This window comes from Paenibacillus sp. p3-SID1389, from assembly GCF_025151705.1.
Taxonomy (GTDB): domain Bacteria; phylum Bacillota; class Bacilli; order Paenibacillales; family Paenibacillaceae; genus Fontibacillus; species Fontibacillus phoenicis.
The window spans coordinates 1-90806 of the sequence record NZ_JALXVO010000013.1 but is presented as its reverse complement, the minus strand read 5'-3'; the positions used below and the strand labels follow the sequence as shown (position 1 = coordinate 90806).

General features: G+C 52.6%; 85 protein-coding genes, 1 pseudogene, 3 riboswitches and 1 other annotated feature. Of the genes and pseudogenes, 59 read left to right on the top strand and 27 right to left on the bottom strand.

From position 1 onward, the window contains the following. Nucleotides 1-11: 11 nt before the first annotated feature. A complete protein-coding gene (locus M3G15_RS07920; RefSeq protein ID WP_260070575.1) occupies nt 12-818 on the top strand; it encodes a TrmH family RNA methyltransferase in 807 nt (268 codons plus the stop codon). A gap of 2 nt (nt 819-820) precedes the next feature. On the opposite strand, the gene M3G15_RS07915 is transcribed toward M3G15_RS07920, so the two are convergent. Continuing rightward, on the bottom strand, nt 821-2632 hold the full coding sequence (locus M3G15_RS07915; protein WP_260070572.1) for a sensor histidine kinase: 1812 nt from the start codon (nt 2630-2632) through the stop codon (nt 821-823). A 71-nt stretch (nt 2633-2703) separates the two neighbouring features. Here M3G15_RS07915 and M3G15_RS07910 point away from each other — a divergent pair, with 71 nt between their 5' ends. The 9 genes from M3G15_RS07910 to M3G15_RS07870 all read left to right on the top strand — a co-directional run bounded on the left by M3G15_RS07910 (nt 2704) and on the right by M3G15_RS07870 (nt 13693). Further along, nucleotides 2704-4113 carry a response regulator transcription factor gene (locus tag M3G15_RS07910; protein WP_260070571.1) on the top strand — a complete coding sequence of 470 codons (1410 nt, stop codon included), beginning with the start codon at nt 2704-2706 and terminating at the stop codon, nt 4111-4113. A 35-nt stretch (nt 4114-4148) separates the two neighbouring features. Beyond that, the gene (locus M3G15_RS07905; protein WP_260070570.1) at nt 4149-5600 is read left to right on the top strand and encodes an ABC transporter substrate-binding protein; all 1452 of its coding nucleotides are present in this window, start codon (nt 4149-4151) and stop codon (nt 5598-5600) included. Between the two features lie 243 nt (nt 5601-5843). Then, nucleotides 5844-7010, top strand: a complete 1167-nt coding sequence (locus M3G15_RS07900) for a substrate-binding domain-containing protein (protein ID WP_260070569.1) — start codon at nt 5844-5846, stop codon at nt 7008-7010. 69 nt (nt 7011-7079) lie between these two features. Further along, nucleotides 7080-8579 (top strand): sugar ABC transporter ATP-binding protein, encoded by a 1500-nt coding sequence (locus M3G15_RS07895; RefSeq protein ID WP_260070568.1) that lies wholly within the window; start codon nt 7080-7082, stop codon nt 8577-8579. Continuing rightward, nucleotides 8560-9543, top strand: coding sequence for an ABC transporter permease (locus M3G15_RS07890; protein WP_260070567.1), 984 nt, complete (start codon nt 8560-8562; stop codon nt 9541-9543). Before M3G15_RS07895 ends, M3G15_RS07890 begins: the two co-directional genes overlap by 20 nt. A 25-nt stretch (nt 9544-9568) precedes the next feature. Further along, complete coding sequence (locus M3G15_RS07885) at nt 9569-10738, top strand: Gfo/Idh/MocA family protein (RefSeq protein WP_260070566.1); 1170 nt, start codon at nt 9569-9571, stop codon at nt 10736-10738. Nucleotides 10739-10763: 25 nt separating this feature from the next. Beyond that, nucleotides 10764-11801 (top strand): zinc-dependent alcohol dehydrogenase family protein, encoded by a 1038-nt coding sequence (locus M3G15_RS07880; protein WP_260070565.1) that lies wholly within the window; start codon nt 10764-10766, stop codon nt 11799-11801. A gap of 45 nt (nt 11802-11846) precedes the next feature. After that, nucleotides 11847-12692 carry a sugar phosphate isomerase/epimerase family protein gene (locus M3G15_RS07875; RefSeq protein WP_260070564.1) on the top strand — a complete coding sequence of 282 codons (846 nt, stop codon included), beginning with the start codon at nt 11847-11849 and terminating at the stop codon, nt 12690-12692. Between the two features lie 32 nt (nt 12693-12724). Continuing rightward, entirely contained in the window at nt 12725-13693 is a 969-nt protein-coding gene (locus M3G15_RS07870) for a sugar phosphate isomerase/epimerase family protein (protein ID WP_260070563.1), read from the top strand. Nucleotides 13694-13701: 8 nt separating this feature from the next. On the opposite strand, the gene M3G15_RS07865 is transcribed toward M3G15_RS07870, so the two are convergent. Beyond that, nucleotides 13702-14064, bottom strand: a complete 363-nt coding sequence (locus M3G15_RS07865; RefSeq protein WP_260070562.1) for a hypothetical protein — start codon at nt 14062-14064, stop codon at nt 13702-13704. Nucleotides 14065-14281: 217 nt separating this feature from the next. Between M3G15_RS07865 and yunB the strand changes: the two genes are divergently transcribed. Beyond that, entirely contained in the window at nt 14282-15172 is an 891-nt protein-coding gene (gene yunB, locus M3G15_RS07860) for a sporulation protein YunB (RefSeq protein WP_260070561.1), read from the top strand. Nucleotides 15173-15183: 11 nt separating this feature from the next. Here yunB and M3G15_RS07855 read toward each other — a convergent pair whose 3' ends face one another. Next, nucleotides 15184-16236 carry a M23 family metallopeptidase gene (locus M3G15_RS07855; RefSeq protein ID WP_009224731.1) on the bottom strand — a complete coding sequence of 351 codons (1053 nt, stop codon included), beginning with the start codon at nt 16234-16236 and terminating at the stop codon, nt 15184-15186. A 165-nt stretch (nt 16237-16401) separates the two neighbouring features. Here M3G15_RS07855 and lipA point away from each other — a divergent pair, with 165 nt between their 5' ends. Then, a complete protein-coding gene (gene lipA / locus M3G15_RS07850; RefSeq protein ID WP_009224732.1) occupies nt 16402-17298 on the top strand; it encodes a lipoyl synthase in 897 nt (298 codons plus the stop codon). Nucleotides 17299-17318: 20 nt separating this feature from the next. After that, nucleotides 17319-17681, top strand: a complete 363-nt coding sequence (locus M3G15_RS07845) for a YutD family protein (protein WP_009224733.1) — start codon at nt 17319-17321, stop codon at nt 17679-17681. Nucleotides 17682-17711: 30 nt separating this feature from the next. On the opposite strand, the gene M3G15_RS07840 is transcribed toward M3G15_RS07845, so the two are convergent. From M3G15_RS07840 to ylbJ, 3 genes are all read right to left on the bottom strand, one after another. Continuing rightward, entirely contained in the window at nt 17712-19205 is a 1494-nt protein-coding gene (locus M3G15_RS07840) for a S41 family peptidase (RefSeq protein WP_260070560.1), read from the bottom strand. A gap of 57 nt (nt 19206-19262) precedes the next feature. Then, entirely contained in the window at nt 19263-20066 is an 804-nt protein-coding gene (locus M3G15_RS07835) for an NAD kinase (protein ID WP_036645006.1), read from the bottom strand. Nucleotides 20067-20177: 111 nt separating this feature from the next. Further along, nucleotides 20178-21401, bottom strand: a complete 1224-nt coding sequence (gene ylbJ / locus M3G15_RS07830; RefSeq protein ID WP_260070559.1) for a sporulation integral membrane protein YlbJ — start codon at nt 21399-21401, stop codon at nt 20178-20180. Between the two features lie 398 nt (nt 21402-21799). On the opposite strand from ylbJ, the gene M3G15_RS07825 reads away from it, so the two are divergent. Both M3G15_RS07825 and M3G15_RS07820 read left to right on the top strand, forming a co-directional pair. Beyond that, a complete protein-coding gene (locus tag M3G15_RS07825) occupies nt 21800-22177 on the top strand; it encodes a globin domain-containing protein (RefSeq protein WP_009224737.1) in 378 nt (125 codons plus the stop codon). 54 nt (nt 22178-22231) lie between these two features. Beyond that, entirely contained in the window at nt 22232-22930 is a 699-nt protein-coding gene (locus M3G15_RS07820) for a DUF2225 domain-containing protein (RefSeq protein ID WP_260070558.1), read from the top strand. A gap of 105 nt (nt 22931-23035) precedes the next feature. Here M3G15_RS07820 and M3G15_RS07815 read toward each other — a convergent pair whose 3' ends face one another. Both M3G15_RS07815 and M3G15_RS07810 read right to left on the bottom strand, forming a co-directional pair. Further along, complete coding sequence (locus M3G15_RS07815) at nt 23036-23266, bottom strand: hypothetical protein (RefSeq protein ID WP_009224739.1); 231 nt, start codon at nt 23264-23266, stop codon at nt 23036-23038. Continuing rightward, nucleotides 23263-23466, bottom strand: coding sequence for a YycC family protein (locus tag M3G15_RS07810; RefSeq protein WP_260070557.1), 204 nt, complete (start codon nt 23464-23466; stop codon nt 23263-23265). Before M3G15_RS07810 ends, M3G15_RS07815 begins: the two co-directional genes overlap by 4 nt. Before the next feature lie 110 nt (nt 23467-23576). Between M3G15_RS07810 and M3G15_RS07805 the strand changes: the two genes are divergently transcribed. Continuing rightward, on the top strand, nt 23577-25379 hold the full coding sequence (locus M3G15_RS07805) for a M3 family oligoendopeptidase (RefSeq protein WP_260070556.1): 1803 nt from the start codon (nt 23577-23579) through the stop codon (nt 25377-25379). A 208-nt stretch (nt 25380-25587) separates the two neighbouring features. Next, on the top strand, nt 25588-26004 hold the full coding sequence (locus tag M3G15_RS07800) for a hypothetical protein (protein WP_009224742.1): 417 nt from the start codon (nt 25588-25590) through the stop codon (nt 26002-26004). A gap of 79 nt (nt 26005-26083) precedes the next feature. Here the strand turns inward: M3G15_RS07800 and M3G15_RS07795 are convergent, their stop codons facing one another. Beyond that, nucleotides 26084-26311: an alpha/beta-type small acid-soluble spore protein gene (locus M3G15_RS07795; RefSeq protein ID WP_016310922.1), complete on the bottom strand. Its 228-nt coding sequence runs from the start codon at nt 26309-26311 to the stop codon at nt 26084-26086. A gap of 164 nt (nt 26312-26475) precedes the next feature. Then, entirely contained in the window at nt 26476-27465 is a 990-nt protein-coding gene (locus M3G15_RS07790) for an aldose 1-epimerase (RefSeq protein ID WP_260070555.1), read from the bottom strand. Between the two features lie 121 nt (nt 27466-27586). Continuing rightward, nucleotides 27587-27861, top strand: a binding site (T-box leader). Nucleotides 27862-27941: 80 nt separating this feature from the next. On the opposite strand from M3G15_RS07790, the gene trpS reads away from it, so the two are divergent. The 3 genes from trpS to M3G15_RS07775 all read left to right on the top strand — a co-directional run bounded on the left by trpS (nt 27942) and on the right by M3G15_RS07775 (nt 30706). After that, the gene (trpS, locus tag M3G15_RS07785) at nt 27942-28925 is read left to right on the top strand and encodes a tryptophan--tRNA ligase (protein WP_009224745.1); all 984 of its coding nucleotides are present in this window, start codon (nt 27942-27944) and stop codon (nt 28923-28925) included. A 227-nt stretch (nt 28926-29152) separates the two neighbouring features. After that, a complete protein-coding gene (gene cyoE, locus M3G15_RS07780) occupies nt 29153-30091 on the top strand; it encodes a heme o synthase (protein ID WP_009224746.1) in 939 nt (312 codons plus the stop codon). A 15-nt stretch (nt 30092-30106) separates the two neighbouring features. Next, nucleotides 30107-30706 carry an SCO family protein gene (locus M3G15_RS07775; RefSeq protein WP_260070554.1) on the top strand — a complete coding sequence of 200 codons (600 nt, stop codon included), beginning with the start codon at nt 30107-30109 and terminating at the stop codon, nt 30704-30706. A gap of 12 nt (nt 30707-30718) precedes the next feature. Here M3G15_RS07775 and M3G15_RS07770 read toward each other — a convergent pair whose 3' ends face one another. From M3G15_RS07770 to M3G15_RS07760, 3 genes are all read right to left on the bottom strand, one after another. After that, nucleotides 30719-31078 (bottom strand): toprim domain-containing protein, encoded by a 360-nt coding sequence (locus tag M3G15_RS07770; protein ID WP_036644969.1) that lies wholly within the window; start codon nt 31076-31078, stop codon nt 30719-30721. A gap of 130 nt (nt 31079-31208) precedes the next feature. Then, on the bottom strand, nt 31209-33287 hold the full coding sequence (locus tag M3G15_RS07765; RefSeq protein WP_260070553.1) for a serine hydrolase domain-containing protein: 2079 nt from the start codon (nt 33285-33287) through the stop codon (nt 31209-31211). 433 nt (nt 33288-33720) lie between these two features. After that, nucleotides 33721-34890: an MFS transporter gene (locus M3G15_RS07760; RefSeq protein WP_009224750.1), complete on the bottom strand. Its 1170-nt coding sequence runs from the start codon at nt 34888-34890 to the stop codon at nt 33721-33723. A gap of 304 nt (nt 34891-35194) precedes the next feature. Between M3G15_RS07760 and M3G15_RS07755 the strand changes: the two genes are divergently transcribed. The 12 genes and pseudogenes from M3G15_RS07755 (at nt 35195) to M3G15_RS07700 (ending at nt 48960) form a co-directional block, all read left to right on the top strand. After that, on the top strand, nt 35195-35638 hold the full coding sequence (locus tag M3G15_RS07755) for a hypothetical protein (protein WP_009224751.1): 444 nt from the start codon (nt 35195-35197) through the stop codon (nt 35636-35638). 44 nt (nt 35639-35682) lie between these two features. Then, entirely contained in the window at nt 35683-36843 is a 1161-nt protein-coding gene (locus M3G15_RS07750; protein WP_260070552.1) for a transglutaminase domain-containing protein, read from the top strand. Nucleotides 36844-37069: 226 nt separating this feature from the next. Further along, complete coding sequence (locus M3G15_RS07745) at nt 37070-39106, top strand: peptidoglycan D,D-transpeptidase FtsI family protein (protein WP_050769742.1); 2037 nt, start codon at nt 37070-37072, stop codon at nt 39104-39106. Between the two features lie 100 nt (nt 39107-39206). Next, nucleotides 39207-41034: pseudogene (locus tag M3G15_RS07740) on the top strand (peptidoglycan D,D-transpeptidase FtsI family protein). A gap of 198 nt (nt 41035-41232) precedes the next feature. Next, nucleotides 41233-42207: a metal ABC transporter solute-binding protein, Zn/Mn family gene (locus tag M3G15_RS07735; RefSeq protein WP_009224755.1), complete on the top strand. Its 975-nt coding sequence runs from the start codon at nt 41233-41235 to the stop codon at nt 42205-42207. Nucleotides 42208-42228: 21 nt separating this feature from the next. Beyond that, the gene (locus tag M3G15_RS07730; RefSeq protein ID WP_009224756.1) at nt 42229-42987 is read left to right on the top strand and encodes a metal ABC transporter ATP-binding protein; all 759 of its coding nucleotides are present in this window, start codon (nt 42229-42231) and stop codon (nt 42985-42987) included. Nucleotides 42988-42991: 4 nt separating this feature from the next. Further along, nucleotides 42992-43954 (top strand): metal ABC transporter permease, encoded by a 963-nt coding sequence (locus tag M3G15_RS07725; RefSeq protein WP_260070551.1) that lies wholly within the window; start codon nt 42992-42994, stop codon nt 43952-43954. Nucleotide 43955: 1 nt separating this feature from the next. Continuing rightward, a complete protein-coding gene (locus M3G15_RS07720) occupies nt 43956-44849 on the top strand; it encodes a metal ABC transporter permease (protein ID WP_009224758.1) in 894 nt (297 codons plus the stop codon). 202 nt (nt 44850-45051) lie between these two features. Beyond that, the gene (locus M3G15_RS07715; RefSeq protein WP_260070574.1) at nt 45052-45858 is read left to right on the top strand and encodes a prohibitin family protein; all 807 of its coding nucleotides are present in this window, start codon (nt 45052-45054) and stop codon (nt 45856-45858) included. A gap of 173 nt (nt 45859-46031) precedes the next feature. Then, nucleotides 46032-46775, top strand: a complete 744-nt coding sequence (locus M3G15_RS07710; RefSeq protein WP_036645010.1) for a Cof-type HAD-IIB family hydrolase — start codon at nt 46032-46034, stop codon at nt 46773-46775. A 10-nt stretch (nt 46776-46785) separates the two neighbouring features. Continuing rightward, entirely contained in the window at nt 46786-47271 is a 486-nt protein-coding gene (locus tag M3G15_RS07705; RefSeq protein WP_036645012.1) for a DUF456 domain-containing protein, read from the top strand. A 51-nt stretch (nt 47272-47322) separates the two neighbouring features. Continuing rightward, nucleotides 47323-48960, top strand: a complete 1638-nt coding sequence (locus M3G15_RS07700; protein WP_260070550.1) for a putative polysaccharide biosynthesis protein — start codon at nt 47323-47325, stop codon at nt 48958-48960. 911 nt (nt 48961-49871) lie between these two features. On the opposite strand, the gene M3G15_RS07695 is transcribed toward M3G15_RS07700, so the two are convergent. Further along, entirely contained in the window at nt 49872-51170 is a 1299-nt protein-coding gene (locus tag M3G15_RS07695) for a DUF2515 domain-containing protein (protein ID WP_260070549.1), read from the bottom strand. A 147-nt stretch (nt 51171-51317) separates the two neighbouring features. Between M3G15_RS07695 and M3G15_RS07690 the strand changes: the two genes are divergently transcribed. The 8 genes from M3G15_RS07690 to M3G15_RS07655 all read left to right on the top strand — a co-directional run bounded on the left by M3G15_RS07690 (nt 51318) and on the right by M3G15_RS07655 (nt 59786). Further along, the gene (locus M3G15_RS07690) at nt 51318-51686 is read left to right on the top strand and encodes a thioredoxin family protein (protein WP_260070548.1); all 369 of its coding nucleotides are present in this window, start codon (nt 51318-51320) and stop codon (nt 51684-51686) included. 148 nt (nt 51687-51834) lie between these two features. Further along, the gene (locus M3G15_RS07685; RefSeq protein WP_260070547.1) at nt 51835-52830 is read left to right on the top strand and encodes a COX15/CtaA family protein; all 996 of its coding nucleotides are present in this window, start codon (nt 51835-51837) and stop codon (nt 52828-52830) included. A 174-nt stretch (nt 52831-53004) separates the two neighbouring features. After that, complete coding sequence (locus M3G15_RS07680; RefSeq protein ID WP_260070546.1) at nt 53005-54771, top strand: UbiD family decarboxylase; 1767 nt, start codon at nt 53005-53007, stop codon at nt 54769-54771. Between the two features lie 14 nt (nt 54772-54785). Continuing rightward, entirely contained in the window at nt 54786-55502 is a 717-nt protein-coding gene (locus tag M3G15_RS07675) for a Cthe_2314 family HEPN domain-containing protein (RefSeq protein WP_009224767.1), read from the top strand. A gap of 127 nt (nt 55503-55629) precedes the next feature. Continuing rightward, nucleotides 55630-55787, top strand: a riboswitch (SAM riboswitch). A 202-nt stretch (nt 55788-55989) separates the two neighbouring features. Further along, the gene (locus M3G15_RS07670) at nt 55990-57003 is read left to right on the top strand and encodes a methionine ABC transporter ATP-binding protein (RefSeq protein ID WP_009224768.1); all 1014 of its coding nucleotides are present in this window, start codon (nt 55990-55992) and stop codon (nt 57001-57003) included. Beyond that, a complete protein-coding gene (locus tag M3G15_RS07665; RefSeq protein WP_009224769.1) occupies nt 57003-57671 on the top strand; it encodes a methionine ABC transporter permease in 669 nt (222 codons plus the stop codon). The genes M3G15_RS07670 and M3G15_RS07665 overlap by 1 nt, the downstream gene beginning before the upstream one ends. A 60-nt stretch (nt 57672-57731) precedes the next feature. Then, complete coding sequence (locus M3G15_RS07660) at nt 57732-58613, top strand: MetQ/NlpA family ABC transporter substrate-binding protein (RefSeq protein WP_260070545.1); 882 nt, start codon at nt 57732-57734, stop codon at nt 58611-58613. A gap of 399 nt (nt 58614-59012) precedes the next feature. Further along, complete coding sequence (locus M3G15_RS07655; protein ID WP_260070544.1) at nt 59013-59786, top strand: SDR family oxidoreductase; 774 nt, start codon at nt 59013-59015, stop codon at nt 59784-59786. Between the two features lie 105 nt (nt 59787-59891). Here M3G15_RS07655 and M3G15_RS07650 read toward each other — a convergent pair whose 3' ends face one another. Then, entirely contained in the window at nt 59892-60137 is a 246-nt protein-coding gene (locus M3G15_RS07650; protein ID WP_009224772.1) for a NifU family protein, read from the bottom strand. 78 nt (nt 60138-60215) lie between these two features. Between M3G15_RS07650 and M3G15_RS07645 the strand changes: the two genes are divergently transcribed. After that, complete coding sequence (locus M3G15_RS07645) at nt 60216-60449, top strand: YuzB family protein (RefSeq protein WP_009224773.1); 234 nt, start codon at nt 60216-60218, stop codon at nt 60447-60449. Between the two features lie 22 nt (nt 60450-60471). On the opposite strand, the gene mqnE is transcribed toward M3G15_RS07645, so the two are convergent. Continuing rightward, complete coding sequence (gene mqnE / locus M3G15_RS07640; protein ID WP_009224774.1) at nt 60472-61578, bottom strand: aminofutalosine synthase MqnE; 1107 nt, start codon at nt 61576-61578, stop codon at nt 60472-60474. A 195-nt stretch (nt 61579-61773) separates the two neighbouring features. Between mqnE and M3G15_RS07635 the strand changes: the two genes are divergently transcribed. Beyond that, on the top strand, nt 61774-62130 hold the full coding sequence (locus M3G15_RS07635; RefSeq protein ID WP_009224775.1) for a HesB/IscA family protein: 357 nt from the start codon (nt 61774-61776) through the stop codon (nt 62128-62130). A gap of 44 nt (nt 62131-62174) precedes the next feature. Here the strand turns inward: M3G15_RS07635 and M3G15_RS07630 are convergent, their stop codons facing one another. Both M3G15_RS07630 and M3G15_RS07625 read right to left on the bottom strand, forming a co-directional pair. Beyond that, entirely contained in the window at nt 62175-63368 is a 1194-nt protein-coding gene (locus M3G15_RS07630; protein WP_260070543.1) for an AI-2E family transporter, read from the bottom strand. 170 nt (nt 63369-63538) lie between these two features. Further along, nucleotides 63539-63763, bottom strand: a complete 225-nt coding sequence (locus M3G15_RS07625) for a hypothetical protein (RefSeq protein ID WP_260070542.1) — start codon at nt 63761-63763, stop codon at nt 63539-63541. A 196-nt stretch (nt 63764-63959) separates the two neighbouring features. Between M3G15_RS07625 and M3G15_RS07620 the strand changes: the two genes are divergently transcribed. Next, nucleotides 63960-64622 carry a YheC/YheD family protein gene (locus M3G15_RS07620; protein WP_009224805.1) on the top strand — a complete coding sequence of 221 codons (663 nt, stop codon included), beginning with the start codon at nt 63960-63962 and terminating at the stop codon, nt 64620-64622. 224 nt (nt 64623-64846) lie between these two features. Next, nucleotides 64847-64990, top strand: coding sequence for a sporulation histidine kinase inhibitor Sda (gene sda, locus M3G15_RS07615; protein ID WP_016310959.1), 144 nt, complete (start codon nt 64847-64849; stop codon nt 64988-64990). 394 nt (nt 64991-65384) lie between these two features. Here sda and M3G15_RS07610 read toward each other — a convergent pair whose 3' ends face one another. Beyond that, entirely contained in the window at nt 65385-66383 is a 999-nt protein-coding gene (locus M3G15_RS07610; protein WP_009224807.1) for an NAD(P)/FAD-dependent oxidoreductase, read from the bottom strand. A 441-nt stretch (nt 66384-66824) separates the two neighbouring features. On the opposite strand from M3G15_RS07610, the gene M3G15_RS07605 reads away from it, so the two are divergent. Together M3G15_RS07605 and M3G15_RS07600 are read left to right on the top strand one after the other, a co-directional pair. After that, nucleotides 66825-68018: an NAD(P)/FAD-dependent oxidoreductase gene (locus M3G15_RS07605; protein WP_009224808.1), complete on the top strand. Its 1194-nt coding sequence runs from the start codon at nt 66825-66827 to the stop codon at nt 68016-68018. 1 nt (nt 68019) lies between these two features. Continuing rightward, nucleotides 68020-68271 carry a hypothetical protein gene (locus M3G15_RS07600; protein ID WP_260070541.1) on the top strand — a complete coding sequence of 84 codons (252 nt, stop codon included), beginning with the start codon at nt 68020-68022 and terminating at the stop codon, nt 68269-68271. A gap of 170 nt (nt 68272-68441) precedes the next feature. On the opposite strand, the gene hemQ is transcribed toward M3G15_RS07600, so the two are convergent. Continuing rightward, a complete protein-coding gene (gene hemQ / locus M3G15_RS07595) occupies nt 68442-69188 on the bottom strand; it encodes a hydrogen peroxide-dependent heme synthase (protein WP_260070540.1) in 747 nt (248 codons plus the stop codon). A 214-nt stretch (nt 69189-69402) separates the two neighbouring features. Between hemQ and M3G15_RS07590 the strand changes: the two genes are divergently transcribed. Further along, the gene (locus M3G15_RS07590; protein WP_009224811.1) at nt 69403-69696 is read left to right on the top strand and encodes a YuiB family protein; all 294 of its coding nucleotides are present in this window, start codon (nt 69403-69405) and stop codon (nt 69694-69696) included. A 76-nt stretch (nt 69697-69772) separates the two neighbouring features. Here M3G15_RS07590 and M3G15_RS07585 read toward each other — a convergent pair whose 3' ends face one another. The 4 genes from M3G15_RS07585 to M3G15_RS07570 all read right to left on the bottom strand — a co-directional run bounded on the left by M3G15_RS07585 (nt 69773) and on the right by M3G15_RS07570 (nt 72802). Then, complete coding sequence (locus tag M3G15_RS07585; protein ID WP_009224812.1) at nt 69773-70108, bottom strand: helix-turn-helix domain-containing protein; 336 nt, start codon at nt 70106-70108, stop codon at nt 69773-69775. A 148-nt stretch (nt 70109-70256) separates the two neighbouring features. After that, nucleotides 70257-70844 carry a CalY family protein gene (locus M3G15_RS07580; protein ID WP_260070539.1) on the bottom strand — a complete coding sequence of 196 codons (588 nt, stop codon included), beginning with the start codon at nt 70842-70844 and terminating at the stop codon, nt 70257-70259. A gap of 91 nt (nt 70845-70935) precedes the next feature. Beyond that, nucleotides 70936-71541, bottom strand: a complete 606-nt coding sequence (sipW, locus tag M3G15_RS07575) for a signal peptidase I SipW (RefSeq protein WP_260070538.1) — start codon at nt 71539-71541, stop codon at nt 70936-70938. 1 nt (nt 71542) lies between these two features. Then, nucleotides 71543-72802 (bottom strand): hypothetical protein, encoded by a 1260-nt coding sequence (locus M3G15_RS07570; protein WP_260070537.1) that lies wholly within the window; start codon nt 72800-72802, stop codon nt 71543-71545. A 461-nt stretch (nt 72803-73263) separates the two neighbouring features. Then, a riboswitch (cyclic di-GMP riboswitch) is annotated at nt 73264-73348 on the top strand. A 39-nt stretch (nt 73349-73387) separates the two neighbouring features. Between M3G15_RS07570 and M3G15_RS07565 the strand changes: the two genes are divergently transcribed. From M3G15_RS07565 to dnaI, 3 genes are all read left to right on the top strand, one after another. Continuing rightward, complete coding sequence (locus M3G15_RS07565) at nt 73388-73561, top strand: anti-repressor SinI family protein (protein WP_260070536.1); 174 nt, start codon at nt 73388-73390, stop codon at nt 73559-73561. 202 nt (nt 73562-73763) lie between these two features. Next, nucleotides 73764-75314, top strand: coding sequence for a DnaD domain protein (locus M3G15_RS07560; protein WP_260070535.1), 1551 nt, complete (start codon nt 73764-73766; stop codon nt 75312-75314). A gap of 37 nt (nt 75315-75351) precedes the next feature. Then, on the top strand, nt 75352-76305 hold the full coding sequence (gene dnaI / locus M3G15_RS07555; protein ID WP_009224818.1) for a primosomal protein DnaI: 954 nt from the start codon (nt 75352-75354) through the stop codon (nt 76303-76305). Between the two features lie 93 nt (nt 76306-76398). Here dnaI and M3G15_RS07550 read toward each other — a convergent pair whose 3' ends face one another. Next, nucleotides 76399-76554, bottom strand: a complete 156-nt coding sequence (locus M3G15_RS07550) for a hypothetical protein (RefSeq protein ID WP_009224819.1) — start codon at nt 76552-76554, stop codon at nt 76399-76401. Nucleotides 76555-76826: 272 nt separating this feature from the next. Between M3G15_RS07550 and trxA the strand changes: the two genes are divergently transcribed. Then, nucleotides 76827-77144: a thioredoxin gene (trxA, locus tag M3G15_RS07545; RefSeq protein WP_009224820.1), complete on the top strand. Its 318-nt coding sequence runs from the start codon at nt 76827-76829 to the stop codon at nt 77142-77144. A 144-nt stretch (nt 77145-77288) separates the two neighbouring features. After that, nucleotides 77289-79106: an excinuclease ABC subunit UvrC gene (gene uvrC, locus M3G15_RS07540; protein WP_050769744.1), complete on the top strand. Its 1818-nt coding sequence runs from the start codon at nt 77289-77291 to the stop codon at nt 79104-79106. Here uvrC and M3G15_RS07535 read toward each other — a convergent pair. Further along, entirely contained in the window at nt 79066-80778 is a 1713-nt protein-coding gene (locus M3G15_RS07535; protein WP_397376598.1) for a CPBP family intramembrane glutamic endopeptidase, read from the bottom strand. The two genes, uvrC and M3G15_RS07535, sit on opposite strands and share 41 nt — an antisense overlap. A 349-nt stretch (nt 80779-81127) precedes the next feature. Further along, a riboswitch (cyclic di-AMP (ydaO/yuaA leader) is annotated at nt 81128-81290 on the top strand. A gap of 66 nt (nt 81291-81356) precedes the next feature. On the opposite strand from M3G15_RS07535, the gene M3G15_RS07530 reads away from it, so the two are divergent. Genes M3G15_RS07530 through M3G15_RS07520 form a run of 3 tightly spaced genes read left to right on the top strand, consistent with a single transcriptional unit; the run spans nt 81357 to nt 84703 of the window. Beyond that, nucleotides 81357-82700, top strand: coding sequence for a TrkH family potassium uptake protein (locus M3G15_RS07530; protein ID WP_260070533.1), 1344 nt, complete (start codon nt 81357-81359; stop codon nt 82698-82700). 17 nt (nt 82701-82717) lie between these two features. Continuing rightward, nucleotides 82718-83380 carry a potassium channel family protein gene (locus tag M3G15_RS07525; protein ID WP_009224824.1) on the top strand — a complete coding sequence of 221 codons (663 nt, stop codon included), beginning with the start codon at nt 82718-82720 and terminating at the stop codon, nt 83378-83380. Between the two features lie 42 nt (nt 83381-83422). Beyond that, nucleotides 83423-84703, top strand: a complete 1281-nt coding sequence (locus M3G15_RS07520) for an ArsB/NhaD family transporter (RefSeq protein ID WP_009224825.1) — start codon at nt 83423-83425, stop codon at nt 84701-84703. Between the two features lie 99 nt (nt 84704-84802). Here the strand turns inward: M3G15_RS07520 and M3G15_RS07515 are convergent, their stop codons facing one another. Then, nucleotides 84803-85714 carry a LysR family transcriptional regulator gene (locus M3G15_RS07515; protein WP_009224826.1) on the bottom strand — a complete coding sequence of 304 codons (912 nt, stop codon included), beginning with the start codon at nt 85712-85714 and terminating at the stop codon, nt 84803-84805. A 283-nt stretch (nt 85715-85997) separates the two neighbouring features. Between M3G15_RS07515 and M3G15_RS07510 the strand changes: the two genes are divergently transcribed. From M3G15_RS07510 to M3G15_RS07495, 4 genes are all read left to right on the top strand, one after another. Beyond that, on the top strand, nt 85998-86669 hold the full coding sequence (locus tag M3G15_RS07510; RefSeq protein WP_009224827.1) for a succinate dehydrogenase cytochrome b558 subunit: 672 nt from the start codon (nt 85998-86000) through the stop codon (nt 86667-86669). A 126-nt stretch (nt 86670-86795) separates the two neighbouring features. Further along, a complete protein-coding gene (gene sdhA, locus M3G15_RS07505) occupies nt 86796-88541 on the top strand; it encodes a succinate dehydrogenase flavoprotein subunit (protein WP_016310977.1) in 1746 nt (581 codons plus the stop codon). 12 nt (nt 88542-88553) lie between these two features. After that, entirely contained in the window at nt 88554-89339 is a 786-nt protein-coding gene (gene sdhB, locus M3G15_RS07500) for a succinate dehydrogenase iron-sulfur subunit (protein WP_397376597.1), read from the top strand. 120 nt (nt 89340-89459) lie between these two features. Then, the gene (locus M3G15_RS07495) at nt 89460-90602 is read left to right on the top strand and encodes a tyrosine-type recombinase/integrase (RefSeq protein ID WP_260070532.1); all 1143 of its coding nucleotides are present in this window, start codon (nt 89460-89462) and stop codon (nt 90600-90602) included. The last annotated feature ends 204 nt before the right edge of the window (nt 90603-90806 follow it).

Below are 90806 nucleotides of genomic sequence, written 5' to 3'. Positions count from 1 at the left end.
ATGGAAAAGATATGAAAATTTTGTCTGCACAGAACCCTCGCGTCAAGGAATGGGCGGGGCTGCTTGAGAAGAAAAATCGGGACAAGCAAGGGAAATATCTGATTGAGGGCATTCACCTCGTGCAGGAGGCGTTGCAGTCGCGGGCGGACGTGGAATGCGTCTGCTATGACCTCGAGCACGGCATTCCGGTCGAGCTGAAGGCTGCGGCGTCCGCCGGGCTGGACGTCGACTGGATCGGCGTGTCCGCCGCCGTGATCGCCAAGTGCAGCGATACGAAGTCGCCGCAGCCGGTGTTCGCGGTCGTGCGCAAGGACCGCGGGACGGTCGCTCCGCTCCTTGCGAAGGAGCGGAGCTTGGTGGTCGTGCTCGACGGTGTGCAGGACCCCGGCAACGTCGGCACGATCATCCGCAGCGCCGATGCGGTTGCGGCGGACGGGGTCATCGTCGGCTCTGGCTGCGCCGACATCTACGGGCCTAAGGTGCTGCGCGCCACCATGGGCTCGCTGTTCCACCTGCCGGTCGTGCATGCCGACCTGGCAGAGGTGCTACCGCAGGCGAAGCAGCTGGGCATCCGGCTGGCCGGCACCAGCCTGCAGGCGGCGGCGAACTGCTTCGCCTACGATTTCACGCAGCCCGTGTGGCTGCTGTTTGGCAGCGAAGGCGGCGGCCTTAGCCCGGCGGTCCGCGAGCTCATGGACGATGGGCTGCTGATCCCGATGCGCGGCAAGGCCGAATCGCTGAACGTGGCGATGGCCGCGTCCGTGCTGCTCTATGAGGCGATGCGGCAACGGTATTTTTCAACCGGTAAAAATTCCTAGATTCATTCCGCTTCCCGCCGCGCGGGCAAGTGGAATTCCACGCACGTGCCTTCTTCTGGCGAGCTGTCGATCCGAAAGTACGCCTGTTCGCCATAGACGATAACGAACCGGCGGTAGGCGTTGTAGATGCCGGTATGCTTTTTGAAGAAAGGGTCCTCCGTCTCGCCGCCGCTTTCGATCATCCGGTGCAGCTTCTCTAGCACTTCCTCCGGGATGCCCATCCCCGTATTGTAAACCCTAACCCGCAAATATTCCTCGAACAGCTCCACGCTGATCCTAAGCAGGAACTCCTCCGCGCCCATCGCGGGGCTCCAACCGTATTTGATGGCATTTTCAACATAAGGCTGAATACTCAGTTTCATGACCGGAAACGATAAAGCTTCGGGGGCGATATCGAAATCGGCCCGGACATCCCTGCCGTTGCGGTAGTAATGGATCGTTAGGAAATTCCGGATATAGCCAATTTCTTCTTGCAGCGAAGCCCACCCGCTATCGTTGCGAACCGTGTATCTCATCATGCGGGAGACTGACTGCACCATTTCCCCCACCGCCTCGCCGTTATTGCGGATGGCATAGGATTCGATCGTCTCAAGGGTGTTGAACAAAAAGTGGGGATTGATTTGCGCTTGAAGCTGCAGAAGCTCCCGCTCCTTCTCTTTCATTTTCGACTGGTAAACCTCGCGTTCCATATCCTGCAGCTTCACCAAGGTCTGGTTATAGCTTTGGATGAGGAAGCCGATTTCATCCCGGTGCTTGGGCTCGGGAACCGGAACATATTGGCCGCGCCCGAGATGCTTCATTCCTTTATGCAGGTTGTACAGCGGCTGCAAAATCTTGTTCATGACCGGAAAAGCCATTATTAACGCCGCGGCCAGGCTGATTCCGGCAATCAAAAGGGTCAGCCGGAAAGTCTGCACGGCGCCTTCTTTGATCCGGTCCAGGGGAGCCATCCAAATTAGCCCCCATCCCGGTTCCGACAGCTCTGTGTAACTGGCCTCATACTCTTTGCCTGCCGAAGCGAATAAAAAATGGCTTTGCTTCTCCGGCTCCCGATCTGCCCGCGCAAACAGAAAATCGCTAAGCAGCTTCTCATTCAGCGGCTCGCCCGATACGGCGGTTCTTAAGTCGGTATGGTACAGCACAAGCTGGCCGCCGGCGTTACTCTGCCCGCTGCCGAGCATATCGGTCAATTGATCCTCCCGGATCTCGATCACAAACCAGGACATCGTCTCTCCGGTATCGACGTTAATGATCGGGCGCACATAGGAAAAGACGCGGTCTTGGGTATACGAAATATACTTTATGGGATGCGGAGGCAGCAGCCGGGGCGACGTTACGGACAGCAACGATTGATACATCGGATCGTCCTCAAAGGAATAATCGGGGTTCAATCTTTTCTGGTACGACTCGAAATAGACTTTGCCCGCGCGATCCAGATACAGCGTGCCGAGCACTTCGGGATGGAATTGCAGAGAGCTTTGGATGATGGAGCGGAACTTCAGGATATGATCGGCCTGATCGGACAAATGGCCGGCTGGCGAGTTTACATATTTCTGGAAATTTGGATCGGTGAACAGATTGTCGAAGGATTGGTTCAGATTTTGCAAATAACCGCTCACCTCTTTGGCGACAAACTGCATGTATTGGCTGGAAATCAACGCCGAATAACTGGTGCTGGAGCGGTACATGAACAGCTCGGAACTGCCGCTTACCAGAAAAATAGGGATGATCGACAGGAGGATTAACAAAATAAACAGTTTGAGCTTTAAGGATAAATGGTTTACTATTCGTTTAAGAGATTTTACCGGCTGCAATTGATGTTCCCCCCTTAGCTAAAAATCTCTTTTCCGCACAAGCTTCAGCCACGCTTGAAGGAGTGAAAAAGATGAAAATTTGCGTTGCCGATGACGAGATGGAAGTTAGGCTTAGTATTATTCAAAAGCTGACGGCTTTATTTCCCGATGAGCAGATTTTCGATGTCGGGTTTGGCCGTCAGGCGGCGGAGCAGATTAAGCTGGTTAAGCCCGATCTGGTGTTTCTCGATATTCGTATGCCCGAGATGGACGGGATTGAAATTCTACGCTTTTTGAAGGAGACAAGCTCCCGGATCCATGTAGTGATTATATCAGGGTACGATGAGTTTGAATATGCTCGGAAATCGCTTCAATTGGGTGCGATGGATTATTTGTTAAAACCTGCCGACCGAACCCAGCTATCTGAGATTGTCGAAAAAGTGCAGAAAGAGTTGACCGCTGCTCTTCTTACGGAGCTCGATTTGCTCGTCTCCAAGGAGCCTGGAGTACGGGCGATTCTGAAGGAGATCCATCCGGTCAACGCAAGCCTATGGTTTGATGAGCGAATATGGAAGCGCATACAATTTGAGGATGGGCCGCCGTCGGCGGATTTTCTCTCCCGGGAAATACTGCTTACGTTTGTTACGGATGCGGGAAGCCGGGGAAAGGTCGTGCAAACCAATCTGGATCAAGGCGGAGGGTGCTTTAGGGAAAAGAAGAAATTTGCCGAAGCGCTGCTGCTTGAATATCGGAGGAACCGGCAAACCGTTTTTTTTCAGCTTAAAGGTGAAGAGGCGGCGCTCAACCCGAAAGAGCGGAAGGCGGCGGCGAAGCGGGCCGCGAAAATGCGGCAGGAGATGATCAGCCGGGCCAGAGGCGGAGATTTTGCAGGACTTGAGCGCGACCTTGAGCGATGGTTTGACTGCTTGGAGCAAGCTGGGTATGAGGAGCTGCAGAAGGAATGCGGTTATCTGATGTCGCTCTTGGATGAAGGGCTAAGCAAGCAGGAGATCATTTATCTGGAAGAAGATACCTTATTTTACTGGGCCGATTGGGTAGCAAGGCATCGTACTTGGGATGAGCTGAAGGGTAAAATCAAAAAAATAGTCCTTGGCGGAGTTAAGGCGCTAAAAAACCTTGAACAGCAGCAGGAGCAGAACGCTTCCGGGCTGCAGCCTTGGCTTCTTGAAGCGCTCCGCCTTGTCGAAAACTGCAGTGACCCGAACGTAAGCCTAGAATGGATCGCCGAGGAGGTCAACGTCCACCCGGTTACGTTAAGCCGAATCTTCAAGCAGCAGACCGGCATGAATTTTGTGAAATATTTGACGCAGAAGCGGCTCCGCATGGCCCGGACTCTGCTACTTGAAACGAACAAAAAAATCAATGAAATCGCGGAAGAGGTCGGATATGCGGATTACCCTTATTTCCGGAGTAAGTTTAAGAAGGAGTTCGGACTGTCTCCCTCCGAGTTTCGCAAAAGTCACGGTATAGCGTCGGATTAACTCTGGGAACATACAGCATGTAAGGGGGGAAAAGTATGAACAAAAACCACGTGCTACTCCTGAAGATCGTTTTTACGCTGCTGGCCTTCGCGGCCGGCACCGGCTGCTTGAACCGCATGATCGAGCCAGCGAAGCCGGACGAGAAGGAGAGCCGGGCGCAGCAGCAGGTGCTTCGCGTGCTGTACTCAAACCATGAAGCCGGGCCGGAAGCCGTTATCGACGCCATGGAGACGTATTCCCGGCAGACCGGCATCCGCATCGAAGTGGAGGCGCTCCCCTACAACAATCTTCAGGAAAAGGTGTTCTCGGAGCTTGCGCAGGGGAAGGGAACCTATGATCTGATCGCAGTCGATACTCCATGGATGCCCAAAGTGATTGAGCATCTGGAGCCGCTAAGCTCCTATATCAAGCAGTCGAATCATCCGGATTCGATCAAGCTGGACGATTTTATCGCCAAAGTCTTCCTGGACACTTCCGTCTTTAGGCCGGACTCTCCCCAAGCGGAGCCTCCTTCGCTGGAGACGGTAAGTTTAGACGGGATTACATCGGCCGGTTTTGAAATATGGAGCCTGCCGATTCAATCGAACGCGCTGACGGTCAGCTATCGCAAAGACCTGTTTGAATCGCCGCAGTATCGGGAAGAATTCCGGAGATTGTATGGCCGGGAGCTTGAGATTCCCCGCACCTTCGGCGAATATGCCCAAGTCGCCAAGTTTTTTACCCGGGATACGGATGGCGACGGCAAGACGGACTTGTACGGAACGACGTTGATGGGAAGCCGGCACGAAGCGAATTTCGTGGATTTCAAATCCTTCCTCAACTCCTTTGGCGGCCGTTTGTTTGACGATGATTTTGAGCCGGCTCTTCAGAGCAAGGAAGGGGTAGAGGCGCTGCAAACTTACGGGAGCTGGATTAACGAGTACAAGATTACGCCGCCGGACGTCTTAACCTATACGTGGGACGAAGTCTCCGTCGTGTTCGAATTCGGAAAAGCGGCGATGGGGATGAACTATCACAACATGAGGCTGAATCCGAAGGTCGGCGGAGAAGTGGGGTACTTTATGTTTCCGGGGACGATGGAAGGCGGCGCTTTGATCCGAGGCCCCCATTTCGGTTCTTGGGGCCTGGCGATCAACCGTTACTCCCGGCAGAAGGAGGACGCTTATGCGCTGGCGGAATATTTGACGAGTCCTCAGTCCCAGATGGGGTATTTGAAGTTTAACCACCATGTGACCCGCAAATCGGCTTATGAACAAGCTCAGCATATCACCGATCCGTCCCTCCGCGAGTATTACCGCGTACTTGGAGATTCGTTAAGAGTCGGCGTAGGCCGGCCGCGCATCACGAATTACGAACAAGTATCGGATGCGGTGCAGTCCGCTGTCCATGAATACCTCACCGGCGAAAAAACGGCGCAAGACGCGCTTTCCGATGCGGCGGCGGAGGTGAGAGGGCTGATGCGGCAGGCCGGATACCATAAAAGATAAGATGAACCTCCAACAAACACATCCAACCTAGAGCGAACATCCGCTCATCCCGGAGCGCCGTTTCTTGCGGGCGCGCCGGGATTTTTTTATGCCCGGAGCCGGGTGTGTTGTAAGCGCTAAAAACATCCCCCCACATAGCTAAATTCGTCTTCTATTTCAAGCCGATCCGGCGCTCTATACTGTGGGTATCAAGCAGCCGGGGGACAGCTTGAAAGCGATCACAAAATACCAGGGGGGAACAAAATGAAAAAAGTATGGATGGGAACTTGCCTGGCGCTTGCGCTTAGTCTTGCGATTGCAGGCTGCGGCAAGCAAAACGCCGCAACCAACACCGGAGCCGGGCAGGAGAATCCGAATTACAGCGCCACTTCGGGGCCGCTTACGATCAACCCGAATATTCCCGACCTCGAGGTGCTCGATAAAGGTCCGGGCGGCGTGCAGGCCGTATCGGCCAAGTCGCTGAAGCTTACCGAGGAGGAGCTTCAGAAGATCAAGGAAGGGAAATACAAAGCGGCGATTGTCATGCACTACTCCGGTACGGACTATATGTCCGCCGCTGTGAACGCCATGAAGAATACGTTCAAACAAATGGGCATCGAAGTCATAGCCGTAACGGATGCGCAGTTCAAGGCGGAGAAGCAGGTGAACGATATCGAAACCGTGCTCGCCAAGAAGCCGGATGTGATGATTTCCGTGCCGGTCGATTCGGTATCGACCGCGGGCGCTTACAAGAAAGCCGTTCAGCAAGGCGTCAAGCTGGTATTTATGGATGGGGCGGCTGACGGGCTTGTCGCAGGCAAGGATTATATCAGCATTGTGTCGGGCGACAACTACGGCAACGGCGTCCTGGCGGCTGACATTATGGCCGAAAAGCTTGGCGGGAAAGGCAAAGTCGGCATCGTGTACCATGACGTGAACTTCTTTGTGACGAAGAACCGTTCGGATGCTTTTGAAGCGACGATAAAAGAAAAATACCCGAATATTGAAATCGTCACCAAGGGCGGTATTACAGATCCCAATAAAGGGCAGGAGGTTGCTGCCGGAATGCTAACCAAGTATCCCGATATCGACGGCATCTTTGCTCCCTGGGACGTGCCGGCAGAAGGCGTGATGGCCGCGGCCCGCACGGCGGGGCGAAATGATCTGGTGGTGACGACAGTCGATCTGGGAACCAACGTCGCGATCTCGATTGCTTCGGACGGCATCGTGAAAGGGCTTGGCGCGCAGCTTCCATATGACCAGGGGGTAGCGCAGGCAATCCTGGCAGGCTATGCCCTGTTGGGCAAGGAGGCGCCCGCTTACGTGGCTTCTCCGGCGATCAAAGTCACAAAAGAGAATGTGCTTGAGAGCTGGAAGCTGATCTACGGCGTAGACGCTCCCGACAGCGTGAAGAACGCCGCGGCAAAGTAACCAAATTTGCGGAAGCGGGGACGGCCTGCAAACCGTTCCCTTGCTTCCTGGTAAAGAAGGTGAGACATCATGGACCGTAACGTACTCGAAATGAAAGGCATCAGCAAAGCGTTTAACGGCGTCAAGGTTCTGCAAAACGTTGACTTTTCCTTAAAAAAGGGCGAAGTACACGCCTTGATGGGCGGGAATGGAGCCGGAAAATCGACGCTGATGAAAATACTGACCGGTGTTTACAACGCCGATCAGGGAGAGATTTATATCGATGGCGAGCCGGTAAGCATCAAAAGTTTCGAGGACGCGCAAAAGAATAAAATTTCGATGATTTTTCAAGAGTTCAGCTTAATTCCCACGTTAACCGTGTCCCAGAATATTTTTCTCGGCAGGGAAGCCAAAACGGCGGCAGGTCTGCTTGACGATAAGGAGAACGAGCGCAAGACGGAGCGGCTTCTCCATGAACTCGGCGTAAACATCAAGCCTACGGAACTGGTGCAAAATCTGGGCGTCGGCTATTGGCAGATGACCGAAATCGCCAAAGCGCTGTCGCAGGAAGCCAAAATATTGATCATGGATGAACCGACCTCTTCGCTGACCAAGAGCGAAACGGAAATTTTGTTCTCTTTTATCAGACGTCTGAAAGAAAAAGATTATTCCATTATCTATATTTCCCACCGGATGGATGAAATTTTTCAAATCTGCGACCGCGTCACCGTGATGAGAGACGGAAAGAAGGTTACGACGGAAGTGATCGCCGAGACGGATATGGATACGGTGATCCAGCATATCGTGGGCATGGAGTTCAACAAAGCGTTTGAGTGGAAAGAGCGGAGCTATTCGACCGATTTGACGCCGGTGCTGGAAGTGAAGAAGCTGACCTCGGGAACGAAGGTTAAGGATGTCAGCCTGCGCGTCTATCCGGGAGAAATTGTCGGCATAGCCGGGTTAATGGGAAGCGGAAGAACGGAGCTATTGCGGGCGATCTTCGGAATCGCGCCCATCGAAAGCGGCGAAATTTTGATCGAAGGGAAGCCAAAGAAGATCGGCAGCGTGCGCGACGCGATCGAAGCCGGGCTGGCGCTGATCCCGGAGGACCGACGGATGCAGGGACTGGTGCTTCAGCACAGCGTAAAGGAGAACATGATCCTGCCGATTTTGTCCAAGCTGAAGAAAGGATTGCTACTGGACGACAGAAAATCGAACCAAATCAGCGAGCGCTTTGTGCGGAAGCTGAATATTAAGACGGATGGCATTTTTAAGCAGGTGAATCTTCTGTCCGGAGGCAATCAGCAAAAAATCGTCTTGGCCAAATGGCTGGCTAACGAACCGACGGTGCTGCTGCTGGACGAGCCGACCATCGGCGTGGATATCGGAGCGAAGACGGAAATCATTGATATCGTGCGGGAAATGGCCGACAGCGGCAAAGGAATTGTTGTTGTTTCTTCGGAACTCCCCGAACTTCTGGCGCTTAGCGATCGGGTGATCGTGCTGCATGAAGGACGCGTCAAAAGAGAACTTGATCGCAGAGACATTCAATCAGAGGAGGAGCTGCAATATGCAATCCAGGGATTCTAACGTGCAGACGGCCAAAACGGCGCTTAGCCTCAAAAAATTCGATTGGCGGGATTATATCGTTTATTTGGCGTTTGTAGGCGTGTTCATTTATTTTTCCGCCATGCTGTTTGACGACGGATTCCTTACGGTCGGCAATCTGCTCAATATCGTAAGGCAGACGACGACCATTACGCTGATGGCGCTTGCCATGACCTTCGTCATTAGCACGGGGGAAATCGACCTGTCGGTCGGCTCCATCACCGCCCTATCCTCGCTGGTCGGCGCGCTTGCGCTGCAAGCCGGATTCGGGCTTCTTGGCGGCTTGATCGCCGGGGTAGGCGCGGGCCTTATCATCGGCCTCATTAACGGGCTTCTGGTGACCAAGGTGGCGATCCCCTCCTTCCTCGTTACCTTAGGGACGATGGGGGCGGTCAAAGGGATGGCGATGTGGATTACGGGAACGGCTCCGGTATCCATTGTCCATGAACAGTTCAACTTTATTTTCGGATCGGGGGATATCGGTCCTGTGCCGATTCTGCTGATTTGGACTTTAGTCTTCACGGTGATCGCCCATATTCTGCTTCGCAAAACCTCCTTTGGCCGGCAAGTGCTGGCGATCGGCGGGAACGAGAGCGCGGCGCGTTTCTCCGGCGTCAAGACGATGAAAGTGAAGCTTTGGGTGTTCTTGGGCACGGGCTTTATGGCCGGATTGGCCGGGCTCTTGTATGCGGGGCGCATGAACGCCGGACGATTTTCCTTCGGCGAAGGAGACGAGCTGTCGGTTATTGCCGCGGTCATTCTGGGCGGCACTAGCCTGTTCGGAGGAGTGGGCACGATCATTGGCACGGTTGTCGGCTCGCTCATGATCGGAACGATTAACAACGGGCTGATCATTATGGGACTGGACGTCAGCCAGCAAATGATCATTAAGGGATTGATTATTATTCTGGCGGTAGCTTTCGGCAAAAAAGCGATGAAGAAATAAGAACCGAATTGGGGAGGACGGAGAGATGAACAAGACGATCAACGTTGGCATTATCGGGAGCGGATTTATCGGACCGGCCCATATCGAAGCGATCCGCAGGCTGGGATTCGTTCAGGTCGTCGCCATCGCCGAGCAAAATGAGGAAAAAGCCCGGGCTGTCGCCGAGAAGCTGAATATTCCTAAGGCTTACGGGGATTACAAGGAACTGCTTAGCGATCCGGACATCGACGCGGTTCACAACTGTACGCCCAACCATCTGCATTTTGAAATCAACAAAGCGATCATGGAAGCGGGCAAACATGTACTGTCGGAAAAGCCGCTGGCCATGGATGCCAAGGAAAGCGCGGAGCTGGTTAGGCTGGCGAGAGAAAAAGGGGTTGTCCATGGAGTCAACTTTAACTACAGACAGTACCCTATGATGAAACAGGTTGCGGAAATGGTTCGACGTGGCGATCTCGGCAGTGTCTACCTTGTTCACGGCGGCTACCAGCAGGATTGGCTCCTGTACGACACGGATTTCAACTGGCGGCTGGCTAAGGAGGTGGGCGGAAAATCCCGCGCTGTGGCGGATATCGGCTCCCACTGGTGCGATACGGTGCAGTATGTGACCGGGAAGCGGATTAAGGAAGTGTTAGCCGACCTTTGGACCGTACATCCGGTGCGCAAAAAACCGAAGGTAGCCCAAGTCACGTACAGCGGCCAGGCGCCGGACGGCGATGGCTATGACCCGGTGGAGGTCAGCACGGAGGATTATGCGTCGGTGTTGATTCATTTTGAAGACGGCACTAAAGGGGTGTTTACCGTTTCGCAAGTAAGCGCAGGCCGCAAGAACCGGCTCAGCTTCGAGCTAAGCGGAAGCGAAAAATCCGTGTTCTGGGACCAGGAAGAGCCTGCCCGGCTGTGGATCGGGCATAGGGACCAGCCGAATCAGACGCTGATGGCGGACCCGGGGCTGTTCTATGAAGGAGCGAGGGACGCGGTTCATTATCCCGGAGGACATACCGAAGGCTGGCCGGATTCGATCAAAAATATGATGCTTCGCTATTACACCTTTATCCGGGAGGGGAAAGATCTGCTTAAGGAAAGGGCGGATTTTGCCACCTTTGAAGACGGGCACTTATCGATGTGTATTACGGATGCGATTCTGCAAAGCCATGAGCAAAAACGATGGGTTCAGGTTCAGCATCTGCTCTAATAAAAAAAATTGGGAGGGACCAGACATGAGTACGACGATGAAAGCGGTCAGTTTTCCGGGGAACAAAGCGGTGGAGATCAGGGAGGTGCCGATTCCGGCTCCGGGCCCGAGAGAAGTGCTGATCCAAATGAAGGCGTCGGCGATTTGCCGCAGCGACATGAGCTTGTATTACGGGAACAAAGGCGTCGTCGGGCAAGGCAATACCGGAGCCGTGTATCCGGGCCATGAGCCGGCCGGACAAATCGTACAGACAGGTGAGGGCGTTGAGCGCTTCAAGCCCGGCGACCGGGTAGCGGTCTATCTGGCGGTCGGCTGCGGCGAATGCCAGTTCTGCAAGAGCGGCTATAAAATGTTCTGTAAAGAATGGAAGTGCATCGGGTTTGACCGGCATGGCGGGGACGCCGACTACATCGCTGTACCGGAGGACAACTGCATGAGAATTCCGGACGGCATGAGCTATGTTACGGCCGCGGTGTCCACGGATGCCGTAGGCACCCTGTACCATGCCCAGAAAAGACTGGCCGTCAGCGGCCGCGACACCATTGTGATCTTTGGCCTCGGTCCGATGGGCGGCGCTGGCGTCATGGTGGCTAAAGGGCTGGGAGCGACGGTGATTGCCGTGGATATGCTGGACGAGCGCCTGGAGATCGCCAAAGAGCTCGGCGCGGACTATACGATTAACGCCAAGGAAAATGTATTGGAGCGTCTGTCGGAGATCACGGGAGGACGCGGCGTCGACGCAGGCATCGACTGCTCCGGCAATCCGGTTGCGCAAAATACGATTCTGGACAGCCTTCGCCCGCACGGCCGAGCCGCCTTTATTGGAGAGGGCAAAGAAGTAACGATCAAGCCGAGCGAGCAATTGATCCGTAAACAGATAACGGTGATGGGCTCCTGGTATTTCCCGATTTTCGAATATGACGAGATCGCTAAGTTTATTCAGGATAAGCGTCTGCCGGTGGAAAAGCTGGTATCGCACACCTTCAAGATCGAGGAGGCGGAAACGGCGTTCCGGATGTTCGATGAGAGAAAAACGGAAAAAGCCGTGTTCGTCTGGGAATAAAGAAGCCGGATACCCCAATTTATTCCATATAAGGAGAGATCGAATATGAAAGGCATCTCATTCAACACTTGGACGTACAGCGGGTTCCCGGTATGGGTTCCTTCTTACCCGCTGGAAGAGGCGATCCGCAGAATCGCTTCCTTCGGTTATGACGGCATTGAAATCGGCTGCGCCAGCCCGCATGCCTGGCCTGAGACGGTGACGAAGGAACGCCGCGCCGACATTCTGAAGCTGCTCAAAGCGGAGAATCTGAAGGTATCGTCGATGCTGCCCGCTCCGGGGGGCGGGCCCGGCAACAATCCAAGCTCGCCGATCGCGGAGGAGCGCCGGTACACGATCAATCATTACAAGGATGTGCTTCGTTTAGCCCATGATTGGGAATGTCCTACCGTCATGTACATTGCCGGTTGGGTCGTGTACGGCACGCCGCAGTCGGACGCCTGGAATTACAGCCTGGAGGGGCTCGTCGAAATCGGCAACTATGCGAAGGAGCTCGGCATTACGATCGTTGTCGAACCGACGCCGGCGGACAGCAATCTAATCGAAACCGCCGACGATGCGCTGCTGCTAAGCGAACAGTCGGGCCTGTCCAACGTCAAAGTCATGTTCGACACCTTCCATGCCCTGTACCGCAACGAAGTGGCAAGCGATTATGTGTACCGGATGGCGGACAAGCTGCATCATGTGCATCTGGCGGACAGCGACCGCCTGCCTCCGGGACAAGGACGCTGCGACTTTACGGAAGTCTTCAAAGCGCTCAAAGCGATCAATTACGACGGTTACCTTTCCATGGAAGTCGGGTTCCATACGCGGCAGGCGGAGCCGGACTGGTATGCGAAAACTTCCATCGAATATGTGAGAGCGAAATTGAAGGAACTGGATTGGGAGTAGTTATGTAGCTGGAATAAAGGAGGATGAGCGGGATGAAGTTAGGCGTGTTTACCGTTATATTTCAAGATTTGCCGTTCGAGGATATGCTCGACCGGGTGAAGAGCTACGGTATTGAAGCGGTTGAAATCGGTACAGGAGGATATCCGGGCAGCGCTCACTTGAATGCCGATCTGCTATTGACCGACGAGCGCAAGAGAGATCGGTTTTTGGCCGCGATTCAAGAGAGAGGGCTGACGATCTCGGCGCTTAGTTGCCACGGCAACCCGCTCCATCCGAATAAGGAGCTCGCCCGGGAGTACCACGAAGCTTGGAGGAAAACGGTTCTGCTCGCTTCCAAGCTGGGAGTGGACACGGTGGTCGGATTTTCAGGATGTCCGGGCGATTCGCCGGATGCCAAGCGGCCAAACTGGGTCACCTGCGCGTGGCCGCCTGAATATTTAGAAACGTTGGAATGGCAGTGGCAGAAGGTTGCCATCCCCTATTGGAAAGATGAAGAGCGGTTTGCCAGAAGCCACAGCGTAAAAATCGCTCTGGAAATGCATCCCGGATTCCTGGTGTACAATCCGGAAACTTGCCTTAAGTTGCGCGAGCATACCGGCCCCAACCTCGGAGCGAACCTCGACCCGAGCCATTTGTTATGGCAGGGCATCGATGTTGCGGAAGCGATTCGGATGCTGGCGGAACAGGACGCCTTATTTTATGTTCATGCGAAGGATACGAACCTGTCTTCGAGGAATGTGGCCCGTAACGGCGTACTGGACACCAAACCTTATACCGATTGGCTGAACCGTTCCTGGACTTTCCGCAGCGTAGGCTGGGGTCATGACGCGTCGGTCTGGAAAGAGATCGTCAGCACGCTAAGAATGGCAGGCTACGATAACGTCATCAGCATCGAGCATGAAGACGGATTGGCTTCGGTGCATGAGGGACTCTCCAAAGCGGTGGGATTTTTAAAAGAATGCATGCTCACCGAACCTCCTGTTGATGCTTGGTGGGCTTAAAGGCGTTATTACCCGGCGCTTTCAGGGCAGTTTAATTTCACGCAGAGCGCTTTTTGGTTTAATTGCAGATCTTTCATGTATGTATCGATTTTTGCCGCCAGATGATTGATGATGATTCGCTCGGCTTCCTCAATATGTCCCTCCCTGCAAAACACGGAAGCTATCAACCTGCCGTCGCAGTAATGCTTCGTTTCCAGCACGGCGGTGTTGAGCTTCTCTTTATACAGTCTTTTTACGGGGCCGGTTGCCGCTTTGATTTCATAATAACGGTTTGTTTCGATCAGCAGTTTCCATGGCGTGACCTTGAATTCCAATTGATCTTTGTGCAAATTGCCGACGACCTGATACAAAAACTTTTTGGAGCTGTTCATGCTGAAAATCCCCTTGCAAGACGGTTTATATTTTGTATAATTATGCGATTTGTAGCAATGATTAAGTATAATTTACCAACAAACGATTCTAATGAACTATAAAACAAAAAAGATTGAAAAACAAGGGCAAAGCGCCAAACAATCCGCTTCGTCCTTCTTTTTTTTCCTGTCCGGCATAATTTGTATAGTAGTGTTACCGCTGCAGGGGGGATGAAACATGCGGATACGACGACGACGCGGATGGCGAAGCCGAACAAGGCGGCCGAAGCATAGACGGACGATTTGGATCGTTCTTGTGATCATCACGGTGATCGGCTTGGTGCAATTTGTGCAGTATGTCGAACGCCGGATGACAGGGCCGATCATTCATCTGGCGCAAATTCGAGTGAAACAAATCGCTACGGAATCCATTAACGACGCCATCACCGCGCAGGTGGCGAATCAACAACAGGTCGAAGAATTGATCGATTGGAAGATGGGCGATAACGGGAAAATTAGCGGGTTTATGCTCAACTACTCGGCCCATATGAAGGTGACGTCTGAAACGATTCAAACGGTGCGGCATACGCTGGTGGAAGTCGCCCGATTATCGGAATCCATCCCGCTGGGGCAAGCTCTCGGCAGTCCGATCCTGGCTTCCTTTGGTCCCAGCATCCCGATCAAAATCGAGCCCAAAGGGGATGTGAAGGTTGACCTGAATACCCGGCAACAGGATGCCGGGATTAATATGATTCTTGTCGAAGTGTACCTACGGGTAAAAACGGAGCTGGCCGTAGTCGTCCCGTTTGACATGGAGTCGCAGACGGTCGAAACGGAAATCCCGGTGTCCTACCTGCTTGTGGTCGGAGATGTGCCGATGTACTACTATGACAGTAAGGGCAACCCGGTTGGTGAAGGCCAGGCAAATGCACCCAACATTGCGCTTCCGGTGCTGCCCGGTGACAAGGATACGACTGAGCCGCTAACAAAGGATAAAGCGGTTTTGCCGGATGGAACTGGAGGAACAGGGGATTCCAATTCCGCTGGGAATACAGAGGCCGGGAACAAGGGATCAAGCTCGGAGGAGTCGGAAAGCTCAGAGACATCCGATGCGGGGGGACATGAATAAAAGGGCGCCGATTATTTGGTCGCCCTTTTATTTTTTTTGGAACGTTCGGCTTGCTCCCATTTCTTCAGCAGAGGGTAAGGATCAAACGCCCATTCCGTGCTTCCCGTATCCCGATAGATTCCGTAATGCAGATGCGGCGGGAATTTTCCCGACGTTCCTGGCGGACCATATCCGCTGCTACCGACCCAGCCGATCGTTTGCCCGGGTTCGACGAAATGACCGACCTCGATTCCTTTCTCATAACCTTGCAGATGCGCATAATAGTGGTATCGGTTTTGGATATCCCGGATACCGATGCGCCAGCCCCCGTAGGGGTTCCAACCTTTTGTTTCCACAATCCCGTAGCAGACGCTGCGTACCGTGACGCCCATCGGGGCAAAAATATCCGTTCCCTCATGGATTCGGAGGCCGCCCCAGCCGCGCCGATCTCCCCAGGTATCGCGATAGGTATAGGAACTGCGCAGCGGAAGCGGAAAGGCGCTGTCCGTTAAGTCCAGCTTGCCCCAGTGCTTGTACATTTTCGCGAATTGGCGAATCCGTTCGACGGCAGCATCATTTTGATAATAACGCCATAAGGCGATGCGGAAATCCTCATCTTGATAGCCAAAGCTGGTTAAGTAAGAAGCCAAGGTGTACAAGGCGTCTCGATCGTTCTTCGGATCGGCCGCGCCATCTGCGGTGGCGTCTTTCCCGACGCCGCCAAACAGTTCGATGGTGGCCGGATTCCGGTCCTCGGGATCGGGATTCAGCGGCCCAGTCCAGAACGCTTCCTTGAAGCGAAATCCGGTTACGCGCTGCTCTTGCTGTTGTTCCTTACGCGGCGTGATGGTGCGTTCATATTGATCCACAGCCGAAAGCCAATACCAGGGAACATTCGTCAACAACTCCATTTCTTCGTACAAGGTGCGTCGTTGCTGATATACGCTGACTACCGCCTTCTCTGCTGTTCCTGGAGCGTTCGCCTCTGCAGCGCCTATGCCGGATATCGGCCAAAATGAGGTAATCAGCATCACGCAGGCGATGCACCAGAGCGCTTTGCCGCGGGCAAACCGTTGAGACTTCAAGGCAAGTATTCCTCCTTCGCCTTTATTTTGCACGCGATTCGTGACCCTCTTAGATTGAGGCAAACGCTGTTTTTTTATTCCATATGCGAAGTAGGTTTTTCCAGCGGTTTCATGATATAATAAATGGCGCTACAGCTTATATCACAAGAAGGAAGGTCTTGCGCTTTGGCTAAACAAATCCAGGAACCGAAACCGGATTGGATTCGTATCAAATTGACGACAGGTGACAACTATCAAGACATCAAGCAGATGATGCGCTCCAAAACTTTGCATACCGTTTGCGAAGAAGCGCGTTGTCCGAATATATATGAGTGCTGGGCCAACCGGACGGCAACGTTTATGATTTTAGGCGATATCTGTACGCGGGCATGCCGCTTCTGTGCGGTAAATACCGGGATGCCAACTGAGCTCGATTTGCAGGAGCCGCAGCGCGTGGCTGAAGCAGCGGAGCAGATGAATTTGCGACACTGCGTTGTGACCAGCGTAGCCCGGGACGATTTGAAGGACGGCGGGGCAAGCATTTTTGCCGGGACGATTAAGGCGATCCGGGAACGCTTGCCGTTCTGCAGCGTAGAAGTGCTTATTCCAGATTTTCAGGGGGATGAGGAAGCGCTGCGGATCGTAATGGATGCGAAGCCGGATATTCTGAACCACAACATCGAAACGGTGGAACGGTTATCTGACCGCGTTCGCGCGAAGGCGAAATACCGCCGCTCCTTGGAGCTGCTCCGGCGGGCGAAGGAGATGCGGCCGGAGATTCCAACGAAGTCCAGCATTATGCTGGGTGTCGGGGAAGAGTGGGACGAGATTTTGCAGGCGATGGACGATCTGCGGGCCGTGGACTGCGATATTTTGACGATCGGGCAATATTTGCAGCCTACTCCGCAGCACCTGCGCGTAGAGAAGTATTATAAGCCTGAACAGTTTGCAGAGCTGAAGGAAGAAGGCATGAAGCGCGGCTTCAGCCACGTGGAATCCGGCCCGCTCGTGCGCAGCTCGTATCACGCGCATGAACAGGTCCAATCGGCCAAGAAACAAGCCGGCGTACCCGTTTTGCCGTAAACCGAAAGGAGGATGGAGCTTTGATTCAAATTGGCGGCAGAACCTACGAATTGATTCGGAATTATCGGGATGCGTGGGATCCTGAAGCGTTTAAGCAGCGTTACAGCGAAGTGCTTGACCGCTATGATTACATTATTGGGGATTGGGGTTACGAGAAGCTCCGCCTCAAGGGTTTTCTGCGGGACAACCATCCCAAGGCCAATCGGGATACCGCGTATTCCGGCATCACGGATTATATTAACGAATACTGCAATTTCGGCTGTGCTTATTTCGTTCTTCAGAAGGTGCGGGACAACCATAAGGACAAGGACGCAGCGAAGGACAAAGATGCCGGAAACGGTAAAGACGTTCAAGTACAGGAAACAGAAACGGCCCCCGAATAATCGGGAGGCCGTTTCTGTTGTTTTATGTTATTACTTCATAGATAAGTTCAGTATACCTTGTTTATAGCTCCATGTCAGCTTCGGATATTTCTTCTGGAACTCGTGCAGCTCGAGATAAGCTTCACCATCTACAACTTTGATCGTTTTGGCGGCCAAGGTAAATCCGGTTTGCTTCCCAAGCGAATCGGTGATGGTTAACTTCCCGTTCTTCGAATTCCACACCGGCGTTCCTTGAATCAGCGACGATAATAAGCGGGAAGGGGCGTAAATGAGTTTGCCGTCCTGAATCACATCGATATATCCCGGGAAAGCCGCTCCGTTAATGTTCAGCGAGGCAGGTCCGCCGGATACGCTGATATGCCGTACCCCGGCTGCATACATCCCGGTAATCAACTGCGCTGCTGCATTGTTCTTCACCTCAACGTCCGGCTTCAGCCCCACATGGTTGAAATCCAGCTTATTTGGCGTCAAGTAGGCTTGGACTGTCAGCTTCAATGAGCTGCCGTTGGACAGCGGGAATACGTTCTGAATGCGCGCCTTCCCGTAAGTTTGATCCCCCACAACCTTGGCGATTCCGTTGTCGCGCAGCGCCCCCGTCAAGATTTCCGATGCGCTGGCGGTCAGGCCGTTGGTCAGCACCACGACCGGCATCCCGATGTCTTGGCCACCCGTGATTTCAACGGGCTGCAGCTCTCCGCTTTGGCCGGAGGTGTACATCAGGATCCCCTCCTTCATGAACTGCTTGGCGATGTTGGCCGCCGATTCGACGTAACCGCCAAGATTGTCACGCAGGTCCAGTACGAGAGCGCCAATCCCTTCCTTGCGCAGGGCGGCTAATTTTTGCGCAAATTCCTCATCCGCTGTATCGGAGAAGGAGGTCACGGCGATGTAGCCGACCTTGCTGGAAGGAATGACCTTGCCGGTGACGGAAGGCAATGAGAAATGCGCTCTTGTGATCGGAAATACTAGAGCCTGTCCGTTCCGGTTGATCGTAATGGTGACTTGGGTATTTTCCTCCCCTTGAATCCGTGCGACATCCTCGCTGCTGGTTACCGGCTTCGCATCCACCTTGGTGATGATATCGCCTGCCAGAAGGCCGGCTTTGGAGGCTGGAGAATTGGGCAACACGTCGGTGATGTACAGCTTGTTGTTATAGAAGCGAAGCGTAACTCCGATGCCAACGAACTCCTGATTTACGCTATTCTCGAAGCTCTCCAGTTCATCCTTGGAATAGTAATCGCTATAGGGATCGTCCAGCGTATAAACCATGCCGCGTATCGCATTATCGAGAAACTCCTGACGCTCAACGCCTTCAATGTTGTAGGCTTCCAGATAGTTCAGCACTTCCTGAAGTGTCTGAAGGTCTGTGGAGGTTTCTGACGTTCCCAGCTGAATGATCGTTCCAGCTGCGGTGGTACCGGCAGCGCCTGCCGTCCCGGCCGCTCCAACCGTCTGGGGCAAGCCCAGCAAGGCGAGGGACAACACCGGGATGAATGCATACTTGCGGAATGAGCTTAAGATCATATTCAGTTCTTCCTTTACAATATTTTCGATATCCAAAGAGCTTGTCAGACCTGCCGATTAGTCCAGGAACGCATTGCGGACCCGGTTCCAAAACGGAAACGGCCGATAACGGACAAAGCTGATCTTCTGATCCGACACCTGGCAGCGTACGGACACTAGATCGTCCATCGGCAGGTTGACGTGGTCAATGGTCAGCAATAAGCGCTGTTCCTTGCGCGAATAAATGTCGCAATGATGATGCTTGGGCAGCACCAACGGAGAGCCTAGCGTCCGGAACACCCGATTGTTGATCGAAGCGATCTCTGTGATCTGCAGCGCTTCAATCGTCGGATGGATCATCGCTCCCCCCAAGCTCTTGTTATAGGCAGTACTGCCAGAGGGGGTGGATACGCAAATGCCGTCGCCGCGGAACATTTCGAACATTTGGTCATTGATGTCCACTTGGGCAACCACAGTGCCATCGACGCCCTTCAGCGTAAATTCGTTTAAGCAAATGTGGGAAGAGCTGCCCGACCTCTTCTGAATCTCCAGATCGATTAAGGGGTAACGGACGATGCGCGGCCTGAGCAAGCCGGGATCTGCATGACCGCTCATCATTTCCACCAGCTCAGGAATTTCGTCGGCTTTCCAGTCGGCGTAAAAGCCCAGATGTCCCGTGTGAATTCCTACAAATGCGATGGAAGGAATCTGATCGATAAACGTATGGAAGGCATGAAGCATTGTGCCGTCTCCGCCGATGGAGACAACGATGTCCGGGGATTTCGCATCCAGCTCAAGCCCATGCTGCGCAGCAAGCTTATGAAAGGTTTGGCTTAATTCCACAGACAGCTGATCGCCGCGGTCAAGTACAAAGTATCTCAAGTTGACAAGCTCCTTTGAAAAAGGCTGTTCAAAAACGAACATTATTTTGAACATGCGCTTGAATATCCTTTTGTAAAGATCATAATCAATTCGTCCGCAGAACACAACGTTTCATTTTCGGTGCCGCTGGCGGCGAATGATTTCGGCCAGGAATGACAAAATAAGTAGGATGGCCAGGGTCACCAGGAAGAAACGGGACGCTCCCGGAACAGCCCCCCAACCGTAAAGCACTTCTTGGCCTCCAAACTCAGGAGGATGAATCGCCCACGCCGGCGCGGCCCCCATCAGGGGGTTCCAGAGAAGCAGCAACAGCCCGGCGGAAATCACGGCATGAAGGAGCCTAGCGATTAGAAAAGGAAAATAACGCAGGTCAGCTCCATTTAAGATGCTGGCCACTTGGGCATGAACCGATAAGCCCCCCCAAGAGAGAATGAAAGCTGCTGCTGCGGCTTTGAACTGCAAAGGGATTCCCTCCGGCGCCGCGGATGCTTTAGCGCCCAAGGTGACTTCAAACAAGCCGCCCATGAGGGGCTCGGCTAACTGGCTGGGCAGACCCAGCAGCGGCAGCAGCTGTTGGAACCCGGTATATAGGAAGCCCATGAAGCCCGAAGCGGTGAGCACCTCCAGGATCACGGAAAAAAATACGACCAGGCCGCCTACTACGGTCATCAGCTGCAGGGAGGAGGCAACTGCCTGCCGCAGCAGCTCTCCGAGGCTGCGTCCGTCCTGAACCCGGGCTTCATGCATGGCCTTAAGCGCCAGCTTCAGGCTGAAGCGCCCGGATTCATCGCCTTCACCGGGATCTGCCGGCAAGTTACGGTCCGGACGGTAGAAGCGCATGACCAGGCCGATCAGCAGGGCCCCTCCATAATGGGTCAAAGCGAGCGCCCCGGCCAGCTTCGGATTGCCAAAGAAGCCGACAGAGACCGCCCCGATGAGAAAGATGGGGTCGGATGACGTCGTGAACGAGACAAGTCGTTCTCCCTCTACACGGGAAACGAGCCGTTGCTCGCGCAGCTTGGTCGCCAGCTTGGCGCTGACGGGGTAGCCGGAAGCAAACCCCATCGCCAGCACGAACCCGCCGCTGCCCGGGATCCGAAACAAGGGCTTCATCAGCGGGTCCAGCAGCTTGCCGAGAAAATGCACAATCCCAAAGCCTAGCAGCACTTCGGATATGACGAAGAACGGGAATAGGGACGGGAACAGCACGTCCCACCAGATGGCGAGGCCGCGAACCCCTGCCTGCCAGGAAGCTTCCGGGTAACAGGCCATCAGAACGGCCAGCATCAGCGCGGCAACGAGCAACAAAACAGCCGTTAAGCGTTGGAATTTCATGGGTACGCCTCCACATCAAATCATAGTGAAGTGTATGAAATGAATGGGACAAACAGCACAAAAAAATAAAGGAAGCGGTTTCAAAAAAGGGCTGATATTTTTGAGCTTCTATGCTAAAATGATGCTTAAGACCAATATAGAACTTTAGTACCAGCTATCATTTCATCAAACATGGTGCAGCAGCCAAATTTTGAGGATGGAGTGATGTTCATGAGCATTGTCGCAGGTATTCTTGTCTGTGCTTTTGTTTATGTCATTCGAGCCGCTCTCGTCCATCCCGGCGAAGAGGATTGGCGCAGCTACTGATAGATTGAAAGACCGCATTCGAGTAGAAGCTCCTTTGGTAGGAGCTTTTATTTTTTTTTGATATAATAAGGAAAAACGGAGGCGGTGAACAGATGAATCAAGGCTTGAGTCTATACGACAACCTCGGCGGAGAAGAGACGATTCGGCGGTTGGTGGAAGCCTTCTATCCGCGGGTTCAACGTGATCCGTTGTTAGGACCCTTATTCCCGGAAGACATTACTCCGGTCATGGAGAAGCAATTTATGTTCTTGTCGCAGTTTTTTGGAGGCCCGTCCCTCTACTCTGATGCCTTTGGTCATCCGATGATGCGTGCCCGGCATTTGCCGTTTCCGGTGACGACGGAACGCGCCGAGGCTTGGCTGGCCTGCATGAAAGCTGCGCTGGAGGAGATTGGAGTCGAGGAGCCGCTGCGAGGGATCGTGCTGGAGCGTCTGTCCGGCCCGGCTTTTCATTTCGTGAACACACCTTAGACCGATGAACTAATGTGCCGGGCAGGGCAGATTATTGAAAGGAAGTAGGACGTTTTGGAACTTGAACCGCTTTATCAGATCAAGGTCACTTGCATCCATTGCCAGAGTGAATTTTCGACCTCGCGTGTGCGTCCGAGCTTTAAACGGGCTGTACGTACGGATACGGATTTTTGCGGCTATTATCAGAAGGAGAATCCGGATTATTACGTCGTTCGGGTATGCCCGTCCTGCGGTTTTGCTTCGACGGAAAATTCGGTATCCCGCTTGACCGACCGGCAAAGAGCCCTCTTCCAAGAGGCGATCGGCAGCCGGTTTAACCAGAAGGACTATGGCGGGCGCCGGGATTGGGAGACTGCGATGGAGACGTACAAGCTGGCGCTGATTTGCGCACAAACCATCGGCGAAACCGACCGGATTATTGCCAGCTTGCTGCATCATATTGCTTGGTTGTATCGATACAAGAACAACGTCGAACAGGAGAAGCGTTTTCTGGAGTATTCGCTGGAAGCCTACATCCGCGTTTACGAAAAAGAAGGCGTCGGCGGCAGCGATGCCCGCCTGATGTATTTGATCGGCGAGCTGAACCGGCGGATTGGCAAGTACAACGACGCAGTCAAATGGTTTGGGCGCGTCATTAATGACAAGCGGATCATGGATGCGGCGATGATTCGGGCATCCCGCGAGCAATGGGCGCTGCTGCGCGAAGAAATGATGAATGGCGGACATGAGCTGCCTGAGGAAATGCGCGGTTGACGGAACGGACAAGCAGACATCCAAGCGTAGACATGACGAAGGGCCGTATCCAGAGGAAACGGCCCTTTAGATCGCTAAAGGCGACCTGGTCACTTTACGTTATTTCTACCGGACAACCTTATCGGTTAACAGGTAATCGTTGTCACAGTCAAGGACATGTAGCTTGTTCCCGCAGCAGGGGAAGACGAGCAGCTTCTTCTTCCCCTCGTGGATCGATTTCAACTCGCGGGGCTTCAGAGGCAGCAGCACGTTACGGCTGGAGCAAAATGGGCACTCATGGACATACACGTCCCCCATGACAACATCATAAGGCCACGTTTGGTTAAAGGGGATCATGAAGGCTCCGGTTCGTGACCGGCTTGGCTGGCATCTCCGGCTTCCGCTTCTGCGGAAGGCTGGCCTGCTTCTTCTTTCGCCAGTTCTGCGATTTTTTGCATTAAAATGTGCTGCGGCATATGCATAAGGTGCTCGACCGGCACCTTGAGTTTTGCGGCTAATTTCACGGCGGTATCCGCCGATATTTGCAACGGTCTCATGGAAATCCCCCCTGTATTCAGACAAGCGTTATAATAGAGCATCCTCTACTAGCATACACTGTTATCCCATAAGGCATCAATTATAAACGATACGGAAAGGAAGCGAACTTATGTCAAGATTCGTAGGAACCCTTCAACCCACTTGGGACCTGGAAACGATTTTCCCGGGAGGCTCTGCCTCCAAAGCGCTGCGAGATCATCTGGATGCTCTGGAACAGGACATTGCCGCATACCAGGCGAAACTGCAAGAGCTGCAGGCCCCGTCTACTGTAGAAGAGACTAAGGCGTTGGACAGTCTGATTGTGGATCTGCAAGCAGCAGACAGCCGTCTGTCCGAAGCCGGCAGCTTTATCGGCTGTTTGACGGCGCAAGACCAGCACGACAAGAAAGCTCTCCAGCTTGACGCCAAAGTCACTTCGTTAAACGCTGCATTCAATAACGTGATGACTTTATTCTGGAACCTGCTCCGATTGACGAACGATGAGGTGTGGGAAGCTTGGATGCAGCGGGAGGAAATCGCGCCGATCTCCTTCTTGCTTCGCGAGAAACGGGAGCAAGCGCGGGAGAAGCTTGCGCCGGAGCTGGAAAATCTGGTTTCCGATCTGGCAGTAGACGGTTACCACGGCTGGGGTCAGCATTATGATACGATCGTTGCCAAAGTGGGAGTCCCCTTTGAAGAGGACAATGGTGAGGTCAAAATGCTATCCGTCGGCCAAGCGGCCAACAAGCTGGATGATCCGGACCGGAACGTGCGCGAGCGCGTGTTTCCAAAATGGGAGGAAGCCTGGACCAAAGCGGAGGACTATTGTGCTGATGCGCTGAACCGCTTGGCAGGGTTCCGGATCAAATTGTACGAGAAACGCGGATGGGACGATATCCTGAAGGAACCGCTGGCCCTTAACCGGATGTCCAAAGCCACGCTGGATGCGATGTGGCAAGTGATCGTCGAGAACAAGCCGAAATTCGTCGCTTATCTGGAGCGCAAAGCCAAGCTGCTTGGGGTGGAGAAATTAAGCTGGACCGACGTGGATTCCCCGCTGGGCCAAGCCGCCGGCAAAATTACGTACGAACAGGCGGCCGAAGACATCGTCCAGCAGTTTGGCAAATTTAGCCCGAAGCTGGCGGAGTTCGCCACCATGGCGTTTAACAAGCGCTGGATCGAGGCCGAGGACCGTCCTGGTAAACGGCCGGGGGGATTCTGTACCTCTCTGCCGCTGAGCAAGCAGACGCGGATCTTCATGACGTTTGGCGGGAACGTATCCAACGTATATACGTTGGCGCATGAGCTGGGGCACGCCTATCACCAGTACGTGATGGAGGAGCTGCCGAGATTTAGTCAGGATTACGCGATGAACGTCGCGGAGACCGCTTCGACCTTCGCGGAAATGATCCTGGCTGACGCCTTCGTCAAAAATGCGGCAGATGATCAGCAGAAAATTGTTCTGCTCGCCGATAAGGTGCAAAATTCGATCAGCTTCTTCATGAATATTCATGCCCGCTTCTTGTTTGAAACCCGGTTCTATGAGAAACGCCGGCAGGGATTTTTGGATGCCGCCGAGTTGTGTGAATTGATGGAAGAAGCACAGCGCGAAGCCTTCCAGGGGGCGCTGGGCAGCTATCACCCGCATTTCTGGGCATCCAAGCTGCATTTCTATATCACAGATGTGCCTTTCTATAATTTCCCTTACACCTTTGGGTACATGTTCAGCACCGGAATTTATGCGCAAGCGCTGCGTGAAGGCCCAAGCTTTGCGGCGAAATATGATGCGCTGCTGCAAGACACCGGCCGGATGACAGTGGAAGAGCTGGCTGCCAAGCATCTGGGCGTGGATTTAACGAAGCCGGATTTTTGGCGCGATGCGATGGCGGTATGTGTGGCCGACGTTGACGCTTTCTTGGAATTAACCCAATAACCAACTGTATCTGCTTCACAGGTTTAGGTCCTCGAAAGAGGGCCTTTTTTGTTGCAGAATTTTGTCGGAAGATAGAAGAAAATATTGGACTAACAAGACATAATTAGTAAATATATAGCATAATGTTGATATAAAGGGAAATTTAACCTATAATGTGACATAAGACCTATACCATAGGTTGCATTCTTTGGGGGAAAGGTGGGAGAATATGCTGAAAGCCGAGCAACTATCGCTGGTTAGGCAGATCGACATGGTTTTTAAGGAACTGGAGGAGGAGCTGTCGGGGTTAACTTCGGGTACCGTATTTCTGCAGATCCGGAATAATACCATCGGGAAATTTGGCATCCGCCACAATCCGATTGCGGGTCGAAACGGGCAGCTTAGTGAAGAACCCTACGGACTAAATGCAGAACAGATCCACTCTTTTCGAAAAATGGCGATTGAAGCGCTGAAGTACAAGCGGTACTGGACGCATGGCGAGATCAGCTACGAATTTGCCCTGCGCCAAGGGGCCGTAGTCGTGGATGCAATCATGGAATCGAATTATAACATGGCCAATTTGCTGATCCAACGGTATCCGCAGAAGGAGAAAGGCGCTAGTACATACCGAAAGCTGTCTTCCTAAAGGGTTCAACATTCAAGGGAAACAGGCGATCTGCTAAGCAGACCGCCTGTTTCTATAGAGGGTAATGGGAGGATGCAAGTTACAGGTTCGAACGACCCGACAATTGCTGCTCCGCCATTTGAACCAAACGTTTCGTGATATAGCCCCCAAGAGAACCGGTTTCACGGGAAGTATAGTTCCCATAGTAACCGTCTTGCGGAATTTGTACGCCCAATTCCTGAGCTGCTTCCATTTTCAGTTGTTGCAGCGCAGCAGTTGCTTGAGGAACAATAAGGTTATTACGGCTTCCGCGGCTTTGACCTGCCATGTTTGTCACCTCCTTTGGCGTTTGTGATGTTAGTATGGTTCGTAGGGTGCAAAATATGCGGGGAGCTTCAAAGCTATGGCAGTGGTAATTATTTCTTCTCGCCGAGAAGATTTGTTATCACGAAAAAAACGCCTTCCAACGGAAGGCGGAAATTTTGAAAAAGGTTAAGCTTCGTTATCATTACCGGTATTCGGATAGATCATTTCTAGGGAAAGATTTAATTCCAACGTTTGTTGCGGCGTCAATTCGATCAGCCCGGTCTCACTGGCGGGAAGGTTCAAATTTGGAGCGTCCGGCAACCAAGTGTATGGTTCAATGCAGAAGAATTGATCCGCTTCCCCCTTGGAGTAGATCACCCAAAATTTAAAATACTCAGGATCCGCTGCGTAGCGCAGGCCATAGCCGTCGTCGCGCAGCATCAACGCTTCGACCGGCTTATCTCCGATTCGCAGCATCGTATCGCAATTCACGCCTTGCAGATTCATGCCCGAGTTTAACGCATCCCATATCCCTAGCGGAGCGGTCTTTCCGGTAGGAATGTTCTCCTCGTCCAATTCGTAAAGCTCCGTCACCGGCAACTTCACTTTCCAGCGCCCAGGCTCGCCGTCAATTCGAAACCAGGTATGCAGCCCCAAACCGAAGGGGGCCGGGTTTTGACCCAGGTGCGTAATTTTGAAGGTTTGCGTTAATCTTGCCCCTTGCAGTCTGAGCGTCATTTCCAGCTTCAAGGGCTCAGGATATTGACGGATCCAATTTGGATCGTCAGAGGTTTTGAATTCCGTTGTGATGGTGCAGCCTTCGTCGTCTTCTTCGATATCGCTCACGCACCAGCTTTGCGTACGGTGCAGACCGTGGATGTGGTTGTCATTTGCCGTATTGCGATCAAATTGATATTCTTGCCCGGCATACGTGAATTTCCCTCTGCGAATGCGTCCGGGGGGAGTTAAGAGCGGGATGCCGAAATGATATGGCTTCTGCAGGTAGAAATCAAGTTCGTTCTCTTCTGGATGACGCAGCACATCGCGCTGCTGGACATTGTCCCATATACGAATGACGTTATTTCCTAGGCGAGGTAGCAGCGTGACTTCAAGCTCGCGGCTATGTAAGATGTACGTATCGTAACCGTTCCATTGCCCTTTGGTCACCTTTTTCATATCGTTGCTCCTTTTCCCACATAATCAGTTCCTTAAGCTAGACTAATCATAACACTTTTTGCGTAAGACGAAAAATAGATTTGACACCACCGCTGGTGTTATTTATGATGATAGGCATAACGAGAAAGCGTTGATGAGGGGAAGTAAGCGAAGTTTCCGTTCTGCAGAAAGCCGGTGGTTGATGCGAACCGGTGAAGGAGCTTGTGCCGAATGGGCCTCGGAGCGCCGGGTTGAACGCAAGAGGCGGCGAGCCTGTTGTCAGTAGGCCGGCCGGGTCATCCACGTTACGGATTGGAAAGGCTGATCTTGTTGAGGCATCGCGTCTAAGCTGACCGCGAACCCCAATGCTCCAACCATCAGCAAATAAGGGTGGCACCACGGTCTCACGTCCCTTGCGGGCGCGGGGCCTTTTTGCATTTTACCAAAACCGGGGTCTTACTCATGCAGCATTTGAATCAAAGGGAGGAATTTTCGTCATGAAGAGAGTATTATCTGGCATCCAGCCCAGCGGCAAACTGACACTAGGCAATTACATCGGGGCTATTAAGAACTTCGTGGAGCTGCAGCATGATCATGCCTGCAACTTTATGATCGTGGATTTGCACGCGATCACCGTTCCGCAGGAACCGGCAGCATTGACGGAGCAATCCGAAGCGGTTGCGGCGCTTTATCTCGCGGCCGGTATCGATCCGAATAAAGCAAATGTTTATCTGCAATCCCATGTGATGCAGCATGCTCAGCTCGGATGGCTGCTGACGACGCTCACCTCGATGGGCGAACTTGAACGAATGACCCAATTTAAAGACAAATCGGCCGGGAAGGAATCCGTTGGGGTTGGGCTGTTCGTCTATCCTGCTTTGATGGCGGCGGACATCTTGATTTATAACGCTGACCTGGTACCGGTTGGGGATGACCAGAAGCAGCATTTGGAATTAACCCGTGATTTAGCAGGACGGTTTAACCATCGGTTTGGCGAATACTTTACGCTGCCGGAGCCGTACATTCCTGAGGTTGGGGCACGCATCATGTCGCTGGATGATGCCTCCAAGAAAATGAGCAAAAGCAATCCGAACCCAGGCAGCTATATCGCTTTGCTGGACACGCCGGACGAAATCCGTAAGAAGATCAGCCGGGCAACGACCGATTCCGGACGCGAAGTGAGATTCGATCCGGCGACGAAACCGGAGATCAGCAACCTGATTACAATCTATAGCCAATGCTCGGGACTGACTATCGCAGAAGTGGAGCAGCGGTATGAAGGGCAAATGTATGGTCCGTTCAAAAAAGACTTGGCCGAAGTGGTCGTCAGTGTGCTGGAGCCGCTCCAACAGCGGTACCGTGAAATCCGCGAGTCGGGCGAGCTGCGCAGCATCTTGCGCCAAGGGGCGGAGCGCGCTTCCGAAATGGCTGAGAAAACGCTGCAGGATGTTCAGCGCCTGATGGGGTTTGTCGGAAAATAAACGATATTTTGAAAGAAAGCCGCCGGCTGCGCCCGGCGGCTAATTGTGTCACTAAATTGTCATAGTTAATGCGCGATATTCCATCGATTGTCAAACATTTCAGGGTTTTGATATGATAAAGTTTATAGCGTAAGGGTAAAAACGTTGAACGTTTTATGAATGATCAATAGAGGTAAACCTAAACCTAAACTGAACTTTATTTCAAATATAGGAGGAATGAATCGCGCGTGGACAAACCATTAAGTGTTCAGGCTTCTTCGGAATCCGCTGCGTTGTCCGTGAGACCTACTCCTCCGGGAGAGACGGCGACTTGGAGAGATTTTATCGCCTTAACGAAACCGGGCATTTTGCGTTCGAATCTGATTGCGGCGTTTGCCGGGTTTTGGGTGGCTTCCCGCTGGGAGCTTGATTATATTCAATTAATTGTCATGTTGCTGGGGACGACGCTGGTGATGGCATCGTCCTGTGTCTTTAACAATTACTTCGACCGGGAGATGGATACGAAGATGGCCCGGACGAAGAATCGCGTCCTCCCCACGGGGAAGCTGGCTCCGAAGACGGTGTTATGGTATGCCGTCATCTTGGGAGTGCTGGGCCTTTCAGTGTTGTTTATTTTCTCCGGTCTGCTGGCCGGGTTGTTTGGTGCGGTAGGGATGTTTGTCTACGTGGTGGTGTATACGCTGTGGCTTAAGCGGAGCTCGACCTGGAGTACGTCGGTTGGTGCCATCTCCGGCGCCATGCCGCCTGTCATTGGCTATGTTGCGGCATCGGGACGGATCGATTTGGGAACTTGGATGCTGTTCGCCCTGTTGTTCCTCTGGCAACCGCCCCATTTCTGGGCGCTGGGGATTCGCCGTACCGAGGAATACCGGGCCGCTGGCTTCCCGCTGTTGCCGGTCGTGAAGGGCATTCCGCGCACGAAGTTGCAGATGATCCCTTATCTCGCATTGCTGATTCCGATTCCGATTTTGATGTATGCCTACGGCTATACGGGCGTTTGGTTCCTCATCATCGGCTGCCTGCTGTCGGTAGCTTGGCTGCTCATGGCACTTCAGGGATTCCGGGCTAAGGATAACGACGCTTGGGCGAAACGGGTATTTATTTTCTCAGTGAACTATTTAACGATTGCTTTAATCGTGATGATCTTGGATACGGTAAGGTTGTAATTAGGAGGATGGGGAATGGCGGTTTTGAAGAAATATAAATGGACATGGATTCTGCTGGCCATCTGCGTGATTCTAGCCGGTTATCTGCTCTGGGATACGTATGCGAAGCCTAAGCTTCCGGTGATCCGTCCTGTTGCGGATTTTGGCATGGAGAACGTAGACGGCAAGACGGTGACGCTGCAGGATACGAATGGCAAAGTCCGGCTGTTTTATTTCTTCTTCGCCAACTGCCCTGACGTTTGCCCGATCACAACCTTTCGGCTGAGCCAAGTACAGGATATTTTGAAAGAGAAAGGCTTGTTCGGCAAAGATGCTTCGATCGTCTCGATCACGTTTGATCCGGAACGTGATACGCTGGAGAACATCAAGGCGTTTGGGGATAAATTCAAAGCGGATTATTCCGGCTGGTATTTCCTGCGCGGGGATCAGCAGAAGACGATCGACCTGGCGATGGACTCCTTTAAAATTCTGATCGACAAGGATGCGGATGGGAATTTCGTGCATATGGATCTCATCGGTCTCGTAGACCGTAAGGGCCAACTGCGGGAAATTTACCGGCCGGAGGCGACGCCGGATGAAATCGCTGCGGGTGTGATCAGCCTCGCCAAGGAGTAACTCACTTCGCGATCAAAACTTGTCATAGGAAGCCGGTGTTGGGGGATAGACAATGTATTCCTCCAGCCCGGCTTTTTCTAATTGGGCGATCAGGTATTCATCGGGCGTTCCTTCGACTCCGGCATATCCCCGTCTCGTATAAATTTGCTCCGCATCGGGAAAAGCATCCCGAAGTACGCCGCGAATCCGTTTGCCGGAAGGATCGTTGTCGAGGAACAGAAACAACTCGTCATCCTTTACCTTCTTGCGCAAGCTCTCCAGCTTCTCAGTGTTTAACGTACCAAACGTACAATAAATGCGGACTTCTTCGTCTAATAAGCGCCGCAGCTTGCTGCGGTCGTTCTTCCCTTCCACGATAATGCTAATTGGCAAAATAAATCCCCTCCGGGCTAAAGCGTAAACCTCCAAGCTGGGGTCGTTACGCTTCTAGTTTATACCCGGGAGGGGACTTCATGCAAAACTGCTAGAAATTAGATAAGAAAATAAGGACAAGTATTATCGATTAGTTCAATTCAATGCCAAAACGCATGCCTGGATCGCCAATAAACACGATGGTTCCGTTCTCGGGCAGTTTCACTTGGTTACTGCCGCTGGCCACCGAGAAGTTCACGCAAGCCCCGGCGGCGTCATAAACCGCAAAGGATGCCTTGGCTGGCAGATCTACGGTGATCGTCTTTCCAGCGGCTTTCGCCGGAATGGTGAACCAACGGGCTTGCTCAGACGGCTGCAAGGTCACCGTGGACTTCTTGCCGGGGTACAACTCTTGGATTTGATCGCCGCTGAGGTACAAGGAGCCGGCGGCCTCCAAATATTCGCTTCCGCCTTGGGTAAAGAAGCGGTATTCTGCGGAATCCCGGCTGCCTGTCGTTGGAACCTGATGTTTGCCCATCAGCGTATCAGGGCCCGTAATTTGTTTGTCCATCACGTAACCGGGCAAGCTGTCCGTACGGTTCACTTGAACGACCGGCAACATCATGAAGTAAGCCATCGAGCTGTATTTTTCCGATACGAGGTAATAACTTTTCCCATCGCGTTGCTTCCAGGCTACCTCAACTTCCGGTGAAATGGCGTTTTCCTCCAATTTCTCCGCGGAATACAGATTAAGCGCGAGCTGACCTAATTCAGGAACGGTGGCGTATTGTCTTTGCCATAGATAGGTGCGCCCGTTCTTCTCCTTCACGAAGCTGACCTTCAGTGAGCCGTCTTCGCTGACAAAGGTGCCGTCTTTCGTATAAACAAGCTTGGGAAGTCCTAACGATTCGCCAGGTGCAAACGGGGATGTGATTTGGATTTCACCATCTGCAACATCGATGCGGAACAGCTGGTTGGTTGCCCCGTAGAACCCGCTAAACTGCCTGAGCTCTTCAGGCATGTCAGCTTGTTCCGGCGAACCAAAGGACTTGGCCGGCTTAAACTCCGTGATTGTGCCCTTCTCCTTCAACGCTTGGAGCAGCAGTTCGTTCGCTAGCAATTGGTTCAGCGAGCTGGAGCCCCCAGAGGAGAGAACCGCCGCCGCCATTTGGTGGTCCGGCAACACGACCAGTTCAGCATGATACATTAGTGTATCGCCGCCTTTGGCCAATGCTTGGATGCCGTATTCATTAAAAGGAAACAGTTTTACGCTGTCCCAGCCTAAACCAAAATCAAAGCTGTTGTCGGTATCCTGAGGCCAGATTCCTCTTTTATATTCCGGCTGTGCCGTCACTTTAGCGGCTTGTTTGGACAAAATGCTGTCCGCTTCGCCCGTAAACAAACCGGCAAATTTCACCAGGTCTTCGGCGGTCGAGTAAACGCCGCCCGTCCCAATCACATTCACCGTTTCCTTCGGCAATGGCTCTGGACTTCCAGGTGCATAGATTGCGGCAAGCTTGCCAAAGTCCAGACCATCCTGCGGCGTCAGCGTATGCTTCATGCCCAGCGGTACGGTGAATTCCTGGTGGATAAAGTCAGTAAAATCCATCCCGCTGACGCGTTCAACTAAAATTTCTGCCAGTGTAAACCCGTCGTTGCTGTACACGGAATACGCTCCTGGGTCGGCCTTCAGAGATCGATTGGCCAGTTGGTCAAGCAGCGTATCATGCGCATAAGGGTCGTTGTCTTCGAACAAAAACGCGTTGGCAAGACTGGATCCCTGTAGTCCTGCGGAGTGGTTCAGCAGCATGCGCGGCGTGATCTGCTTGTACCGCTCGTCCTTCATCTTAAACTCCGCGATATAATTCACCAACGGCGAATCGAGGTTGATTTTGCCTTGATCGACCAGTTTCATGACCGCAGCGGTCGTAAACATTTTGCTGGTGGAGCCGATGCCGTACATCGTTTCAGAGGTCAGCGGGATCTTTCCTTCAGGATCGTTCTTGCCGGCTTGCCCCGAAACGATGAGCTTGCCATGGTCGACCAGAGCGTACTGAACGCTGGTTGTTCCGTAAGTATCGGTGAGCAATGCGGCCTTTGCGGCGGCGATTTCCTCCAATCCCTGCGGTGCGGTGTTGGTCGGCGGCGCCTCGGCTGCCATAGCACCTCCAGGCAACCATAGCGTAAGCGTAAGAATGATGGCAAAAATCGCGTTTCGTTTCTTCTTCAACTAGAGCCCTCCCTAAAATTTGATCTATTTTTAGTTACGTTAACAAAGGAGGGAAGGGTTCATCTTTTTCGGAACATTATGGAAATTTAGTACTTTAGAAACCCCATAAACAAAAGCGGCCTGCCCGAGGGCAGACCGGTGTGCAGGGGTCAGTAGCGATTGCAAGAATTAATAAAAAGGAGCACGGAGGATGATTACCAGTAAGATGTACAACACGAGGATCGTCCCCGTCGTTGTCCAGAATCCATAGCCAGGAACCACCGGGCCCGGTCCGCAATTGTCAATGCCGCCCATTCATGTTCACCCCGCTTTCAAACATGATCGGTTACTACACGATTATCTTATGTAGGACCCTATCATGTGCCCTGTGCGGCAGCCTAACCTTGGATGAAAAATCCGTTGCACTTGTCCCGTAGGCTTAAAAGGACATGGATCAGTGGTGTCCGGTGCCCGCGCCAACTGGGGGCGGCAGGGTTGCGGTGAACTTTCTGGGCGGGACGATGATGATGGCAAGCATCAGCACGAAAAAGGCTAAGAAGTAAGGGGAATAGCTGCCGTGCATCGCTCCCGCGACAATCGGGCCGATAAAGGAACCCAGCGACATGGCGATCGATTGCAGTGAAAACACGGTACCCAGCCGTTTTCCGCCGCTTAAATCGATAAACAACGAAGCTATGGCCGGGTACACGACCCCTTTAGCCATCCCTAAGACCACAAGCACGACGGGAAGCGGAATGAACTCAAATGCGGCCAGGGCGAAGAAAGATAAGGCGATCCCCAGAACGCCGATGCTGGCTCTTAAATAAGGGGAATAACGGCTCAAAAATAACATCGACAGCGTGACCAGCGCCCCTAAGCTGATAATGGAAAAATAGAAGCCTGTATTCATGATCCCCTCGGCTCCGCCGGCTTGCAGCGGCAGTTCAAAAAACAAAATGCCCTGGGAGCAGGCGACGGCGAGCGGCAGCACATAATAGCGCAAAGGGATCACATTGATCTTCACCGGTACCCGTGACTTCACAGAGCCCGATTTGGCCAGACCTTCCGCAACCAAACGGGGAGGCTCCTTGATCGTAAAAATGGCAATGATGCCCGTCGAGATCAACAGCCAGCCCAGCATTTGAAAGGCGATGGAAAAGCCGGATTGGGCGACAAGGAAAGCGCCGGCGGCCGGTGACACGACGGAAGCAACGGTATGCATCACCCCGTGACCGGCCATCAGCTTACCTTGCTGTACCGGATTTTTGGACAGCGAGGCGAGCATCGCCAGACAGGCCGGGGACAGGAAGGCGAGCACAAAACCGCTGATGGAGCGCAGCACGAGCAGCTGCCAAGGCTCCGTTACATGGGCTTGAAGCAGCAGAACCCCGCCGGCAGTCACCAGGCTGAAGATCATGTACGGCTTGCTGCCGTGACGGTCGACGCCCTGGCCGGCGAGCAGGTTGCCCGGCAGATGCGTCAGCGCATAAATCCCCATCATCCAGCCGATAAACGTCGGCGCGGCTCCCAGCGACAAGGCAAACGGAGTTAGGATCGGGTACTGGGCGTGCAGATCGAAGAAAGCCAGAAACATAAAGAAGTACAGCCAAAAGGCGATTTTCACGCGTCGCCCCTCCTTTGCGTAGAATGAACGTTAGTATTACTTGTACGCTCCCCAGGACGAACTTATTACCCCCAGGCAGCTGCGCTCAGCTACTCGATCCAAGCTTCATCCAACCTTCTCGGTGATGAAAAGCCTTTGCGGCTTTCCATCACGAAGTAGAACGAAGATGTGGTTCGGCGTAAATGCTTGAAATCCGCGGGATTGGGGGTTAAGCTGACATGGTCTTGGGCCATCATGTATAATGGGTTAGAATCAAAATGCAGAAATCAAAAATCATGGAAAATCTAATTATGGAGGATTCATCATGTTTGATGTACAAGTATGGACTGAATTTCTGAAAGAAAATTGGCTGGTGATCGTCGTAGCGCTGGTCATTCTCTTCCTTGTGCTGAATTTTGTAAGAACGGTCGTCAAATGGGCGCTGGTGCTGATCATCGCCGCATTTATCGTGATTTACAGCGGCATCACGCTTAAGGATATCGGGGATGCGGTAGCAACGGTGAAGGAACAAGCCCTCGACATCAGTAAAACTGAAGCGTTGAACATGATGAAAAATGAAGCGAAGGAAGCCCAAATGACGCAAAATCCGGACGGTTCGTTTACCATTACGACCCCGAATCTGGAGGTTACCGGACAAGCGGGCAGCGATAAAGTGAAAGTATCGTTCCGCGGGGTTTCGTTGGGCGAATGGTCGATGAACGACACGCTTGAGGCATTTATCCAGGAAGCGAAACGGAATTCTCAATAACCCTAAGAAAAATACAACTTACACCTAGATTGACGGAGGAGCTTATGAAGCTGGACATGACGACATTGCTGCAAACGCTAAGCGAATATAACTGGATCACGGTGCTGCTGCTTGCCGTGCTTCTCGGCTCGGTGCTGCAGGGATTGGTGCGCGGAGCCTCCCGCTCGGCAGGCCGTCTGTTCACGCTATTAAGCGGCGGCGTCTTATCGCTGGTTGGCATTGCGATTGCCATCCCATTAACGATGTGGTTATCTCCGAAGGTTCAGACTTGGTTGACGGAGCTGCCGCTGCCGGATCGGGAGCTGGCTCAGTGGGAGCAGGTTCTGTACATGCTGGTCATGGCGGTACGGGATTTTCCGCTGATGCGATTTGCCGTCGTTTTCCTTCTGCTCTATTGGATCATACGTACCTTGGCGGGTTTTGCGATGCTGTTCGTTCGCGGGGGGAGCGGTCTGTTCGGCTGGCTGTTTTCCGGCGGGGACCGTCCGGCTTCGCTGCTGAGCCGTTTGGCCGGCGCCGGGATTGGCGCGGTGATTGGTGCGGCGCGATGTATGATGCTGATCGCCATGTTGTTTATTGTTGTGACGTTGTATCCGAACAGCGGGTTCAGCCGATACGTGGAAGCCTCGCCGGTCTACCAGCAAGGGGCGAGAACGGTCATAGAGCCGCTTACCGGCAATTTGATCAAGGAGAAGCTACCGGTATTCACGCGCAGCGTAGAAGCAGAGCTTGGCAGCATCCTTCAACAGAAATACGAAGTCATTGATGCTAACATTCCCGAATCCATTGAGCTGGCTGCAGCAGAGATCACCAAAGGGGCCGATACGGATGAAGAGAAGGCCCGGCGGTTGTACGACTGGGTTGGAACCCGGGTGTCATACGATTACGATAAAGTGAAAGACTATGAGGAAAAAGGCATCTGGCATGAGCAAACACCGCAAATGACGTTTGATACGAAACGCGGGGTGTGCATCGATTATGCCCGGCTCTATGCCGTCATGGCTAGAACCGTTGGGCTTCAGGTGAAGGTCGTGACCGGACTTGGATACGACGGGCAAGGCGGGTACGGTCCTCATGCCTGGAACGAGGTTTATTTGTCAGAGAAAAACGCCTGGATTCCGCTGGATTCGACTTGGGCCAAAAGCGGCGACTGGTTTAATCCGCCGGCGTTCAGCGAAACCCACGTCCCCAATAAGCTGATTTGAGCCTTGGCTGCGGAAAAAACCGGGCAACATGGGATCTGGGTCGTGCGATTCGGCACGCAAATCATGCGGAAAAAATGCTGGAAAGGGGGCGTAACTTCACCGCCCCTTATTTCGTTATGGTACTATAGAGTAGTTGACTTCAAGAAATGAGGATTTAAGGGAAAGAAAGTAGGGAAACGCCTTGAAAAGCACTTATGCGAAGGATCCGCAAGAACAAGAAATCGCAATGCAACGCCATTTTAACATTCGGCTAAACATGTTTTTCTTTAGTGCTTTTGCCATATTTACCGTCATCATCGTACGTTTGGCCATATTACAGTTTGTAGAAGGCCCGACGTTATCCAAACAGGAGAGCAACCTGCGCGTCAAGGACGTGCCGCTGGCTCCAACCCGTGGAACGATCTATGCAGCGGGGGGCGAGAAGTTGGCCTATTCCACGCCGGTTCAATCGCTGTATATCACGCTGCAGAAAGACTACAGCAATTCCACGGATAAAGGAAAAGCCAATCGTCCGGAAGCTTTGGCTTTGGCCAAGAAGCTGAAGGAGGTTTTCGATAGATTAGGTTCGCCGGAGACCCAAATGACGGAAGAGGAAATCATCAAGGCAATGGACCTTGATTACCGGCAATATAACGGGTTTACGCCGCGCCGAATCAAAATCGATTTGACACCTGAAGAAGTCGCTTATTTCTTGGAACGGAAAAGTGAATTTCCGGGGATCGACATCGTCGAGGAGAGCATCCGCCATTACGATCCCGATACGGTAGCCGTGCAAACGATCGGTTATATCAGGAAGTTTAAAGGGGCATCCACATCGCTGGAGAAGTACAAGCAGATCCGGGAAGCGAAGAACGATGATCCGGCGATGCAATACACGGAAAACGAGGACGTCGGATACGACGGCCTGGAGCTGTACTATCAGGACGAGCTGCGCGGGAAGAACGGCTACAAGAGCGTGCCGATCGATCCGCGGAACATGGCCACCGGGATCCCGGAAATCACACCGCCGGAAAAAGGCCATGATCTCCATACGACGATCAACAAAAACATTCAGATGGTCGCTGAGCAGGCGATCCTTGACCAGATCGAGTGGGTTCATACCCACCCGGTATCCGGCAAGGTTCATCCCAACGCCAAAACTGGCTACGCGGTTGCGATGGAAGTGGAGACCGGCAACGTAGTGGCCATGGCCAGCATGCCGGACTACGATACCAACGTGTGGCAATCCGGCGGGGTGTCTCCTGAGAATTGGAGCAAAATCTCTTCCAACTATCAGAACGGGACGATCACGCCGATTAGTTCGGGTCGGTCAGGGCATAACATGGAATCCGTTATTTTGTTGGGTTCAACCATTAAGCCGTTATCAGTGTTAATCGGACTTAACGAAGGTTTGTTTACGACAAGTACCTATTATAACGATACAGGAATTGCATATTTTGGGAAAAACAATTCCGCAAGCGTCCGCAACTCCCAACGCCATGCCTACGGCTCCATCGATCCGGCTGGCGCGATCCGTCACTCATCGAACACCTTTATGGTCGATATGGTCGGTGAGAAGCTCTACAACAAATACGGATCTAAAGGGATTGAAATCTGGGACAACTATATGAAGCAGTTTGGTCTAGGTGTTTCGACCGGTGTGGATCTGCCAAATGAATATTTGGGCAAGCTGGAGTATACAAATGAATCGGAGACAGCATTATCAAGGCTTGTCTATGCTTCCTTTGGACAACAAGGGAAATACACCGCGATGCAGCTCGCCCAATATACAACGACTTTGGCTACACGAGGGAAACGCATGGAACCGCATCTCGTCAGCAAAATTACCGATACGGACGGCAATATCGTCAAGGAGTTCAAGCCGGTAGTTCTAAATGAGGTTAAGTTTAACAATGCTTATTGGAACGAGGTTATCGGAGGAATGGAGACCGATGTCTCCTTTGCTTTCTCGGGTTTCCCTTACGATTTTGCCAGAAAAACCGGGACCTCGGAGCAATGGGCTAACGGTGCCAATCGCGACAACGGCGTGTTTATCGCTTTCGCCCCTCGGGAGAATCCGAAGCTGGCGGTAGCGGTCGTCATTCCGGAAGGCGGCTTTGGTGCCTACAGCGCCGCGCCGGTTGCCCGCAAAATTTTTGATGCGTATGATCAGGAATATGGCTTGGACGGGGTTCCGAAGAAGACCAAAAACCAAAATCAGCAACAGACAGACAATAACGCTTCACAGCAAAACGGGAATCAAACCGAGCAAACGAATCCTTAATTGAATCCAATGACAGCAACGACCTTTTCGCAGAGATGTTGAAAAGGTCGTTTTTTGATGGGAAGGAAGATTCATCACTTCGAGGGAGGCGGAAATGAAGATGAACAAATACGTCATCGAGGATCCTCAGGAACAGCATGCCTCCATAAGGCGGCATTTCCATATTCGGCTTAATCTGTTTTTCTTCAGTGCCTTCGCGATGTTCACCCTTATCATTATCCGACTTGCCATCTTGCAGTTTGTCGAAGGACCATCGATCTCCATGGAAGAGGTGAAAATGAGGTTCCGGGATGTCCCAATGCCGCCGGTCCGGGGTTCGATTCTGGCCGCAGGGGGAGAGAAGTTGGCCTATTCCACGCCGATCCAAACCTTATATTTGACTTTGCAGAAAAGTAACTACGATCCGACGACCGAAGCGGGTAGAGCGAATTTGGCGGAAGCTGCGGCGCTGGCTAAAGAGCTGAAGAAGGTGTTTGACACGTATGGCGATCCGAACGCACAGATGTCGGAAGAAGAGATTCTGGATGCGATGGATTTGAAATTCCGCCGCAGCGGCGGGTTTGCTCCACGCCGAATCAAGAGCAATCTGACTGAACAAGAAACCGCGTATTTCCTTGCTCAAAAAAGCAGGTTTCTCGGTATAGACATCATTGAGGAGTCGGTGCGGCATTATGATCCTGATTTGGAACGGTTATAAACGCGTTCCAATTGATCCGCGAAACATGGCGAATGGCGTAGCCGAAATCGTCCCACCGGTAAAAGGCTATGACCTGCATACAACAATAAATAAAAACGTACAGCAAGCAGCGGAACAGGCAATCCTCGATCAAATCGAGTGGGTCCATCACAATCCCGTATCCGGAAGTGTGCATCCTCATGCCAAAACGGGTTATGCCGTGGCGATGGAAGTAGATACCGGAAACGTCATCGTTATGGCCAGCATGCCGGACTATGATACGAATGTATGGCAATCCGGCGGGGTATCTGAAGAGGTGTGGAGCCAAATTTCGTCAAACTATCGAAACGGTACGATCACACCGTTTTCCTCCGGGCGCTCTGGCCATAATTTCGACTCGACGGTGTACCTGGGATCAACGATCAAACCGCTGTCAGTGTTAATCGGCCTAAACGAAGGTTTGTTTACGACAAAAACGAAATATAGCGACCGCGGGATCGCCTATTTCGGCCGCAACGACTCAGCGAGTGTGCGAAATTCCTCCGGGCATGTCTACGGCTCCATCTATCCGAAAGATGCCATCCGCTTCTCGTCCAATGCGTTTATGGTCGATATGGTGGGGGAGAAGCTGTACAACAAATATCGAACCCAAGGGATTGAGGTTTGGGACGAATATATGAAACAATTTGGCTTGGGCGTTTCCACGGGCATTGATTTGCCAGGTGAATATTTGGGGATCTTGGATTATAAGGATGAAAGGGAAACGGCGTTGGCCCGTTTGGCTTATGCTTCCTTCGGGCAGCAGGGCAAATATACGACGATGCAGTTGGCGCAATATACTGCGACGCTAGCCAATCGGGGGAAGCGCATGCAACCTAGACTTGTGCAAAAAATAACCGATGCCGAAGGCCGTTTGGTGATGCAATTTGAGCCGAAGGTGTTAAATGAAGTCAAGATGAAGGACGCCTATTGGGACGAAGTCATCGACGGGATGCGAACCGACGTGAGCGCCTTTGGTGGGTTTCCGTACGATTTTGCGCGCAAGACGGGGACTTCCCAGCAAGCCTATAAGAACAAGTTGTTGGATAACGGCGTGTTTATTGCGTTTGCACCAAGGGAGAAGCCGAAGCTGGCGGTGGCGGTTGTTATTCCCGAAGGGGGCTTTGGGGCTCACAGCGCGGCACCGGTTGCCCGGAAAATTTTTGATGCGTACGATCGGGAATACGGTTTGGACGGCAACCCCAAGAAATAATCATAAGATTGAACGAAGCCTTGCTCGCGATGAGCAGGCTATTTTTGTTTCGGAGGAAATTCCTCTTGCTTTTTGGGAATCTTTTGATTAAAATTTGCCCTAAGGAAACTTTTTTATATAAATAAAACAAAAAGAGATCAAGTAAACAAGTATTCACTTGTACAACATTAGGTAAAGTTCGAGGAGAGGAGAAGCGTAATGGACGAAATGAGGATTAAGAAAAGCCCGTTTGAAAGGGCTAAAATGACGCTGGGCGTGTTGGCGTTAATCGTATTGGCGGCTTGTTCCAAAGTAGAGGGTCAGGCGGATCATGTTCGCGCATCGGCTAATGATTCGCCAGTCAAGGTGGTGGCTACGATCGGAATGATCACAGATGTCGTTCAGGAGGTTGGCGGCGAGCAGGTCGAGGTCACCGGTCTGATGGGCCCAGGAGTGGACCCGCATTTATACAAGGCATCGCAGGGGGATATCGAGAAGCTGGATAAGGCGGAGGTTGTTTTTTACGGCGGTTTGCATCTGGAAGGGAAAATGACGGAGATTTTTGAGAAATTGGAGCAGAAGAAGCGGACCGTGGCGGTGTCGAAGGACATTGATCCGAGCGAATTGCGCTCCGGTGCGGATGCCGGGGGCACGCAGTACGATCCGCATATCTGGTTTAACGTCCGGCATTGGATAACAGCGACCCAAACGATTCGCGACACGCTGTCGGCCTATGATCCAGACCATGCGGACGTCTACCGGAAGAACGCCGAGGCGTATATCGCCGAATTGGAGAAGCTGGATGCGGAAGTGAAGGAGCGGATCGCTGAAATTCCCGAGCAGGACCGGGTGCTGGTTACGGCCCATGATGCGTTTGGTTACTTCGGAGATGCCTACGGCATCCAAGTGATGGGCCTGCAGGGGATCAGTACGGCGGCGGAATACGGATCAAAGGATGTCGCCAAGCTCCGGGACTTCCTGGTTGAGAACAAGATCAAAGCTGTATTCGTTGAATCGAGCATTCCGACCAAATCGATGGAAGCGGTGATTGCCGGAGCTGCAGAGCTGGGGCATACGGTGAAAATTGGCGGTGAGCTGTATTCCGACTCGCTGGGTGAACCAGGCTCAGAAGCGGACACCTACATCGAGATGGTCCGTCATAATGTCAACACGATCGTTGAGGCATTGAAATAACTCAAGGAAGGGTGATCCGATATGAATGTTTATCCGCTTGAAGTCAACCGATTAACCGTCGCTTATCAGAAAAAGCCGGTGTTAAGATCGGTCTCTTTTCACATCCCGGAGGGGCAGTTGATTGGGATTCTGGGTCCCAACGGAGCGGGGAAATCCACGCTGCTCAAAGCCGTACTGGGGTTGCTTCCGACCCTGGACGGTGAAGTTCGCATCTATGGCAAATCCTATCGGGAGCAGCGCAAATTGATCGGCTATGTGCCGCAGCGCGAATCGGTGGATTGGGATTTCCCAACCCATGCGCTGGATGTCGTGATGATGGGCCGTTACGGCCAGCTTGGCTGGTTTCGCCGCCCCGGAGCGAAGGAACGGCAAATCGCGCTGGAGTGTCTGGCGAAGGTAGGGATGGCGGAGTATGCCGGGCGTCAGATCAGCCAGTTATCCGGCGGTCAGCAGCAACGGGTGTTTCTGGCCCGGGCTTTGGCACAAAACGCGCAGGTGTATTTTATGGATGAACCGTTTGCCGGTGTCGATGCCACCACGGAAAAAGCGATCATTGCCCTGCTGCACGAATTAAAGGAGCAAGGGAAAACGGTGCTGGTGGTGCATCACGATTTATCCACGGTGAAGGAATATTTTGATCACGTGCTGCTGCTGAACGGTGAATTGATTGATGCCGGACCTACCGGGGAGACGTTTACACCGGAAAATTTGCACAAGACCTACGGCGGGAAGATTGCCATGCTGGCCGATTTCGGCGCGGTGCCTGCGGGGACGGTGTGATGCGATGCTAACGACATTATGGCAATGGATAACGGATCCGAACCTGCAATGGATCTTAATGGGATCTTTGTTGCTCGGCTTGGGCAGCGGCGTTATCGGCTCTTTCACTTATCTTCGCAAGCAAAGCTTGCTTGGGGATGCGTTAGCGCATGCCGCGCTGCCGGGGATTTGCATCGCCTTTATGCTAAGCGGTGTCAAATCGGTGGGCCTGTTTATGCTTGGGGCCATCCTCGCCGGGATGGCGGCGACGTTTGGCATCTCTGCCATTACCCGCTACACGCGGATCAAGCAGGACGCGGCGCTTGGAATCGTATTGTCGGTGTTCTTTGGCATCGGCATCGTGCTGCTGACCCAGATCCAGCACAGCGGCAACGGGAACCAAAGCGGGCTCGACAAATACATGTTTGGCCAGGCGGCTTCGATGATGCTGGCTGACGTTTACTTGATGGGTGCGGTGTCCGTGCTGCTGATTGCGATATGCGCACTGCTCTTTAAGGAGTTGAAGCTGGTGAGCTTTGATCCCGGCTTTGCGAGGGGCATGGGGCTTAACGTGGCCTTCCTTGAGCAGTTGCTGTTGCTGATGACCGTGGTGGCGGTTGTCGTGGGCATTCAAGCCGTGGGTGTCGTGCTGGTAGCCGCCTTATTAATCACCCCGGCGGTTGCTGCGCGGTACTGGACCGACGCGCTGGGTGTGATGGTCGTGCTGGCCGGCGCTTTCGGAGCGCTGTCAGGGGTCACCGGTACGCTGATCAGCTCCACTTTGTCGAACCTGCCGACTGGGCCGGTGACAGTGTTAGCGGCGACCGCCTTGTTTTTCGTCTCCGCCGTGTTTGCGCCAAATCGGGGGCTGCTGGCCAAGTGGATACGCCGCTGGCGCAGCCGCAGCGAAATACAGCAACCGATGGAGCTGGCGATGATCCGGCAGGCTGGAAACACGGTGAATGCAGCCGAGAGGGGAGCGGAATAACATGGCCGATTTTTGGATTATTTTGACCGGCACGCTGGTCGCGGCGACGTGTGGAATTTTGGGTTGCTTTTTGGTATTGCGAAAAATGGCCATGGTCGGGGATGCCATCAGCCACTCCGTGCTGCCTGGCATCGCCATCGCGTTTCTGATCAGCAGCTCGCGGGACTCCTTACTGATGCTGATTGGGGCCGCCGTGCTGGGGCTGATCACCGTGTTCCTGATCCAGGCGCTGCAGCAAAGCGGCCTGCAATCCGATGCCTCAATCGGCATCGTGTTTACGGCGCTGTTCGCCGTTGGTGTGATCCTGATCAGCCGGAACGCTTCGCATATTGACCTGGACCTGGATTGCGTGTTGTTCGGCGAAATCGCCTATGTCCAATGGGACACCTGGATTTGGAACGGCTACGATATGGGGCCGGTTGCCGTCTGGATGCTGGGCGGGACGCTGCTTATCGTGCTCGCGGCCATCCTGCTCTTCTACAAGCAGTTTAAGCTATGTGCCTTTGATCCCGCGTTAGCGGCTGCAGTCGGCATCCCGGTTGCGTTGTTCCACTATCTGCTGATGGGGCTCGTATCGCTGTCGACGGTGGCTTCTTTTGAGAGCGTAGGGGCGATCCTGGTCGTCGGCATGTTGATTATCCCGGCCTCGGCAGCTTATCTGCTGACCGATCGGTTGAGTGTAATGCTCGGTTACAGCGTGCTGATCGGGGCGATAAGCGCAGCCGGCGGTTACTATGCGGCCAAATGGCTGGACGCTTCCATCGCCGGCTCAATGGTAACGGTAGCCGGGATGTTGTTCCTGCTGGCGTTGCTCTTTTCGCCGAAGCATGGTTTGATCGCCCGGTTCGGGAAGAAGCACCGGAAACGCGATGGGCTGCATTCTGCGGCGGTTTAAGGCAGCGGAACCGTATTCGATGAACGTAGAAGACGATGGTTAACATGAATCCGACACACTTTTGTCAAGTTTTTGCCACCAAGCGACGGCCTTCTCCGTATTACTTATTAAAGTTAGCCGGTCAATCGGTCCGGCTAGACCACATATTAAGGGGAGAGGGATTCATATGGAGACAGGTACGCAGCAGCAAACAAAGAGGAATATGTCCGTGGGGAAATGGATTTCTACGGCCATCATCGTCATCGTCGTCCTGATCGTCGGATCCAACAGTTATGCGCAGGTCGAATACGGTCATGTCGGCTTGTACAAAACGTTCGGGAAGTTAAACGATAATATTTTGGCTCCGGGCATGCATTTCAAAATACCGTTTGTTCAAACCGTCATTCAGGTGAATACGCAGGTTACCAAAACGGAAACGGACACGACCGCATCATCCAAGGACCTGCAGCCGGTTTCGACGCATGTTGCCGTCAACTATTCGGTGAACAAGGATTCGGCCTACAATCTGATGAACAATATCGGCGGCAATTACGATACGGTCATCATTAACCCGGCTGTGCAGGAAATCGTCAAAGAGGTGACGGCACGGTACCAAGCCGAGGATTTGATCGCCAAGCGCGATGTGGTTGCCGGGGAGATTAGCGAGCATTTAACTTCCCGTTTGGCCAAATATGACTTGATCGTTAACGAAATTAACATCGTCAACTTTAAGTTCTCCGACGCGTTTAACCAATCGATCGAAGCGAAGCAGGTTGCTCAGCAGCAGGCGCTGAAAGCGAGCAACGACCTGAAGCGGATTCAGATTGAAGCGCAGCAGAAGATCGCTCAGGCCGAAGCCGAGGCAGAAGCGCTGAAGCTGAAGAAGCAGGAGGTTACGCCGGAGCTGGTACAGCTGAAGCAGATCGAAGTGCAGGAGAAGGCGCTGGAAAAATGGGATGGCAAGCTCCCGCAAGTCACGGGCGGCGCCACACCTTTCATCGATATCGAGTCGTTGACCAGCCAACGCTAATCTGAGAGTTTTGAGTGGAGCGAAGCCGCCTGATGGGCGGCTTTTATCATGGCTTATGAACTACTTGGCCTTATGTTCACTAAGCTTTGTCGGAGTACGGGATTATGATAAAATGGCGATATGCTGTTTAGAGAGTCAAGAACTTCTTTGGGGATGGGGGGAGCTGTCTGTTGTTGAAATATAAACTGTTGGCGCTCGATATGGATGGAACTTTGCTGAACGACGAACTACAAATTTCGCCGGAGACGGAACGATGGATTCGGAAGGCGGCGGCGGCCGGGGTCCACGTCTGCTTGTCGACAGGACGCGGCTATCGGGAGGCGGTTCCGTATGGCGATCAGCTTGACCTTGGAACGCCGATGATTACGGTAAATGGAAGCGAAGTGTGGAAGTCGCCGCATGAGTTGTACCGTCGGGTGCTGCTTGATCGATCACTCGTTTCACGAATGTACGACATTTCCCGGGAAAAGAATGTCTGGTTCTGGGCCTACGCCGTGGAAGGCAATTATAACGAAGGAAACTGGCAACCGGAATTATTGGAACGGAATCATTGGATGAAGTTTGGTTATTTTACCGAGGATGATGAGGTGAGGGGAGAGATTTTACGGCAGCTGCAAGAGATGGGCGGACTTGAAATCACGAATTCATCCCCGCACAATTTGGAGATCAATCCGAAAGGGATCAGCAAGGCCAGCGGCATTCAGACGGTTTGCGGACTGCTTGGACTGGAGATGTCCGAAGTCGTCGCGATCGGAGACAGCTTAAATGACTTGGCTGCGATTGAAGCCGCGGGTCTGGGGGTTGCGATGGGGAACGCCCAGGAGGCCGTGAAGGAGAAGGCCGATGTCGTGACCACGTCGAATAATGAAGATGGCATTGCCTGGATTATTCGGGATTATATTTTGACAGGGGTGTGAGAAAATGGCGCTGTCCGTGATTGGCTGGATTTTGGTGATTGCCCTGTTTGCCGTGGGGATGGCCGGAGCGGTGTATCCCGTATTGCCTGGGGTGCTCGCCATCTATTTTGCCTTTTTTGTGTACGGATGGTTTTTCTCGTTTGAGTCGTTTGGCCCCTTCTTCTGGATTCTACAAACGTTGATCGTGGTCGCGCTGATGGTGGCGGATTATGCGGTCGGGGCTTGGGGCGTCAAAAAATTCGGCGGCAGCAAGCTGTCCGTCTGGCTTAGCACGATCGGCATTATCATCGGTCCGTTTGTTATTCCGGCTTTTGGTCTGGTACTAGGGCCGTTGCTGGGTGCAATGATCGGGGAATTGATTAAGGGCGAGTCGCTCACCAAATCGTTTAAAGTGGGCATTGGTTCCGTCGTTGGCTTGTTTAGCAGCATGGTGGTCAAGGTGATTTTGCAACTGGTGATGATCATCGTGTTTATCATTTGGATCGTTGCATTTTAGTTTTCATTCTAGTTAGCACTTATATGGATTGCGGGAAAGAAGGAATTGCTTTTGTCCAAGAAGGAATCGTTTATTAAAGGCACGTTAATTTTGGCGGGAGCCGCGCTGATCGCAAGGGTGCTTGGCTTGTTCCAGCGCGTTCCGTTGGAGCACATCCTTGGAGATATCGGGAACGCGTCGTATTCGCAAGCGAATGCGGCGTATTTCATGCTGTTAACTTTAGCAACGGCGGGGATCCCGAGTACGCTGAGCAAAATGGTGTCGGAGCGGCACGCGCTGAACCGGCCGGAGGAGGCGCGGCGCGTGTACCAGGCGGCGCTGCTCTTTGCCGGTGTGGCGGGCTTGGTGATGTTCGTGCTGCTGTATGCCTTGGCGCCCTATTATGCGGAAGCTTCCGGCGTTCCGGAATCGGTGGTGGCCATTCGCGCTCTGGCGCCGGCCTTGCTGCTGTTTCCGCTGATCGCTATGATCCGAGGTTACTTGCAAGGTCGGAATATCATGATCGCCGGGGGGGTTTCACAGGTCATCGAGCAGATCGTGCGGGTGGCGGCCGGCATTATTTTGGCGTTCGTGTTGTTCCACTGGGGCTATTCGGGCGAAAAGATCGCGGCCGGCGCGACATTTGGCGCGGTGCTTGGCGGAGTTGCGGCGCTGATTGTGATGCTCGTGTACAGCTTGAAGTTGAAGCGGAAGGACCAGGCCGAGGGGCAAGGGAAGCCGCGAGGTGAAGCCGCTCGTCTGTCGTTTAAGCGAATTTACGCGGAAATCCTTAAGCTGTCGATTCCGATCGTGCTTACCGCGCTGGCGGTGCCGGCGGTTAACTTTATCGACAACTCGATCCTGAAGCCGCTGCTCTCCGGGCAAATCGGCTCTGGACAAGCCACCTACATCCTCGGGATCCTCGGGAACCGGGCGCAGATGATCGCGGGGATTCCGCCGATTCTGGCGATTGCGCTGAGCCAATCGCTGGTGCCGGTCATTTCCGCAGCTTACGCGCGGAAGGATCAGGAACATTTGCAGCGCCAAGTCACCTTGGCCATGCGGGTCGCGGTGTTGAGCGGGATGCCGATCATTCTGGCGCTGGGCACGGCGGCGTATTCGGTGAACGGGTTACTGTTCAGTACCCGGGACGGCAGCAGCATCGTCGCGTTGCTGACGTTTGCAACGATTTTTCAAATTACGATGATGACGAGTAACTCGATTCTGCTGGGGGTAGGCAAAGCCAACTTGTCGATGGTGCACGTGGCGATCGGGATACTCGTCAAGCTGGCAGCCAGTTATCTGTTTGCGCAGTTCTGGGGGATTTATGGCATCATTATCGCCACCGGGCTCTGCTTCTTCGTCATCACGCTGCTAAATGTTCGGGCGATGAAGCAAATCGTACCGTTTTCTTTGATGGGCAGCCGCTGGGGCGGTTTCCTGGTTACCGTCGTGGTTTTGTCCGGTGTAGGCTACGGCCTGAACCAGGCCGGCATTCAAATGGTCGACCTGATGCCAGCGCGGGTTGCCTTCTTCCTGACCTGCTGCATCGTTGGCGTGGCAGTAGTCGCACTTTACCCAGTGCTGCTCATCCTGCTGCGCGTCGTCCGGAAGGACGAGCTGGCCAGCTACCCAGCCCCCCTCCGCAAAATCCTCTCCCCGCTCATGCGCCTGCAACGCAGCGGCCGCCAAGGCCGTCAAGCGGGCTAACTACAAAAGCAAGAAGCAAAACTCAGCGACTAGCGGATGCATGACTGTGTGCCCGTTAGTCGCTTTTTTTACGCGATGATCCCTTTTTGGTCAGAGAGGTAAAGTTGTGGGGGAGGCATGCTTTTCTATGCAGCTTTTGCATGATTATCCCGTTGGATCAGGAAGTAGGAGTGTGAGAGGAATACCATTCGTATGTAGTGGGGTGGGTGGCTGGACGGCTGGGAGACGGGCAAAGCACATGGCTAGAAGGGGATGTCGCGTGAGCGCTTTTACACCATTATCCCTTTTGGTCATGGACGGCAGTGTGCGAGTGGATATGCTTTACTTATTACTTACAGAATGAAACAGCTGGAATCAGGAGAGCCGCAGATCGTTTGGGTAACCGCGGTCGTAAGGGTGTACGTCGGGGCGCCTTTTACACCTTTATCCCCTTCGCTCAGGGAGGCTGGAAGTTAAGGTTACGCATCATTCCGATTATGCGGGGCAGTTTCGAGGGAGATTAGCATTGAGTAAGGAACATACTCATCAAGTTCGGTCACTCGCTGGTTGATTAAGAGGGATAATCGTGCAAAAGGAGCTGGCAGACAAGCTTCGTTGGGGGCTGGTGTAGAGGTTGTGACTCGCTGGCTGATTAAAAGGAATAATGATGCAAAAAGGGGGCTAGTGAAGAAGGAAGAGGGAAGAGGGGTTCGGTGATGGGGAAGTGTGATTTCACTTCGATTGTTTTTCGGTCGTCTGACTATACGGGATAATAGTGAAAAGAAGCTGCCAGAGTAGGCTCCACGGGGGTAGCGGAGAGCAGAGGAGGGAGCGGGCGACAGAAGCTAACGAGGGAACCCGCGATAGACCGGAGCGAGTGGCGGAAGCTAAGCGGGGCGGGGGAAGGCGACACATCAACCCGCCCCGGACGGTCAATGCTCCTCCACCGCATCGTGCACAAATGCGGTGGTGAGGATGCCGTTCCTGTGCGAGCGGCTGATGTCGCACAGGAACGGCGCTTTTGGCGCGCTGATGTCGTCCAGCGCGCGGGTGTCTTTGAGCCAATCCTCTCGGGAGATTGGCTCATAGGCGGTGTCGCCCCAAGCGCTGAGCAGCTTGGGGCTGTAGAGACGCTGGCCCGGCGGCAGCGTCTCCTGGGCGAGAAGCTCTGACCCCTGTACCTTGGCGGTCAGAGCTTCTTCTAAATTGGCCGTGAACAGTTCCGGCCAATAGTCCGCCCGCGAGCCGCTGTGCGGCACGCTCGCGGCGAAGCGCTCCGCGCCGCTGCGCACGGCGCGGTAGCCCATCAGCATCGCGTACAGGCTCTTGCCTAACGCGATGCGGGCCTGCAGGCTGCCGAAGTCGGAGACGGTGCGCCCCGCAAGGCGGCGCATTTTACCCCCGGCAGCCCCGTCCACTCCCGCCGCTTCGCTCAGCGGGAACACCACCTGGTTTAATCCAGCCAGGCTGAACAGGCGGAAGTTCATTTTTTCCGTGACATGCTTCTGGAAGTAAGGATGGCGCACCACGCGTTTCTCAATATAATTCTGCTCGTTGATGATGAGTCCGACGGTCAGCAAGGCGCTGCTGCGGTCGATCCAAAACCGCTCCCAAAACGGCCGCATAAAACGGGAAACGTGAAAATACGGCAGCAAGTGGAACCGGCTGGCTCCGAACTCCCGGCTAATCATGTACAGTCTAAGCTGCGGATAAGCGTCCTGAAAAATCAGGGCGTTGCAACGTTCCAGAAACCGATACGTGAGCCGTTTCTCTTCGGCATCAATCACATCAGCCATTCGGCTGCTGTGCAGGTCTGTCATGTTCCAGCCGGCGTTTCGCGAGACCATATGCGCGAGGAAAGCCCAGTGCAGCTCCGGGCAAGCTTGATAGCAGGCGAGATAAGCCGCCGTCCGGCTGATGTTGTTCGCACCGGCCAAACGGGTTTCCTCAGCGATTGCTTCGGCCAACTGCAAATCCTCGGCGCTGTAATCTTCACCTGCTGACGCCGTCCGAGCGGCCGCAGTGCGCCGCAGCAACTCCTCGATCTCGCTGATGACCGTACGGGCGGCCGCTTCGTTCCAGCCCAAATCAACCGTCTCTTTCCGCAATTCAGAAGAATCGGAAAGCACGGCGGTTTTGTTTTTGAGCATGGTTGAGATTGCGGCGGGCAGGCTGGACATCCATCTTCTCAGGTTGACAGCCTTCCCATTGTCTTGGCGGTGGTCCCCCATGGATTCCGCCTCCCTTCTACCTTAGATCGAGCGTCCGAATATTTGGCGGCCGGCTAGGCATAATACGATCTAGTATGTCCAAAAAGATTGACTTCCACTCCCGCTTCTGGTTGACTAGAAGTATCCTGATGAAAGGAAGGATCATCCATGAAAAAAATTACGTCCCCCGCGGAATTTCAAGTCAGCATTCAATCCAGCAACTTAATCGTAGCGGTCTTTAAAGCCGACTGGTGCTCGGATTGTAAATTCATAGATCCGTTTATGCCTGAGGTTGAGGCGAAATACGAAGGTCGACTGACGTTGATTGAGGTCGATGTGGACCAAGTTGGCGAGGTCAGCCAGGAGCAAAACATTCTCGGTATCCCCAGCTTTGTCGCCTATACCGACGGCCGCGAGCTGGTTCGGTTCGTGAACAAACTCCGCAAATCCCGTGAGGAAATTGAGGATTTCCTGAACAAGGCGTTGGATGTGTATCATACGCTCCATGACACGCCGGAAACCCGGGATACGTTATAATCCAAAAATCAAACGCCATTATATTCATCACACCGCCGCAGGGAAATCCCTTGCGGCGGTGTCGATTTTTCAACATTTTCTATGAAAGTGGTTACTTGATCGGTTATAATGAAAAGGATTAGCGATTAACTTAAAGGTGTGAACCGTTTTGCATACGAAATCTTTAAAATGGCTCAGTTACGCCTCTTGTTTTGTCATGTTCCTGGCGACGCTTGGGGGCAGCGTTGTGACCAAAACGGAATCAGGACTCGGCTGCGGCAATGATTGGCCGCTCTGTCACGGGAAGTTTGTCCCGGCTCATACGCTCGCTTCCATGATCGAATATTCTCACCGGGCAGTCAGCGGGGCGGCCGGTTTGTTTTCTTTGGCGGCGTTTGTCGCGTTTTGGATGTATCGGAAGAACCGCAAGGATCTGCAGTTGTATTCCTTGATGGCCTTAGTTTTTGTCATGGTGCAGGCCGTGATGGGAGCGATGGCGGTCATTTACCCGACGTCGTCCGCCGTTATGGCGCTGCATTTCGGGTTCTCGTTGATCGCATTCGCCAGCTCGATCATGCTGGTTCTAGGCGTTCGCGAGGAAGAACGCGGACAAGCTGACCGCAGCGCGGGGCGCCGTCCGCAGGACCCTATGCGCCCATCTGGCTCGGCAGTCCGCGTGTCTAAAGCGTTCCGCAATCTGACCTGGTTTGCGACGGGCTATACGTATATCGTCGTTTATCTCGGTGCCTATGTCAGCCATACGGACTCGGCGGGCGGATGCAGCGGCTGGCCGCTATGTAACGGTCAGCTCATTCCCGGATTATCCGGCGGAGAAGGGATCGCCTTTATTCACCGGGTTGCGGCCGCTCTGTTGCTGGTCGTGATCGCAACGGTTGGCCATTTTGCCTTCCGCAAGCATCCGGAACTGCCGGACATCCGCAAGCTGGGCGTTGCTGCAACGGTGCTGGTGATCGTTCAAGTGTTGACCGGGGCGACCATCGCGCTGACGTTAAACAATTACCACGTTTATCTCTTCGCTTCGCTGGCCCATATTATCGTGTTGGCCTCCTTGTTTGGGGTCTTGTGCTATTTAAGCGTCCGAGCCTGGCAGTTGAGCCGAACAGCCAAGGAGGCACAGGCTGCGCCGGCTGACAAAGCCGTTTAACTGGCACTTCTTGACGTCCGGCTTCGGCGTGACTTCCGCGATTACGTCGGGATTGTCATGAATCTGTAGAATGACAGGGCCTCCCGAGGAGTGTGAGGTAAGGTATACTTTTGTCTATAGTGTAAAGTGATGCAACGATCGGGTGATGACCCGGTCTTTTAGGAGGATCAGGAGATGAGCTACAAGAACCTGCGTCAATGGATCGATGCACTGCAAAAAGAAAACGACCTGGCGATCATCGATGTGCCGGTTGATCCTTACCTGGAGTTGGCCGAAATTCACCGGCGGGTCATTGACGACGGCGGCCCGGCTTTGCTGTTTACCAATGTCAAAGGTACGCCTTTCCCCGTGGCAACGAATCTGTTCGGAACGCCTCGCCGGGTGGAGATGGCCTTTGGTCCCCGGCCTGAACAGCTTGCTAACCAACTGGTTGACGCGATACATAAACTGCTGCCGCCGACACCTAAAGCGATTTGGAATGAGCGCGGGCTAATCCGCGACGTACTGAAGGTCGGCATGAGAACGGTATCCAAAAAAGACGCCCCCATTCTGGACGTCTGCCGAACGGAAGCGCCGCTGAAGGACCTGCCGAAGGTGACCAGCTGGCAGAAGGACGGTGGCCCGTTTATTACACTGCCGCTTGTATATACGGAAAATCCGCTGCAGCCAAAAGAAAACAATCTGGGGATGTACCGGATCCAATTGTATGATGACCAAACTACCGGCGTGCACTGGCAAATCCAAAAAGGCGGAGGGTTCCACTACCATGAGGCGGAGAAACGCGGCGAGCCGTTGCCGGTATCCGTGTTCCTGGGCGGACCTCCAGCCATGATCGCCTCGGCGATCTCGCCGGTGCCTGAGCATCTGTCCGAGCTGCTGGTCGCTTCCTTCATTCTCGGCGAGAAGCTGCCGATGGCTGAAAACCCGCTGGGCGGCCACCGCATTCCGGCCGAATCGGAATTCGCCATCTTTGGGCTGGTGCCTCCGCATGAACGCCGACTCGAAGGTCCCTTCGGCGACCACTTTGGATATTATTCCTTGCAGCATGAATTCCCGGTGCTGCACGTCGGACATATGTGGCATCGGAAGGATGCCATCTACCCGGCGACGATCGTCGGTAAACCGCGTCAGGAGGATTATTATCTAGGCGATTTCCTGCAAAAGCTGCTGTCGCCAGCCTTCCCGATCGTAATGCCGAATGTGCGCTCGCTATGGACGTATGCGGAGAGCGGGTTCCATGCGCTGAGCTCGGCGGTCGTCCGTGAGAGCTATTCCCGCGAAGCGCTGGTGTCCGCCTTCCGCATTCTGGGTGAAGGCCAGCTCTCGCTGACCAAATTCCTCATGCTGACGGACAAGCTGATTGATCTCGCAGATTTCCGTCTGCTGCTGAAGACGGTGCTGGAACGTTTTGATCCGCGCACGGATCTGTTCATTCTAAACAACACCTCGCATGATACGCTGGATTATACCGGCCATAAGCTGAACCACGGCAGTAAGGCGATTCTGATCGGCGTAGGCGAGCCGATGCGCGAGCTGCCCCGGGCGTACGAAGAAGGTGAAATCGCGGAAATCGATGCGATCCAAGTTTTTCATGACGGATGTCTTGTCGTTTCTGGTGCATCCTATGAGGACGAGCCGGAGCTTGCTGAGCGTCTGCTGGGCCGTCTTCGCGAACGCGGGACCGCTTGGCCGCTTGTGGTATTGGTGGATAACGCCGAAGCGGCGGCCCATGATCAAACGGCGTTCCTGTGGACGGTGTTTACGCGGTTTAATCCGGCCAGCGACATTTACGCGGCTTCCGAGGTGCGTCAGCATCATCTGTCCTACAGTTTGCCGCTGGTCATTGATGCCCGCATGAAGCCGGGTTATCCGGATGAGCTGTTCCCGCAAGAGGATATCGTGTCCTTGGTGGATCAGCGTTGGAAATCCTACTTTCTGTGAAAAGGGGAATGCCTATGCTGCGAAGCTTGCTTGGGGAGCCGCCTCGCCAAAACGAGGGGCGGTTGGCCGAAACGATCAGCGCGATGACGCAGACCGTGAGACTGCTGCAGAAGGAAATCAAGGAGCATCAAGACCCTACGCATGATTTCCGCAAGCTGGAGATTTGGGTGCACGGCTTGATCACTTCGTTGGATGAGCTCGAACAATGCTTATATGCCGCCACCTTTTTTCGCAAAAAGGTACATACCGAATTCGTTGAAGACATGGATCCGGTTGAACGGGCGGATTATGCAAGATATGTGTATTTTTACAAGGACGGATTCATTCGCGTGTTCTCGGCGCTGGACAAGCTCGGCACGGTGCTCAATGAACTGTTTGATTTGAACACATCGAAGGTGAAGTCGCGTTTCTCTTATTTTACCGTGCTGCGCCAATTTGCTGCTTTGAAGACTCACACCGAGCTGGGGAATCGGTTGAACGCGATTAAAGAGACGTACCGGGAAGCGCTGGGCGTGTTGCGGCGCCGGAGAAATACGGAGATTCACTACATGAACTCGGAGATGAAGGACGACTTGTGGCAACGGCATCAAGCGTTGTTCGGAAAGGTCGCTCTGGAGGACTTGGATCAGCATATCCGTGAGCTTGAGCAGGGATACCAAATGGTTTGCGAAACCTATTTCACGGTTTTTGACTACATCAATCATAGATGGAAAAAAATTACGGCGATCTAACCCGATCGCCATTCTTATTTTTCCTCTTTACAAAACGAACAAAACTCATTATACTCATCAATAGTTTTACATGACAGGTTAACAACGATGTAATCTCGCAAATGACTCTTTTAATTTCATATTTTATTTCTTATCGAGAGAGGCGGAGGGAAAGGCCCGATGAAGCCCAGCAACCGATTCGCCCGTGAAATGATTTGCAGGATGTAGCGCACTCGTCACGGCGGAATGTCATGGTGCTAATTCCTTCAAAACCGATGTGATTTACTCGGTTTTGGCAGATGAGAAGGCATTGTCTTTACGTAAAGAGAGCCCTTTGAATCTGTTAGGGCTCTTTTTCTTTAAGATATCAGAAAGTATAAACTTCGGAGCATTGGCATCCTGATATCGCAAGACAAACTTCCGCTAAACGCGGTCTGTCTACTTTGAATGTACGTCGATAGACGTTTTTCTTATATTTACGCCATGCTAGGAACAGGAGGTTAGCCGATTGATTGAACTTAAGGGCATTACGAAAATCTATCGCACCAAAAAAACGGCGACCCCCGCACTGTCCGGATTAAATCTGAGCGTTCGCAAAGGGGAAATCTTCGGCGTCATCGGTCATTCCGGTGCCGGCAAGAGCACGTTGATCCGCTGCATCAATTTGCTGGAGCGCCCGACCGAAGGTGAGGTGTGGGTCGGCGGGGTTGAGCTGACGAAGCTCGGTAAGCGTGAGCTGCAGCAGCAGCGCCGCAAGATCGGCATGATTTTTCAACATTTCAACCTGCTGTCATCGGCTACCGTTTATGATAATATCGCATTTCCGCTGACGCTGATCGGAACGCCGAAGGCGGCCATCGCGGAGAAGGTCAATGAGCTGCTGGCTCTCGTCGGCTTGGAGGAGCATCGTCACAAGTATCCGGCGCAGCTCTCCGGTGGTCAGAAGCAGCGCGTCGGCATCGCCCGGGCCTTGGCCAGCGAACCGGATGTGCTGCTGTGCGACGAGGCCACTTCGGCGCTGGATCCACAGACGACGGATTCCATCCTGAAGCTGCTGCTGGACATCAACAAGCGGTTCCAGCTGACGATCCTGCTGATTACGCACGAGATGCATGTCATCCAAAGCATCTGCGACCGTGTGGCGGTTATTCACCAAGGAGGCATCGTGGAAGAGGGGCCGGTGACGGAGGTGTTCCTGAAGCCGAAACATCCGGTGACCCGGGAGTTTATCCACCGGGAGTCAGGGGACGAAGGCTTGAAGCTGGCGACTTCGGTTCCGCATCCTGCGTGGGCGAAGCTGGTGAAAATCACGTTCCTGGGAGCGAAAACCTACGAATCGGTGTTGTCCCAGGTCGTTCGGGAAACCGGCGTCAACTTTGCCATCCTGCAAGGCACGATCTCAGCGATTAAGGATATCCCGTACGGTCAACTGACCGTATCGTTTGAAGGCGAAGATGACCAGGTGGAGCGCACGCTGTCGCTCCTGCGGGAACGCGACCTTGACGTGGAGGTGATCGAATAATGCGTGGATTGGATCTCGGAACCATCGATTGGGCAGAGATGGGTGTGGCCACGCTGGACACCCTAAAGATGATGGGTTTTGCAACCTTGTTTACTTTCTTGATCGGGCTTCCGCTCGGGGTGTTGCTGTACACCTTCTCGCGTTCTCAATCCTTGGTATTAGGATGGGTTTACCGGATAATTTCGCTAATTGTTAACATCCTTCGCTCGGTTCCGTTCATTATCTTGATCGTTGCGTTAATTCCGGTTACGCGGGCGATCATGGGCGTATCCACCGGTGTGGAGGGGACGATTCCGCCGCTGGTGATCGGGGCAGCCCCGTTCTTCGCCCGGTTGGTGGAAACGGCGCTGCGCGAGGTGGATCGCGGAGTGATCGAAGCTTCCCAAGCGATGGGCGCTTCCTCGTTCCAGATCATTCGCAAGGTGCTGCTGCCGGAATCGCTGCCCGGCCTGATCGCGGGCATGACGATTACCGTAGTCACGCTGGTGTCCTATACCGCCATGTCGGGCATGGTCGGCGGCGGTGGTCTCGGCGACCTGGCGATCCGTTACGGGTATTACCGGTACGAGACGGGAATCATGATCGTTTCGGTGATTTTTATGGTCATTCTGGTGCAGGTGCTGCAAATGCTGGGTGACCGCTTGGTGATTTATTTTACGCGGAAATAAGGAAACTTAAATATATAGAAGCATCCTTATTCAAAAAACCTTTAAGGGGGAGAACCTGCAATGAAAAAATGGACTTTATCTTTGTTAACGCTCGTATTGGTACTGGTACTGGCTGCTTGCGGCAGCAATAACGCCGCCAATAACGGGGCAGCAGGTAACACGGCTGGCGAAACGTCGGCAGCTGAAGGGAATGCCGCAGATTCGGGGAACCAAACCGCAGCCGAGCCAGTGAAGCTGGTTGTAGGTGCGACCGTGCCTCATGCTGACATCTTGAAATTTATTGCACCGAAGCTGAAAGAAGAAGGCGTTGAGCTGGAAGTTAAAGAATTCACCGATTATGTGCAACCCAACGTACAGCTGTATGAAAAAGAGTTGGATGCGAACTACTTCCAACATCAGCCTTACCTGGACGAACAAAATGCCCAAAACGGCTTTGATCTCGTTCCGGTTGTAGGGGTTCACGTTGAACCGTTTGGCGCTTACTCCAACAAATACAAATCCGCTGACGAGCTTCCGGACGGTGCTACAATCGCGATCCCGAACGACCCAACCAACGGCGGCCGCGCGTTGCTGTTGCTGCAGAAGCAAGGGTTGATCAAACTGAAGGATGACGCTGGAATCACAGCAACGGCTAAAGACATCGTAGAAAATCCGAAAAACCTGAAATTCAAAGAAACGGATGCAGCTATGCTGCCTCGTCTGCTGCCAGAAGTAGATCTGGCGCTGATCAATACGAACTTCGCGCTGGAAGCGAATTTGAACCCGACGAAGGATGCTTTGTTCATCGAGGATAAAGATTCGCCATACACGAACCTTCTGGTAGCTCGCCCGGACAATAAAGATTCCGAAGCGATCCAGAAGCTGGCGAAGGCGCTGACTTCCGACGAAGTCCGCACGTTCATCAACGACACCTATGATGGTGCTTTGGTACCGGTATTCTAAGTAGCAAGAAGCAGAAATGTCCCGTTGCGTGTGCAGCGGGATTTTTTTGTTTTCCTGCCAGTTTGAAGCGTCCATTGCATCTCAACTGTAAAACTGCAGTTCATTTTCGGCAAATCGCCCGATTTATGGCCTGTGAAATGTAAAAGTGCATTCGATTGGAGGCAATTTGGCCCCAAAAGACGCTTCTGACGGGAAATCAACTGTACTTTTGCATTTGAAAGCTTAATGTCAGGGCATTTTGGTGAAAATCAACTGCACTTTTGCATTTAAAGAGCGCTGTTTCGTCGTGGAGCATGGGGGGAGCGCAAAAGAACGGGATAGAACGCCGCGGCGGTTTGTGGGAATCCTTTAAATCTTTTATACTTAAAGGAACAGCACCTGGGAGGAGGAGAAGGAACGTTGCATGGCAAAGTTGCCTTAATTACCGGGAGCGCCAAAGGCCTCGGGAAGAAAACAGCGCTGACGCTGGCAGAACAAGGCTGCCATATCGCGCTGAATTACGTACATAGCAAAGCGGAAGCGCTCTCCCTCCAATCGGACATCGAGCGCCTGGGCGTCCGCTGCATCGCAGTGCAAGCCGACGTTTCGCGCCGGGAGCAAATCGAGGACCTGGCCCGTCAAGTGAACGAGCAGCTCGGCACGATTGACATCCTGGTCAACAACGCCGGACCGTTTATCCGCGAACGCAAGCTGTTTGCCGACTACAGCCAGAGTGAAGTGCTGGCCATGATCGAAGGGAATTTGGTGGGCAGTTTGCTGCTGGATCATCTCGTACTGCCTGGGATGCGGGAGAAGAAATGGGGGCGGATTATCCATTTCGGCTTTGGTCATGCCGCGGAGTCGCGCGCCTGGCCGCATCGGGCGGTTTATGCCGCAGCGAAAACCGGGCTGGTGTCTTTCACCAAGACGCTGGCCGTCGAGGAAGCCCCTTATGGCATCACCGTAAATATGGTTTGCCCCGGCGACATTCGAGGGAACCAGAAAGAGATGTCGATCCATGAAGTTCGCGGTCTCCGCGATGGAGAGACGCCGCTGGGGCGTCCCGGAAGCGGGGAGGATATCGCCCGCGTCATTGCGTTTTTGTGCCATTCGGACTCGGATTTCATCACTGGCAATATCATGGACATCTCCGGCGGACTCGACCCGATCCGTCCGTGGATCAAGCCTTCTTAAGCGGGTCTGTCAGACCCAACAAAAAAACCCGGCCTTCCGACATCTTGCCGGAGCCGGGTTTGTTTAAACCCTCCTGCTGAAGAGCGATCATTCATGGATTGCGAATTAAAATACTTGTACGACCTCTTCTACGCCTTCCACTTCTTCAAACAGAGCGCGTTCGATCCCTGCTTTGAGGGTGATCGTGGAGCTTGGGCAGCTGCCGCAGGCACCCATCAATTTCAGTTTCACGATGCCGTCTTCTACGTCGACGAGTTCGACGTCGCCACCGTCACGTTGCAGGAAAGGCCGCAGTTTGTCCAATACTTCCAATACTTCATCATACAATTTATCTTGTACGTTTTCACTCATTGTTTTCAACTCCTTTCTTGCCTTATTATATTACAAAAAGTCAAAAATTTAAATGCTTCTTCATGGGGAGGACGGAAGATGAAACCGATCCTTGAATATTGTACGAATAATGCCAGTTTAGGTACGGACGAAGCGATTTGGAAAGTGAAGGAGCAAGTCGATTGCGATATCTATGAATACGGCTGCCTGACCGCTTGCGGCACGTGTTATTTGTTTCCGTACGTGCTGGTTGACGGCGAGCAGGTGGAGGGGGAAGAGGCCGACCAGTTAGCCGAACGAATCCTGCAAAAAATTAGGGAGACCCATCCGTAACGAAAGGTTCCCCCTGACGAAATTATTCGTAGACCCGAAGCTCGTTGTAGAACGTATCCCGTTCAACCGGAATGCGCCCGGCCCCTTTGACGAGCCAGATCAGCTCTTTTAACGTCAATCCTTCCGGGGTTTGCGCGCCTGCCGCATGGCTGATTTGCTCCTTCAGGATCGTGCCGTGTACGTCCGAGGCCCCAAAGGTTAAGGCCACCTGCGTCAGCTGGACGCCGATATTGATAAAGTAAGCTTTGATGTGCTGAATGTTATCCAGCATCAAGCGGCTGATCGCGATCGTCTTGAGGTCCTCGAAGGCAGAATTGCGGCGCATGATGCTGGCGTTCTTGTTTCGCGGCTGCATGGACAACGGGATAAACACCTGGAACCCGCCGGTTTCGTCCTGCAGATCGCGGATTTGCATCATATGGCGGATGCGATCCTCATAGGATTCGATAGAGCCGTAGAGCATCGTGGTTGGGGTCTTCATTCCCAGCCGGTGCGCCGTCCGATGGACGTCCAGATATTGGTCGACGTTGGCTTTCTCGACCTTCATCTTTTCCCGATATTGGTCGGACAAGATTTCCGCGCCGCCGCCGGTTAAGGATTCGAGGCCGGCTTCCTGCAGTTGCATCAGCACTTCCTTCGTGCTCAGGCCGCTGAGCCGGGTGAAGAATTCGATCTCCGCCGCCGTATACGCCTTGATGGTCACATGCGGGAAATTCTCTTTCAGCGCTTTGAGCGAGTCCACGTAATATTGGAACGGTACGTGGTTGTTGTGCCCGCCTACGATATGGAACTCACGGACGCCCGGAGTGATGTGCTGCTTCACGTAAGCGACCATTTCCTCCCCGGAAAGCGTATAAGCCCCTTCTTCTCCTTGATCCTTGCGGAAGCTGCAAAACGCACAGTGAGATTCGCAGACGTTCGTGAAGTAGAGGCTCATATTTTCGATAAAATATACCTTTTTCCCGTTCTTACGCAGGTTAACTTCATTCGCTAATTGCCCGATCGTCAATATATCATTGCTTTCATATAGATAGACACCGTCTTCGAGGTTGAGACGTTCGCCTTGGCGGACTTTGTCCACAATTTCGGCCATTCTCTTGTCGGTGTTTGGGGTGACTACAGTGAACATGACGTTCCCTCCGTTTCCAATTGCATGAAATGCCTCGTATCCTAACAGTATGAATTACCTACCTATTATAAACCTCACATTCCAAGCGGGCAATAAGCCTAGGGCGAAGATTAAAGATTGGCAACTAGAAAAATCACAGTTGTTGAGCGATTTGAGGAGAAGGAGTATAATTTTTTGTAAAGGAGTGAGTGCATAATGATTAATATCAGCGACAGCGCCCTGGCGCGGATTAAAGATATGATAGCCCAAGAAGAAACACCCAATATGTTCCTGCGTGTCGGAGTGAATCCCGGCGGCTGCAGCGGCTTCTCCTACGGGATGGGCCTTGATGATCAGGAGAGCGAACAGGATGTCTATATGGACATCAAGGGGCTGAAGGTCGTCGTAGATAAGGACAGCATCCGTTATCTGAACGGCCTGGAGATCGACTTCAAGGAATCCGGCTTGAGCGGCGGCTTCACCATCCACAACCCGAACGCCATCGCCACCTGCGGCTGCGGTCAATCGTTCCGCTTTAAGGACGAGGAAGGTGCGCCGCAACCTTGCGATTGATTGGAAAATAATAAGGGACTCTTCCATCTGGAAGAGTCCTTTTTTCATGGTTGCGTTTCAGTTGGAGGCTCGCGAAGGTCAAGCTGATCAGGGGCAGGCGCATCCGGCTCCTCATACAAATGGGACCGCCGTTCGAACCATTGGAACAGATGGGTGAAAATTACTTTCAGCACAGCGTAGCCCGGCACGGCGAGAATCACGCCCAGGACGCCAAACAGATTGCCGGCGGTGAGGATCACGAAGATGATCGTGATCGGGTGAATGCGCAGCGTCTTGCCCATGATTTGCGGTGAAATGAACTTGCCTTCAACGAGCTGGACAACCGTCCAGACGACGATCAGCTTCAGCAGCATGATCGGCGAGGTGACGATGGCCACAATGATCGCCGGAGTAATCGCGATAGCCGGCCCGAGATACGGGACGACGCTCGTGAACGAAGCGATGATCGCCAGCGTCAGCGAATAATCCAGGCCGATGATCACGAAGCCGACATACATCAGCGCCCCGATGCAGAAGCTGACGATGATTTGCCCGCGGATATAAGAGCTAATTTGGCTGTTCATCTCGGTCATCACATGGTGCGTTTGTTCACGGAAGCGAACGGGCACGTAACGCAGGATGAACTCCGGCAGCTTCTTGCCGTCCTTTAACAGATAAAATAAGATGAACGGCATGGTGATGATCGCCAGGACGACGTTCTTGACGGCTCCAAGGAATCCGCCGATGCCGGACCAGGCGTTGTTCAACAAAGCGGTCCCTCGCTCCGACAGCGTGTTGGACAGGTCGTCCAGATTAAAGCCGGTCGACTCTTGGACCTGATGGAAGAAGTTGCTGCCGATCAAGCTTTCGAACTGCCGCTGCACCTCAGACGTATATCTTGGTAAATTTTCGATCAAACTCAGAATCTGTGCCTGAACCAACGGGATAACGGTCATAATGAGCACCGTGAGGATCCCCGCGATCAACAAATATAACCCGGTAATCGTGTATACCCGGCGAATGCGCTTCGTTTCCAGCCAATCCACCAGCGGGTTGAGCAGATAATAGATCGCTCCGGTGAGCAGAATCGGGAGCAAGACGGTTTTGAACAGCACCGTAATGGGTTTGAACACAAACGGAATATGGGCGAACACCAGAATATTCAAGCCAATCAGCAAGACGACGAGCAAAAACACTACGAAACGGTTATTTAGAAAAAACCTTTTGAATCGGTCCCCCCAAGGTTGCGTACTTCCCATGCCAATAGAACCTCCTGTATCTTTCTACTATCCCAAGTAACGATAATTTCTATGTAGTAATACGCAGAAATGGGTTTTGGTTCCCATCTTTTTTATGGAAAAAAGCCCGGATGCCATCCGCAAGCGATGCTCCGAGCTTTTCCTGTGCGGTCAGGCACTCCCGACTTGCTTTAGAAAAATTGACGATTCACCATCATGATGACCATACAGGCCGCTGCCAGAGAAAAGACGATACAGCCGATGCCGAGACCCTTACGCGTTGTCCTGGCCATTTTGATGCCCGTGAGGAACAATGCGACGGTAATGCCGGCCAGCACCAACGACATGGCGATCATGGCAAACCAATAGAGGACCTCGAACAGAGCTGCCTCAAATGAAGAACCTTCTGTATTCAAAGCTTGTGAACTCTCCTTCCTCTGCTAGTCATAGACTAACGTCTCCCCTTAATATACGCGAAATCCCTCGCTTTGCATAGAAAGAGCCTGCCTGACAGCCTTACCGGAGAAAGGGCTTAAGCCTTGGACAATCATCCAAGAATACGAATCTACAAATGAGTACTATACCGTATAGTGAGAGGAAGGGGATGGTGTCATGGCGGGGAGACAATTGGCCAATAAGTGGCTCAAGACCGAAGCGCTTCTCAGCAACGCGGTCGTGGCCGCCCACATACCGCAAACCCGATTGTACAGTGCCGATTCGTTAAGGAGCATGCTGCATCAGTTCGGCATGGTCGTCATTAAACCCCTCCGCGGCGGCGGAGGTTATGGTGTGATTAAGGTAACTTACGCAGGCGGAGTTTATGCTTATACCTATTTGTCCCGAACACGCGCGTTTTCCAGCTTTGAGGCGATGTTTCGTTCCTTAAACCGAGTGAAGGTCGGACGTAAGTATATGATCCAGCAAGGTATTCATTTGGCCCGCATCGCCGGGCGCCCGATCGACTATCGCGTGAAGGTCGTTAAAGAGAACGAAGTTTGGGTCTATCGCTCCATGGTCGGCCGGTTAGCCCGCCCTGGGCTGTTCGTGACCAACTTGTCCAAGGGAGGGACGATGCTTAGTGCCCGCGCAGGGCTCAGCCGCTCACTGGGCCGCAAAATCGCCGCCAGCAAGCGACGGGAGATGCGTACGTTAACGAATCTTTGTGTACAGATTCTAGAGGCTCGGTTTCCGGGGATCGGGCAGCTTGGTTTTGATTATGGCGTGGATCGGAACGGGAAGATCTGGATTTTTGAGGTCAATACGCGGCCACAATAAGCTCGGATTGTCGGAAAATAAAAAAATTTTTGGTGAAAAATGGGAACGGGTGTCCTGTGAATAACTTTTGTCCACATTATCCCACTAGCTTTTTCAACGGTTTTCGATATTTACTAACACGTTATTCACAGGATTTCCACAAGGGTTTGTGGATAACAAGAACACTTGTTCTACTAAACTTTTCCTGTTATGATGGGGAAAATACTAGAAAGGATGTGTTATCAATGGCGCTGTTAACGGATGAGTTGCTCCTCGAATCCTATCAGAAAGCAACCGAACTGCAGTTGGATCGGGAGTTTATCGCACTGCTGTTAGCAGAAATTCGCAAACGCGAATTAGAGCTTACCGCGCCGTCCGTTTTGCACTAATTGTGGACAACCTGGCTTACTTCAATAAGAAGGATATAGTTATCCAACAACCATCAAGGCGCCTGCCAGGCGTTGACATGATAAATATAAGCTTCATGACAATGCGGACACTGAACGACATGTTCGCAGCCCGAAGGAATACGCGCGGAGATGGCTGAGGTATACTGATCAGCGGATCCGTAGGGGCTGTAAGGCCCGGCGTAATCTTCTTTTTTTCCAGCATTCTCTAGAATGTGTCCGCAATCGGGGCAGGCGGCGTTTAATGAAGCCAAACCGTTGCATAACGGGCATATATATGGCAAAGGGTATCTCTCCTTTACGATATGATCTTCCGTAAAGGTAAGATACCCTTTTGTTTGCTAGAACATGTAAGAACGTGAATAAGCTGCTTAAATTACAGCTTCAAATTACTGCTGTGACCTGGGGACAACTTCGCTTCCGGATCGATATAGACCTTAGCGTTGTTGACCGCTGTCGGTGCTTCGCCGAATCCGACCGCAATCAGGTCCAATTTGCCGGGATATGTCGTAATGTCACCGGCCGCAAAAATGCCTGGAATCGAGCTTTCCATCCGGGAATCGACGACAATAGCGTTGCCTTCAATCTCAAGGCCCCATTCTGCGATCGGTCCGAGCGACGAGACAAATCCGAAGTTGACGATCACGTCGTCCACAACGATCTCTTGAGTCTCCTTCGTCTTAACGTGCGCCAGCGTGACGCGTTCGATGCGATCGTCACCGTGAAGCTCTGCGATTTCCGTTGGGGTAATGACTTGGACGCGGGAAGCCATCAGCTTCTCAACGCTGTGCTCATGCGCCCGGAATTTATCGCGGCGGTGAATCAGCGTCACTTGCTCAGCGATCGGCTCAAGCATCAATGCCCAGTCCACAGCGGAGTCGCCGCCGCCGCTAATCAGCACTTTCTTGCCGTGGAAGCGGTTCATGTCGCTAACGAAATAATGCAGGTTCGTTTTCTCGAAACGGGCGGCGTTCTCCAGATCCAGACGACGAGGCTCAAAGGCGCCGACTCCTGCGGTAATGATGATGGCGCGCGCATAGTGAACACCTTTATCGGTGGTCACCACAAAATGGCGCTCTTCTTTCTTCTCAATTTGCAGCACCCGTTCCTCCAGACGCACGTCCGGCTCGAAAAGCTTTAATTGTTCATGCAGGTTGTTGATCAGCTCTTGGCCGGTCACTTTAGGAAAGCCAGCCACGTCGTAAATATATTTCTCAGGGTAAAGGGCAGCAACTTGCCCCCCAAGCTGAGGCATACTTTCAATCAGTTTGACGGAAGCCTTTCTCATTCCGCCGTAAAATGCAGCAAACATGCCCGCCGGTCCACCACCGACAATCAGAAGATCCGTGAATTCGGCGTTATTTTGGGTTGACACGTGTCAAACACCTCCAGATGGTTTCTTTTTCTTTCTGCAACTATAATGTCAATTCTACTTTATTATAATCGTCGTATCCCTAGTTTGGAAAGGCAAGATGAAAACTGTCGAAAATCTGGAATATAATCCGTTGAAAGTCCTATAATTACGGGTAAAATAAGACTTGATCTTTTAGGCAAAAGCCGATATCATTCAAATGTATGCATTCATATTTGTGACGAAAAAAGTACATTTATGATTATACGACAGAAGACTTTTGCTCATCCTACAAATAAGGTTTAAACTAATACTAAAATGTGACAAATGTCTCTGGATTGACCTAATGGGATGACTGAAACGGTTTGAGTTGGTATAGACTGGGTTTTTATGTGTTAATTTTCACATTGCGTTTTTGGCTTTAATCAAATATAGAGTGCGTAATATTGGAAGGAGAACAATTACATGAGTACCATACCCAAAATAGTGATTCTTGGTGCGGGTTATGGCGGCATTCTTACCGCGCAGCGGCTGCAGAAAGAGTTGAATTACAATGAAGCGGACGTTACTCTGGTGAATCGGCACGACTATCACTACTTCACGACGCATCTGCATATGCCGGCTGCCGGGACGGATTCCATTGAACATACCCGAGTGGCAATATCCAAATTAATTGACGAATTTAAAATCGACCTTGTGAAATCGAATGTACAGGAGATTCGTCTGGCCGACAAGAAGGTCGTGCTGCAGGACGGAACCCTTTCTTATGATTATCTGGTGATCGCGCTGGGCGGCGAACCGGAATCCTTTGGCATCCCGGGCCTGACGGAATATGCGATGACGATCCGCAGTATCAATTCCGTTCGCTTAATTCGCCAGCATATCGAATATCAATTCGCGCTTTACAAAATGGACGAAAGCCGGACCGACCGATTGAACTTCGTCGTTGGCGGCGCGGGCTTCAGCGGCATTGAATTCGTTGCCGAGCTGGCTGATCGGATCCCGCAGCTGTGCAAGGAATACGACGTTGATCCGAACTTTGTTAACGTGTACAACGTTGAAGCTGCACCAACGGTTCTGCCAGGCTTCGATCCGGAGCTGGTCGAATACGCGATGGACGTGCTGAAGAAGAAGGGCGTACAGTTCAAGATTGGCGTAGCGATCAAGGAATGCACGCCGGATGGTGTTATCTTGGCCACCGGAGAGGAAATTAAGTCGCAAACCGTCATTTGGACAGGCGGCATCCGTGGCAACCGTCTTATCGAAGCGGCAGGCTTCGAGACAGCGCGCGGTCGCGTGAAGGTCGACGATTATTTGCGGGCACCTGGCCATGATAACGTCTTTATCATCGGGGACAATTCGCTGATGTTTAATCCGGAAGGGCGTCCATACCCACCTACGGCGCAAATTGCCATGCAGCAAGGGGTGACCTGTGCGCAAAACGTGGTGGCGGCCATTCGCGGCAAAGAGCTCAAGAAATTTGTGTTCAGCAATAAAGGAACCGTGGCTTCGCTGGGCAAAGGGGAAGCCATCGCCAGCGCGTTTGGCAAGAAATATAAAGGTTGGGTTGCTGCCCAATTAAAGAAGCTGGTGGATATGCGTTACCTGTTCATTATCGGCGGGATTCCGCTGGTGTTGAAGAAAGGAAGATTCTTCTAAGATGCGTCACTGCAGCGTACAGGTTCGGGGGCTGTTGACGCGGGACGAGCTGGATCGCTATAACGCCTTGATGGAAGTGGGATCTTACCTGGAATCGCAGCAGCGTTACGATTTGGCTTATACGGTGCAGAAGGAAGTGGACCTTCTGATCCAGCCGGCCATCGAACGGCTGAAGGAGAAGAGCCGCGAACGCGACCGGGCGACCGCGGAGTTCCTGAAGTCGCTGGAGGCAGAGGCCGAAGGGGAAGATTAAACGAACAAAAGGGTGTGCCGCCCGAGGCTGGCACACCCTTCTTTTTTAAGATATCAGAAAGTATAAACTTCGGAGCTTCCGCTTCCTGATATCACAAGAAAAACTACCGCTAACCGCGGTCTGTCTTCCTAGAATATACGTCGATAGACGTTTTTCTTATCTATATGGAATTACACTTTCAACATCTCGTCCAAACGCTCTGCATTCAGCAGATTGCCGACGTAAAAAGCACCAAACTCGCCAAAACGTGCGCTGACTTCGTCAAACCGCATTTCATACACCAGCTTCTTAAATTGCAGGGCATCGTCGGCGAACAGAGTTACGCCCCATTCCCAATCGTCGAGTCCTACGGAACCGGTGATGATCTGCTTCACTTTGCCGGCATAGCTGCGGCCGATCAGGCCATGGCTGCGCATCATTTCGCGGCGCTGTTCCATCGTCAGCATGTACCAGTTGTCGGAGAGATCCCGCTTTTTGTTCATGGGATAGAAGCAGATATGGTTCGTCTTCGGCAGGATCGGCTGCAGACGGGCCATCACTTCTGGATTTGCCTTCGGGTCACCGCCGCCGGACGCGAGATAATTGCTAAGTTCTACAACGCTGACGTAGGAGTAGGCTTTGGTCGTATATTCAGCAAAAGTTGTTTTGTTAAAGGCCGTCTCCAGAGCGTTCAACTCTTCCAGGCTTTCGCGCAGGTGCATGAACACGAGGTCGGCTTTCTGTCCGACGATCGAATACACCGCGGTGCTGCCGGTTTTGGATTCCTCCATCAATTCCCATTCTTTCAGGAACGTATGCAGCTCCTCCAGGGCTCCGGCGCGTTCTTCGTCATCCGCCGCTTTCCAGGCGGTCCAATCGATGGTGCGGAAATCGTGAAGCGCATACCAACCTTCTAAGGTTAGGGTAGCTTCGTTCATGTATAATCACTCCTAGATTCAATCTGATCCTCATTTACGAATTGCCAATACGTATCTTATTGTATCGCAAGGAGCCTAGACGGGGCAAATCGATTCACTCCATTTTCATGTAAAGTTCATTGCTTCGTTACATAATATCTAGTAAACTAACTACTAGCTTGATTTAGTGTGATGAATGTTATAGTTACCTCTAAGAAGGGTGGGGGAGCGATCGATGGGCTGGCTCATCGTACTGGTGCTGATGGTTCTCTTCTTCGTGATGATGTTCGGCATCGGTTTCATTTTGAATATGTTAATGAAAACAACCTGGTTTCCGGCATACGTCTTTATCATCGTGATTTTGCCCATTGTGGTCTATACGCTGTGGGACCATGAACAGAGCTTTGGGACCTATCTCGCATCGTTCCGGCTGGTCGATTATTTGACGGCGTTCGCCGGGCTGTGCGGGGCGATCCTAAGCGGATGGACGATCCGAAAACTGCGGTTGGGCGGGTACAAAATGTTTTAAAAAAAGCGCGAGTACCGTCGGGGGATAACCCTGAGGTCTCGCGCTTTTTCTGTGTGTACTTTTTCTCTGTGTACCGTTATTCCTGCTGGCCTCGCTTCCATTTCTGATATTCAAGGAATTCCTTAAATTCCTTCTTGCTGACGCCCGAAGTCATAGCTTCCTGCACCAACTCCGACCATTCCGGATCAAGTAATTCCGGTGCGGGGCGGTCGCCATACAATAGCAGGTTGATCGAGACGTTAAGAGCGTCGGCTATCTTCTCAATGAAGGAAATAGAGGGATTCGATTGAATATTGCGCTCAACGTTGCTGAGATAGGATTTTGCCACATCTGCCTTCTCCGCCAGCTCGGACAAGGAGTACCCTCGGTCCTGCCGAAGTTTCTGAATACGCTCGCCAATATGTTCTGCCATGTAGCCGTCGCCCTTCTATCAGAAATAATTTGATGTCATTATATCAGAATAACCGGGATCGGACAAAGGTGTTAAGTCGGAAATTCAACCAAACAAAGAACACCTTAGTCCCAGATCGGGGTAAGGTGTTCTGCTTAAATTTCTCAAATTATCTAATTTGACCGTCGCCTTGTTTCGCTTCAAACGTCCACGTCAGGTTCAGCGTGTCGCCTTGGAATTGGTTTTGGTCTTGCCCGTTGTCCACGAATTCAAAAGCAACGGCCAACGTGTCGGTAGTGCCGGCTCTTAAGCCGCTGCGCTCGCCGAGGAAGAAGCCTCTTTCAACGGCGTCCGGTGTTTGATTTTGCAGGTCATAGAGCGTAGTTTCCCAAATGACGTCATTCAGCTTGTCGATATTGTTCAGGAATTTTACCTTAATATGTTTACCAAAATCGTCCGTGTTGTCTGGAGCGCCGGCTTTATTCGTCACCGTGTAGCTCGTTTTCAACAGAACTTCTTTAATGTCAAGCGTTCCGTCATTTTTGAGCTTGAACGTACGAGGAATCGTGTCACCTGGTTTCAAGTTGTTAAGATTTACAATCGCTGTTGGATCAGCGTTGATATCCAATGTACCTGCGGCGAACGTCCCAGTCGTTTCGACCGTATCGCTAAAGTAAGCGAACGTTCCTCCGCCGATCAATGTCAAACCGAGTGCTGCAGTTGCTACCCCAAAACCTAATGTCTTTTTGATACCCATTCCTGAATTCCTCCCTGATCTTAAATAAATTTTTTATATATAGCATCCTTATGTATACATAAGGAGAACAACCAAATCATTAGTGCTGAGCTTAGGTTGATGCGTCAATGACGTCAGGGTGCTTGGTGTCCGATTGCGATTGATTCGCTTCCGGTTTTTTTTCTTCCAGACTGGCGATGGCTTTCCACAGCGTAACCACCGCGTACAGGAACAAGAGGATCCCTGGGGTGATCAACAGGGTGACATTCCCCGTCTTCGTTCCAGCGAAGCTTAAGAAATAGCCCACGTACGGAACGTTAAATCCGGTATAGACGCCGGTCACATTCGCGGGGTGCACCAATTCCGAATCGGCGGCATCGTTATTATCGCCTTTCGTCCGGTACAGCACCTGGCCGCTTTGTTCGTCCTGTGTCACCTCGATGATGCGGTGGGTAATCAGCTTGTTATCGCCTGACCGGAAGGTGATGACGTCGCCGACGTTGAAACGGGTCATATCGCCGCCCGGCTTAATGGCCGCAACGGAACCGGTAGGGATGGAAGGCTCCATCGAGCCGGACAAGACCGTTTTCAGCTGATAGCCGTAGAAGTTCGGTTCGCTGCCGGAAATCTTTGAGAGGACCACCGAGCCTGCCACGGTAAAAAAGGCAACCGCCATCAGGAACGTCAGCGCGTTTCCTAACCATTTACGAATACGCATGTTATTCACCTACTTCTGAAGGAATCGCGTCCTCATTCTCGTCATCGTCATCCTCTTCATCCCCGTCGTCGTTCAAATCGATGGGCAGTTCATCCTCCGGTTTCGTCAGGATAAGACTGTCCAATGGATTTGGCTGCTCGGGGGGCAGCAGAGGTTCTAGCCCCGGTGTGCCGCTGCTAGCCGGCGCATCCGGCGGAAGGGTTGCAGATTCATCTTCTGCAACACCATCTTCTTCTGCAGGAGGTTGGACTGCTCCATCACCGGAATCGCCCACCGTCGGAGGGGGTTCTTCCTCCAACTGCTTTAATCGTTCCAGCTCCGCCAGCCGCTGTGCTTCCGCTTCTGCCAACAGTTGAGCCCGCTGCGCTTCGAGACTGGAAATCTCGGCAGTTAAGCCTGCGATTGCCGATTCCAGAGAAGCATGTACGCTCTCAAAGTACGTGCGCTCTTCGCCGGCAACCGGATCGCTGAGGGCACTTAAATCATCGGCCGACCGGGACGAAAACGGGCTGGCAAAAGCGATAGCAACAAAGCCGTTGGTCGAGAGGCTAAACTTAGATTGATGGACGGAGCGCAGGTAGCTTAAGATCTCCTGTAACGTCCCGCGAAGCGGGCCGGATAGCAAACCGCTGCCCTTCAGGAGATCCGCAATCCGGTCAAGCACCGTAGTTTGCGTGAGCTCGGCACAATTCGGCTCCAGGCCGTTTAATGAAGTCAGTAGCCCTTGAATCACGGCGGTCGCTGCCGTGATTTCCTGCACCAGCTCTTGCCAAGTGGACTGATTCAGCGCCAGTTGCTGCTGCAGCTGCTGGATTGTGGCGTTCAGCTCGCTAATCCGTGCCGATAAGCCTTCGGCTGCGTCCAGCTGCAGGCTTGCGGAGAAATCTGCGGAACCTTCCGAGCTGACCGGTCCGTCGCCGCTGGAGTACACCGCATCGGTTGAAGACGGGGGCAGCGGAAGACTGGTGGCCGGATCACTCGCATTCGGAAGAGCCGGAGACGAGATCGGAGTTGTTGTATCTATCGAAGCGCGGATTAGGCTTGCTCCGATAAGTCTCCCTTTTAAGGAAGCGGCTCGGTTCAAATGCTCGGCCAACATCGCGAGCTGGCTTTCGATTTGGCTTGGAAAGACTCGGCACGCCTTGATTTCCGTGTTATCTTCGCGTGTGCTGGTGAATTCGCCGAAGGTTGTGCCAACCTGCTGAGAAGTCCACAAGAGCAGAGTTGAGAGAATTAATCCGGACTGCAGCGATTTGACCATGTTTTGCTTCTTCCGTTTTTTGCGTAGTTTACGGATTACTTCAGCTCGGGATCTTCGCAGAATAGTCGCTCCTTTCTAGGTATGGTCCGTTCTGTTCGTTAATATGTTCGTTATTAAGAACAAACGCCGTGATTTGAATATACCTGAAATGGTTAACGTTAGGAAAGGCGCAAATCCAGTGATTTGTTCTTAATAAAGAACATTTATCTATTGTTTTCTTTAAAAATCTGACTAATTCACGGGATTTCACGATTTATTGTTCTCTATAAGAAACAATTCCTAGTACTTGACAAGCGGTGGTTCAATATGACAAGAACATTAGGGATTAAACAAAAAAAGCTAACCTTTTCGATGAAAACGGTATGCCGAACTTACGTGAAATGACATACTTTTCAAATTTGAGACGTTATAATAAGTACCAAGATGCATACTGACTAAGGAGATCCATTGGCATCAGAAGCACCAGATAAGGGTAAACCTGTTGAAAAGCAGGGGCACAAAGTCTCAGATCTAAGGTAGGAATACTAAGATGGCTGGACTGCCTGGGGACAAAACCAAAATAATGATCTTAGGAGGAGATTGTTGTTGAAGAAGTCCGCCCAGGTTATTTCTTATGATCGGTTCCCCGGAAACGTTGACCCGGAATGGGTGATTTTGCTCGCCATGGCAAAGGAGGAGGGGGTCTCCATTGATGAGGTTCGGCGTTTTTTAGCCGGAGATCGCCCTTATTTAAAAGAGTGGCATTTACATAACAAATAGATGATAAAGAAGAGGGAGTAAAGGGCCGCCCCATCAGGGGGACGGTTCTTTTTTGTGCTTATTCCGGCGTAAAACATTGTCCCGGCGAGGCTCAGGAGGAAAAAGGGAGATTTTTGTAAGCTGGGGGCGATTCAGGACGGCGTCTTTTATGCTAAAATAGAGGAAGTCTATTTGTACGTGATAGGGAAGGAGCGATGAAGCCGTGCGCATGAACAACATGCTGCATTTTACCGAAAATCACCGTTATTGCGTATACCGTGACTTCGGACTCAGTCCCGTCGATGGCAAAATGCTAGGTTTGATCTATCAACCGATGGTCGGGGCGTTCGCGATTTCGCTGTACCGGCTGCTGGTAGAGCATGTTCCCCAGGAGCAGGTTGGATATTCGGACGTCGAGCAGCAGCGGAAGCTGTTCCTGACCCTTGGCCTCGATCCAAGCGAGAAAGGGCGGAAGTTTCTCATCGAGCAGACTTCCCGGTTGGAGGCGGTGGGGCTGCTTCAGACGAACCGGCTCTATGTTCCGGACAGCGACGATTATATCTACGAATATGAGCTTCAGGCACCGCTGGCGCCGGCGGAATTTTTCCGGACTCAGCACCTGACTTTGCTGCTACGAGACAAGATCGGGAAATTCGCGGTCCTGTCTCTGCGGGAGCAGTTGTTCCGCGGAGAACCGGAGGCGTGGTCAGGGGTTGGCCTGAATAAGGAAAATATTACGGTTCCGTTCTATGAGATCTTTGAGCTGAACACCCATTCCATTGATTACGAGCTGGAGCAGGCGATTGCCGAGACGTCGATCGCCAGGCAGCCGGGGCTCAAGCTGGCTTTGGAAGAGGATGCGATCAACTATGCGGACATCATCCTGCGTTTTCCGCGTGAGTCCCAGAATCGCTCCTTCGTTGAGGCGCTTCGCTTTGACCCGGAAGGGATGGGCGTGGTGAATTATGTTGCCCGCAAGTACGATTTAAGCGTCCAGGATATTTGCCGGCTGCTGGATGAAGACGGCGTCTTTGATCCGGGCGGCGGGATTCTGCTGGATGCACTCCAGCACAAGGCCAACCTGCAGTTCCGCCAAGGCAAGCGCCGTCAGGAGGAACGCGAGGTAGCTTACGGCAAAATCGTCGCGTTGCGCGGCGAGGAGCCGAAAGCGGCGGCCGCTTCCGCTCAAGCGGGGAACGTGGCCGAGGAGGTTGCGGTACAGATGGAGTATTACGTTGACGTACCGCCGCAATTCCAAAGCAAATGCGATATTCACCAATATAATATGATGCTTCGCAATGAGCCGTATACCCGGTTACTGAAGACGTTCTTTCCGGGATCGATTCCGGACAACCTGCTGGACATTTTTGAGAAAATCGATTTGAACTACAAGCTGCCCGGCGAAGTAATCAACGTACTGATCCATTATTTGATGTCTTTGCTCACTTCTGGCGGGGAGCAGCGGATCAATCGCAATTTCATCGATGCGATCGCAGCCAACATGCTGCTTAAGCAGATCAACACGTATGAGCAGGCCGTACAATATATCCGCGACCAATCGAAGGTGAAGGAGAAGGTCAAGGAGAAGGCGGGCGGCGCCGCCTCCGGTGGAGGACGGGCGCGAACCTACGGCAGCCGCGGAGCGAAGCCGAAGCCGGAAATCCCGATTGTGGAACGGACTGGCCAGGAGACCGCCGTATCGGAAGAAGAATTTGCTGAGCTGATTAAGATGGCGGAACGCATGCAATCCGGAAAGCATAAAAAAGAAGTCTGAATCCGTTTAGGCTTGGGGAAGGAAGGTGACACAACCAATGGAATCACTTGGGGAACTGCTTACGCAGATGAAAAGCACGCAATTCAAACAACGCTCCGAGGAGCTGACCGCACGTCTGATGAATGACCCGCTGGTAAGGGAACTCCGGGACCAACATCCGGAGCTGGAACAGGAGCAGCTGACGCGCGGGATGGCCAAGCTGTATCAATACATCAACGACAGCAAGCACTGCGCCAACTGCCCGGGCTTGGAGCAATGTCCCAACGATTTCCCCGGCCATTTCACGAAGCTGACGGTCGAGCAGGTGGGCGGGAGCCCGCAGCTTGTAGATCGTCAGGTGCCATGCCCCAAGCAACTGCAATATGAGCGCGAATTGTCCGTCAAGAAACGGATTCATAGCTTTTATGTGGATGAGCGGGCGCTGGAAGCCGGTTATGACGAAGTGGAAATCATGACGAAGGATGCCATGCGTGCGCCGGCGGTAGGGCAAGTGTTCCGCTATATTAATGAAACGAAGGAATCCGGCCTGCAAACGAAAGGGCTGTATCTGGAAGGTCCGTTTGGCACCGGCAAAACGTTCTTGATGTGCTATTTGCTGCACGAACTGGCCAAGGAAGGTTACTCCGGCGCCATCGTTTATATGCCGGAATTCGTGGAAGAGCTGAAGAGCATGCTGCAGGACAGCGACAAGCTGCGCGAAACGGTGGAAATGATGAAGCAGGTGGATCTGCTGATCTTTGACGATATCGGTGCAGAGAACCTGAATCCGTGGGTGCGCGACCATGTCATGGGCGCGATTTTGAATTATCGGATGAACCGGAAGCCCACGTTCTACACGTCAAACTATTCCTTGAGTGCGTTGGAGAAGCATTTGAGCTTTACGAGCAAGGACGGGGAAGAGCGGCATAAGGGCCAACGGTTAATGGATCGGATTGCCCCGTTCGTGAACGTTGTTCAGGTGAATGGGACGAATAAGCGCGGCCAAGCCTAATAACGGAATACTGCGGACAAAGATAAAGAGCCGAGCACATCCCTTATCGGGGGATCGCCTGGCTCTTTCGTTAATTCGAGGTCTGGTTACCGCCTAGCTGGCGATAAATTTAATGATGACCATGCCGAAGAAAATCACGATCATAAACGTCAACATGCCAAAAAAGCCGTTCATCAAATCAAACAGATCGTTGCGGGGTTCTTCGTTGATATGCTGCCGCGGATCGTTCGCATGCGTGTTAGCATCCATGGCGACGGGCCTCCTCAGGAAATTATCGTCTCGTCAATGAAATATGTCATAGACAATCCGTTTTCAGGTTATTCTTAGTATAACCAAACTTTTTTCGTTTTGTAAAGAAGGCGTTACCATACACTTTCTTTTTTTCAGTGTAGTGTGGTATAATGAGTTCGGCAACAGCTTTTTGGGCTGACTGCTCCAATTTTTTTGTCTAACTATCCAGTTGTTCGCGCTTGTGTCACTAAAGTGCCAGGCCGGGCAACCCAAATAAGGAGGAAATTATCATGGCTATCGTGAACGTATCCGATCAGTCCTTCAATGCTGAAATCGAAGGACAAGGTCCGGTTCTTGTTGATTTTTGGGCTCCATGGTGCGGCCCTTGCAAAATGATCGCTCCGATTCTGGAGGAGCTGGATGCAGAAGTAGGTGACTCCGTGAAGATCGCCAAGCTGAACGTGGATGATAACCCGGAAACAGCTTCCCGTTTCGGCGTGATGAGCATTCCTACACTGATCCTGTTCAAAGACGGTCAACCGGTCGATAAAATCGTCGGATTGAACTCGAAGGATACGCTGAAGAACCTGATCGCTAAACATCAATAATCCAGACGATCAGGCGCGTCGCTTGACGCCTTGGATGACGCCTCCGGTTTGGGCCGGAGGCGTTTTCTGCGTTAACTTGGAGTGGAGAAAGGAGGAGGAAGCTTGGACACATCGGCCAATGAAACGTTAAGTTACGAGAAAGCGATGGAGCGAATCCAACATAAACTGGCGCTGCTGCCCGATTCCCCGGGTTGTTACTTAATGAAGAACAAAGACGGTAAGATCATTTACGTCGGCAAAGCCAAGGTGCTGAAGAACCGGGTCCGTTCCTATTTTACAGGCAGCCATAACGGGAAAACCCAGCTGCTCGTATCCGAGATCCGCGACTTCGAATACATCGTGACCGCGAGCAATATGGAAGCACTGATCCTGGAATGTAACCTGATTAAAGAACATCATCCGCGTTACAATATCCTCCTGAAGGATGACAAGACTTTCCCCTATATCAAAATTACGAATGAACCGCATCCCCGGCTGGAAGTGACCCGGCGGGTGCTTAAAGATAAAGCAAAATATTTTGGTCCGTATCCGAACGCCTACGCGGCTCAGCAAACGAAGAAGCTGCTCGACCGCATGTATCCGCTGCGCAAATGCAATGTGATGCCGAAGGAAGTGTGCTTGTATTATCACATCGGCCAGTGCTTGGCGCCTTGCGTGCATGAGGTGGAGAAGGAAACGTACGAGAAGATGACTCAAGAAATTGTTTCGTTCCTTAGCGGCGGGCATGAGGAGATCAAGAAAGAGCTGGAGCGCAAAATGCACGAGGCGGCCGAAGCCTTGCAATTCGAGCGGGCCAAGGAACTGCGCGACCAAATCATCAACATCGATGCGCTGATGGAGAAGCAGAAGATTACGGTGACCGATGCGAAGGACCGCGACGTGTTTGGGTATGCCGTAGACAAGGGCTGGATGTGCGTGCAGATTCTATACATGCGTCAGGGAAAAATGATCGAACGGCATGCGTCGGTCTTTCCGTTTTACGGCGACGCCTACGGCGATTTTATGTCCTACGTGACGCAGTATTACAGCGATAACCCGGCTTTGCCGCAGGAGATTCTGCTGCCGGAGAAGCCGGAGGATCAAGAGGAGGCCGGCGCGCTCGATGCTCCAACCGCCTTGCAGGAATGGCTGGGGGTGAAGACGCTGGTGCCGCAACGCGGCTTAAAGCGGCAAATGACCAAAATGGCCGAGGAGAACGCGCGCGTGACGCTGGACGAGAAGTTCCGCCTGATCGAACGGGATGAGGAACGCACCTCGAAGGCGGCCGAGAACCTCGGCAAAGCGATTGGCCTGGAGTCGGTGTCGCGGATCGAAGCGTTTGATAACTCCAACATCCAAGGGTCGAACCCGGTCTCAGCCATGGTGGTGTTCATTGACGGCAAGCCGGCCAAGAAGGAATACCGCAAATATAAAGTAAAAACCGTGAAGGGCCCGGACGATTACGAGACGATGCGCGAGGTCATCCGCCGTCGCTATGAGCGGGTGCTGAAGGAGAATTTACCGCGGCCTGACCTAATCGTGGTCGACGGAGGCAAGGGGCAGATCTCTGCGGCTACCGATGTGCTGGAGAACGAGCTGGGCCTACACATCCCGGTATGCGGCCTCGTGAAGGACGCCAAGCATAAAACCGCACAGCTGATGGCGTTTGATCCGCCGGAGCCGGTTTATCTGCCGCGCGACAGCCAGGAGTTCTACCTGCTGCAGCGGATTCAGGACGAGGTGCACCGCTTCGCCATTTCGTTCCATCGCGAACAGCGGGCCAAGTCGATGGTCGCCTCACGGCTGGACTCGATCCCCGGCATCGGGGAGAAACGCCGGAAGGCGCTGCTTAAGCACTTTGGATCGCTGAAAAAAATTAAAGAGGCCTCCGTCGAAGACTTTCGGCCTCTTTCTATCGGGGATAAATTAGCCCGTCAAATCCTTAATGCCCTTCGGGACGAAGATCCGCCAGAGGAGTCATAACATACGGCTCCTCTTTTTGTTGCGGCGTCGGGGTCTTCCGCTCCTTGCTTGGCGGGTTAAACAAGTAAATCACATACGCAACGATCGCCGGCAAGGCGATGTAGAACAACCCGGCGACGATGTTCAGCGCTCCGCCCATAAACATCAGGCTCAGCGACATCAGGATGCTGTCGAAGATGACGTGCGAGAAGACAACGGTCGCGAAGCCGTAGCGCAGGAACACGAAGCTGAACAGCAGTCCGATAAAGGTTAATTCGATCGGGCGCGAAATGACCGGATAAATCGGATACAACGTGTGGCCAAACGCCCAGATTAAGGTCGACAGCAGGCAGGCGATAAAGGTGCTGCGGAACATTTTCTTCAGCATTGGGATCCCGAACAAGCGATACACCGCTTCTTCTCCGATCCCTGCCACCCAAGCCAGCAGCGGAAACAATAGCGGGTACACCATGTTGTAAGGCGATTGCGTCGCATCGGTCGTGGACCAGGTATGAATCGTTTGCTCTAAAATGAAGAAAACAACGGATTGAACGCCTAACAGGATCAATGCCCAGGCATACCCGTCAGCCACGGAGGTCAGGATGGAACGGCCGTACCCTTCTTCCCGTGATCGCGCCCACAAGTTGATGCCGTTCTTCCGCCACAGTCCATCGCCGCCCACCAGCGAGAAGTACACGGAAGCGGCGAGGAACAACGTCACCAGACCTTGGAAGAAGAGGCCAAAGATGAGCACGCCGGATTCAAGACCGTCTTTTTGGAACACGGGGATCATGTTGATCGTTCCAATCGTGGATAGCACGAAGTAAGCCGAAGCCAGGAAAATACCCCGCTTAAACGAGGTATGGGCCCGCGTCAGCGCGCTGTAGACGATCGCCAGAATCGCCAGCACGAACGTCAACAGGGCGTATCCGGCATAGGTGAGCCAGCTGGCGATTTTCGTCTGTCCGGCGACGTAGTCCTGATGAGCCTGCGGTACGGTAAAATAGCTCTCCAACGAGGAAACCTTGCCGTATTCGAAGCTGAGCTTGATTTCCGCTTGCGATTCGCCTAACGTGTAGCCATTGATATGGTAGAGGAGGCCCACATCCCCTTCACCGGAGGCCAGCTCCAGATCGCTTGGTTTAAATCCAAAGGCGTTCAGGTAAGGCTGTGCCAGCTCTTCTTTCTCCGCTAACGTTAAATCCCCCTCCCATGCCTTCATGGAATCGGTGGTTTCCGATCCTACATCAAGCATCATCTGCTTGGTGGCGTTGCTGGAGGAACTGATCTCCTCGAAGCCGACGACTTGACCGGTGGTCATATGGACATCCACGGTCACGGCGCTTAACGATTCGGTGGGGTCCGTGTAACGGACGCGAAATACGTCATATGGAAATTGCTTGTCATACGTTTTTAAGTATGGGGCGAGCAGATCGGCTTTGGTTAAGTAACCAAACAGATCGGAACGCGTTTCGTATGTAATCAATGCTTTATCCTTCGTGGGATTCGGCAGGTCGATCCCAAGTACGGATTGGACAAATTCACTTGCATGGGCAGCTGCTTCCGGTTTGCTGATCACCTCATTTGCTTGCTGCAGCTGCAAGGACTCCGAATCGGTGGTCGGAAACAGTTGAACGGCGACGAACACAATGAATCCTAGGGCGGCCAGCAGCCACAGATTTTTGGTCTTCATCCTGCGGCGGCCATTTGACGTCAAAGGGGAACTCACTCGCAAAACTCCTTTGTTATTAAGTTGAATGAAATCGGGAACACGTACTCTTCTTATATTATGAGGTATGTTTTTCCCTCAAGTACGTCAAAGTAAAGATAACACAGCTATCCCCCCTGCGCCAGACGGAGGGCAAAATTGACGAGAAACGGCAAAAACTTCGGCAAGTCTACGCATCATTTAGATTGGGGGCGAACTTAATCTGCACAATCCCTGATTTCGTCCTTTTCTGGTCTTTTTCTTGAAAATAGAGCTTTGTGGCGGGACGGAATAAGGGATATAATCCATTTGACGAAAAATGATTGAAAACAATTGAAAAGATTGGCCGAATTTCGCAATGAAAACGGGGGAACCGTATATTTTGGGGTGAATTTCACGGAGCTTCAACTCCCAGCAAGGGGATATGTTCCGCGAATAGGGCAACTGGGCATGTCCGAATCCGTCAGCTAACCTCGTAGGCTTGTGCATCAGGAACCAAACACCGAAAGGCATTGGATTTCCAGTGCTTTTTTCTTTTGTTCTTTTTTCAGGAAGACGATGAGGTGAACGCGTTGAATACGAAGAAAATAAACCTTTCTCCGCCGCAGGTATTAGTGATTGGGTTTGCGATCATTATTTTGCTGGGTGCGCTACTGCTCATGCTGCCGATTTCCAGTACGACCGGGGTAACACTCCCGTTCGTCGACGCACTGTTCACGGCTACTTCAGCAACCTGTGTTACGGGGTTGGTCGTGGTTGATACCGGGACCTATTTTTCAACCTTTGGACAAGTCGTGATCGTCCTGCTGATCCAGATTGGGGGGCTTGGGTTTATGACCATGGCCACTTTGTTCTCCCTTGTCCTGAAACGAAAAATATCGCTAAAAGACCGTCTCATCCTCCAAGAAGCGATGAACCAAAACTCTGTGGAAGGAATCGTACGGTTAATCCGCAAAGTTCTGTTATATTCGCTCGTTATTGAATCCAGTGCGGCGCTGATGTTTGCGATTCGCTGGTCATTCGATATGCCGATTGGTAGGGCGCTGTATTTCGGAGTTTGGCACGCGGTCTCGATGTTCAATAATGCAGGGTTTGACCTGTTTGGTGAATATCAAAGCTTCACGAAGTACGTTGCTGATCCGATCGTGAACTTCGTTGCAATGTTTCTGATCGTCTCGGGCGGGATCGGATTTATCGTACTGTCCGACGTATTCGAGTTTCGGAAGCGGCGGAAGCTGTCGTTGCATTCGAAGGTGGTATTGTCGATGACGTCGGTGCTGATCGTGATCGGGGCGTTAGTCATTTTCATCTTTGAGTTCACGAACTCGCGTACGCTTGCTCAGCTCAGTTGGAGCGGCAAGATCTGGGGTTCGTTTTTCCAATCGGTGACGCCGCGTACGGCGGGAGCCAACACGCTGGATATTGGGTCATTACGGCAGGCAACGCAATTCTTCATGATCATCCTGATGTTTATCGGGGCCTCCCCAGGCTCTACGGGGGGCGGAATTAAGACGACCACATTTACGATTCTGGTCGGCTCGGTTGGTTCGATGATTCGCGGAAGGACTGACCTAGTCCTGTTCAGGTACCGGATGGCCGGGGAACGGGTCTTTAAGGCGCTTACGATCACGATGCTTGCCTTATTCCTGGTCTTAGCAGTGGCAATGGTATTGTCTACCACGGAGGACGCGAGCTTTTTATCGATTTTGTTTGAAACCACTTCGGCTTTCGGCACGGTCGGACTTACGATGGGGTTGACGGGGAAACTAACGGTTATCGGTAAAATTATCATCAGCTTCACCATGTTCGCCGGTCGGCTCGGGCCGCTGACGCTTGCTTATGCGCTCGGTCCGAAGAAAGGAAAAGAGCTGTACCGCCATCCAGAAGGCAAAATCATTATTGGATAAGGGGAAAACGGGCAAAAATGAAAAAGCAGCAGTTTGTGATCATCGGCTTGGGGCGCTTCGGCTCGAGTCTGGCCTTGGAATTGATGGAGTTAGGATATGAGGTTCTGGGCATCGACCGGAATGAAGAGATCGTGGAAGAACTTAGCGATCGGCTCACGCATACGGTTGTCGCCGATGCTACAGAAGAAGAGGTGCTGAAGTCGCTGGGGGTTCGTAATTTCGATTGCGGGATCGTAGCGATTGGCACCGACATTCAAATGAGCATCCTGGCAGCTATTCTCCTCAAAGATCTTGGCATTAAAACGGTAGTTGCCAAAGCGATCTCGCTTCTGCACGGCCGAGCTCTGGAGAAGCTGGGGGTGGATCGGGTGATTTATCCAGAACGCGACATGGGGGTTCGTGTGGCCCATCAGCTGGTTACTCCAAATTTGCTGGATTATATTGAACTGTCGAAGGAATACAGCATCGTAGAAATGAAAGTTCCCACTTGCTTGAACCATAAAAGCATAGGTGACCTCAATATGCGGGCACGCTTTGGCTGCAGCATCGTGGCGATTCACCGCAATGGCGGTATTTTGGTTGCTCCCACTGCGATGGATCAGTTAAATGAAGGCGACATTATGGTTATTATAGGAGCAAAGAAAAATATCGAGCAATTTGAATCAATCATCAATCCTTAATAAGATGGTAAGATGGCTTACTAGCATGGAACGGAGAGAAGTATGGAACAACAGGCCATTTGGGCTTTAATCATTTTTTTGCTGACCTACGCACTCATTATATCTGAGAAAATTCACCGAACGGTGCTGGCTATGGCTGGTGCGGCGTTCATGATAATCTTTGGCATCCTTGATCAGGAGAGCGCAGTGCATCATATTGATTTTAATACGCTGGGACTCTTGATCGGGATGATGATCATCGTGAATACGACAGCCAAGACCGGTTTATTCACGTACATCGGCATATGGACGGCCAAGCTGGCCAAAGGCAATCCGATCACTCTGCTGTGGTTGCTGGCGCTGATCACCGCGATAGGTTCGGCATTCCTGGATAACGTAACGACCATTATTTTGATGGTCCCGGTGGCATTTAGCATTACGCGGAGGTTGAGGGTTCAGGCGTTCCCTTACCTCTTTTCTATGATTCTTGCCACGAATATCGGCGGGACGGCGACTTTAATCGGAGACCCTCCCAACATTATGATTGGCAGCGCCGTGAAGGAACTGACCTTCGTAGCCTTCATGCAAAATTTGACGCCAGTCGTGTTGATCATTTTGGCAGTGATTCTGCCGCTTGTGATCGTGATCTTCCGCAAAGAGTTGAAAAAGGCTTATGCTCATCAACAGAGCTTGATGGAGATCAGTCTGGAGGGCTTGATTACGGAGAAAAAGCTGCTCACCCAATGCCTGATCGCCTTGGGGTTGACCTTGTTGGGCTTTTTCCTTCATCAATACATACATCTGGAAACGGCTACTATTGCGCTGGCTGGCGCCTTCTTGCTGCTGCTCATGACCGGCGAGCACGTGATGGAACAAGCCTTCCGTTCGGTGGAATGGCCCACCATCTTCTTTTTCGTGGGTTTGTTCGTATTGGTCGGAGGGTTGGTTGAAACGGGAATCATTACGAGAGTGGCCGAAGAGGTGATGCGCCTGACTGGAGGCGATCCGCTAACCACCTCGATGCTGATCCTCTGGCTGAGTGCTTTGGCATCGGCGTTTATCGACAATATTCCGCTGGTGGCGACGATGATTCCGATGATCCAAGACATGGGCGGAATGGGGATTCAGCACCTGGAGCCGCTATGGTGGAGCCTATCGCTTGGCGCTTGTCTCGGTGGAAACGGAACATTAATCGGAGCCAGCGCCAATTTGATCGCTGCTGGGATGTCCGCCAAGGAAGGGGAACCGATCAGCTTCCTAAAATATTTGAAATACGGGCTGCCGCTGATGATCGTCACCATTTTGATCTCCAGCCTCTACGTTTATTTGCGATACTTCATTTAAAATAGACAAGCTGCCGCTAATCCAGGTTTTAGCCTGAAGGAGCGGCAGCTTTTTTGGTGTAACGAATAGCTGTTTAGGTTCGGGTGGATCATGGTGGCGTTAGAGCGGCAATTCTTTCACGAGGGTTTCGCGGATTTGCGTGATCCATTCCTTCGTTTCGCTCGTCAGCTCCGATTTGTCGCCATATACGAGACAGGTTTCGCGCCGTGTCTGGGCCAGTTCTGGAATCGGCACGGTCAGCAGGCCGTTATCCCGCAGCAGCGGCATACGCAGGTACGATTTGGGCAATAGCGCGGCTGCTTTACAGATCGGCAGCAGGCGGACGATCGCTTCAAACGAATCGATTTCCATGCGAATATCGGGCACGATGCTGTAGCGTCCAAACAGGTCGTCGATCAGCCGGCGATACCAAGTTCCCTTGGAAAATACGATCATCGGCCGACCGTTCAGATCGTCCATGATCAGACGGCGCTTCTGCCCGGCGGCGGCTAGCTCATGCCCTTTGGGAACGACCAACTCGAGGTGGTCTTTGAACAGCGGCAAGCATTTCAAGCCCGTCTCGTTCACCAGGGAGGCCACGACGCCGAAGTCCACTCTCTTCTCGCGGACATAAGAGACGATTTCATGGGTTTTGCCGGTAACGAGCTTCAATTCGATATCTGGAAACTTCTCCATTAATGAGGTCACGAGCGGCGGCAGGGTGGTTTGGATCGTCGTCAGGCTGGCGCCTAACGTGACGATACGGCGCTCCGCTGCCTTGATTCGGGACACGGTCTGCAGGAAGTTCTGGTGGCGTTGCCGCTGTTCCAGCGCATATTGGTAAGCTTCCTGCCCGACGCGGGTCAGCTCGAGTCTTTTCCCTTTGCGGTGAAACAGGGAGACCCCCCACTCCTCCTCCAACTTGGCGATTTTCCGCGAAAGGGCGGGCTGGGACAGGTTTAACAGCTTGGATGCTTTGTTCAAACTGGATTGCTCCACGACGGTGGTGAACACCAGCAACTCTTCCAGCATGGGTTACCTCCTTTTTCTGGGTGAAGGACAAGATTCGACAGGTTAGCTTATGCGAATTTGTTATAATGATTAATAAATATATTGCAATTCCATTATAAGATAAAAAGGAGTAACATGAAAAGTGACACAAGTTGTTCACAAGTAACTGGAGGTACAAAGGGGTTTTACCGACTGCGGTGTGGTATTTATCATATTCAACCTCCGCGCCCCCGTAAGGTCGAATCTTGAGTGAAATTGCGCAAGTTGAAACGGATGATGGAATGAGAAAGGGGTATACGCATTTATGAAAGGGTTTTATTCCAGAAAACTGCACTCGCTGCTGGGCGTCATTCCGCTGGGATTTTTCCTGCTGGAGCACATGATCACCAACTTTTCGGCGGTGGAAGGCGGGAGCGAAGGCTTTAGGGAAGCTGTCGCGTTCCTGAACAGCCTGCCGCTCGTCTTGGTTTTGGAGATTTTTGGGATCTGGCTGCCGCTCTTGTATCACGGGGTTTACGGGCTTTATATTGCGTTTCAGGCGAAGCCGAACAATCGGCGGTTCCCAACCGAGCGCAACCTGCGTTATTTGTTGCAGCGGATTACCGGCGTTATCGCGTTTGTGTTCGTGATCTGGCACGTGGTGGAGACCCGTGTACAGGTAGCGCTGGGCAATGTGGAGCATGAGGAATTGGGCGGCTTGATGCATGAGATCGTCAGCAACCCGCTTCTCTTCACGTTGTATATCATTGGGGTCGTGTCGGCGGCCTTCCACTTTACGAATGGATTGTGGTCGTTCCTCGTCAGCTGGGGCGTGACAGTCGGCCCGCGGTCGCAACGTGTGTCCTCCTATATTTGCATGGGCTTGTTCGCGATCGTTGCTATCATGTTCGTGTGGTCGCTGATCGCATTCCGCGGCTCGGAATTCCAAGCCGAAGGCACTGCCTTGCTGGAGACGGCAAAGGCTTGGATGGCTTAGGCTTTGTTCGTAGATGACTCGTTTGAAGTAACGCTCACAAAACTAAGCGAATGCTTCCGGTGCAAGTTTTGTACGAAGCATTTCCGTTGAAGTATCGCTCACAAAACTTTTAGGAGTTGAAAGCAAATGGCTAAACAAAGCTTAATCGTCGTTGGCGGCGGCTTGGCCGGCTTGATGGCTACGATCAAATCAGCCGAAGCAGGCGTGCCGGTACAGCTGTTTTCCCTTGTGCCGGTAAAACGTTCCCACTCGGTGTGCGCGCAAGGCGGCATTAACGGGGCCGTGAATACGAAAGGCGAAGGCGACTCGCCTTGGGAGCATTTTGACGATACCGTATACGGCGGGGATTTCCTGGCCAACCAACCGCCGGTGAAGGCGATGTGCGAAGCTGCACCTGGCATCATTCACTTGATGGACCGGATGGGCGTCATGTTCAACCGCACGCCGGAGGGGCTGCTTGATTTCCGCCGGTTCGGCGGGACGAAGCATCACCGCACGGCGTTTGCCGGAGCAACGACCGGACAACAGCTGCTGTACGCGCTGGATGAGCAGGTACGCCGTCATGAAGCGGCCGGCCTGGTCACGAAATATGAAAACTGGGAGTTCCTGTCTGTTGTTTTGGACGATGAAGGCGTCTGCCGCGGCATTACCGCACAAAACCTTCGCTCGATGGAAATCACCACGTTCCCTTCCGATGCGGTCATTTTGGCGACAGGTGGCCCAGGGATTATCTTTGGTAAAACGACGAACTCGGTCATCAACACGGGGACCGCGGCCAGTGCCGTGTATCAGCAAGGCGTCACGTACGCTAACGGTGAGTTCATTCAAATTCACCCAACGGCGATTCCGGGCGATGACAAGCTGCGTCTGATGTCGGAATCTGCACGCGGCGAAGGCGGACGGATCTGGACGTATAAGGACGGCAAACCGTGGTACTTCCTGGAGGAGAAATATCCGGCTTACGGTAACCTTGTACCGCGGGATATTGCGACACGGGAAATTTTCCATGTGTGCGTGGACCTGAAGCTGGGCATTAACGGCGAGAACATGGTGTATCTCGACCTGTCCCACAAAGATCCGAAAGAGCTGGACGTGAAACTCGGCGGGATTATTGAGATTTATGAGAAGTTCATGGGTGATGACCCGCGCAAGATTCCGATGAAAATTTTCCCGGCAGTCCATTACTCCATGGGCGGCATGTGGGTCGACTATAACCAAATGACCAACATTCCTGGTCTGTTTGCGGCAGGAGAATGTGAATACCAATATCACGGCGCGAACCGTCTTGGTGCGAACTCGCTGGTGTCGGCGATTTACGGCGGTATGGTGGCCGGACCGAAAGCGGTCGAATATCTTCGTGGCCTGAAGAAGTCGACTGAGGATCTGAATCCAAGCGTCTTCGAAAGCTACCGCAAAGCCCAAGAAGAGAAGTACGAAGGCATCCTGGCGATGGATGGCACCGAAAATGCTTATGTCATCCACAAAGAACTGGGTGAATGGATGACGGCGAACATGACTGTCGTTCGTCATAACGATCGACTAGAAGCTACCATCAACAAAATCAAGGAACTCAAAGAACGTTACAAAAAGATCAACATCAACGATACGTCCCGCTGGAACAATACGGGAGCCGCATTCACCCGTCAGCTGTGGAACATGCTGGAGCTGGCCGAAGCGATGACGAAGGGCGCGTTGCTTCGTAACGAAAGCCGGGGCGCGCATTATAAACCGGAGTTCCCGAACCGGAACGACGAAGAATTCTTGAAGACAACGATGGCGAAATGGACGCCGGACGGTCCGGAAATTTCGTACGAACCGGTCGACGTTTCCTTGATCCCGCCGCGGATTCGCGACTACTCGAAGGACAAATAGGAGGGGATACCCATGGCAATGGCGGAAACGGATGTAACGGCCAAACAACAAACGGCCAAAAAAGTTAAATTCATCATTACACGCCAGGATGATCCGAACTCGAAGCCTTATACGGAAGAATTCGAGCTGGATTACCGCCCTGGCATGAACGTGATCAGCGCCTTGATGGAAATCCAGCGGAACCCGGTAAACCGGAAGGGCGAGCATACCTCGCCGGTTTGCTGGGAGTCCAACTGTCTGGAGGAAGTGTGCGGCGCCTGCTCCATGGTGATCAACGGCAAACCGCGCCAGGCTTGTGCGGCACTCATCGACAATTTGGAACAGCCGATTCGCATTGAACCGATGCGGACGTTCCCGGTCGTGCGTGACCTGGTGATCGACCGCAGCCGGATGTTTAATGCGCTCAAGCGGGTGAAAGCATGGATTCCGATCGACGGCACGTACGATCTGGGACCGGGGCCTCGGATGCCGGAGAAGAAACGGCAATGGGCGTATGAATTGTCCAAGTGCATGACCTGCGGCGTCTGCCTTGAAGCTTGTCCAAACGTCAATGAGAAGACGGACTTCATCGGTCCGGCAGCCATTTCCCAAGTGCGCTTATTCAACGCGCATCCAACAGGCGAGATGAACGCCGAAGAGCGTCTGGAGGCCCTGATGGAACCCGGCGGCATCGAAGGCTGCGGCAACTCGCAAAACTGCGTCCGCGCCTGCCCGAAAGGCATCCCGCTGACCACCTCCATCGCCGAAATGAACAAGGCGACCACGAAGCATATGTTTAAAATGTGGTTTATGCAGTAATAGAATCTAATGGATTTATACCGATAAAGTAACGCCATTCATCCGAAAGAATCGGAGACAGACCCCGGGAGGGGCTGTCTCTTTTTTTCGAGCTAGACAGAATAATGGAGGGGATCAGGGATGTACATTCATATTCATCGGATCGAACATGATCAGGTTTCCGTGAAATTGGAGGATTTCTCGAAAGAGGATGTAGGTAAGCTGCGTGCGGTTGGGGGAGGGAAGTGGGATCCTAATGGGAAGTTCTGGCGTTTTCCTTGCACAGAGGAGAAAATCAGGCAATTCGCAGAGTGCTTTCCGGAAGCGGAGATTCGAATGGACGGGTTAGCCGTGTCGTCAAAGCTATCCAGTAATGAAAAACTCATTCAGGCCCTGGATCAAAAGCTGCTCACCACGCTCAAGCTGAAGGGATACAGCCTCAAAACCAGCAAGGCCTACAGGGGGCATGTCCGGCGATATTTACAGAACTTGGCTGATCATTTGAAGATGAAAAGCCCAGGAACCCTCAAGGATGAGAAAATGACGTCCGCGATCATCGACTCGTCCCGTACACAACAGTATGCTTTGCAGCTCCTTGAGCAAGGGCACTCTCCTGCTTATGTGAACCAAGCCATCAGTGCTTTGCGTTTCCTGGCCGTCGAGGTATTCAAGCAACCTTCCGAACAGATGAAATATATCCGACCCCAAAAAGAGAAAAAACTGCCCTATGTCCTATCGGAGCAGGAAGTACTCCGCGTTATCCAAGCGCCGACGAATCTGAAGCACCGCACGATGTTGTATCTGGCTTACGCCTCAGGGCTGCGCGTGAGCGAGGTCGTCCGGCTGAAAGTCACGGATATCGACCCAGAACGCGGCCTCCTTCGAGTCCGGCAAGGAAAAGGCAAAAAGGACAGGCATACCTTACTATCGCAAACGGCTTGGGACATGATCCAAAAATACGTAGAAGCGGAGCGACTCTCCAACTCGATGTGGTTGTTTCCGGGGCAGCATTCGGGGAGCCACTTGCATGAACTTTCATTGCAAATGGTATTTCAGGAAGCCCTGCAAACCTCCGGCATCCGGAAACAGGTAGGCATTCACGTCCTTCGGCACTCTTTCGCCACCCATTTGCTTGAGAACGGCACCGACCTCCGCTATATCCAGGAACTGCTGGGCCACGCCAATCCCTCCACCACCGAACGCTACACTCACGTCAGCACCAAGAATCTGAAACAGATTGAGAGTCCACTTGATCGGATATTACGTGATCAGCAGGGGAGATAGCAGACTACGGGAGGAGGATAAATTACAACTTACAGAATTAAGGAATGGAGGTATAATTAAGGAGATGTAATCGATTACGCAAATCCCCAGGTCAAGATGGTATTTGTGACGTGCAGAGATAAGGGAGTTATGCGAAATCCTTGTAAAGGAGATAGAATATTGAACTATCACTTAAAACGTGCGGTTAGTTCCTTTATAACTAAA

Excerpts from the sequence above, each read along its gene's own strand:
- M3G15_RS07920 (WP_260070575.1), top strand. The coding sequence starts at position 12 with ATGAAAATTTTGTCTGCACAGAACCCTCGCGTCAAGGAATGGGCGGGG.
- M3G15_RS07910 (WP_260070571.1), top strand. The coding sequence starts at position 2,704 with ATGAAAATTTGCGTTGCCGATGACGAGATGGAAGTTAGGCTTAGTATT.
- M3G15_RS07905 (WP_260070570.1), top strand. The coding sequence starts at position 4,149 with ATGAACAAAAACCACGTGCTACTCCTGAAGATCGTTTTTACGCTGCTG.
- M3G15_RS07900 (WP_260070569.1), top strand. The coding sequence starts at position 5,844 with ATGAAAAAAGTATGGATGGGAACTTGCCTGGCGCTTGCGCTTAGTCTT.
- M3G15_RS07895 (WP_260070568.1), top strand. The coding sequence starts at position 7,080 with ATGGACCGTAACGTACTCGAAATGAAAGGCATCAGCAAAGCGTTTAAC.
- M3G15_RS07890 (WP_260070567.1), top strand. The coding sequence starts at position 8,560 with ATGCAATCCAGGGATTCTAACGTGCAGACGGCCAAAACGGCGCTTAGC.
- M3G15_RS07885 (WP_260070566.1), top strand. The coding sequence starts at position 9,569 with ATGAACAAGACGATCAACGTTGGCATTATCGGGAGCGGATTTATCGGA.
- M3G15_RS07880 (WP_260070565.1), top strand. The coding sequence starts at position 10,764 with ATGAGTACGACGATGAAAGCGGTCAGTTTTCCGGGGAACAAAGCGGTG.
- M3G15_RS07875 (WP_260070564.1), top strand. The coding sequence starts at position 11,847 with ATGAAAGGCATCTCATTCAACACTTGGACGTACAGCGGGTTCCCGGTA.
- M3G15_RS07870 (WP_260070563.1), top strand. The coding sequence starts at position 12,725 with ATGAAGTTAGGCGTGTTTACCGTTATATTTCAAGATTTGCCGTTCGAG.
- M3G15_RS07865 (WP_260070562.1), bottom strand. The coding sequence starts at position 14,064 with ATGAACAGCTCCAAAAAGTTTTTGTATCAGGTCGTCGGCAATTTGCAC.
- yunB (WP_260070561.1), top strand. The coding sequence starts at position 14,282 with ATGCGGATACGACGACGACGCGGATGGCGAAGCCGAACAAGGCGGCCG.
- M3G15_RS07840 (WP_260070560.1), bottom strand. The coding sequence starts at position 19,205 with ATGATCTTAAGCTCATTCCGCAAGTATGCATTCATCCCGGTGTTGTCC.
- ylbJ (WP_260070559.1), bottom strand. The coding sequence starts at position 21,401 with ATGAAATTCCAACGCTTAACGGCTGTTTTGTTGCTCGTTGCCGCGCTG.
- M3G15_RS07825 (WP_009224737.1), top strand. The coding sequence starts at position 21,800 with ATGAATCAAGGCTTGAGTCTATACGACAACCTCGGCGGAGAAGAGACG.
- M3G15_RS07815 (WP_009224739.1), bottom strand. The coding sequence starts at position 23,266 with ATGATCCCCTTTAACCAAACGTGGCCTTATGATGTTGTCATGGGGGAC.
- M3G15_RS07810 (WP_260070557.1), bottom strand. The coding sequence starts at position 23,466 with ATGAGACCGTTGCAAATATCGGCGGATACCGCCGTGAAATTAGCCGCA.
- M3G15_RS07805 (WP_260070556.1), top strand. The coding sequence starts at position 23,577 with ATGTCAAGATTCGTAGGAACCCTTCAACCCACTTGGGACCTGGAAACG.
- M3G15_RS07800 (WP_009224742.1), top strand. The coding sequence starts at position 25,588 with ATGCTGAAAGCCGAGCAACTATCGCTGGTTAGGCAGATCGACATGGTT.
- M3G15_RS07795 (WP_016310922.1), bottom strand. The coding sequence starts at position 26,311 with ATGGCAGGTCAAAGCCGCGGAAGCCGTAATAACCTTATTGTTCCTCAA.
- M3G15_RS07790 (WP_260070555.1), bottom strand. The coding sequence starts at position 27,465 with ATGAAAAAGGTGACCAAAGGGCAATGGAACGGTTACGATACGTACATC.
- trpS (WP_009224745.1), top strand. The coding sequence starts at position 27,942 with ATGAAGAGAGTATTATCTGGCATCCAGCCCAGCGGCAAACTGACACTA.
- M3G15_RS07775 (WP_260070554.1), top strand. The coding sequence starts at position 30,107 with ATGGCGGTTTTGAAGAAATATAAATGGACATGGATTCTGCTGGCCATC.
- M3G15_RS07755 (WP_009224751.1), top strand. The coding sequence starts at position 35,195 with ATGTTTGATGTACAAGTATGGACTGAATTTCTGAAAGAAAATTGGCTG.
- M3G15_RS07750 (WP_260070552.1), top strand. The coding sequence starts at position 35,683 with ATGAAGCTGGACATGACGACATTGCTGCAAACGCTAAGCGAATATAAC.
- M3G15_RS07745 (WP_050769742.1), top strand. The coding sequence starts at position 37,070 with ATGCAACGCCATTTTAACATTCGGCTAAACATGTTTTTCTTTAGTGCT.
- M3G15_RS07735 (WP_009224755.1), top strand. The coding sequence starts at position 41,233 with ATGGACGAAATGAGGATTAAGAAAAGCCCGTTTGAAAGGGCTAAAATG.
- M3G15_RS07730 (WP_009224756.1), top strand. The coding sequence starts at position 42,229 with ATGAATGTTTATCCGCTTGAAGTCAACCGATTAACCGTCGCTTATCAG.
- M3G15_RS07725 (WP_260070551.1), top strand. The coding sequence starts at position 42,992 with ATGCTAACGACATTATGGCAATGGATAACGGATCCGAACCTGCAATGG.
- M3G15_RS07720 (WP_009224758.1), top strand. The coding sequence starts at position 43,956 with ATGGCCGATTTTTGGATTATTTTGACCGGCACGCTGGTCGCGGCGACG.
- M3G15_RS07715 (WP_260070574.1), top strand. The coding sequence starts at position 45,052 with ATGTCCGTGGGGAAATGGATTTCTACGGCCATCATCGTCATCGTCGTC.
- M3G15_RS07695 (WP_260070549.1), bottom strand. The coding sequence starts at position 51,170 with ATGGGGGACCACCGCCAAGACAATGGGAAGGCTGTCAACCTGAGAAGA.
- M3G15_RS07690 (WP_260070548.1), top strand. The coding sequence starts at position 51,318 with ATGAAAAAAATTACGTCCCCCGCGGAATTTCAAGTCAGCATTCAATCC.
- M3G15_RS07680 (WP_260070546.1), top strand. The coding sequence starts at position 53,005 with ATGAGCTACAAGAACCTGCGTCAATGGATCGATGCACTGCAAAAAGAA.
- M3G15_RS07675 (WP_009224767.1), top strand. The coding sequence starts at position 54,786 with ATGCTGCGAAGCTTGCTTGGGGAGCCGCCTCGCCAAAACGAGGGGCGG.
- M3G15_RS07665 (WP_009224769.1), top strand. The coding sequence starts at position 57,003 with ATGCGTGGATTGGATCTCGGAACCATCGATTGGGCAGAGATGGGTGTG.
- M3G15_RS07660 (WP_260070545.1), top strand. The coding sequence starts at position 57,732 with ATGAAAAAATGGACTTTATCTTTGTTAACGCTCGTATTGGTACTGGTA.
- M3G15_RS07650 (WP_009224772.1), bottom strand. The coding sequence starts at position 60,137 with ATGAGTGAAAACGTACAAGATAAATTGTATGATGAAGTATTGGAAGTA.
- M3G15_RS07645 (WP_009224773.1), top strand. The coding sequence starts at position 60,216 with ATGAAACCGATCCTTGAATATTGTACGAATAATGCCAGTTTAGGTACG.
- mqnE (WP_009224774.1), bottom strand. The coding sequence starts at position 61,578 with ATGTTCACTGTAGTCACCCCAAACACCGACAAGAGAATGGCCGAAATT.
- M3G15_RS07635 (WP_009224775.1), top strand. The coding sequence starts at position 61,774 with ATGATTAATATCAGCGACAGCGCCCTGGCGCGGATTAAAGATATGATA.
- M3G15_RS07630 (WP_260070543.1), bottom strand. The coding sequence starts at position 63,368 with ATGGGAAGTACGCAACCTTGGGGGGACCGATTCAAAAGGTTTTTTCTA.
- M3G15_RS07620 (WP_009224805.1), top strand. The coding sequence starts at position 63,960 with ATGGCGGGGAGACAATTGGCCAATAAGTGGCTCAAGACCGAAGCGCTT.
- sda (WP_016310959.1), top strand. The coding sequence starts at position 64,847 with ATGGCGCTGTTAACGGATGAGTTGCTCCTCGAATCCTATCAGAAAGCA.
- M3G15_RS07605 (WP_009224808.1), top strand. The coding sequence starts at position 66,825 with ATGAGTACCATACCCAAAATAGTGATTCTTGGTGCGGGTTATGGCGGC.
- M3G15_RS07600 (WP_260070541.1), top strand. The coding sequence starts at position 68,020 with ATGCGTCACTGCAGCGTACAGGTTCGGGGGCTGTTGACGCGGGACGAG.
- hemQ (WP_260070540.1), bottom strand. The coding sequence starts at position 69,188 with ATGAACGAAGCTACCCTAACCTTAGAAGGTTGGTATGCGCTTCACGAT.
- M3G15_RS07590 (WP_009224811.1), top strand. The coding sequence starts at position 69,403 with ATGGGCTGGCTCATCGTACTGGTGCTGATGGTTCTCTTCTTCGTGATG.
- M3G15_RS07585 (WP_009224812.1), bottom strand. The coding sequence starts at position 70,108 with ATGGCAGAACATATTGGCGAGCGTATTCAGAAACTTCGGCAGGACCGA.
- M3G15_RS07580 (WP_260070539.1), bottom strand. The coding sequence starts at position 70,844 with ATGGGTATCAAAAAGACATTAGGTTTTGGGGTAGCAACTGCAGCACTC.
- sipW (WP_260070538.1), bottom strand. The coding sequence starts at position 71,541 with ATGCGTATTCGTAAATGGTTAGGAAACGCGCTGACGTTCCTGATGGCG.
- M3G15_RS07570 (WP_260070537.1), bottom strand. The coding sequence starts at position 72,802 with ATGGTCAAATCGCTGCAGTCCGGATTAATTCTCTCAACTCTGCTCTTG.
- dnaI (WP_009224818.1), top strand. The coding sequence starts at position 75,352 with ATGGAATCACTTGGGGAACTGCTTACGCAGATGAAAAGCACGCAATTC.
- M3G15_RS07550 (WP_009224819.1), bottom strand. The coding sequence starts at position 76,554 with ATGGATGCTAACACGCATGCGAACGATCCGCGGCAGCATATCAACGAA.
- trxA (WP_009224820.1), top strand. The coding sequence starts at position 76,827 with ATGGCTATCGTGAACGTATCCGATCAGTCCTTCAATGCTGAAATCGAA.
- uvrC (WP_050769744.1), top strand. The coding sequence starts at position 77,289 with ATGGAGCGAATCCAACATAAACTGGCGCTGCTGCCCGATTCCCCGGGT.
- M3G15_RS07535 (WP_397376598.1), bottom strand. The coding sequence starts at position 80,778 with ATGAAGACCAAAAATCTGTGGCTGCTGGCCGCCCTAGGATTCATTGTG.
- M3G15_RS07525 (WP_009224824.1), top strand. The coding sequence starts at position 82,718 with ATGAAAAAGCAGCAGTTTGTGATCATCGGCTTGGGGCGCTTCGGCTCG.
- M3G15_RS07520 (WP_009224825.1), top strand. The coding sequence starts at position 83,423 with ATGGAACAACAGGCCATTTGGGCTTTAATCATTTTTTTGCTGACCTAC.
- M3G15_RS07515 (WP_009224826.1), bottom strand. The coding sequence starts at position 85,714 with ATGCTGGAAGAGTTGCTGGTGTTCACCACCGTCGTGGAGCAATCCAGT.
- M3G15_RS07510 (WP_009224827.1), top strand. The coding sequence starts at position 85,998 with ATGAAAGGGTTTTATTCCAGAAAACTGCACTCGCTGCTGGGCGTCATT.
- sdhA (WP_016310977.1), top strand. The coding sequence starts at position 86,796 with ATGGCTAAACAAAGCTTAATCGTCGTTGGCGGCGGCTTGGCCGGCTTG.
- sdhB (WP_397376597.1), top strand. The coding sequence starts at position 88,554 with ATGGCAATGGCGGAAACGGATGTAACGGCCAAACAACAAACGGCCAAA.
- M3G15_RS07495 (WP_260070532.1), top strand. The coding sequence starts at position 89,460 with ATGTACATTCATATTCATCGGATCGAACATGATCAGGTTTCCGTGAAA.